This is a genomic window from Cellulosimicrobium sp. RS (assembly GCF_046159675.1).
Lineage (GTDB): Bacteria > Actinomycetota > Actinomycetes > Actinomycetales > Cellulomonadaceae > Cellulosimicrobium > Cellulosimicrobium funkei.
Window position 1 is genome coordinate 1 of record NZ_JBJXVU010000001.1, and the last position, 115343, is coordinate 115343.

The following is a 115343-nucleotide window of genomic DNA, read 5'->3' on the forward strand; positions in this document are numbered from 1 at the left end:
CCGGCCTGAGAGGGCGACCGGCCACACTGGGACTGAGACACGGCCCAGACTCCTACGGGAGGCAGCAGTGGGGAATATTGCACAATGGGCGAAAGCCTGATGCATTGCTGGCTCGTCTTACGACGCCGACGCGCCAGGACCACCTGTTCGGCAGACGGGGATCGCCTGCTCGACGCGCGAGCAGTCCCGCGCGAGGTGTGGTCGACCGTGGCGTGCCGCCGTCGGGCGGTGAGGTGCCCGTCAGACGGAGAGGTGCCGGCGCACGGTCGCGGCGACCCGGCCGAGGTCGCGTGACGTGAAGCGCAGGAGGTCCACGGTGCCCGAGCCGGTGAGGAGGTTCTGGCGACGACGGTCCGTGAAGACCGCGACGGGGGTGTCGTGGTGCTCCCGGCCGTCGAGCTCGGCGACGAGCCAGCGACCGCCGCGACGCCGCCATCCCATGTCACCTCGAGCGACCACGGCGCCCGTCTCGTCCCGCACGGGGAGCTGCAGGGTGTCCGGTGGCACCTCCTCCTCGATGCACTCCAGGCGGGCGAACGACTCCAGCGGGGACTCCGCTCGGCCGTCCGACAGCTCCCAGAGGTCGTGCCGGGTGGCGATGCCTCGCCGTCCGCGAGCGAGGTCGTGCGCGCGGGCGAGCTCGTCGGGCGCCAGGAGCCGGAGGCGCTGGACCGCGTCGAGGACGGCGAGCCCGTGAGGGCGGGGAAGCTCCGGGACGGCCTGGGCGAGCGCCCGGTCGAGCGTCGCGACCCGGAACCCGTCGATCGTCGTCGTGCGCATCCCGTCGTCGAACTGGCGCAGGCGGACACCGTCACGGTGCTGCCGGCGCGACGCCTCGTCGAGGGCGACCTGGGGAGTGAGCCGGTGCGGCAGACCCTCCACGCCGTGCAGCACCAGGGCGCAGGCGCCGACGGCGACGGCGTCCGCGCCGTAGGCGAGCAGTCCGAGGAGCGCTGCGCGACGTCGTCGGTCGTCGAGGCTCGTCACGGCAGACGACCGGACCTCGTAGACGTTCATCGCGGCGCGGCGCCACTCTCGCCGGTCGACGAGCCCGCGGACCGCGCCTCGCGACAGTCCTGCCGCACCGGCCTGCGCGGTCGTGACCAGCTCTGCCTGCCGGGACGCGATCCGGAGGAGCTCGGCGGGGACGGCGGTTCGTGCGTGCATGACGCGATCTCAGCGGGTCGCGTGCCGCCACCGCAGCCTCGTCGTCGCGGCCTGTGGACGACACCCCACGCCGCCCACCCTGTGGTCGGCGTCGACCAGGCGATCCACGACGGACGAGCAGGCGGTCCTGGTTCGTCCCGTCGACGGGACGAACCAAGACCACCTGCTCGCGCGGGGAGGGGGGCGGAAGGGTGGAGGGGGAGGGGGGTCAGGATTGCAGGGCCGGGATGACCTGGCGCTGGAAGAGCTCGAGCTGGTCGCGGTCGGTCGCGGCGAAGGGGAAGTAGCCGATCGCGTAGCCGAGGCCCTGGGCGCGCAGCGCCGTGAGGGTCTCGACGATCTGCTCCGGTGTTCCCACGAGGGGGCCGTTCCGCCACGACGCGATGCTGTCGTCCGCCTTCTCGGGGAAGTACCGGCGCGCGTGCTCCTCGACCCGGGCAAGGCGGTCCGCGACGTCCCGCTCGGTCTCGCCGATGACGACGTTGTAGTTGGCCGACCGCGTGATCTCCCCGAAGTCGCGGCCCAGGTCGCGGCAGTGCTGCTCGAGCACGGCGGACTTGTGGGCGAAGCCCTCCGGCGAGCCGTCGAAGTTCGTGTACTGGGCGTGCTCCGCCGCGATGCGCAGCGTCTTCTTCTCGCCGCCGCCCGCGATCCACAGGGGGATGCTCGGCACGGCACCCTCGCCGTCGACCGCCACGCACTGCAGCGGCTGCGGGTAGCACAGCGCGCCGTCCACCTGGTAGCGCCGGCCCTCGAACGTGCCCGACGACCCCGTGCGCCACATGCGGGCCATGATCTGCACGCCCTCGTCGAGCGCGCGCAGGCGCTCGCCCGCGCTGGGGAAGCCGTACCCGTAGGCGCGCCACTCGTGCTCGTACCAGCCCGCGCCGATGCCCATCTCGAGACGGCCGCCCGAGACGTGGTCGACCGTCGCGGCGACCTTCGCGAGGTAGGTCGGCTCGCGGTACGCCATGCACGTGCACATCTGGCCCAGGCGCACGCGCTGCGACGCCGCGGCGAACGCCGCCATGAGCGTCCACGCCTCGTGGGTCGCCTCGGTGCTCGGGGTCGGGGTCGTGTGGAAGTGGTCGTAGACCCAGACGCCGTCCCACGCGAACTCGCCGCCGGGCAGGGGCTCGCCCGCCGCCGCGTTGTCGGCGTAGTGGAGCAGGGAGAGCATGGTCTTCCAGTGGTCCTCGGGCGCGACGTCGACGAGGTCGTAGCGCCAGCCCTGCGGGATGAAGAGTCCGAATCGCATGCTCGTCACCCTATGCGGGTACGCGCGGCCCGCAGCGCGCCCGCGGGGACCGTCTCAGCCCTCGGCCGTCCCGGCGGTCGTCGCCCCGGCCGGCCCGGCGCGGGCGCCGCGCAGGCGGCCCCGGCGCCCGGTGGGCAGGATGAGGTCATGATCGAAGCCTGGTCCGTCGCCGACGTCCGCGCCGCCGAGGAGCCCCTGCTCGCCGCGGGCGTCCCGCTCATGGAGCGGGCGTCGTTCGCGCTCGCCACCGTCGTCGCGCGCGACCTCGCCCGACGCCGGTCGGTCGCCCTGCCCGACGGCGGCCGCCGCGACGGGCGCGTCACCGGCGCCCGGGCGGTCCTGCTCGTCGGCTCGGGCAACAACGGCGGGGACACGCTGCACGCGGGCGCGTACCTCGCGCGCCGCGGCGTCGAGGTGCTGGCGGTGCTCACGGGCGAGCACGCGCACGCCGGCGGTCTCGCGGCGCTCCGGGACGCGGGCGGACGCGTCGAGGTTCTCGTCGGCAGCCCTGACGTCGCGGCGCACGACGACGGTCACGGCGACCGCCAGCGCGACCACCTCGACCCGCACGTCGCGGACCGGGTCGCCGCCCAGGCGGCGCGCGCCGACGTCGTGCTCGACGGCCTCGTCGGGATCGGCGCGCGCGGGGCGCTGCGTGGGGTCGCGGCCGACCTCGTGGAGCGGCTGACCGCGGTGCTCGACGGCGGCCCCGCGCACGGTCCGGAACGCCCCGGGCGGCCGTGGGTCGTCGCGGTGGACGCGCCGAGCGGCATCGGCGTCGACGACGGCACGGTGCCGGGCCCGGTGCTGCGCGCCGACCGCACGGTGACGTTCGGCGCCGCCAAGCCCGGGCTGCTCCTGCCGCCCGCGACGCACCTCGCGGGGCACGGCGCGGTCGTCGACATCGGGCTGCGCCTGGGCGCACCCGGCCCCCATGCACCCGGCGCTGACGCAGCCGGCCTTGGCGCGCCCGGCCTTGGCGCACCCGGCCTTGGCGCACCCGGCCTTGGCGCACCGGCCCCGGGTGCGCCCGCCCCCGGCGTACCCGGCCCCGACGCGCCCGCCCCGGACCGGGGGACCATGACGCCGGTCGTGCGTCGGCTCGAGCCGGCGGACGTCGCGGCCCTCTGGTCCGTGCCCGGCGCGACCGACCACAAGTACACGCGCGGCGTCGTCGGCGTCGTGGCGGGCACGCCGACCTTCCCGGGCGCGGCGGTGCTCGTCACGACCGCGGCCGTCCGCACGGGTCCGGGCATGGTGCGCTACGGCGGGCCCGACGACGCCACGCGCGCCGTCCTCGCGGCCCGCCCCGAGGTGGTGCCCGCCGCGGGCCGCGTCCAGTCCTGGGTGCTGGGCCCGGGCGTCCCGGCGGTCCCCGGCCCGGGCGACGACCCGGTCGATGACGGCGGGCAGCACGAGCGCGCGCGGGCGGCGCTCGCCGCCGCGACGGCGACCGCCGCGACGGCGACCGACGCGACGACCACCGAGGCGACGCCGGAGCGGGTGCCCGCGGTCGTCGACGCGGGCGCTCTGTCCCTGCTGCCCGACCGCTGCCCGCCGTCGGTCGTGCTCACCCCGCACGCCGGGGAGCTCGCGACCCTCCTGCGGGCGCGTGGCGACGACGTGACGCGTCCCGACGTCGAGGCCGAGCCGCTGCGGTGGGCGCGCCGCGCGCACGAGGCCACCGGCGCGACGGTGCTGCTCAAGGGATCGGCGACGGTCGTCGTCGGGCCGGAGGGCGCGTGGTCGCAGGCGGACGCGCCTGCGTGGCTCGCGACCGCCGGGGCGGGCGACGTCCTCGCCGGCATCCTCGGCACGCTGCTCGCGGCGCACGCGGAGCGCGTCGTGCGGGAGCCGGGCCTCGCTGCGCAGCTGGCCGCGGCGGCCGCCGTCGTGCACGGTCTCGCCGCCGAGCGCGCGAACCCGGGCGGTCCCGTCGCGGCGCGCGACGTCGCGGACGCGGTCCCGGGCGTCGTCGCGGAGCTGCTCGCCGCGCGCTGACCGCGCCCACGGCGCACCCCACCATGGGCCGACTGCGCCCACGGCGCACCCCACCGCGCGCCGACCACGCCGGTTGCGCCCGCGCACCGACCACGCCGGTTGCGCCCGCGCGCCGACCACGCCGGTCGCGCCCGCGCGCGACCGCACCGCCTGCGCACCCCACCGCACCCACGCGCGACCCGCACCGACCGCGGGCACCCCGCCGGTACCGTGGAGGGCGTGGTCCCCCTCCCCGTGCGCGACGGCCTCAACCCCACGCGCCTCGTGCTGCCGCACGACGCCGAGAGCGTCGCGCGGTACCCGCGCACCCTCGACTACGTGCGCCACCGCTTCCCCGACGACGCCGCGCGCCTCGCGGAGAAGGTCGCGGCGGGTGAGGTCGTCGACGGCCGCGGGCGCCCGGTCGACGCGCGCACGCCGTACGAGCCGCGCGGGTTCGTGTTCCTCTACCGCGACCCGCCCGTCGAGCCGGACGTGCCGTTCGAGGTCCGCGTGCTGCACCGCGACCGGGACCTGCTGGTCGTCGACAAGCCGCACTTCCTCGCGACCATCCCGCGCGGGGCGTACGTCGCGCGGTCGGTGCTGGTGCGGCTGCGCCGCGACCTCGACCTGCCCGAGCTCAGCCCGGCGCACCGCCTCGACCGCGTGACCGCGGGCGTCCTGCTGCTCACGCTGCGCCCGCAGGTGCGCGGGGCGTACCAGGAGCTCTTCGCGCGCCGCGAGGTGCGCAAGACCTACGAGGCGGTCGCGCCGTGGGACCCGTCGCTCGACCTCCCCGCGACCGTGCGCAGCCGCATCGTCAAGCGCCGCGGCGTCATGCGGGCCGAGGAGGTGGACGGCGAGCCCAACGCGGAGAGCCGCGTCGACGTCGTCGAGACCGACCCGGCGCGCGGGCTCGCGCGGTACCGGCTCGAGCCGCACAGCGGCAGGACGCACCAGCTCCGCCTGCACATGGCGCGGCTCGGCGTGCCGATCGTGCACGACAACTTCTACCCCGAGCCGTACGACGTCTCGCCCGAGGACTACTCGCGCCCGCTCCAGCTCGTGTCGCGGTCGCTCGCGTTCACGGACCCGTTCACGGGCCGCGAGCGCCGCTTCGCGACGGACCGCGCGCTCTCCGCGTGGTGACGCGCGGGTGAGAGAATCGACGACCGTGAGCGACACCCAGCGCACGACCTCTCCCGGCACACACCCCGGCACACCCGCCGGCGCTCTCGGCACCGTCCCGACCGGCGCCCGGGCGGGCTCCCTCGCGGGCCCCGCCCCGACGTCCCGCGCGAGCGGCTCCGACGGCCCGGACCCCCGCGCCTACCCGGCCCGCGCCGTCGTCGACCTGGCGGCGGTGCGCGACAACGTGCGCGCGCTCGCGGACCTCGCGCCGTCGTCCCAGGTGATGGCCGTGGTCAAGGCGGACGCGTACGGGCACGGGCTCGTCGCGAGCGCGCTCGGGGCGCTCGCGGGCGGTGCGACGTGGCTCGGGACGGCGCAGCCGGGCGAGGCGCTCGCGCTGCGGGCGGCGGGCGTCGGCCCGGACCGGGCGCGCGTGCTCACGTGGCTGTACCCGCCGGGCGCGCCGCTGCGCGACCTCGTGGAGGCGGACGTCGACGTGTCGCTCGCGGCGCGCTGGGCCGTGGACGAGGTCGTCGCCGCGGCGCGGGCCGCGGGCCGGACCGCCCGGGTGCACCTCGCGGTCGACACGGGCCTGGGCCGCAACGGGATCATGCCCGCGGGCCTGCCCGACGTGCTCGACGCCGTGGCGCGCGCCGAGGCGGAGGGTGCCGTGCGCGTCGTCGGCATGTGGTCGCACCTGGCGTTCGCGGACGAGCCCGGCCACCCGACCGTCGTCTCGCAGGCCGACGTCTTCGACGAGGCCGTGCGCGAGGCCGCGCGGGCGGGCGTCGTGCCGGAGCTGCGCCACCTCGCGAACTCCGCCGCGACGCTCACGGCCCCCCGCACCCACTACGACCTCGTGCGCCCGGGCTTGGCCGCGTACGGGATGACGCCCGTGCCGCAGCTCGGGCCGCCGTCGCGGTTCGGACTGCGCCCCGCGATGACGCTCCAGGCGCGCCTCGCGACGGTCAAGCGCGTGCCCGGCGGTCACGGCGTCTCCTACTCGCACCACTACACGACGCCGCAGGACACGACGCTCGGCGTCGTGCCGCTCGGCTACGGCGACGGGATCCCGCGCCACGCGTCGGGCGGCGGGCCCGCGGGCGCGCCGGGCGGGCCGGTGCTCGTCGGCGCCCGCCCGGGAGAGCCCGGCGGGCGCGTCGTGCGCGTCGCGGGCCGGGTCTGCATGGACCAGCTCGTGCTCGACCTCGGCCCGGACGCGACCGAGCGCGCGGGCGACGTCGTCACGCTGTTCGGCGCGGGCGACGGCGTGGCGCGCGGCGGGGTCCCCACGGCCGAGGACTGGGCGCAGGCCGCGGGCACCATCAGCTACGAGATCACGACGCGCCTCGGTGCGCGCGTGCCGCGCGAGCACGTGGGGACGCACGTGCTCGACGACGGCGCGCGGGCGCTCCTGGCGCGCGACCCGAGCCCGCACGACAGCACGGAAAGGACGGTCCGCGCGTGAGCGACGACCCGAACCACTCGACCCCGGCGCCCGCCGCCGGGGGGACCGCGTCCGACGACGCCCCGGGCGGCGTCGTCGTGCTGCCCGACGCCGAGGCGACCCGCGCGTTCGGCCGCGCCCTCGCCGCGGTGCTGCGCGCGGGGGACCTGGTGATCCTCACGGGCGACCTCGGGGCGGGGAAGACGACGCTCACGCAGGGGATCGGGGCGGGGCTCGGCGTGCGCGGCCAGGTCGCGTCCCCGACGTTCATCGTCGCGCGCGAGCACCCGTCCGTCGTCGGGGGCCCGGCCCTCGTGCACGTGGACGCGTACCGCCTGGGGTCGCTCGACGAGGTCGACGCGCTCGACCTCGACTCGAGCCTGGACGAGTCGGTGACGGTCGTCGAGTGGGGCAGCGGCCTCGTCGAGGCGCTCGCGGGCGACCGCCTGGAGATCGTGCTCGAGCGCCCGCGCGGCGGGGTCGGCGCGGAGCAGGGCCCGGACGACGACGCCCCCGAGGCGGGGGAGCGGCGCGTGACCGTGCGCGGCGTGGGGGCACGCTGGGCCGGTCTCGACGTCGCCGCGCTCACCCGGTAGCGCCCGGCGACGAGGACGGCCCCGTTCCCGGCCGTAGGCTGGAGCCGTGGCTGTTCTCGCGCTCGACACCTCCGCCTCCGTCACCGTCGCCGTCGTCTCCGACGACGGCGCTCGTCTCGCCCGCCGCGACGCGCCCGAGCGTCGCCGGCACGCCGAGGCGCTCGCCCCGCTCGTCGAGGCGGCGCTCGCCGAGGCGGGCGTCGACCGCCGCGACCTCACGGCCGTCGCCGTCGGGACGGGCCCGGCGCCGTTCACCGGCCTGCGGGTCGGGCTCGTCACCGCCCGGGCCCTGGGCTTCGCGCTCGGCGTCCCCGTGCTGGGCGTCCCGAGCCTCGACGCCGTCGCCGCGCAGGCCGTGAGCGACCTCGGCCTCGTGCCCGACGACGAGCTCCTCGTCGCGACCGACGCCCGCCGTCGCGAGGTCTACTGGGCGCGGTACCGCGTCGTCGCGCACGAGGGGCCGCACGCGGTCCCCGTGCTCGAGACCGTCGCGGGGCCCGACGTCGGCCCCGCCGCCGACGTCGCGACGCACGCGGCGGGCGCCGTCGTGGTCGGGGAGGGCGCCGAGCTCTACCCCGACGCGCTCGACGTCGCGCAGGACGCGCCGCAGGTCCCCGACGCCGCCGTGCTCGCGCGCCTGGCGATCGCGCGCCGGGCGGCCGGGCTCGAGCAGCCGACCGAGCCGCTGTACCTGCGCCGCCCCGACGTCCAGGAGGCCGCGGCGCGCAAGCGCGTGAGCGACGCGTCGCCGGAGCGGTCGCGATGAGCACGCGGTCGTACGAGATCCGGCTGCGGCCCCTCAAGGCCGCGGACCTCGACCGGGTCGTCGAGCTCGAGCGTGAGCTGTTCGGGCGCGGCGCGTGGACCTACGGGATGCTCGCCGACGAGCTCGCCGGGTTCGGGCGGTGGTACGTCGCCGCCGAGCCCGTGCGGCTCTACGCCGCGGGGCCCCAGCCGCTCGTCGGGTACGCGGGCCTGTGGTTCGACGGCGACGTCACCCAGGTCATGACCATCGGCGTCGACCCGGCGTTCCAGCACCAGGGCGTGGGCTCGGTGCTCCTGGAGGCGCTGGTCGAGCGGTCGCGCGAGCTCGGGGCGAGCGCCGTGCTGCTCGAGGTGCGCGTCGACAACGACGCGGCGCTCGGGCTCTACGCGAAGCACGGGTTCGAGCAGCTGGGGATCCGCAAGCGGTACTACCAGCCCGAGGACGTGGACGCGTACACGATGCGGCTCGAGCTGGGCGCCCCGCCGCCGCGCGACGAGCCGGACTACGGGACGGCGTCCGCCGACGTGGTCGCGTGACGGGCGACCTCGCGCGGCGCGACCGCGTGCTCGTCGACGCGCGCGGCCTCGCCGCGGCGCTCGCGGGCGACCGCCCGCCCGTCGTGCTCGACGTGCGGTGGGCGCTGGGCGTCACCGACGGGCGCGAGCAGCACCGCGCCGCGCACGTGCCGGGCGCGGTGTACGTGGACCTGGAGACCGAGCTCGCGGCGCCGCCGTCGCCCGCCGCGGGCCGCCACCCGCTGCCGGAGGCGGGCGACCTGCAGGCGGCGGCCCGGCGCTGGGGCGTCCGCGCCGACCGGGGCGTCGTCGTGTACGACGCCGTGGGCGGCACGTCGGCCGCGCGCGCGTGGTGGCTGCTGCGCTGGGCGGGCCACGACGACGTCCGCCTCCTCGACGGCGGCCTGCCCGCGTGGCGCGCGGCGGGGTACCCGACCGAGGAGGGCGACGTGCGGCCCGAGCCGGGCGACGTCGTCGTCTCCCCGGGCGGGATGCCGGTGCTCGACGCGGACGGCGCGGCCGGGCTCGCGGCGTCGGGCGTGCTGCTCGACGCGCGCGCGGGCGAGCGGTACCGCGGGGAGGTCGAGCCCGTCGACCCGCGGGCCGGCCACGTCCCGGGCGCGGTGAGCGCCCCGACGACGGGCAACCTCGCCGCCGACGGGACGTTCCTCGACCCGGAGGCGCTCCGCGCGCGCTTCGTCGCGCTCGGGGTGGCCACGCAGCCTGGGAGCACGACCGAGGGCGCCGCCGGGGACAGCGCGGCGTCCCGTTCCGTCGGGGTGTACTGCGGCTCGGGCGTCACCGCCGCGCACGAGGTCGCCGCGCTCGCGACGCTCGGCGTCGACGCGGCGCTCTACGCGGGGTCGTGGTCGCAGTGGTCGAACGACCCCGGCCGCCCCGTCGCGACCTGACGCACGCCGCGCCTCCCGGACGGAGGAGCGCGCGCAGCCCCCGGACGCGACGAGGCGGCACCCCGGTGGGGTGCCGCCTCGGCGCGGACGGTGCGGGACGGGCTCAGAGGACCTCGGCGACCTGGTGGAAGTCGAGGCGCGCCTGGCGCGGGAAGTGCGCGCCCTCGTCGGCCGGGTAGCCCACGTTGATCGCGACCAGCGTGCGCCAGCCGGACTCGCCGAAGAACTCGGCGTCGATCCCGGCGGCGTCGAAGCCCGTCATGGGGCCCACGGACAGGCCGGCGGCGCGCAGCCCGACGATGAGGTAGCCGATCTGGATGAGGGCGTTGGTGCGGGCCATACCCTCACGCAGGTCCGCCTGCGGGTCGAGCTGCTCGGCGATGCCCTCGCGGAACGGCGCGAGCGTGCCGAGGTGCTGGTGGAACGACGGGTCGGCGGCGGCGACGATCGTCACCGGCGCGGCGAGCGTCTTGTCGCGGTTGAAGTCCGCCATGTGCGCGCCGAGGCGCTGCTTCGCCTCGGGCGTGCGGACGACGAGCAGCCGCAGCGGGAGGGTGTTCATCGCGGTGGGCGCCCAGCGGACGAGGTCCCAGGCGGCCTGGATCTGCGCGTCGGTGACGGGCTCGTCCGAGAACGCGTGCGTGGTGTGCGCCGCGCGGAACAGGCGGTCCGCGGCCTGCGCGTCGATCGCGAGCTGGTCGGCCTGCTCGCTCGGCGCGGCAGAGGACTCGATGAGGGTGTCGGTGCTCATGACTGGGACAAACAGTTGAACCCTTGATCATCTTCCGAACAGACGGTGTGACGTGCGCGACACGGACGGTCCGGCCCCCGCGCGCGACTACCCTGGACGCCATGGTCCCCACTGCTCCCGCGAGCTCCGGCGAGCCCCTGGTGCTCGGCATCGAGACGTCCTGCGACGAGACGGGCGTGGCGCTCGTCCGCGGTCGCGAGCTGCTCGTCGACACGGTCGCGAGCTCCATGGACGAGCACGCGCGCTACGGCGGGATCATCCCCGAGGTCGCGTCGCGCGCCCACCTCGAGGCGATGATCCCCACGCTCGAGCGCACGCTCGGCACGGCCGACGTCGACCTCTCCGAGGTCGACGCGATCGCTGTGACCGCCGGGCCGGGCCTCGTCGGCCCGCTGACCATCGGCGCCTCCGCCGCGAAGACCCTCGCGCTCGCGCTCGGCAAGCCGCTCTACGGCGTGAACCACGTCATCGGCCACGCGGCCGTCGACGAGCTCGTGCACGGCGCGTTCCCCGAGCGCGTCATGGCGCTCGTCGTGTCCGGCGGGCACAGCTCGCTCCTGCTCGTGGACGACGTCGCGACGTCCGTCACCGAGCTCGGCTCGACGCTCGACGACGCCGCGGGCGAGGCGTTCGACAAGGTCGGGCGCCTGCTCGGCCTGCCGTACCCCGGCGGCCCGCACATCGACCGCCTCGCGCGCGAGGGCGACCCCACGGCGATCCGGTTCCCGCGGGGCCTCACCGCACGCAAGGACCAGGAGAAGCACGCGTACGACTTCTCCTTTTCCGGCCTCAAGACGGCCGTCGCGCGCTGGGTCGAGGCCCGCCAGGACGCGGGGGAGGAGATCCCCGTGCACGACGTCGCCGCCTCCTTCGCGGAGTCCGTCGCCGACGTGCTCACCGCGAAGACCATCGCCGCGTGCGAGCGGCACGGCGTCTCGACGCTCGTCGTCGGCGGCGGGTTCAGCGCGAACTCCCAGCTGCGCGACATGGCCGCGGAGCGCTGCGCGGAGGCGGGCATCGAGCTGCGCATCCCGCCGATCCGCTACTGCACCGACAACGGGGCGATGATCGCCGCGCTCGGCTCGGCCGTCGTGCGGGCGGGCGTCGCGCCGTCGAGCCTGGACATCGGCGTCGACTCGTCGATGCCGCTCACCGTCACGCACGTGTGACGGCCCGGCCGGGTCACAGGGGCCGGCCGGCCCGCATCTCGGCGACGAGCGAGCGCACGACGGCGTCCAGCTCGCCCCCGTGGCGCCGCGCCACCGCGCGCTGCCGCTGGTAGGACGCGCCGCGCCGCACGATGGTGCGCACGCCGTCGAGCTCGTCGAGGCACCCGAGGCGCGCCGCGACGGGCTCGAGCTCGACGAGCAGCCGCCCGACGGCGTCGGTCACGAGCTCCTCGTTGCCCTCGCGGTCGAGGATGATGATCGCGTCCATGCCGTAGCGCGCCGAGCGCCACTTGTTCTCCTGCGCGTACCACGGCGGGATGCTCGGCAGCTCGCGCCCCTCGTCGAGCATCGTCGAGAAGTGCTCGACGAGGCAGTGCGTGAGCGCGGCCAGCGCCAGGAGCTCGGAGACGTTCGTGACGCCGTCGCAGATGCGCGTCTCGAGCGTGCCGAACTGCGGCGCGGGCCGCAGGTCCCACCGCACCTCGTCGAACGCGTCGATGACGCCGGTGTGCAGCATGTCGGCGACGTACCCCTCGAGCTCCTCCCACGTCCCGAACTGGAACGGCAGGCCCGCGGTCGGCAGCTGCTGGAACATCAGCGCGCGGTTCGACGCGTAGCCGGTGTCCTTGCCGCCCCAGAACGGCGAGCTCGCCGAGAGCGACTGGAGGTGGGCGAACGTCGTGAGCATCGCGCGCTGGATCGGCAGCACCTTGGCGCGGTCCTCGATGCCGACGTGCACGTGCACGCCGTAGATGAGCATCTGCCGCCCCCACCACTGGGTGCGGTCGATGAGCGTGGTGTAGCGCTGCTTGTCGGTGACCTTCTGCTGCGCCCAGCGCGCGAACGGGTGCGTGCCCGCGCTCATGAGCTCGACGCGCAGCGGGTCCGTCACGGCGCGCAGCTCCTCGACCGAGCGCTGCAGGTCGCGGCCGGCCTCGCCCACCGTGCGGCACACGCCGCTCACGACCTCGACCGTGTTGAGCAGGAGCTCCTGCTTGATCGACGGGTGTGGGCCGCCGTCGGCCGGGCGCACGGCGTCGAGCACGGTCTGCGCGACCTGCCGCAGGTCGCCGGAGTCGGCGTCGACGAGCGCGAGCTCCCACTCGAGCCCGACGGTCGAGCGCTCCGAGCGCGCGAAGGGGATCGCCGTGCGGCGCGGCAGGGCGCTCACCGGGGCCCGTCCTGCCCGGCGCCGGCCGGGGGAGCGGAGAGCGGCTCGACGACGAGCACCTGCTGGGAGCCGCCGACGCGCGTGAGGACGATCGTCGCCGTCGCGTCGCCCGTGAGGGCGAGCTGCCGGCGGAGCTGCTCCGGCGTGACGGCCGTGCCCCGCTTCTTGATCGTCAGACGACCCACGCCGCGCTCGCGCAGGTAGGAGCGCAGCCGCTTGAGGCCGAACGGCATGGTGTCGAGCACGCGGTAGCCGCGCGCGAGCCCGTCCGCGAGCCCCGTCGCGTCGAGCGGCGCGGGGGAGTCGGTGGTCACGTACGCGATGGTCCGGTCGAGCAGGCGGCCGCCCAGCCCGCGCGCCGCGTGGGCGACGAGCCCCGCCCGGATCACGGCGCCGTCGGGCTCGTAGAGGTACTGCCCGACGGCGCCCACCTCGGGCACCACGTCCGCGTCGCCCGGGCGGTGGGCGATCCGTCGGGTCGTGGTGCGCGCGGTCCCGTCGGGCCCGGTCCACGACGACAGGACGAGCGCCGACCGGCCCGGTCCCTCGGGCGCGAGCGGGCCGAACCAGAGCCCGGCCTCCACGACGTCCCCGTCGACCGACACCCACTCGGTCTCGGCGTCCTCGGGCAGGCCGGCGTGCGGGATGCCCGGGCCGACCTTGATCCCGACCGCGGGCACACGCTCGCGCAGCGCCCACACCGCGTCGAGCGGTGGGGCGTAGGCCTTCGGGTCGAACACGCGCGTGCCGGCGCGGGTGCGGCGCGCCGGGTCGGCGTACACGCCCTCGATCCGCTCGCCCTCCAGGTCGAGCGCGAGCCCGTCGCCGTGGCGCACCTCGGCCTCGGGGAAGTGGCGCAGGTTGACGGTCGCGATCGCCGCGGTGAGCTCGTCGACGTCGGTCGCGAGCACCTCGAGCTCCGCGGCGGCGAACGCGAGCGCGTCGACGCCGATCCCGCTCGTGAGGTCCGCGACGCGCCGGATCCCCGCCTCCTGGTACCGCCGGGCGTGCAGGCCCGCGACGACGAGCCGGCTCGCCTGCTCCAGCCCCGCCTGCGTGAAGAGCATGCCGTCGGCGAACGCGCCGAGCTTGCCGTGCGCCGCGGCGCGCAGGCGGGACTGGGTGAGGGCCGCGGCGGCCAGGTCCGGGTCGACGCCCTTCGCGCGCAGCCCTGCCGCGAGCACGAGCGCCTGCTGCTCGTCGTACGGCGGGAGCGCGCCGAGCAGGGCCCAGCCCTCGGGGCTGAGCAGCTTGGTGAGCGTGGCGGCGTCCATGGCGTCGATCCTTCCACGGGGGCCGGGGACCACGCGCAGCCGGGGCCCGGTCGTCCGCAGGACGGACGTTGGCACTCGCCTTGACCGAGTGCTAACCGGGACCTAGATTTGAGACGTGCCGCCACCGCTCGCGGAGGCGGCACCACGTGCGACCAGGCTGTCCGGCACCCGCGACGACGGCCAGCCGGTGCGCTCGACCCATCCGTTGCAGTTCTCACCGCGAAAGGGGAGGTCCGACGTGTCGGTCCCCATCAAGCCGCTCGAGGACCGGATCGTCGTGAAGGCCCTCGAGGCCGAGACCACGACCGCATCCGGCCTGGTCATCCCGGACACCGCCAAGGAGAAGCCCCAGGAGGGCGAGGTCCTGGCCGTCGGTCCGGGCCGTGTCGACGACAACGGCAACCGCGTCCCGCTCGACGTGACCGTCGGCGACAAGGTCATCTACAGCAAGTACGGCGGCACCGAGGTCAAGTACGGCGGCGAGGACTACCTCGTCCTGTCCGCGCGCGACATTCTCGCCGTGGTGGTCGGCTGACGCCGACCCGGTTCAGCAGCAGGGCCCCGCGACCGTCGGTCGCGGGGCCCTGCTGCGTTCCGTGGCCGGTCGCCCCACCGGTGGTCCCACGGGTCGTGCGCACGTGCGCCCGGTACGACGTCGGACCGGGGCCGTGCAGGTCTGCTGGTGGCGCGGAGGCACCGAGGTGGTGCCCGGGGAGAGGGTGCGTCAGCCGGTGCGGCGGGCGCCGCCCGCGAGGATGGCGGCGCGCTCGTCCTCGCTCAGGCCGCCCCACACCCCGTACGGCTCGCGCACGCGGAGCGACTGCTCGCGGCACTGCATCATCACGGGGCACGAGTGGCAGATCGCCTTCGCGGCCTCCGCTCGCCGTCGTCGCGTCGAGCCGCGTTCACCCTCGGGGTGGAAGAACAACGTGTCGTCCGCGTCGCGGCACGAACCCTGGTACTGCCATTCCCACAGCTCCATGACGGGCCCGGGGAGCCTCGAGATCTCTGCCATGCCGAACAACCTACAAGCGTTGCAAGACTTGTTCAAGTCCCCTGTGAGGAAAAAGTGAACGGGCAGGTTGAACCGCTCGTGGAGCGGTGCGAGGGGGGTCAACCGCGTCGGCCGCTCCCGGCGCGCTGACGCGATCGGCTGCGCCTGGCGCGTTTGCGCGTGCAGCGAACAAATACGGCGCGGGTGTGGCGCGAAGGGTGCACGACTGTGACCTCTACGAGGTGGCGAGACGGGTGCCCGCTCGGCAGAATCGATCCATGACCTCAGTCCGGTCCGCCCCCGACCCCGAGGGAGCCCGACCGAGCATGACCTCGTCTCCCGGCCTCGCCGTCGCCGCCGTCGCGCGCCGGCTCGGCGTCGCGCCCGCGACCCTGCGCACCTGGGACCGTCGCTACGGCCTCGGCCCCTCGCAGCACCGGGCCGGCTCCCACCGGCGCTACACGGACGACGACGTCGCTCGCCTCGTCGTGATGCGCCGCCTCACGCTCGACGGCGTCGCGCCCGCCGACGCGGCCCGCGCCGCGCTCGCCGCCGACGAGGAGGAGCTCGCCGCGAACCGCGGCGCGATCTCCTTCGACGACCGCGGCGCCGACGGCGCGGGCGACCTCGACGCCGACGAGCCCGAGGCCGACGACGAGGCGCCCGAGCCGCCGCCGTCGCGCCCGTTCCTGCGCGCCGTCCCCGGGGGCGAGCCCGCACGCACCGCGGGGCCCCGTCCGGTCGGCGTCCGCGAGGGGCCGCGGCCCACGCGCGTCTCCGACGTCGTCGACGCCGCGATCGCCTACGACCAGCGTGCGTGCGACCGGCTGCTGCGCATCCCGACGGGCGGCGACCCGGCCGCGTGGTGGTCCGACCTCGTCGAGCCCGCGCTCGAGCGCCTGGCCGAGCGCACCGTGCTCGCCGGCCCCGGCGAGGTGCCCGAGGTCGTGCTCGCGAACGCGACGCTCGTCGCGCTGCGCGAGTACACGCAGGCGAGCGAGGACGCGATCGTGGCCGCCGGAGGGCCGCCCCGGAACCACCCGAGCCGCATGCGGCGGATCGTGCTCGTGTTCGCGGCGCCCGACGAGCCGCTCCCGCTGGCCGCGCACGCGCTCGCCGCGTCGCTCGCCTCGCACGGCGCGATGGCGCGCATCGTCACCGGGCCCGCGAACGTGCACCGCACGCTCGAGATCGTGACGATGGTGCGGCCGTCCGCCGTGGCGATGGTGACCACGCAGGCGCGTCCCGACCTGGGCATCGTGCACGCCGCGCACGACGCGAACCCGAGCCTGCCGTTCTTCGTGGGTCTCCCGAGCGACCAGGCCGCGGAGGAGCTCCCGCTCGCCGCGACCGTCCACCGGGTGCGCAGCTTCACGGGCCTCCTGCACGAGCTCCTCGCCGTCGTGCGCTGAGCCGTCCGCGGGACCGCCCGGCCGGGCGGGGCGCGCGCCCACGCGTCCACGTACCTCCCGCCCGTCCGTGCCTCCCGGGCCCGGGCGGGCAGGGACCGAGCGGGAATACGGCGAGGGCCCCCGGCGTAGAATCGTGGTGTGACCGCCTCGCCCGTCCCCGCCGCCGTCCCCGACCGTGACCCCTTCGGATTCCTGGGTCTCACCTACGACGACGTCCTGCTGCAGCCCGGCTACTCGGACCTGGCGCCGTCGGACATCGACACCACGACGCGCCTGACGCGCGAGATCTCGATCCGCGTGCCGCTCGTCTCGGCGGCCATGGACACCGTCACCGAGTCGCGCATGGCCATCGCGATGGCGCGCCAGGGCGGCATCGGCGTGCTGCACCGCAACCTCTCGATCGAGGACCAGGCGCTCCAGGTGGACCTGGTGAAGCGCACGCAGACGGGCATCATCGACAACCCGGTGACCATCGGCCCGGACGCGACGCTCGAGGAGCTCGACAAGACCGCGGGCGAGTACCGGATCTCCGGCTTCCCGGTCCTCGACGCCGAGCGCCGCCTCATCGGCATGGTGACCAACCGCGACCTGCGCTTCACGCCCGTCGCCGAGTGGGCGACGACGAAGGTCGACGAGGTCATGACGCCCCAGCCGCTCATCACGGGCCCGGCGGGCATCTCCCGCGAGGAGGCGACCGCGCTCCTGCGCAAGCACAAGCTCGAGCGCCTGCCGCTCGTCGACGCGGACGGCCGCCTCACCGGGCTCATCACGGTCAAGGACTTCGTCAAGTCCGAGCAGTTCCCCAACGCGTCGAAGGACGGCCAGGGCCGCCTGCTCGTCGGCGCCGCGATCGGCTACTTCGGCGACGCGTGGCAGCGCGCCACGACGCTCATCGACGCGGGCGTCGACGTGCTGGTCGCGGACACGGCGCACGGCAACGTCCGGATGCTCATCGAGATGGTCGCGCGCCTCAAGTCCGACCCGGCGACGCGCGACGTCCAGGTGATCGGCGGCAACGTCGCGACGCGCGAGGGCGCGCAGGCGTTCGTCGACGCGGGCGCGGACGCGGTCAAGGTCGGCGTCGGACCGGGCTCGATCTGCACCACGCGCATCGTCACGGGCGTCGGCGTCCCGCAGGTGACCGCCGTCTACGAGGCGTCGCTCGCCGCGCGCCCGGCCGGGGTCCCAGTCATCGCCGACGGCGGCATGCGCCACTCGGGCGAGATCGGGAAGGCGATAGTCGCGGGCGCGGAGACGGTGATGCTCGGCTCGATGCTCGCGGGCACCGAGGAGTCCCCGGGCGAGACGATCCTCGTCAAGGGCAAGCAGTACAAGGCGTACCGAGGGATGGGTTCCATGGGCGCCATGTCCTCGCGCGGCAAGAAGTCGTACTCGAAGGACCGCTACTTCCAGGCCGAGGTCACGAGCGACGACATGATCGTCCCCGAGGGCGTCGAGGGCCAGGTGCCCTACAAGGGGTCGCTCGGCACCGTGGCGCACCAGCTCGTCGGCGGCCTGCACCAGACGATGTTCTACGTCGGCGCCCGCACCGTGCCCGAGCTCCAGGAGAAGGGGCGCTTCATCCGCATCACGTCGGCGTCGCTCAAGGAGAGCCACCCGCACGACGTGCAGATGACGGTCGAGGCCCCCAACTACACGGGCTTCTGAGCGTGCAGCACCACGACCGACGGCCCGGCACCGCCCTCGCGGGTGGCGCCGGGCCGTCGTCGTCCCGTCAGCGCTGCGTGCGGTGGGCGGTCACGACGCCATGACTCGCGCGTGCAGCGCCTGGACGGCGTAGCGCGCGGCCCAGAACGCCCCGTGCTGCCAGGCCGAGATCTCGGACATCCAGTCGCCCGCGAAGTACACGTTCCCGGCGCCCTGCTGCAGGAGCTTGAACCGGGACGACTGCGTGTTCGGGTACGCCCACGCGCCCTCGATGTAGGGCACCTTGTGCCACGCGATGGAGAACGAGCTCTCGAGCTCCGTCCGGTACTTCTCGCCGTGGATCTTCACGCCCTGCTCGACGGCGCGCATCTCCCGCTGCCGCGGCGTCATGTCCGCGTAGGCGCGCGCGTTCGCGCCGGTGTTGTAGTAGCCCACGACGAGCCCGCGGCGCTCCCCGTACCCGTAGGACGGGTACCAGACGTGGGCGAGGTCCATGTCGGTCTCGGTGATGCCGCCGTAGATCCGGTGGTCGTCCTCCCAGAACCGCGACCGGTACTGGAGCCCGATCTTGCCCGCGGGCGAGCCGACGGCGAACTCGCCGAGCGCGGCGTCGACGTCGGGCCCCCAGTTCGTGTCCCAGCGGCGCATGAGCCCCGCGGGCGCCGAGACGACGGCGAAGTCGGCGTCGATCTGCCGCGCCTTGCCGTTGTGGGCGGTGTACGTGACCGAGACGCCGCGCGGCGTGTTCTTCACCGCGGTGACGGGCGAGCTGAGCTGGACGTTCTGCTTGCCGATCGCCCTGACGAAGTAGTCGTAGGTCGTGTCCATCCCGCCCTTGGGCTGGAACATGAGCATCGACTGCTCCCAGTTGATCTCGAACGGGAAGTACTGCCCGACCTTCGAGGCGAGCACCTCCGAGACCGAGCCCGGGCCGGGCAGGGGCGTGCCGTGCTCGTTCCACGCGGACGGGTAGACCGCGTACCCGCGGTTGCTGCCGCCCTTGTAGCTCCCGTCGGCCTGGAGCGAGCCCCACGACCGGAGGAACGCGCGCAGGTTCTCCTTGTCCGCGGCGGTGAGCTTCTGGTCCAGCGCGCCCTGGTCGGTCGCGTAGCCGAGCAGCTCGGACGTGTAGCCGAACACGTCGGCCTTCGCGGTGCGGTACCGGACCGGGTTGCCGGGGGTCGCGCCGGAGCGCTCGTTGTAGAGGTAGGCGTCCGCGTTGGCGTTGGTGAACACCTCGTAGGGGACGCCGAGCTCGCGCAGGTAGTCCATGGTGACCATCCACTGGGCGATGCGCCCCGCGCCCGCGTTCATGTAGACGCCGTCGGCGAACCGCGCCTTCTGCGTGACGCCGTTGACGTCCGTCTCCGCGTCGCCGCCGCGTATCGTCAGCGTCCGGCCGCCGACGCGGTGCCGCGCCTCGAGCACCGTGACGCGGTAGCCGGCCTTCTGCAGCTCGTACGCCGTGGCGAGGCCCGCCGGCCCGGCGCCGACGACGACGACCTTCTTCGCGGAGCGGCCCGTGAGGCTGAAGTCGCTGCCCCGCGGCGGTGTCCACGACTCGTTCCGCGGCTGGGCGGCGGCCGTCGGGGCGAGGCCCACCGCGCCCATCGTCGCGAACATCACGCCGGCGCTGGAGCCGACCCCGACGGCCTGGAGGAAGTTGCGGCGCGAGACGCCGGTCGTCTTCTCGTCAGTGACCATGTGGCTGGAGCCCTCTCGTCCACGGCCTGACGGGCGGGGAGCCCGGCCCACGATGCCGGGTGCCGCCGTCAGCACCGGGGCCGACGCTAGGGACGCGTCGTCGCGAGCGCGGGTCCGGCGCGTTTCGCGTCGGTCAACGGATCGCGGCTCTCGTAAACGTCTCGTGTCGCGCCCTTCGGCGGCGCCCGCGGGGCGGCGCGCCGCGACGTCCGGGCGCGCGCTGGTACCGGCGACGACCCGACACGTCGCCGTCACGGCGCGGAAACGGAGGCTGGCTAGCGTCGCGGCCCCGGCGGTCCTCGCGACCGGCCGGAGCCCGGGCGCCAGGGTGGCGCCCGTCGTCCCCCTGGGAGGCCTGCATGAAGAACCGCACCAAGGTCGTCGTCGCCGTCGCCCTCACCGCCGCCGTCGCCGTCCCGGGCACCGCCGTCGCCGCCGGGAGGCTCTTCGAGCCGAGGCCGACCGAGGCCCACTCCTTCGTCACCGGCGACACCCCGTCCATCGCCGACGGCGTCGCGATCGGGAAGAACGTCGCCTGGTACAAGTCGTCCGGGCTCGGGCCTGCCGCGATGAACACGACGCCCGGCGCGACGGCCGAGCAGCGCTACGTCCCGACCGACGTCTTCCCCGGCGGCGTCCTGCCGGCCGGCGTGACGATCACGGAGGCGCAGGGCATCAACGTCCTCCTGCGGATCGGGGAGAACCTCGAGCGGGCCGGGCTCTCCTACGACGACGTCGTCTCCATGCGGGTGTTCCTCCAGAACCCCGCCGGCCAGGAGAAGATGGACTTCGCCGGCTGGAACCGCGCCTACCGCCAGTTCTTCGCGAACACGAACCTCGCGACCGGCGCGACGCTCGAGGTCCAGCTCGGCTCGGCCCGGACGGCGCCCATGGTGGTCAACGCGGCCCGGCCGTCGCGCTTCGCGCTCGAGATCGAGAATCTGCCGGTCGACGGCTGGCTCGTCGAGGTGGAGGTCGACGCCGTCTACCCGAAGTGACGGCGACGGGCCGCCCTCCCGCAGGAGGGCGGCCCGTCGTGGTCGTGCCGCGCGGTCCAGAGGGAGCTGACGGCGCCGAGGGCGGCGAGGGGTCAGTCCCGGAACGTCTCGATGTTCGCGCCGAGCTCGCGCAGGCGCTCGGTGAGGCCCTCGTAGCCGCGCGCGATGATGTCGACGCCGCGCAGGACGGAGGTGCCCTTCGCGGCGAGCATCGCGAGCAGGATGACGACGGCGGGGCGCAGGGCGGGCGGGCAGCTCACCTCGGCGCCCGACCAGCGCGTCGGGCCCGTCACCTGGAGCCGGTGGGCGTCCAGGAGCCGCACGTCGGCGCCGAGCCGCGTGAGGTCGGTGAGGTGGATGGCGCGGCCCTCGTAGACCCAGTCGTGGATGAGCGTCGTGCCCTGCGCGTTCGCGGCGATGACCGCGAAGAACGGCAGGTTGTCGATATTGAGGCCGGGGAACGGCATGGGGTGGATCTTGTCGATCGGCGCGTGCAGCTCGCTGGAGTGCACCGTGACGTCGACCAGGCGCGAACGGCCGTTGCGCGCCACGTACTCGGCGCTCAGCGTGTACCGCAGGCCCATCTCGGCGAGCGTCGCGAGCTCGATCTCCATGAACTCGATCGGGACGCGGGCCACGGTGATCTCCGAGCCCGTGACGATGCCCGCGGTGAGCAGGCTCATCGCCTCGACCGGGTCCTCCGAGACGGCGTACTCCACGTCCACGTCGATGTCGGTGCGGCCGTGCACGCGCAGGGTCGTCGTGCCGATGCCCTCGACCTGCACGCCGAGCAGCTCGAGGTAGAAGCACAGGTCCTGCACCATGTAGTTGGAGCTGGCGTTGCGGATCGTCGTCACGCCGTCGCGGCGGGCCGCGGCCATGAGCGCGTTCTCGGTGACGGTGTCGCCGCGCTCGGTGAGGACGACCGACAGGTCCGTGCCCGACGCCGGGGCGACGGTCGCGTGGTAGTTCCCGCCCGTCGCGGTGACGGCCAGGCCGAAGGGCCGCAGGGCGATCATGTGGGGCTCGACGGTGCGGGTCCCGAGGTCGCAGCCGCCCGCGTACGGGAGCTCGAACGTGTCCCGCAGCCCGAGCAGCGGCCCGAGGAACATGATGATCGAGCGCGTGCGGCGCGCGGCGTCCACGTCGATCGCGGCCAGGTCGAGGCGCTCCGGCACGACGATCTCGAGGTCCCGGCCGCCCGTCGTCCACGTGGCCCGCACGCCGATGGAGCGCAGCACGTCGACGATGCGGTCGACCTCGACGATGCGGGCCACGCCGCGCAGGGTGGTGCGGCCGCGGTTGAGGAGCGAGGCGCACAGCAGCGCGACCGCGCCGTTCTTGGAGGAGTTCACCTCGATGCGGCCGGAGAGGGTGTGGCCGCCCTGGACGCGCAGGTGCGCGTGCTTGGGGCCGCCGAGGCTGATGATCTCGGAGTCGAGCGCGAGCCCGATGCGGTTGAGCATCTCCAGGCTGAGGTTCTGCGAGCCCTGCTCGATGCGGTGCACGGCGCTCTGGCTCGTCCCGAGCCGCTCCGCGAGCTGGGTCTGGGTGAGACCCCGGTTCTGGCGGGCGCCGCGGATGAGCGCGCCGACCTGCGTGAGAGGTGCGTCGTCGATCGCTGTCATGAGAGCGACGATAACTCATGGATGAGATATCGACGCGGCGGCGGGCGCCCTCAGGCCCGCGACCATGCCTTCATCACACGACCTTCACCCGCATCATGAGATATGCCTGCAGGTGGCGCTGCGTGTGTGTGCCCGGGTCAGCCCGGCCAGCGCCCGTCCGCGCCGGCGCCGACGTAGGGCTGGTCGCGGTCCGGGTCCAGGGAGTCGACCCACCGCCGGTGCGCGACGACCTGCAGGTCGTGCAGCGTGACTGGCCCGAGCCCGGCCAGGTCCGGGTACGCGCGCGCGAGCGCGTCGAGCAGGTCGAGCGTCGCGAGCACGTCCCCGTCCGCCGTGTGCAGGGGCCCGACGTCGAGCACCTCGTAGCGCGCGCACAGGTCGACGAGCCGGCGCTTGCCCTCGCGCGCCGGGTCCCACGCCCGGTCGAGCACGAGCGGGTCGAGCACCGGCCGCACGGGCCGCCCCAGGCGCGCGGCGAGCGTCGGCAGCCCGTGCCGCACGAGCTCGGTGTCGAGGATCGCGAGGTCGAACGCGGCGTTGTAGGCGACGAGGGGGACGCCGTCGCGCTGGGCGTCGACGACGAGCGCCGCGATCTCCTCGAGCGCGACGGCGGGGGCCGACCCGTGCGCCGCGGCGTGCGCGGTCGTGATGCCGTGGATCCCCGTGGCCTCCGCCGGGATCTCGACACCCGGGTCGAGGAGCCACGTGCGCACGTGCGTGGCGCCCGGCTCGCGGAGCACGAGCGCGGCGGTGACGACGCGGTCGACGTCGACGTCGAGGCCCGTGGTCTCGGTGTCGAGACCGAGCAGCGGTCCCGCCGTCCAGGGCGTCGTCGTCATGGTCCACCTCTGCCGTCCGGTCGGGGCCCGGGGCGCCCGGCGCTCCCGTCGTCGCCGGACGTCCCGGCGACGAGCGTCACCCTGCCAGCGCCCACCCACACGGTGGTCGGTGCAGGTGACGGGCACGGCCCGCCGGTAGGCTGACCCGGTGAGCAACGAGATCGAGATCGGACGTGGCAAGCGCGGTCGGCGCGCGTTCTCCTTCGACGACGTCGCCGTCGTGCCCTCGCGGCGCACGCGCGACCCGGAGGAGGTGTCGGTCGGCTGGCAGATCGACGCCTACCACTTCGACCTGCCGATCCTCGCGGCGCCCATGGACTCGGTCATGAGCCCGGCGACCGCCGTCGCGCTCGGCAACCACGGCGGCCTCGGCGTCCTCGACCTCGAGGGCCTGTGGACCCGCTACGACGACCCGACCGCGCTCCTCGAGGAGATCGCCGCGCTCGAGCCGCTCGAGGCGACGCGCCGCATGCAGGAGATCTACGCCGAGCCCATCAAGGCCGACCTCATCACGCAGCGCCTCAAGGAGATCCGTGCGGCGGGCGTCACCGTCGCCGCGGCCCTGTCGCCGCAGCGCACCCAGGAGCACTACCAGACGGTGGTCGACGCCGGCGTCGACCTGTTCGTCATCCGCGGCACGACGGTCTCCGCCGAGCACGTGTCCGGCGTCGCGGAGCCGCTCAACCTCAAGCGCTTCATCTACGAGCTCGACGTCCCGGTCGTCGTGGGCGGCGCGTCCACGTACACCGCGGCGCTGCACCTCATGCGCACGGGCGCCGCGGGCGTCCTCGTCGGCTTCGGCGGCGGCGCCGCCCACACCACGCGGGTCTCGCTCGGCATCCACGCGCCCATGGCGACCGCGGTCGCGGACGTCGCGGCGGCCCGCCGCGACTACCTCGACGAGTCGGGCGGCCGCTACGTGCACGTCATCGCGGACGGCGGCGTCGGCCGGTCGGGCGACCTCGTCAAGGCGGTCGCGTGCGGCGCCGACGCGGTCATGCTCGGCGCGGCGCTCGCGCGGGCCGAGGAGGCGCCGGGCAAGGGCTGGCACTGGGGCTCGGAGGCGCACCACGCCCAGCTCCCGCGCGGCGAGCGCGTGCGTGTCGGCACGGCCGGCACGCTCGAGGAGATCCTCTTCGGGCCGGGCCGCCAGGCGGACGGCACGCTCAACCTCGTCGGCGCGCTCCGCCGGGCCATGGCGACGACCGGGTACTCGGACCTCAAGGAGTTCCAGCGCGTCGAGGTCGTCGTCTCCCCGTACCAGCCCCGCTGAGCCCGCCGTGGCCGGACGCATCGCCGACGGTCCGCGCCTGACGCACGCCGGCGACGGCGCGCCGGGCGGCAACGGCTCCGTGCCCGCCGCGGGCGCGGGCCGCCCGGAGACGGACGTCGCGGACGCGGTCTCGACGGAGGCCTCCACCGACCTGGTCTTCACCGAGGTCGAGGACGCCGACGTCGAGGCGGTCGTCGCGCTGTGGCGGGAGTGCGGGCTCACCCGGCCCTGGAACGACCCGTACCGCGACCTCGCCGACGCCCGCCTGGGCGAGACCTCGACGGTGCTCGTGGGCCGTGCGACGCGCGACCTGCCCACGGTGGCCCCGGACGGTGCTCCCGAGACGCCCGGGGTCGCGGCCGGGGAGCTCGTCGCGACGGCGATGGCCGGCGTCGACGGGCACCGTGGCTGGCTCTACTACGTGGCGGTCGACCCACGCGTCCAGGGGCGCGGCGCGGGTCGTGCGACGGTCGTCACGGCGGAGGCGTGGCTCGCCGCGCAGGGCGCGCGGGCCGTGCGCCTCATGGTGCGCGCCACGAACGACGCGGTGCGCGGCTTCTACGAGCGCCTGGGGTACGCGGACCAGGAGTGCGTCGTGCTCGGCCGCCCGCTCGGCGCCCCGGACGCGCGCGACGCCGGACGATGACCCCCGCCGCCTGGCGGCCGGACGACGACGAGCTCGCCGCTCTCGAGGCCGAGCACGGCGCGCGCGTCGCCGCGCTCGACCCGCTCGTGGCGGTCCCCGCTCTCGGTGCCACCGCGGGCGACGAGCGTCTCCTCGCCGTGCGGCTCCCGGACGGCTCCCGGGCCGCGGGGCTCCTCGGCGTCGGGGACGTCGGACCCGGCTCCGCGGCGGCAGGGTTCCGCGCGCTGCGCGAGCACCGGCTGCGGGCGCGCGCGGCGGGACCGGACGTGGGCGGCGCGGTCCGCGCGCTCGTCGCGGCCTGGACGGCGCGCGTCGCGCGCGACCCGGGCAGCGCACCGGCGGGCGACGGGCTGCCCGAGCGGGGCCCCGCACCCCGCGACCACGGCCTGGCGCTCCTGTGGCCGAGCCGCGACGTCGAGGCCGTGGGCGCCCTCGCGGCGAGCGGCCTGCGCCCGACCGTGCACCTCGCTGCCCGTCGCGGCGCCCCGTCGGCCCGGCCCCGCACGGACCTCCCCGGGCTCGTGGTGACCGACGCCGGCCCGGACGACGTGGCCGCCGTCGTCGAGCACCAGCGCGCCGAGCTCGCGTACGACGAGCTCGTGGGCGCGGCCCGCGTCCGGCCGCTCGCGGCCGAGCACCTCGCCGCCCAGGTCGCCGCCGCCGTCGAGAACCCGCGCACCACGGTCCTCGTGGCGCGCCGCCAGGGGCCGGGGGAGCGGACGGGCGAGGTTGTGGGCGTCGTCGCGGTCGAGCCACCGGAGCGCTCCGGGGCCATGGCCGGGACCGTCACGGCGGGGCCGGTCGCCTACCTCGTCCTGCTGCACGTGACGGGCAGCGCGCGCGGTACCGGGGTCGGCGGGGCGCTCGTCGACGCGGCGCTCGCGCGCGTGCACGAGCAGGCCGGGCCGGGCGCCGTCGTCGTGCTGCACCATGGCGTGCTCAACCCGCTGTCCGCGCCCTTCTGGGCGCGGCAGGGGTTCCGGCCCGTGCTCACCACGTGGGAGCAGCCCGTCGACGCGCTGTCAGCGCCACGACGTAGCCTGTCCCCATGACGAGCTCATCCGGCACACCCGGCTCCGGGCGCGGCGACGGCGCCGCGCTGGACGGCCTGATCGACCCCGAGAACCCGGCCGCGACCTACGTCCTCGAGCCGGAGGTCGTGGCCCCCCTCGCGCAGCGCGTCGTCACGAGCAACGAGGCGGGCATGCACCGGTCCGTCCTGCCGTCCACGGGAGCCCCGCTCGCCGCGGTCCCCGTCTCGTCCGTCGAGGACGTCGCCCGTGCCGTGGCACGCGCGCGGGCCGCGCAGCCGGCCTGGGCCGCCCGCTCCGTGCGCGAGCGCGCGGCGGTGCTGCGGCGCTTCGGCGAGCTCGCGCTCGCGCGCCAGTCCGACGGCCTCGACCTCATCCAGATGGAGTCCGGCAAGTCGCGGCGCAGCGCGTTCGAGGAGGTCGCGGACGTCGCGATCCTCACGCGCCACTACGCCCAGCGCGGCCCGCGCTACCTCGCCGACCGGCGGGCGCCGGGGATGCTGCCCGTGCTGACCGGTACGCGCGTGCACCGCCGTCCCGTGGGCGTGGTCGGCGTCATCGCGCCGTGGAACTACCCGCTGACGCTCGCGTTCGCCGAGGCCGTGCCCGCGCTCGTGGCGGGGAACGCCGTCGTGCTCAAGCCGGACCCGCAGACGACGCTCACCGCGCTGTGGGGCGCGGAGCTGCTCGAGGAGGCGGGGCTGCCCGCCGACCTGTTCCTCGTCGTCGCGGGCGGGGGAGACGTCGGCGCTGCGGTGACCGACCACGTGGACCACATCGCGTTCACGGGCTCGACGGCCACCGGCCGCAAGGTCGCGGCGCGGGCGGGGGAGCGCCTCATCGGCGCGACGCTCGAGCTGGGCGGCAAGAACCCGCTCTACGTCGCGGCCGACGCCGACGTGCGCGCCGCCGCGCGTGGCGCCGTGCGCGCGTGCTTCTCCAACTCCGGCCAGCTCTGCGTGTCGATCGAGCGGCTCGTGCTGCACGAGGACGTGGCGGACGCGTTCCTCGACGAGTTCGTGCCCCTCGTGCGTGAGATGCGTCTCGGCGCCGGGCTCGACTACTCGGCGGACATGGGGTCGCTCACGTCGCAGGCGCAGCTCGACCGCGTGGTCGCCCACGTCGAGGACGCCATCGCGCGCGGCGCGCGCGTCCTCGCGGGCGGCGTGCACCGGGCGGACATCGGGCCGTGGTTCTACGCGCCCACCGTCCTCGACGACGTGCCCGACGACGCGGCGTGCGCGCGCGAGGAGACGTTCGGCCCGGTCGTCTCCGTGCGCCGGGTCGCGAGCGACGACGAGGCCGTCGAGGTCATGAACGACACCGAGTACGGGCTCAACGCGAGCGTGTGGACGCGCGACGCCGCCCGGGGCCGCCGGATCGCGGCCCGCGTCGAGGCCGGGACGGTCAACGTCAACGACGGCTACTCCGCGACGTGGGGCTCCGTCGGGGCGCCGATGGGCGGGTTCAAGGCGTCGGGCCTCGGGCGCCGCCACGGGCGCGAGGGGATCGAGGCCCTCACCGAGGCGCAGACGATCTCCGTGCAGCGCGGCGCGAACCAGGGCCTCACGCTCGACACGCTCTACCAGCTCGGCGGGGAGCTGCCGAGCAAGGTCCTCACGTCGGCGCTCGACGTCATGCGCCGCCTGCGGCTGCCCTGACGGAGCCCGCTCAGCGGAGCACGGCGTCGAGCACGGCCTTCGTCGCCGCGGGAACCTCGCGGGCGCGGTAGAGCACGGCCTTCCACGGCTCCACGCTCGCCGCGCTGACGCCGACCCCCACGGCGTCGAGACCTGCGACGCGGCACGAGAACAGCGTGCGCGGCAGGTGGTACCCCTGCGTGACGACCACCGCCGTGCCGACGCCGAACTCCGACGCCGCGCGCGTGCACGTCGCGTGGGTGTCGAAGCCCTCGCGGTCGAGCAGGATCGCGTCGTCGGGCACGCCGCGGCCCAGCAGCCACGCGCGCATCGAGCCGGGCTCGTCGTAGTCGTCGTGCGCGTCGCCGCTCACGAGGACGACGGGCGCGACGCCCCGGTCGTAGAGCTCGGCCGCCGCGTCGAGCCGACGGCGCAGGTACGTGGACGGCGTCCCGTCCGGCCGCAGCCCCGCCCCCGGGACGACGATCGCGTCGCTCGGCGGCACGTGCGCGGGGTCGGCGACGTGCGAGCGCCCCACCGCCTGCACGACGACGAACGGCGCCAGCACGAGCACCACGAGCCCGGCGGCCGTCCCCAGGGTCAGGCGCCGCCGTCGGGACCGGCGCGGACGCCCCGACGAGGACCTGTCGGACGACGGTGCTGTTGGGCCTGCTGCTGACGCCGTGGTGGCGGGCGGCGACGCCGGATCGTCGGTCACGCCCCGACCCTAACCTCGCCGCCGCGTCGACCAGGCGCTCCTGGCTGGCCGAGCAGGTGGTCCTGGTCCGTCCGCCGTCCGGGACGGACCAAGACCGCCTGTTCGGCGGGTTGGGGTGGAGAGGAAGGGAAGAGGGTCAGGTGGGGGAGGTGAGGGTCGTGAGCTCGGCGGTGAGGTTGGCGCGGGCGCGGTCCTCCCAGAGCGCGGCGGCCTGCGGGGTGCGGAACAGCGTGCCGCCTCCGAGCAGCGCGCGCAGGACGGCGGCCCGCCCGGTGCGGAAGGCGTCGTCGGGCACGTGGGCGTACTCGGCGCGCACCTGGCGGGCGTAGCGGGCGTACCGGTCCGGCGCGGACCCGAGGACGGCGAGGTCGGCGTCCGAGACGAGCGCTCCGGGCCCGTCGCCCGGCGCCGGGGCGTGGTCGGTCGTCACGAGCACGAGCCGCACGACCTCCTCGACCTCGTGGGCGCCGAGGTGGCCCGCCAGCCGGGCGTCTGCGAGCTCGGCCGACCGCTCCTCGTCGCGGCCCGCCTCGCCGTCGTGCACGGCGTCGTGGAACCACAGCGCGAGCTGCGTCACCGCCGGCATCACGCCCGTGACCGACGCCGCGCCGCTCGGTGCGCCGCCCAACAGCGCGCCGCTCGGCGCGCCGCCCGACACCGCGCCGCCCGACACCGCGCCGCCGGACGTTCCGCCCGACGCCGTGCTGCCCGACGCGGCGGCGGTACCTGCGCGGGCGGGTGGCTCGGCGGCGTCGGGCACGCCGGGCGGGCGTCCTTCGAGGAGCGCGAGCGAGTCGAGCGCGTGCACGAGGTGCTCGGGCCCGTGGTAGACGCGGTGCGGCTCGTGCCAGCGCTCGACGAGCTCGACGCCGACGTCACGCGCGCCCGGGAGGAGCACGTCCCAGCGCGCGAGGAGCGCGTCGGCCTTCGCCGCGCGCCGCGCCCGGCCGGGGACGCGCAGACCGGAGGCGCCGAGGCGCCGCGCGAGCTCGCGACCCCCGACGGGCACCGCGCCCGCGGCGACCGCGACGTCGTACCGCTCGGCGGCGACGTCGTAGTGGTCGAGGTCGAACGCCCGCGGGCTCACGCCGATCGACGCCGCGAACGCGTGCAGCTCCGCGAGCGACGCGTCGGACACGAGATGGCTGAACAGCGTCCCGTGGGCGGGCCACGCGGGCGGGTCGATGAGAACGGTCACCACCCGAGCATGCCACCGGCCGGCGAGCCGACGCGCGGGCGTCGGCTCACCGGCCGGGGAGCGGCCTGAGCCGCCTGGGTGTCACCCGGAGGAGCCCGGGCGTGCGGGGATCAGCCGGCGCGCGAGGCCGCCTCGACGACCTCGACCGACTGGCGCGCGATGGCGAGCTCCTCCATCGTCGGGACCACCATGACGAGCGTGCTCGTCCAGTCCGGCGAGATGACGCGCGGCTCGCCGGAGTCGACGGCGTTGCGGTCCGGGTCGACGGCGAGGCCGAGCGGCTCGAGCCCCTCGACGACGGCGGCGCGCACCTCGGCGTCGTGCTCGCCGACGCCCGCGGTGAAGGCGACGACGTCCACGCGGCCCAGCACGGCGGCGTACGCGCCGACGTACTTGCGCAGCCGGTGGATGTACACGTCGAACGCGAGGCGGGCACCCTCGTGGCCGGCCTCCATGAGCCGGTGCAGCTCGCGGAAGTCGTTCACGCCGGACAGGCCCTTGACGCCCGAGCGCTTGTTGAACAGGTCGTCGATCTCGTCGATGCTCATGCCCGCGTTGCGCGCGAGGTGGAACACGACCGCGGGGTCGATGTCGCCCGTGCGCGTGCCCATGACGAGGCCCTCGAGCGGGGTCAGGCCCATCGACGTCTCGACCGGCACGCCGCCCTTGACGGCCGACGCGGAGGCGCCGTTGCCGAGGTGCAGGACGATCGTGTTGAGCCCCTCGATCCGGCGCCCGAGGACGCGCGCGACCTTCCCCGAGACGTACTGGTGGCTCGTGCCGTGGGCGCCGTAGCGGCGGATCGCGTACTTCTCGGCGACCTCGGCGTCCAGGGCGTACGTCGCGACGTGCTGCGGCAGCCGCTGGAAGAACGCGGTGTCGAACACCGCGACGTGCGGCACGTCGCCGAGCAGCGACCGCGCGACCTCGATGCCCTTGACGTTCGCCGGGTTGTGCAGCGGCGCGAGCGGGGACAGCGAGCGGATCCGCTCGAGCACGCCGTCGTCGACGAGGACCGGGTCGGCGAACAGCGAGCCGCCCTGCACGACGCGGTGCCCTACCGCGTACACGTCGGCGTCCGAGAGCGTCGGGCCGACCTCGTCGAACATGCTCAGCGCGATGCGCAGCGCGTGCCCGTGGTCCGCGACGGGCTCCTCGCGCGTCGTCGTGTTCCCGGCGAACCGGTGCTTGATGATCCCGGACTCCTCGCCGATGCGCTCGATCGTGCCCGCGGCGATCGCCTCGCCGCCGACGGGGTTGACGAGCTGGTACTTGAGCGAGGACGACCCCGAGTTCATGACGAGCACGGACCCGTGCGCGCCGTACGCGCTGTAGGGGTTGGGGCGCTCGCCCTCGGGCAGGATCGTCATGACGTGGCTCCCTGGGAGTCAGAGGTGGGGTCGGCGGCGTCGGCCGGGGCCTGCGCCTGGATCGCGGTGATCGCGACGGTGTTGACGATGTCCTGCACGAGCGCGCCGCGCGAGAGGTCGTTCACCGGCTTGTTGAGGCCCTGGAGGACCGGGCCCACCGCGACGGCGCCCGCCGAGCGCTGGACCGCCTTGTAGGTGTTGTTGCCCGTGTTGAGGTCCGGGAAGATGAACACGGTCGCGCGCCCCGCGACGTCCGAGCCCGGCATCTTCGACGCCGCGACGGACGCGTCGACGGCCGCGTCGTACTGGATCGGGCCCTCGACGAACAGGTCGGGGCGGCGCTCGCGCACGAGCGCCGTGCCCCGGCGCACCTTGTCGACGTCGGCCCCCGAGCCGGACTCGCCGGTCGAGTACGACAGCATCGCGACCCGCTGGTCGACGCCGAACTGCTGCGCCGTCGCCGCCGAGGAGATCGCGATGTCCGCGAGCTGCTCGGCCGTCGGGTCGGGGATGACCGCGCAGTCGCCGTAGACGAGCACGCGGTCCTGCAGGCACATGAGGAACACGGACGAGACGACGGAGACGCCCGGCTGGGTCTTGATGATCTCGAACGACGGCTTGATGGTGTGCGCCGTCGTGTGCTTCGCGCCCGACACCATGCCGTCCGCGAGCCCGAGGTGGACCATCATCGTGCCGAAGTAGGAGACGTCCTGGACGCGCTCGCGCGCCTCCTCGAGCGTCATGCCCTTGTGCGCGCGCAGCCGCTGGTACTCCGCGGCGAACCGCTCCACGAGCTCGGGGTCGTGCGGGCTGACGACGTGCGCGGCGTCGATGTCGAGGCCGAGCTCCGCCGCGCGGGCGCGGACCTTCTGCTCCTCGCCGAGGATCGTCAGCTCCGCGACCTGGCGGCCGAGCAGCGTGGACGCGGCGCGCAGGATGCGGTCGTCGTCGCCCTCGGGCAGCACGACGTGCTTGCGGTCCGCGCGGGCGCGCGACAGCAGCTCGTACTCGAACATCAGCGGCGTGACGACCTCGGGCCGGGGCACGTCGAGCCCCGCGAGGAGCGCCGCGCCGTCGACGCTCTGCTCGAACAGCGCGAGCGCGGTGTCGACCTTGCGCTGCGACTCCTTGGTCACGCGGCCCCGGGCGCTCGCGGCGGCGCTCGCCGAGCGGAACGTCCCGAGGTCGGTGCGGATGATCGGCAGGCTCGGGTCGAGGTCCGCGACGAGGCGCGCCGTCGACTCGGGCGGGAAGAACCCGCCGTTGAGGATGACGCCCGCGAGCGACGGGAAGCCCGACGCCGAGTGGGCGGCGAGCAGCCCGATGAGGATGTCCACCCGGTCGCCGGGCGTGATGACGACGGCGCCGTCGGTGAGCCGGTCGAGCAGGTGCTCGAACGACATCGCACCGACGAGCAGGTCGGTCGCCTCGCGCGCGAGGAGCTCCTCCTCGCCGAACGCGAGCGTCCCGCCCACGGCCTCCATGAGGATCCGCACGGTCGGCGCGTCGAGGAACGGGTCCTCGGGCACCGCCCAGCCCGGCAGCCGCGTGCCCGGGGCGGGCTGCGCCGTCGGGCCCGACGACGTGCCGCCCGCGAGCGGCTCGCCGTCCGGTCCCAGCGACCCGAGCAGCGCGCGCACCGCGTCGAGGTCGTCCGGCTGCACGCGGTTCGCGACGACGCCGATGGGCTGCGCGTGCTGCGAGCGCAGCTCGGCGACGCTCACCTCGATGAGGTTGCCCACGGCGTCGGGCGTGCGGCCCTTGCCGGAGACGACGAGGAGGACCGGTGCGCCGAGGTTCGCCGCGACGCGCGCGTTGAACGACAGCTCGGTCGGCCCGGCGACGTCGGTGTAGTCCGTGCCCACGACGACCACGAAGTCGCACTGGCTCGCGACCTCGTGGTACCGGGCCACGATCCGCGAGAGCGCGGCCTCCTGGTCGGCGTGGACGTCCTCGTACGTGACGCCGATCGCCTGCTCGGCGGTGACGTCCACGCCGTCGTGCGCGAGCAGGAGCTCGAGCACGTAGTCCTGCACGTCCGGGCCGGCGGCCCGGGTGACCGGCCGGAAGACCCCGACCCGCTGGACCTTGCGGACCAGCAGGTCGAGGACCCCCAGCGCGATCGTGGACTTGCCCGTCTCGCCCTCGGGCGAGGTGATGTAGATGCTGCGAGCGGTGTCGCTCACTCGTTGTCTCCTCCGGTGTCCTGCACGGCGGCGCTCGCGCCGTTGTACTGCGGGCCACCCTCCTCGGTCGCCGTCTCGCCGACGTCCGGCCACACCCAGTCGCGCACCTCGGGGATGTCCTCCCCGTGCTCGCGGGTGTACTGGCGGGCCGCCAGCCGCGCGTCGACCATCTCCTGGCGCAGGCCCGCGTAGGTCGAGCGCAGGGACGGCACACGGTCGATGACGTCGATCACCAGGTGGTAGCGGTCGATGTCGTTGAGCATGGCCATGTCGAACGGGGTGGTGGTGGTGCCCTCCTCCTTGTAGCCGCGCACGTGGATGTTCGCGTGGTTCGTGCGGCGGTACGTGAGGCGGTGGATGAGCCACGGGTAGCCGTGGTAGTTGAAGATGACCGGCCGGTCCGTCGTGAAGAGCGTGTCGAAGTCCTTGTCCGACAGGCCGTGCGGGTGCTCCTTCTCGTCCTGGAGCCGCATGAGGTCCACGACGTTGACGACCCGGACCTTGAGGTCGGGGATGCGCCGGCGCAGGATGTCCGCCGCGGCGAGCACCTCGAGCGTGGGCACGTCGCCCGCGGCGCCGAGCACGACGTCCGGGTCCTCGCCCTCGACCTCGGTGCCGGCCCAGTCCCAGATGCCGAGGCCGCGCGAGCAGTGCGCGATCGCCTGGTCCATCGACAGGAACTGCGGCGCCGGCTGCTTGCCCGCCACGACGACGTTCACGTACTGGCGCGAGCGCAGGCAGTGGTCGTACGTCGAGAGCAGCGTGTTCGCGTCCGGCGGCAGGTAGACGCGGACGATCTCGGCCTTCTTGTTCACGACGTGGTCGATGAAGCCCGGGTCCTGGTGGCTGAAGCCGTTGTGGTCCTGGCGCCACACGTGGCTCGACAGCAGGTAGTTGAGGCTCGCGACCGGGCGCCGCCACGGGATGTGGTTCGTGACCTTGAGCCACTTCGCGTGCTGGTTGAACATCGAGTCGACGATGTGGATGAAGGCCTCGTAGCTCGTGAACAGGCCGTGCCGCCCGGTGAGCAGGTAGCCCTCGAGCCAGCCCTGGCACTGGTGCTCCGACAGCATCTCCATGACGCGCCCGGCGCGCGCGAGGTGCTCGTCGACGTCGGGCCCGAAGAAGTCGGCGTTCCACTGCTTGTCCGTGACCTCGTACACGGCCTGGAGGCGGTTCGACGCCGTCTCGTCGGGGCCGAAGATCCGGAAGTTGTCCGGGTTCTTCCGCACGACGTCGGTGAGCCACTGCCCGAGGACGCGCGTCGACTCGGCGATGCTGCTGCCCGGCCCCGTGACGTCCACAGCGTAGTCGCGGAAGTCCGGCAGGCGGAGGTCCTTGAGCAGGAGGCCGCCGTTCGCGTGCGGGTTGTCGCTCATGCGGAGCGTGCCCTCGGGGGCGAGCGCGGCGACGTCGTCGACCAGGCGGCCGTCCTCGTCGAACAGCTCGTCGGCCCGGTAGGACTCGAGCCAGCCGCGCAGCACCTCGAGGTGCTCCGGGGTGTCCCGGGCGCTCGCGAGCGGCACCTGGTGCGCGCGCCACGAGTCCTCGGTCTTCTTGCCGTCGATGACCGGCGGGCACGTCCAGCCCTTCGGCGTGCGGAACACGATCATCGGCCACGCGGGACGCTCGTCGTTCCCCGCCGCGGCGTCGGCCTTGATCTGCGCGATGTGGTTGAGCACCTCGTCGAGGAGCTGCGCGAAGCGGCGGTGCACCTCGAAGTGGTCCTCGCCGTCGAAGCCGCCCGTGAAGAAGTACGGCGTGTGGCCGTACCCGATCATGAGGTCGCGCAGCTCGTCGTCGCTGATGCGCGCGAGCACCGTCGGGTTGGCGATCTTGTAGCCGTTGAGGTGCAGGATCGGCAGGACGACGCCGTCGTTGCGCGCGTTGACGAACTTGTTCGAGTGCCAGCTCGTCGCGAGCGGGCCCGTCTCCGCCTCGCCGTCGCCGACGACCGCGGCGACGAGCAGGTCGGGGTTGTCGAACGCGGCGCCGTACGCGTGGGAGAGCGCGTAGCCCAGCTCACCGCCCTCGTGGATCGACCCGGGCGTCTCCGGCGCGACGTGGCTCGGGATGCCGCCCGGGAAGGAGAACTGGCGGAACAGCCGGCGCAGGCCCTCGGTGTCCTGGGTGACGTCCGAGTAGGTCTCGGAGTACGTCCCCTCGAGGTACGCGTTCGCGACGAGGCCGGGGCCGCCGTGGCCGGGGCCGGCGACGTAGATCGTCGACTGGCGGCGCTGCGCGATCGCGCGGTTGAGGTGCGCGTAGAGGAAGTTGAGGCCCGGCGTGGTGCCCCAGTGGCCCAGGAGGCGCGGCTTGACGTCCTCGCGGTCCAGCGGCGTCCGCAGCAGCGGGTTGTCGAGGAGGTAGATCTGGCCGACCGAGAGGTAGTTCGCCGCGCGCCACCAGGCGTCGACCCGACGCAGGGTGTCGTCGTCGAGCGGTGCGATCTCGGTGGGCTGCCAGGCGGTGGACTCGGTGACGGTGGTCGTGCTCATCTCACGCTCCTGCGGGGGAAGGGTCCGTGAACGACTACGGCTTCATACAACCCCATCGACCGGGGGCCTGCACTATTCCTCCTGGCGCCGGGCGGTGTGACCTGCGCCCACGACGGCACAAAAGGTCCAAGGTCCCGCGCCCGGGAACCACGGCCGAGGACGTTGTCCCCGACGCCGGGGGCCGCTGGGCGGCGTGTGACGTTCGCCCGGGAGTCGGTCCGGATGCGGGGACCCGCCCGCGCCCCGGATACCGTGGGGTCGTGCCCGAGCCCACCGCGCCCCGCTCGTTCTGGGCGGTCGCCCGCCAGCCCCGGGTCGTCGGGCTGCTCGTGCTCCTCCTCGTCGCCGCGGCGGTGTGCGCGCGGCTCGGCGTCTGGCAGCTCGACCGCGCCCAGCAGCGCGCCGAGCTCGCGGCGCAGCACGAGGCCGCCGAGCTCGAGGCCGCCGGACCCGAGGGCGTCGGCGTGCTGCTCCCGCCGCAGTCCACGTTCCCCGGCGAGCTCGTCGGGCGGCAGGCCTGGGTCGAGGGCGAGTACGACGCGGAGGGGCAGCTCCTCGTCGAGGGTCGCGCGCTCGACGGCCGCGCCGGCTACCTCGTGCTCACCCCGCTCCACGTGACCGACGACGGCACCCAGGGGGCGTCGTGGGCCGACCTCTCGGGCGCCCCGGTCCTGCCTGTCGTGCGGGGCTGGGTCGAGTCGCCCGAGGAGAGCGCCGCGCTCGACCCGCCGGACGACGTCGTGCGCCTCACCGGCTACCTCCAGGCGTCCGAGGCCGCCGGGCAGGGCGGCTCCGCCCCCGGCCGCACCGACGCGATCTCCACGGGCGAGCTGGTCAACGCGTGGGGCGGTCCCATGTACTCGGGCTACCTCGTGCTGCTGTCCTCGGACCCGGCGCAGCCGTCCGCGGCCGACGGCGGCCCGGCCCAGCTCCCGCGCCCGACGATCGAGGGCGGCACGGGGCTCAACCTCCAGAACCTGTTCTACGCGCTCCAGTGGTGGGTGTTCGGCGGGTTCGCCGTGCTGCTGTGGGTCCGGCTCGTGCGTGACGAGGCGGCGGGCGGCAAGCGCCGCGCGCGCGGGGAGGACGCCGGGATCGCCGGCCTCCCCGGGCCGGCCGACGCCGACGCGACGGGCCCGCGAACGACCCCCTGAGAGCGGGCCGGGGGCGCACACACCGCGTCCCGGGCCGGGAGCGATCGGACCGCCGTCTCACCACGTGACACAGCGCTTGCCGGACATATGTACGGACCTCAGTCTTATCCCGCCCGGACAGAGCGTCCGGGCGGTCCGCCGGTCGACGTCGCCCGGCGGTCGGAGAGACACGGGGGTACTCCATGAAGAAGCGTCTTGCACCGTTCGCGGTGGCAGCGGTCACGATCGGTCTGGTCCTCGCCCCGGCGGCGAGCGCGAGCGCGGCGAGCAGGACCACGCCGTACAACTGCGGCACCCGCGACGCGAAGATCACGGCGAGCGCGCCGACGAACGTGTCGCTCCGGGTCAACGGGACGACCAACAGCGCGCGCAACAGCGCGGGCGCGGCGGTGACGATGTACGACTACGACGGCCAGGGCACCGCCTACGCGACGTCGACCGACGCGTCGGTGGCGATCCACGTCTCGTGCTTCTGACGCGCTCGTCCCGTCGGGTCGGCTGACTCCGTCAGGTCGCCCTTCACTGCGTCACCCGGTGCCCGGTCGTCGTCCGCGACGGCCGGGCACCGGCGCGTCCGGCCCCGGCCCCGCGACCGGGCCCGGCCCCGAGTCCGGGCCCCCGACCCGGCTGCGCGTCCCGGCCGCCCGCGGTCAGCCGTCGAGGTCGAGGTCCTTGAACCACGACTCGGTGACGTAGTCCGTCTCCCAGCCGAGCGAGCGGTAGAGCTGGTCGGCCTTGGTGGGGGAGTCGGCGTCGACCTCGAGCGCGACGCGGTCGCGACCGTCCCGGGCGGCGTCCGCGATCACCGTCGCGAGCAGCGACTTCGCCACGCCGCGGCCGCGGGCGGCGCGCGTCACCCCGATGTACTCGACGTAGGTGCCCGGCGCGCCGCTCTCGCCCGCGGCGATCGACGAGCACACGACCGTGCCCGCGGGGACGCGGTGGCCGTCGTCGGTGTCCACGTACGCGAGCCACCAGTGGTCCCAGCTGTGGCCCGGGTCCTCGCGGAGCCGCTGCACGAACTCCGAGAAGCTCTCCCGGTAGGAGTTGAAGTGGTCCTGGAAGGACGTCTCCAGCATCTGGTGCACGACCTGGAGGTCGGCCGCGACGGGCATCCCGTTCTCGTGCCGCTCGACCGGGCGGACCGTGACCCCGGCGCGCGGGGCGAGCGCGGCCTCGTCCGGGACGACGGGGCGCGTCATGTGCAGCCAGCTCCGCCGCCGCGCGTACCCGGCCCGGGTCAGCCACTGCGCCTGGCGCGCGTCGTCGGCGAACGGGCTCTCGTCGAGGCGCGTCGCCGTCACGCCGCGCAGGCGCGCCATCGCGACCGCGGTGCGCTCCGCCCAGCGGTAGAACGCGTCCGCGATCGCGTCGACCTCGGCCACGTCGCGGTCGAAGTAGCCCCAGACGGTGGCCCGCCCGGCGGCGCGGTCGTGCACGGTCACCCAGGCGCGGGGGACGTCGTCGGGCCCGACGGCGACCAGCTGGCGCCGCGTCCAGGAGGCCAGCCCCGCGACCTCGGACTCGATCCCGGCGGGGTCGACGTGCGTCGAGCCCGTGCCCTGGAGCTCGTCCAGGCGTCGCAGCCGGACGAGCGCGTCGATGTCGGCGTAGCCGGGGACCCGGGCCCGCCAGGGGCTCGGGAGGGTCGGGAGGTCGTGCGGGGTGGCGCTCGTGGTTCCAGGCATCGGCACCATCTTGGCACCGACCGGTGCTACTCCTGCTGCCAGGAGTGCCACAGCCGCGCGTAGTCGCCGCCTGCGGCGACGAGCTCGTCGTGCGGGCCGATCTCGCTGATGCGGCCGCCGTCGACCACGGCGACGCGGTCGGCGTCGTGCGCGGTGTGCAGGCGGTGCGCGATCGCGACGACCGTCCGGCCGGCCAGCACGGCGTCGAGCGAGCGCTCGAGGTGGCGAGCCGCCCGGGGGTCGAGGAGCGACGTCGCCTCGTCGAGCACGAGCGTGTGCGGGTCGAGCAGCACGAGGCGCGCGAGCGCGAGCTGCTGCGCCTGCGCCGGGGTGAGCACGTGCCCGCCCGACCCCACGGTCGTCGCGAGGCCCTCGGGCAGCGACTCGGCCCACCCACGCGCGTCGACGGCGTCGAGCGCGTCGAGCAGCTCGGCCTCCTCCGCGTCGACCTTCGCGAGGCGCAGGTTGTCCGCGAGCGTGCCGACGAACACGTGGTGCTCCTGCGTGACGAGCGCGACCTCGCGCCGCAGGTCCTCGAGCGGCAGGTCGACGAGCCGCACGCCGCCGGAGCGGACGGAGCCCGCCGTCGGGGGGTGGATGCCCGCGAGCATGCGTCCGAGGGTCGACTTGCCCGCGCCCGACGGCCCGACGACGGCGAGCCGCTCGCCCGGCTCGAGGTCGAGCGAGACGCCGTGCAGCACGGGGTGGCCCTCGCGGTAGGCGTACTCGACGTCGCGTGCGACGAGGCGGTCGCCGTCGGGCACGTCGCCCGTCGGGGTGCGGTCGCCGGGCACCTGCGCGACGCCGACGATGCGCGCGTACGACGCCGCGGCCACCTGGATCTCGTCGAGCCAGAAGATGAGGTTCCACACCGGCCCGGCGAGCTGGAACGCGTAGGTCGTCACCGTGGCCACGGCGCCGAGCGTCGTCTGGCCCTGCGAGAGCAGCCACGCGCCCCACACGAGCGCCGCGACGGGCGCGATCGCGATGGCCAGGTCGATGCCCGGGAACAGCACGGTGCGCAGCCCGAGGGTGTACCGCTCCGCCTCGAACGCCTCGGTGAGGTCGGCGCGCACGCGCGCCTGGCGGCGCTCGGTGAGCGAGAGCGCGTCGACCGTGCGCGCGCCCTCGACGCTCTCGGTGATGGTGCCGTTGAGCGTCGCGTAGGCGGCGGCCTCGCGCTGGTAGCCGGCCGACGCGCGCTGGAGGTACCAGCGCGACACGACGACGAGCAGCGGCACGCCCACGAACAGCGCGAGCGCGACGAGGGGTGCGACCACGACGGCTGCCACGGCCGTGAGCACGAGCGTGACGACCGCGACGAGGAGCTGCGGCACGCCGAACCGCACGGCGTGCTGGATGCGGTCGACGTCGTTCGTCGTGCGTGCCACGAGGTCGCCCGTGCCCGCGCGCTCGACCGTGGACAGCGGCAGCGACGTCACCGTTTCGACGAGGTCCTCGCGCAGCTCGGCGAACACCGTCTCGCCGAAGACCATGGACAGGCGCTGCGCGTACCGGCGCAGGACGGCCTGCGCGACGACCGCGCCCGCGCCCACGGCGACGACGGTCGTGACGTACGACGACGTGGTGCCCTCGGTGACGGCGTCGACGAGCCGGCCGAGGAGCCACGGCCCCACGAGGCCCGCGACCGCGGCCAGGGTGTGGAGCACGGCGATGAGCACGAACGTGCCGCGGTGCCGGGCGAACAGGCGCCCGGCGGCGGCGCGGACGGCGGGGCCGTCGGCGACGGGGAGCCTCATGCCTGGCCTCCTTCGGGTGCGGTGCGGGCGAGGGCGGGGGTGTCGTCGAGCGAGCGCCCGACGACGCGCAGGTACCGGGCCGCGTCGTCGTCCGGCACGGTCGCGGGGGAGTGGGCGCGGTCGACGAGGTCGCGGTGCGTGCCGCGCCCCGTGACCCGGCCGTCCTCGAGGAGCAGCACCTCGTCGACGTGCTCGAGCACGAGCGGCGACGCCGTGACGACGAGGGTCGTGCGCCCGCGGCGGGCGTGCGCGAGGCTCGCGGCGATCCGCGCCTCGGTGTGCGCGTCGACGGCGCTCGTCGGCTCGACGAGGACGAGGATCTCGGGGTCCGTGAGGAGCGCCCGGGCGAGCGCGACGCGCTGACGCTGGCCGCCCGAGAGCGACCGCCCCTTCTCGGGCAGCTCGCCCGCGAGGCCGTCGGGCACGGAGTCGAGCACGTCGTGCGCGTCGGCCGTGCTCACCGCGGCGAGCACCTCGGCCTCCGTCGCGGTGCCGCGCGCGTCGAGCTCGTCGCGCAGGGCGCCCGAGAAGAGCTGCGGCGTCGCCTCGGCGACGACGACGCGGCGCCGGAGCGCGTGCTTGTCGAGCGCGGCGAGCGGCGTCCCGCCGAGCCGCACGGGCGTGGCCGCCTCCGCGGCGTCGTCGAACCGGCCCAGCCGGGTCGCGACGGCCGCCGACGCGTCCGGGTCCGCCGAGACGAGCGCGACGACGCGTCCCGGCTCGAGCACCAGGCCGCTCGTCTCGTCGACCAGGGGGCTGCCCTCGGGCGGCATGGGCGCGGTGGCCGGGGTCGCGCCCGCGGCCGGCTCGACCGCGAGGACGCGCACGATCTTGCGCGCGGCGACATGGGCGCGCGTCGCGATGTTGAGCATCTGCGTCGCGACCTGCAGCGGCCAGCCGAGGAACGCCGCGTACCCGTAGAACGCGACGAGCTGCCCGGGCGTGATCTCGCCGCGCAGGGCCGCCGTCGCGCCGAGGTAGACGACGAGCACGACGAGCAGGCCGGGCAGGAGCACCTGGAGCGCGTCGAGCGTGGCCTGCGTGTGCGCGACCTTCACGCCGGCCTCGCGGACCCTCTGCGACTGCCGCGCGTAGCGGCCCACGAACACGCCCTCGCCGCCGATCCCGCGCAGGATGCGCAGGCCCGACACCGTGTCCGCGCCGAGCGTCGTCAGGCGGCCCTGCGCCTCGCGCTGCGCGGCCTGGCGCTGCTGGAGCGGCTTGACGAGCAGCGCGAGCACCGCCGCCACGACCGGCAGGCCCAGCACGACGACGAGACCGAGCTGCAGCGACGTCGAGAGCATGATGACCGCCACGACGACGTACGCGCCGAGCGCGCCGAGGAACTGGCCCATCATCGAGAAGAGCTGGCCGACGCGCATCGCGTCGCTCGCGACGGTGGACACGACCTCGCCCGTCGGGAGCTCCTCGGTGATCGCGTCGCCCGAGCGGGCCGTGACGTCGCCCACGAGCTGCGACGTCGTGAGCGCCGAGCGCAGCCAGTTCGCGATGTCGAACCGGTGCTGCGTCACGCCCGTGACGACGATGCCCAGGCCCAGCGCGAGCAGCAGGCCCGCCCAGCGCCACAGCTCGGCGCCGAACCCGGCGGTGAGCCCCTCGTCGAGCGCGCGGCCGAGCATGTACGGCTGGAACGCCTGGCACGCGAAGTTCCCGAGGCCGAGCAGCACGGACACCGTGAGCACCGTCCACTGGCGCCCGGCGATCCAGAGGAGGTAGCGGGACGGGCCGCGCAGGTCGGGGGTCCCCGGGTCGGGGAGAGGGAGGGGTCGCACGGTGTTCTACCCTAGGTTCGGCGTCCGACACGCGGCGACGGTTTAACGCGGCGACCGCGTCACGCCACCGCACGCGGCGGAGACCGCCGCGGCCGTCTCGCCCGGAACGAGGACCTCTCCCATGACCACGCAGGACCCGGCCACCCCCACCGACGCGCCCGTCGTCGCCCCCGCCGACGCGGCGGCCCCCAGCGCGCAGGCCGCGCGCACCGCGATCCGCAAGGCGCGCGGCGCGCTCGCGCGCTACCGGGTCCTCGCGATCATCACCGGCGTGATGCTGCTCATCCTGTGCGTCGAGATGCTCGTCAAGTACGGCGTGGGCCAGTTCGTCGACGTCGACGGGATCATGCGGTACGTGTCCTGGATCCCCTTCGCGCACGGCTGGATCTACGTCGTGTACCTCGTCACCGTGCTCGACCTGTGGACCAAGATGCGCTGGGGCTGGGGCCGCCTCGCGACGATGGTGTTCGCCGGCGTCGTCCCGGTCATGTCGTTCATCCTCGAGAAGAAGGTGCACGCCGAGGCCGACGCGAAGCTCGTCGCGCTGGAGGAGCAGTACGCGGCATGACGACGCCGCTCGCGCCCCTCGTCGCGCCCGGTCCCGAGCTCTCGACGCCGGAGCTCGAGCGCTACGCGCGCCACCTCGCGCTGCCGGGCGTCGGCACCGAGGGCCAGCGGCGGCTCGCGGCCGCGCGCGTGCTCGTCGTCGGCGCGGGCGGCCTCGGCAGCCCCGCGCTGCTCTACCTCGCCGCCGCGGGCGTCGGCACGATCGGCATCGTCGACGACGACGCCGTCGACACGTCCAACCTCCAGCGCCAGGTCATCCACGGCGGGTCGGACGTCGGGCGCCGCAAGGTCGACTCCGCGCGCGAGAGCATCGCGGACGTCAACCCGCACGTCCACGTCGTCGAGCACGCGCTGCGGCTCGACGCGGACAACGCGCTCGACGTGCTGCGCGGCTACGACGTCGTGCTCGACGGCGCCGACAACTTCCCGACCCGCTACCTCGTCTCCGACGCGGCCGAGGTCCTCGGCCTGCCCGTCGTCTGGGGCTCGATCTACCGCTTCCAGGGACAGGTCAGCGTCTTCTGGGCCGCGCCCCGGTTCGCCGTGCCCGACGACGCCGCGCACCCGGGCGCCGCGGGTCCCGACCCCGCGGGGCCGGGAGAGCGAGGTCCGCGCGGGGTCACCTACCGCGACGTGTTCCCCGTCCCGCCGCCCCCGGGCGCGGCACCCGACTGCGCCACCGGCGGTGTGTTCGGCGCGATGTGCGGCACCGTCGGCTCCGTCATGGCGACCGAGGCGATCAAGCTCGTCACCGGCGCCGGCACGACGCTGCTGGGCCGCCTCGCCGTCTACGACGCCCTCGACCTCTCGTGGCGCCAGCTCACCGTGCGCGCCGACCCGACGCGCGAGCCCGTCACCGCGCTCCTGCCGGGCGACGGCGCCTACGCCGCGTTCTGCGGGCTCCGGCCCGCGGCGCAGGCCGTGGCGACGCCCGGTGCCGGGGCGGGGCCGACCGGGGCAGCCGGGCCCGCGCCGCGCGACGTGTCCGCCCCCGACGCGGCCGCCCTGCTGCGGGCCGACGGCCTCGCGCCGTTCCTCCTCGACGTCCGCGAGGACTGGGAGGCGCAGGTGCGCCCGCTCCCCGGGTCGACGCTCGTCCCGAGCGGCGCGTTCCTCGGCGGCGCGCAGGACCCCGGCGTCGCCGCGGCGCTCGCGGACCTGCCCACCGACCGCCCGGTGCTCGTGGTGTGCGCGGTCGGCGGCCGCTCCGCCCGCGTCGCCGACGCCGCCCGCGCCGCGGGCCTCGACGCACGCTCCGTCGTCGGCGGCGTCCCGGCCCTCCTCGACGCCCTGAAGACCCCCACCCTCTAGCCCCCTGCACGTCGACCAGGTGGTCGCGGCGCGTCCTGGTCGACGGACGAGCCGGGATAGCCTGCTCGGCGCGCAGGGACCGCCTGGTCGACGGGGTCAGAGGGCCAGGTCGAGGCGGCCCTGCGGGGACGAGCTCGCGAGGGCGCCCTCGCGGCGGGGGATGCGCCCGGCGCCCGCGGCGAGCCGGCCCGACTCGACGGCGAGGCGCATCGCGCGGGCCATGCGGACCGGGTCGGCGGCGCGCGTGACGGCCGTCGCGAGGAGCACGCCGTCGGAGCCGAGCTCCATGGCGAGCGCGGCGTCGGACGCCGTGCCGATCCCCGCGTCGAGGATCACGGGCACCCGGGCCGCGGCGGCGATCGCCTCGATGTTGCGCGGGTTGAGGATGCCGAGCCCCGTGCCGATGGGCGCCCCGAGGGGCATGACGGCGGCGCAGCCGACGTCCTCCAGCCGGCGCGCGAGGATCGGGTCGTCGTTCGTGTAGGGCAGCACGACGAACCCGTCGCGCACGAGCTGGTCCGCCGCCTCGACGAGGCCGACCGGGTCGGGCAGGAGGGTCACGTCGTCGGCGATCACCTCGAGCTTGACCCACTCGGTGCCGCACGCCTCGCGCGCGAGGTGCGCGGTGAGCACGGCCTCCCGCACCGAGAAGCACCCGGCGGTGTTGGGCAGCGCGCGGATGCCGAGGCGGGCGAGCAGCGCCCAGATCCCCGCGTCGGGGCTCGCGTCCCCGCCGGCGCGGACGGCGACGCGTCGCATCGCGACGGTCGTCAGAGCGGTGCCCGACGCGACGAGCGCGTCCTCGAGCGTGAGCAGGTTCGCGGCCCCGCCGGTGCCCATGACGAGGCGCGACCCGATCGGGGTGCCGGCGACGACGAGCGGGTCGTCGGCGCCGGCCGGGCCGCTCGCGGTGGCGGGGGAGACGTCGGTCGTGGTCATGGGTCCTCCTCAGCCGCCCTGGACGGCGGTGACGATCTCGATGCGGTCCCCGGGCGCGACGACGGTCGTCGCCCAGGCGCCGCGCGGCACGACGGCGTCCCCGACGGCCACCGCGACGCCCTGCGGCGTGCCGTCGGCGACGTAGGCGGGGACGAGCGCGGCGACGAGCCGCTCCAGGTCGACGTCGCCGTCGAGCGGGTACGGCTCGCCGTTGACGAGCGCGGTGGGTGCGGGTGCGGTCACGGGTCTCACCTCGGTGTCGTGGCGGTGCGGGCGAAGCGGTCGGTGCGGGCGGTGGCGAGGGCGGTCGCGACGTCGTCGCCGGGCTCGGTCCCGCCCAGGCCGGAGAGCCCGCCGAGCCCGGCGACGACGGCGTCGGCCGTGAGCGGGGCGAGCAGGATGCCGTTGCGGCCGTGGCCCGTCGCGAGGTGCAGCCCCGGGACGTCCGTCGGCCCGACGAGCGGGAGGTTGTCCGGGGTCGAGGGGCGCCCCCGCGGCGTCACCTCGACCAGCGCGGCCTCGTCGATCCCCGGCAGGAGGGCGCGGGCGTCCCGCAGGAGCGCGAAGACCCCGCCGGCGGTGGCGCGGCGGTCGTCCGGGTTCTCCTCGGTGGTGGCCCCGACGACGACCTCCCGGTGCCCGGCGCGCGGGCCGGCAGGCTCGGGGTCGCGCGGCACGACGTACACCGGCCGGCCCTGCACGAGCCCGCGCACGACGTGCTCCAGCGCGAGGTCCGGGCCCGCGTCGAGCCGCAGCGTCTGACCCTTCACCGGCCGCGTGGGCACGACGACGCCCGGCACGTCCGCGAGCAGGGCGCCCGACTGCCAGCCCGCCGCGACGACGACCGCACCCGCGCGGTGGAGCCGGCCCGCGTCGTCGTGCACGCCGACCACGCGCCCGGCATCGAGCGCGAGCCGGGTCGCGGACGCGCGGACGACGCGCGCCCCGGTGGCCGAGCCCGCACCCGCGGTGTCGCGTCCGCCGAGCGCGGCGAGCAGCGCGGCGTGCGTCGCGCGCGGGTCGACGGCGTGGTCCGCGGGGGCCCACGCCGCCCCGGCGACGCGCGGGCCCAGGTACGGCTCGCGTCGGCGCGCGTCGGCGACGGTGAGCTCGTGCGACACGAGACCGTGCGCGGCGTGCAGCGCGAGGACGCGGCGGAGCAGCGCGAGGTCGTCCGCGTCGTAGGCGAGGGTGAGCGTCCCGGCGATCCGCAGCCCGACGTCCACCCCCGTCGCCGCGCGCAGGTCCGCGGCGAACGCCGGCCACGCCGCGGCGGCCGCGAGGTGGAGCCGCAGGGCGGCCTCCTCCCCGAAGTCGGCCTCGGTCACCGGCGCGAGCATCCCCGCGGCGGCATGGGTCGCGCCCGCGCCCGGCGTCGGGTCGAGCACCGTGACGGTCAGGCCCGCGCGCGCCGCGCGCCACGCGACGGCGAGACCCACGATCCCGCCCCCCACGACGACGACGTCACGCGCGCCGTCGGGCACGACGGAGCGACCCGCGGACGGGTGGACGGACAGGCTCATGTGCGCTCCCTTCGCTGGCATGACCCAGATCAGGTTCGACGGTCGGCGGCGACGCCCTCTCAGCCCCGTGCGGGGCTCCCGTGCTGTCGGCCACAGTACCTCCTGCCGTGGGCCCGCCGAGGCTAGGCTCCCGCGGGTGAGCTCCGAGACCTCCACCACCCCGGCCACTCCCGCCCCGTCGGCAGGGGACGCCGCACGCGCCCGGCTCGCCGACGCGCGGCTCTACCTCTGCACGGACGCGCGCGAGGAGCGCGGCGACCTCGAGGACTTCCTGCGGGCGGCGCTCGCGGGCGGGGTGGACGTCGTGCAGCTCCGCGACAAGACGCTCGACGTCGCGCGGGAGCTCGAGCTCCAGGAGCTCGTCGCGCGCGTCGCGACGGAGCACGGCGCGCTGTGGGCCGTGAACGACCGGGCGGACGTGGCGTCGGTCACGGGCGCGCCGGTCGTGCACATGGGCCAGGGCGACCTGCCGGTCCCGGCCGTGCGGGCGCTGCTCGGCGCGGGGCCCGTGCTCGGCCGGTCCACGCACTCGGCCGCGCAGGCGGCCGCGGCGGAGGCCGACCCGGCGGTGGACTACTTCTGCGTGGGTCCGCTGTGGGCGACCCCGACGAAGCCGGGGCGGGCCGCCGTCGGCCTCGACCTGCTGCGGGACGTCGCGGCGACCCGGCCCGCGACGCCCTGGTTCGCGATCGGCGGGATCGACGCGGACCGGCTCGACGCGGTCCTCGACGCGGGCGCGACCCGGATCGTGGTGGTGCGCGCGATCACGGCGGCGAGCGACCCGGAGGCGGCCGCCCGCGCCCTGCGCGAGCGCGTCGCGGCGCGCGCCGAGGTGCCCGCCGACGCCTGAGACGCGGGACGAGCCCCGCCGCACGGCGACTATCCTGGACGGGTGACGTCACCCGCCACCGCTCCCGACACCCCCACCACCGCCGAGGTGGCCTCGACCCCGCGGCCCGTGCTCGTCGTCGACTTCGGCGCCCAGTACGCGCAGCTCATCGCGCGCCGCGTGCGCGAGGCCAAGGTCTACTCCGAGATCGTGCCGCACACCTTCACGGTCGAGCAGATGCTCGCGAAGGACCCGGCCGCGATCATCCTCTCGGGCGGCCCCTCGTCCGTGTACGCGACGGGTGCCCCGTTCGTCGACCCGGCGCTGTTCGAGGCAGGCGTGCCCGTCATGGGCATCTGCTACGGCTTCCAGGCCATGGCGAAGGCCCTCGGCGGCGAGGTCGCCCAGACGGGCCTGCGCGAGTACGGCGGCACCGAGGTCGAGGTGTGCGCCGCGGGCGTGCTGCTCGACGGCACGCCGCAGAACCAGACCACGTGGATGAGCCACGGCGACGCCGTGCACCGCGCGCCCGAGGGCTTCGAGGTCCTCGCGACGTCGTCGGGCTCGCCGGTCGCCGCGTTCGAGGACCGCGAGCGTCGCCTCTACGGCGTGCAGTGGCACCCGGAGGTCAAGCACTCCGCGCACGGCCAGACGGTGCTGGAGCACTTCCTGTACGACGGCGCGGGCCTCGCACCGGACTGGACGCCCGGCAACGTCATCGCGGACCAGGTCGCTGCGATCCGCGCCCAGGTCGGCGACGCGCGCGTCATCTGCGCCCTCTCGGGCGGCGTGGACTCCGCCGTCGCCGCGGCGCTCGTGCAGCGTGCGGTGGGCGACCAGCTCACGTGCGTGCACGTCGACCACGGGCTGATGCGCGCGGGCGAGGTCGAGCAGATCGAGCGCGACTTCGTCGCGGCGACGGGCGTCAACCTCGTGATCCGCGACGAGAAGGAGCGGTTCCTCACCGCGCTCGCCGGGCACAGCGACCCGGAGACCAAGCGCAAGATCATCGGCCGCGAGTTCATCCGCGTGTTCGAGGACGCGGCGCGCCAGATCGTCGAGGACGCGGGCGAGCACGGCGCCGAGGTGAAGTTCCTCGTGCAGGGCACGCTCTACCCGGACGTCGTCGAGTCCGGCGGCGGCGAGGGCGCGGCGAACATCAAGAGCCACCACAACGTCGGCGGCCTGCCCGACGACCTGCAGTTCTCGCTCGTCGAGCCGCTGCGCACCCTGTTCAAGGACGAGGTCCGCGCGGTCGGTCGCGAGCTCGGCGTGCCTGAGGAGATCGTCGCGCGGCAGCCGTTCCCGGGCCCCGGGCTCGGCATCCGCATCGTCGGCGAGGTCACGGCGGACCGCCTCGAGACGCTGCGCGCCGCCGACGCGATCGCGCGCGAGGAGCTCACGAAGGCCGGCCTCGACCAGGAGATCTGGCAGTGCCCGGTCGTGCTGCTCGCCGACGTCCGCTCGGTCGGCGTCCAGGGCGACGGCCGCACCTACGGCCACCCGATCGTGCTGCGCCCCGTCTCGTCCGAGGACGCGATGACGGCCGACTGGACGCGCCTGCCCTACGACGTGCTGTCCGTCATCTCGACGCGCATCACCAACGAGGTCTCCGAGGTCAACCGCGTCGTGCTCGACGTGACGAGCAAGCCCCCGGGCACCATCGAGTGGGAGTGACCCCCTAGCGGGACGGGCGGGCCCGACGATCCACGGCGATCGTCGCGGCCCGTTCGTATGCCCGCTCCACGTCGGCGAGCACGCGCGGCCAGCCCGCCGACGACGGCACGTCCCGGTTGTGGGCGACGATCCGGTCGAGCAGGCCGTCCTCGGTCGCGAGGCGCACGAGCGCGTCGGCGAGGCCGGCGTCGTCGTCCGCCACGAGCGCGTCGACGCCGTCGGTGAGGCGCTCCGCGACGCCCGACTGCGAGCGCGTGAGCACCGCCAGCCCGGCGGCCTGGCCCTCGAGCGCGGCGATGCCGAACGCCTCCTCGACGGCGGGCGCGGCGAACACGTCGGCGCGCGCGTAGAGCCGCTGGAGGCCCGTCGCGTCCAGGCGGCCGGGGAGCGACACGACCGACCCCAGCCCGCGCTCGGTGACGAAGCGCCGCGCGTCGGCCAGCTCGGGGCCGTCCCCGGCGAGCGTCACGTGCAGCGCCCCCTCGGGGAGGCGCGCGACGGCGTCGCGCACGACCTCGAGGAACGGCAGCACGCGCTTGCGGGGCGCGAACCGCGTCGCGGCCACGACGTGGACGGCCGAGCCCTCCATGCGGTCGGCGCGCTCGGTGCGCGGGACGCGCCACGCGTCGAGGTCGAGGCCGTTGTGCAGCACCACGACCTCGCCGTGGTCGCCGACGATGCGGCGCAGGGGAGCGGCGGTCAGCTCGCTCACGGCCGACCACAGCACGGGCCAGCGGGACCAGCGGACCACGCGGTCGAGCCCGGTGAACGCGCGCTCCGCGCCGCCCCAGACGCTGTGCACGGTGAGCACCGCGGGCAGCCCCGCGCGCACGACCGTCCGCAGCGACGCCTGGGTGGAGGGCGTCAGCACGCCCATGTGCAGGTGCACGACGTCGGGCCGGTCGGCGCGCAGGACCCGCGCCACGTGGTGCGGCGCGCGCGGGTGCACGGGGTAGCCGCCCGGGACGCGCGCGGCGAGCCGGTGCACCGTGACGTCACCGTCCCGCTCGGTCGACACGCCGTGCGCGCCGGGGTGCGCCGGCGTCGTGCAGACGACCGCGACGTCGTGACCGGCGGCCGCCTGCTGCTGCGCGAGCCGCGCGACCTGGGTCTCGATGCCGCCGAGCAGCGGCAGGTAGCAGTCGGTCAGGTGGGTGATGCGCACGGACCGCATCCTCCCATCCCGGCCCCGGCGGGCCGCGCGGTCGCCGCCGCGCCCGCCCTGAGGTGCGCGTTCGCCGCGCGGTGCTCCGCTCCCGTCGCTACCGTGGGCCCCGTATGGGTGGTTCGACCGTCCCGTGACCGGCCCGCACCCGCGGGCGGTCTCGTGCGGGCGGTTGCAGGTGGGTCCTGACGAAGGGGAGAACGCGCCATGTCGAGCACCGTCACCGTCACACCGACGAAGGGGGCACGGGGCATCGGCCTCGTGTCGATCTTCGCGGGCATCATCCTTCTCCTCGCGGGCATCGGCACATGGATCGTCGTGTCGAACCAGCTGTCCGCCGAGGAGATCACCGTCTCGGACGACGCGTCGTTCCTCGCGGGGCGCCACGTCAACGGGCCGCTCACCGCGTACGCGCAGGCCGAGGTCATCAACAAGCACGCGCTCGAGGCGAGCGGCGGCAAGACCTACGCCGAGCTCGGTCAGGACGACCCGACGCGCCAGACCGTCATGACGGCCTCGTTCCTGCGCGCGTCGTTGTTCACCTCCGTCGTCGCGTTCGGGGTGTGCGCGCTCGTCATCGGGCTGGGCATCCTGTTCATCCTCGTCGGGATCGCGCTGCGCCGGCTCGCGGGTGGGCCGAGCGTCGCCGTCGAGACCCCGGGCGGCTACTCGTCGTCGGGCGACCTGTCGGACGCCGGTCGGCACGCCGCGCCCGCGCACGCCGCGCCGGGGCACGTCGAGCCGTCGCCGACGGCGCCTCCCGTACGTCCCGAGCCGACCTCCCCGGGCCGCCCCTCTGCGCTCTCGACCCCCGGCGCCGAGGCCCGCGCGGCCGCTCCCGGTACGACGGCGACGCCCGTCGAGCCGACCGGTGCCGCCGGCACGGGCACGCCGAGCGCACCGGGCTCCTCGCCCGCGGCCTCGCCCGACACCCCCACGACGACGACCGGGCCGACCACGCCCGAGCACCGGGCCGACGGCCCGACGCGGCGGGGCGACGAGCCGACCCCCTGACCGTCCCGGCAGCCCGTCCGGGCGCCGAGGACCCGCTCCCACCGGGTCGCACCGGGGAGAGCGTGCGGGGCGGCGTCGCTCGGGCACACCGAGGGCCGTGGCACGACGTGCCACGGCCCTCGGCGTACCCGGAGGTCCCGGTGCGGCTCAGCCCCGGCGGCGTCGTGCCCCGGAGACGATCGACCCGACGACGAGCGTGACGCCCGCCGCGGCGAGCACGACGATCGTCGCGAGCCCCAGGTCGACGCGGGCGCCGAGCGCGGCCGCGAGCACCACGACGGCGAAGGCGACGATGACGAAGCCCCACACGATCGTCGCGACGCGCGGGCCGCGCCGCGGGAGCGCGCCGGGCGCCCCGCCCGTGGACGACGGGTCGGCGCCCGACGTCGTCGGGGCCGCGCCGTAGCGCGGCGCACCGACGGACGGCGCCCCGACGGGTGGTGTCCCGGCCGGCGGGGCACCCACGGGCGGCGTGTCGACGGACGGTCCGTCGACCGACAGCGGGTCGGTCGACGGCATGGCGGGCAGCGGCGTCGTGGCGCCGACGTCGGTCAGCGGTGCTGCGGCCGGGAGCGGGGTCGTCGCGCGGGCGTCGGCCGCGGGCGTCACGGCGGGGAGCGGGACCGTCGCGTCCGTCCCGGACGCCTCCCGGCGTCCCTGCTGCTGAGCCGGCTCGGGGTCCTGCGCGGGGGCGGGGTCGAACAGCTCGTCCCCGAGCGGCCGCGTGTCGTCGTCGCGGCGGTTCTCGTCGTTCATCAGTCCTCCTCGATCGTGACCTGGCCGGCGCCGACCTCGACCTGCAGCACGAGCAGCGGGTCGTCGCCCGCCTGGACCTCGTCGTTGTCGAACGTCACCGGCTGCGTGCTGACCCCGCCGATCTCCTGGCGGTCGCCGTCCACGTGCCAGCGCGCGTTGCCCGCGAGCACCTGGACCTCGGCGCGGACGGGGACGCCGTCCGGCACGACGACCGTCGCGTCGCCCGCGCCGAGCCGGACGGGGACCTCGACGGGCGAGCCGGTGGTCGCCTCCGACAGGTCCAGGTCGGACAGGTCGATGCGCGGGTCGCCGAACGACACGCCGAACCCCTGCTCGGCGACGTCGGGGTCGGTGATGCGGTGCGTGCCGTCGGTGACGGTCCGCACGGAGTCGTCGACGAACACGGTGAACGGGGTCGTGCGCCACGCCGAGGCGGGGAGCGCGACGACGAGCAGGACCACCGCGAGCCAGCCGAGGCCGCCGCTCGTCCGCCCGCGGAGCCCGCTCACCACGATGGCGAGGCCCGCGAGGATCCCGCTGAGGCCCGCCCAGGTCAGGAACACCGGCCAGGGCAGCTCGCCCTGGCGGTCGACCACGAGGAGCAGCGCCCCCAGCAGGAGGCTCAGCCCGACGACGATGCCGGTCGTCGTCGCGCCCGGGCCGCGCGGGCGCGGGGGCTTCGGCGGGCGCGGGGCCCGCGCGGGCTGCGGCGGGAGCGGCGGCTGCGGTGCGCCCTGCGGGGACGGTGCGTACGGCGCGTGCGGGGGGAGAGGCGCGGTCACGCCGGGCGCGGAGGCAGCGTACGGGCTCGCCTCCGCCGACCAGACCGCGTCGTCCTGCGTCCCCGTCGGCGCGCCGCCCGCGGGCGTCCCGCCGGGGGTGCCGGACGTCGTCGGGCCGCCCGGGTACGCGGGGCCGCTCGGGTACGCCGGGCCGGGGCTGCCCCACGGGGCGTCCGAGGGCGCGCCGCCCGCGGGGGCGCCGGGGGCCGCCGTCGGGCCGGGGCCCGGGGCGTACGAGCCCTGCGCCGGACCGGCGCCGCCCGGGCCGTGACCCGGACCCCCCGGGCCGTGACCCGGACCACCCGGGCCGTGACCCGGACCGCCCGGCCACGGCGGAGCCTGCGGAGGCGTGCCCTGGCCACCGCGGGGGCCGCGCTGGGTGAGCGCCGAGACCGCGACGACCGCGACGGTGACGAAGGCCGCGACCCAGAACAGGCCGGTCAGCCAGCCCAGGTGGAGCGCGTCCCACCACGACCACCAGCCGCCGCCCCACGAGAACCCGACCACGACGAACGCCGCGGCGCCGAGCAGCGCGACGTCGACGTTGCCGCGGAACGCCTCCTGGAGGTGGATGCGTCCGTCGCGACGCTCGGGCAGCAGCGCCCACGCCGCGCCGTACAGGACGAGCCCGGCGCCGGAGAGGAAGAACGTCACGAACAGCAGGCCGCGCACGACCAGCGGGTCGATCCCGAACCGCTCCGCCACGCCGGACGCGACGCCGCCGATCCAGCGGTCGTCCGAGCGGTAGATGCCGACGCGGCGCACCGCGTCGAAGAAGCCGTCGGTGCCGCTCGGACGCCGGGGTGCCTCGCCCGGTGCGCCCGGGGGCGGGCCGGCGGGGCCGGCCCAGCCCGGTCCGCCGCCGTGGTCGGGGCCGCTCCGCCCCGGGGGGACGGTGCCCGGCTGCGCGCCGGGCGTCTCGGTGTCGCCGCCGGAGCTCCCGGGCTGGGCGCCGGGTCCGGGGAGGTCGGGAGTGCTCATGACCACCATGCTGGTGCGCCGGGGGGTGCCGCCGGTATCGGGTGCCACCCTGACCCGACCCTGAACCGTCCGGTGCCCGACCCTGGTTTCCCCGCCCGGGGGCGCTCGGGGCGTCCGCGCCGTGTGACGATCGGGGGGTGACGACAGCTGCCCGGCCCGGCGCCCGACCGCGCGACCTGCCGCTGCGCCGCCCCGAGCGCGGCCGGTGGGTGGGTGGCGTGTGCGCGGGCCTCGCGGCGCACCTCGGCGTCGGCGTCGGGGTCGTGCGCCTCGTCATGGCGCTCCTCGCGCTCGCGGGCGGCGCGGGCGTCGCGCTGTACGTGTTCTGGTGGCTCACCGTGCCGACCGGCGACCCGCTGGCCGCGCGCGACGAGCAGCGCCCCGCCTCCCTGTCCCGGCTCGCGCCGCGTCTCCAGGGGAGCGTGCGGCGCCTGCCCGTGCGCGACGTCGCGATCGGCGTCGTCCTGCTGGGCGGCGCGGCGCTGCTCGTGGCTCTGCGCACGGGTGTCGACGTCGAGGTCTCCTGGGTCATCCCGGTGCTCATCGCGCTCGCGGGCGCGGCGCTCGCGTGGAGCCAGCTCGACGCCGTCGAGCGGGGCCGGCTGCTCACGCGGGCGGGCGGGCGCACGCCCGCCGGGGTCGTGCGCATCGCGGGCGGCGTCGTGCTCGTGCTCGTCGGCATCGTGCTGCTGGTGGGGCAGGACGCGCGGCCCACCCAGGTCGTCCGGGCCGCCGTGGCCGCGGTCGCGGTGCTCGCGGGCGTCGCGATCGTCCTCGCCCCGTGGTGGCTGCGGCTGATGCGCGAGCTCGGCGACGAGCGCGCCGCCCGGGCGCGCGAGGCCGAGCGGGCCGACATCGCTGCGCACCTGCACGACTCCGTGCTCCAGACGCTCGCCCTCATCCGCGCCCGGTCCTCCGACGCCGACACGGTCGCGCGCCTCGCGCGGGCCCAGGAGCGCGAGCTGCGCGAGTGGCTCTACGACGACCGCCCCTCGCCCGGCACGTCGCTCGCCGCCGAGCTGCGCGCGCTCGTCGCGGAGGTCGAGGACGGGCGCGTGGGCCGCCGCGCCGAGCCGATCGGCGCGGCGCCCGGTGCGCCCGAGCCGGGGCCGGTCGTCGTGGACGTCGTCGTGGTGGGGGACTGCACCCCGACGCAGGAGACGGCGGCGCTCCTCCAGGCGACGCGCGAGGCGCTCGTCAACGCCGTCGCGCACGGCGGGCCGCCGTACTCCGTCTACCTCGAGGTGAGCGACGCCGCGGTCGAGGTGTTCGTCCGCGACCGGGGCGAGGGCTTCGACATGGACGACGTCGCCCCCGACCGGTTCGGGGTGCGCGAGTCGATCCTCGGGCGCGTGCAGCGCCGCGGGGGCAAGGCCGAGATCATCAGCCGGCCGGGGTGGGGCACCGAGGTACGGTTGCGCGTGCCGCGGGCCGTGTCGACGGACGTGCCGACGGACCCCGGCCCGGCGCGGACCGCACCGAGCGAGGAGACCCCGTGACGACCATCCCCAGCGCGACGCCCGACGGCGCACCCGCCACCGGGCCGGTGCCCGTGGTGCTCGTCGACGACCACCACATGTTCCGGGCCGGCGTGCGCGCGAGCCTCGACCCGGCGCTCGTCACGGTCGTGGGCGAGGCGGACGACGTGGGGTCGGCGGTCGCGCGCGTGCACGAGCTGCGGCCCCCGGTCGTGCTGCTCGACGTGCACCTGCCCGGCGGGAACGGCGGCGGGGGCGCGGAGGTCATCCAGCGCTGCGCCGACGTGCTGGGCGACGTGCGGTTCCTCGCGCTGTCCGTGTCCGACGCCGCGGAGGACGTCGTCGCGGTCATCCGCGCCGGCGCGCGCGGGTACGTGACGAAGGCGATCTCGGGGCCGGACCTGTCGGCCGCCGTCGGGCAGGTCGCGGGCGGCGACGCGGTGTTCTCGCCGCGGCTCGCGGGCTTCGTGCTCGACGCTTTCGGCACGGGCGCGGGCGACGTCGCCGTGCACGACGACGAGCTCGACCGGCTCTCCGCGCGCGAGCAGGAGGTCATGCGCCTCATCGCGCGCGGGTACACGTACCGCGAGGTCGCGTCGGAGCTGTTCATCTCGATCAAGACCGTCGAGACCCACGTCTCCGCGGTCCTGCGCAAGCTCCAGCTGTCGTCCCGTCACGAGCTCACCCGCTGGGCGGCCCAGCGCCGCCTCCTCTGAGCCCCCGCCCCCCGCGCTCAGCGCGGGGCGGGCGGGGTGCGGGGCGGCCAGGCGGGGGAGAGGGTCACCACGTCGCCGACGACGGTCACGGCCGGGGGCCGGACGCCGGCCTCGCGCGCCCGCTCGGCGATGGTCGCGAGCGTCCCGACCGTCGTCCGCTGGCGCGGGCCGTAGCCGTCCTCGACGACCGCGACCGGCGTCTCGGGCGAGCGGCCCTGCGCGACGAGCGCCGCGGCCGTCTCCGCGAGACGCGAGACACCCATGAGCAGGACGACCGTGTGGTCGCTCGCGGCGGGGACCTTCCCGACGTCCTCGTGCCCCGTGAGCACGGTGAACCCGCGCGACAGGCCCCGGTGCGTCACCGGGATGCCCGCGGCGGCGGGCACGGAGACGGCGCTCGTCACGCCGGGCACGACCTCCACCGGGACGCCGTGGGCGCGGCACGCGTCGAGCTCCTCGCCACCCCGCCCGAACACGTACGGGTCGCCGCCCTTGAGCCGGACGACCCGCTTCCCCACGAGCGCGTGGTGCACGAGGATCCGGTTGATCTCGTCCTGCGGCACGGGGTGGTTGCCCGACGTCTTGCCGACGTCCACCACCACGACGTCGTCGCCGAGCTCGGCGAGCAGCGCGCGCGGCGCGAGCCGGTCGACCACGACGACGTCGGCCTCCGCGAGCACCCGGCGCCCGCGCACGGAGATCAGGCCCGCGTCGCCCGGCCCCCCGCCGACGAGGGCGACGGAGCCCACGGGCCGCACGAGCGGGGCCGTGACGGCCCCCGCGGCAGCGGCCTCGTGGCCGTCGTCGCCGGACCCCGCGACGACGGCGCGGGCCGGCCGCACCGCCCGCAGCGGCAGCTCGCCCGTCTCGAGGAGCACCGCGACGGCGTCGCGCACGCGCTGGGCGCGCCGCGGGTCCCGACCGGCGTTGACGGCCACCGTGACCTCGGCCTCCCCGGCCCCGGGCGCGGCGCCCGGCACGAGCGTGCGCGCGACGGCCGGGACCCACGCGGTCGCGCGCTCGGCGTCGCCCGCGGTGACGCAGAAGACGCGGTCCGCCTCGGCGTCGGCCGCGACCTCGGCGTCGACGCGGGCGTCGCCCGTCGCGGTGTGGACGAGCCACGCGCCGTCGAGGTCGCCCGTGAGGTAGTCGCGCCGCACCCAGGAGAGCCGGGCGTCCCGCGCCGGGACGGCCGCCGGGGCGTGCGCCGCGTGACCGGCGGTCCCCGGGCCGTGGGCCGCGAGCAGCTCGGCGAGGTCCTCGCACACGTACGGCGCGACGACGGTCACGACCGCGCCCGCGTCGAGGAGGCCCCGCGTGCGGCGTGCGGCGACGGGGCCGCCGCCGACGACGACGACGCGGCGGCCGTCGAGGCGCAGGCCGAGGGGGTACGTCTCGTGGATGGGTGCGGTCACGGTGCCAGCCTAGGTGTCGTCTAGATCGCGTAGGAGCCGGGGCGTTCCGCCGGGCGGCGGGCGGCGGCGAGCGCGTCGCCGACCATGCCGGCGGCGAGCGTGCCGCCGTCCTGCGCGTCGACGAGCAGGAACGCGCCCGTGCGGCGCGCCACGACGTACTCCTCCGCCGCGACGGGCGACGCGAGCCGCAGCGTCACGCGGCCGATGTCGTTGAGCTCCAGGCGCTCGGCGGGCTCGAGCTCGGCCGTGTCCAGGTCGAGGCGCCCGACGACGTCGCGCACCACGGCCTGCACGGTGCGGGTCGTGTGCTTGAGCAGCACGCGCGCGCCGGGCAGGAGCGGACGGTCGCCCAGCCACGCCACCGTGCCCTCGACGTCCTGCGTGACGTCGGGGGCCTCGGCCGCGGACGCGAGGAGGTCGCCGCGCGCGACGTCCACGTCGTCGGCGAGGCGGATCGTCACCGACTGCGGGGCGAACGCCTCGGTGAGCTTCGCGCCGCTCGCGAGGGAGTCGGCGGTGTCGATCCCGACGACCGTCGTGCGGCGCCCGGAGGGCAGCACCACGACCTCGTCGCCGACCGTCACGACGCCCGACGCGACCTGCCCGGCGTACCCGCGGTAGTCGCGGTAGCGCTCGTCGGCCGCGGCCTGCGGGCGGATGACGACCTGGACGGGGAAGCGGAACGCCTCGGCCTCCGGGTCGTCGCCCGTCGGGAGCTCCTCGAGCAGCTCGAGCAGGCTCGGGCCGTCGTACCAGGGCGTGCGCGCGCTCGCCCGGTCCACGACGTTGTCGCCGACGAGCGCCGAGACGGGGATCGTGTGCACGTCGCCGACGCCGAGCGACGTCGCGGCCGCGCGGATGTCCGCCGCGAGCTCCTCGTAGCGCGCCTCGCTGTAGTCGACGAGGTCGATCTTGTTCACCGCGACGACGACGTGCGGCACGCGCAGCAGGCTCGCGACCGCGAGGTGGCGGCGCGTCTGCTCCAGCAGGCCCTTGCGCGCGTCGATGAGCAGCACGACGACGTCCGCCGTCGACGCCCCGGTCACCGTGTTGCGCGTGTACTGCACGTGGCCGGGGCAGTCGGCGAGGATGAACGACCGGCGCGCGGTCGCGAAGTACCGGTACGCGACGTCGATCGTGATGCCCTGCTCGCGCTCGGCCCGCAGGCCGTCGGTGAGCAGCGCGAGGTCGGCGGTCTCCAGCCCGCGGTCGCGCGAGACGCGCTCGACCGCGTCGAGCTGGTCGGCGAGCACGGACTTCGAGTCGAACAGCAGTCGGCCCACGAGCGTGGACTTGCCGTCGTCGACGGAGCCCGCGGTCGCGAGGCGCAGGAGCGTGCCGCGGCGCGCGTCGTCGAGCGGGGGCGCCGTGACGGTGCCGGTGGTGGTCTGGGTGCCCATCAGAAGTACCCCTCCTTCTTGCGGTCCTCCATGGCGGCCTCGGAGAGGCGGTCGTCGGCGCGGGTCGCGCCGCGCTCGGTGATGCGCGTCGCGGCGACCTCGGCGATGACGTCGTCGACGCCCGCCGCGTCCGAGCGCACGGCGCCGGTGCACGACATGTCGCCGACCGTCCGGTAGCGCACGGTCTCCGTCCGCAGCGACGCGGTCTCGGCGTCCGTGCGGGGCGCGGAGTACGGCCCGACGGCGAGCAGCATCCCGTCGCGGTCGAACACCTCGCGCTCGTGCGCGTAGTAGAGCTCGGGGAGCTCGATGCGCTCGCGCGCGATGTAGCGCCACACGTCGAGCTCGGTCCAGTTCGAGAGCGGGAACACGCGCACGTGCTCGCCCGGGCGGTGCCGCCCGTTGTAGAGGTTCCACAGCTCCGGGCGCTGGTTGCGCGGGTCCCACTGGCCGAACTCGTCGCGCAGGGAGAACACGCGCTCCTTGGCGCGCGCCTTCTCCTCGTCGCGACGCCCCCCGCCGAACACGGCGTCGAACCGGTGCCCCGAGATCGCGTCGAGCAGCGGCTGCGTCTGGAGCGGGTTGCGCGTGCCGTCGGCGCGCTCGCGCAGCCGGCCGTCGTCGATGTAGTCCTGCACGCGCGCCACCTCGAGGCGCAGGCCGAGGCGCTCGGCCGTCGCGTCGCGGTAGGCCAGGACCTCGGGGAAGTTGTGGCCCGTGTCGACGTGCAGCACGGGGAACGGCACCGGGCCGGGCGCGAACGCCTTGACCGCGAGGTGCAGCATCACCACGGAGTCCTTGCCGCCGCTGAACAGCAGGACCGGTCGCTCGAACTCGGCGACGACCTCCCGCACGATGTGGATGCCCTCGCTCTCGAGCGCGTCGAGCTGGGCGAGGCGGCGCCCGCCGGGGAGCGCCGCGGCGGGGGTCGTGCCCGCGGCGGCGGAGGCGCCGGGGGAGCCCGGCGCGTCGGTCGTCAGGTCGATGGTCGTCATGCCCGTCCTCATACGTGGAGTCCGCACTCTGTCTTGTCGAGCCCCGCCCAGCGGCCGGCCCTCGGGTCCTCGCCCGGCGCGACGCGCCGGGTGCACGGCTGGCAGCCGATCGACGGGTAGCCGTCGTGGAGCAGGGGGTTGAGCACCACCTGGTGCCGCGCCGCGTACGCGAGCAGGTCGTCGAACGACCACGCCGCGAGCGGGTTGATCTTCACGAGCCCGTTCTTCTCGTCGAACGCGACGAGCGGCGTGCCGGTCCGCGTCGGCGCCTCGTCGCGGCGCACGCCCGTGACCCACACCTCGTAGCCCGCGAGCGTGCGGTGCAGCGGCTCGACCTTGCGCAGCTGGCAGCACAGCGCCGGGTCGCGACCGAACAGGTCCTTGCCGTGCGCCGCGTCCTGCTGGGCGACCGTGAGCTCGGGCCGGACGTCGACGATCGTCACGTCCAGCTGCTGCTCGACGGCGTCGCGCGTCCCGACGGTCTCGGCGAAGTGGTAGCCCGTGTCGAGGAACAGCACGTCGACCCAGGGGATCTGCGCCGCGACGACGTGGGGGAGCACCGCGTCGGCCATGGAGCACGCGACCGCGACGGACGTCCCGAACTCGCGTGCGGCCCAGGCGACGACCTCGTCGGCGGTCGCCTCCGGGCGCGTGGCGCCCTCGACGCCGGGCGTGCCCACGCCGTGCAGCAGCTCGGCGCCGCGCCGCGCGATCTCGCGCAGCTCGTCGGTCGAGCGTTTCTCCCGGCCCTGCGCGGCCTGCCGCGCACGCTCCGCGTGGTGCGCGGCCTTCGCGCTCTCGCGCTGCTCCGTCCGGGCCCGCGCCGCGGCGCGCAGCGCCGCGAGCGGGTCGGTGCCCGCGGGTGCGGCGGGCCCGCCGGTCGGGTCCGCGGTCATCGGAGCGCCTCCTCGTCCGCGCGGTGCGCCCACTCGGCGAACGTCTCGGAGCCGTCCTTGTCGCTCTCGTAGCGCCGGACGACGCGCTCGACGTAGTCGGTGAGGTCGTCCGCGGTCACCTTCAGCCCGCGGACGGTCCGGCCCATGCCCGCGACCTCGCGGTCGTCGGAGGCCAGCCCGCCGCCCAGGTGGACCTGGAAGCCGGGGACCTGCTGGCCGTCGTCGTCCATGACCAGCTGGCCCTTGAGGCCGATGTCCGCCGTCTGGATGCGCGCGCACGAGTTGGGGCAGCCGTTGACGTGCAGGGAGAGCGGCTTCATCTGGGACAGGTCCCCGAGCCGCTGCTCGAGCTCGTCGATCGTCGCGGTCGCGGTGTCCTTCGTGTCGACGATCGCGAGCTTGCAGTACTCGATGCCGGTGCACGCGATCGTGCTGCGGCGGAACGGGCTCGGCCGGGCGTCGAGGCCGTTCTCCTTGAGCGTCGACACGACGTGCTCGACGTGCTCGTCCGGCACGTCGAGGACGAGGAGCTTCTGGTGCGGGGTGAGGCGCACTCGGTGCGACCCGACCGACTCCGCGAGGTCGGCGACGTTCGCGAGGATCGTGCCGGACACGCGTCCGACGTACGGCGCGGCCCCGACGTAGTTGAGCCCGTCCTTCTGCTTGTGCACGCCCACGTGGTCGCCGGGGACGGACGGCTTGGGCGCCGGGGGGCCGTCGGGCAGCGCGTACCCGAGGTACTCGGTCTCGAGGACCTCGCGGAACTTCTCCGGACCCCAGTCGGCGAGCAGGAACTTCAGGCGTGCCTTGTTGCGCAGCCGGCGGTAGCCGTAGTCGCGGAAGATCTGCACGACGCCGTGCCACACGTCGGGCACCTGCTCCTCGGTGAGAAACGCCCCCAGGCGCTCCCCGAGACGCGGGTTCGCGGACAGCCCGCCGCCGACCCACAGGTCGAACCCGACGCCCAGCTCGGGGTGGCGGTGCGCCACGAACGCGACGTCGTTGATCTCGTGGACGACGTCCTGGCTCGGGTGGCCGGTGAGCGCCGTCTTGAACTTGCGGGGCAGGTTCGCGAGCTCGGGGACGCCGATGTACTTCTCGGTGATCCCCGCGACGGCCGGGCCGATGTCGATGAGCTCGTCGGCGGCGATGCCCGCGACCGGGCTGCCGAGCACGACGCGCGGGACGTCGCCGCACGCCTCGGTCGTCTGCAGCCCGACGGACTCCAGGCGGCGCCAGATCTCGGGGACGTCCTCGACCTCGACCCAGTGGAGCTGGATGTTCTGGCGGTCGGTGATGTCCGCGCTGTCGCGGGCGAACTCCGTCGAGATGCCCGCGACGACGCGGAGCTGCTCGGTCGTGAGCGCCCCGCCGTCGATGCGGACCCGGAGCATGAAGTACCGGTCCTCGAGCTCGTGCGGCTCGAGCGTCGCGGTCCGGCCGCCGTCGATCCCGGGCTTGCGCTGCGTGTACAGGCCCCACCAGCGGAAGCGTCCGTGGAGGTCGTCGCCGGGGATGGAGTCGAAGCCGTCGCGCGCGTAGATCGTCTCGATGCGCTCGCGGACGGACAGGCCGCCGTCCTCCTGCTTCCACTTCTCGTTCGCGTTGAGCGGCTCGGTGCCGTCGACCTTCCACTGCCCGTTCGGTCGTGCGGCGCGCGCGGGGCGGTCTCCCGGCGTCCGGGCCGGGCGCTCGGCGGTCCGCGGCGGACGGGCGGGAGGAGTGCTGCCGTCCGTGGCCTCGGGCGCAGTCGGTGCCTGCGTCATCGGGGTTCCTCGTGTCCTCGTGGGGGGCGGGGACGCGCGACGGCGAGCGCTCAGCGAGGGTGCTGCGAGTGGCTGAGGACCGACGGCGCGCGCCGGTTCTCAGGGGTTCTCGGGAAGAGAGGCGAGCGATGGCTCGCGCTGAGTCGGGCGCGGTTCAGCGACAACAGCTCAGACACGTGTGCGCGCACGCCGGCGTCCCGTGACCGGAGGTCACGAGGAGGGTGCGGGCAGCCGTGGTCATGTCGAGAACAGTAGCCGCGGTCCGGACGCGTGGACAGCCCCGGTCCGCATGGTGGGAAACCGGAAATAGTAGACCGATTCAGTCTGCTTTGTCGAGCGTCGTGGATCGCCGGACGCATCTCACCTTGTGCAAAGTTTCACGACAGGGTCGTCAGCAAATACCATGGGCCCATGGAGTTCCTCTACAACGTCTTCGTCGCGCTGCACTTCATCGGGTGGGCCATCGTGCTCGGTGGCTACCTCGCGTCCCTGCGCTCGCCGGGCCTGTACAAGGGCGTCTTCCACGGGGCGCTCACCGCGCTCGTCGCGGGGATCGCCATGGTCGGGATCGGTGAGGCCTCGGTCTGGGGGGACGGTGGCCCGGACATGGCCAAGATCGGCGTCAAGCTGGTCATTGCCCTCGTCATCGCCGTCCTCGCGTTCGTCGCCAAGCGGCAGGGGGCCAAGTCCTCCGACGGCGCCGTGGCGCCGGGCCTCAAGCACGCCATCGGCGGCCTGACCCTCGTCAACATCCTCGTCGCCGTGTTCTGGAACTGACCGCACCACCGGCACCCGGCCCGTCGACGCTCCGCGTCGGCGGGCCGTCGTCGTCTCGGGAAGCGTTGACCGGGATCTAGGTGCATGGTCCACTAGTCGCATGGTCCTTCGATACCTCGTGCTTGGGCTCCTCACGGTCCGGCCCATGACCGGCTACGACCTCAAGCGCGCGTTCGACACCTCCGTGCACCATTTCTGGGCTGCGGACCGCTCGCAGCTCTACCGCACGCTCGCGGCCCTCGTCGACGCGGGCCTCGCCGAGGTGGAGGTCGTGCCGCAGGAGAGCTACCCCGACCGCAAGGTCCACACGATCACCGCCGCGGGCCGCGCGGCGCTCCGCGACTGGCTCGCCGCGCCGCTCGAGCCGGAGGACGCGCGCGAGCCCTTCCTCGGGCGGTTGTTCTTCGCCGACCAGCTCGACGACGCAGGCGTCCGGGAGCTCCTCGCGTCCCGCCGCGCGCAGGCGGAGGAGGCGGTCGCGGCGCTCACCGCCGAGCAGGAGCGCGTCGCCGCCGTCCTCGCCGACGGCGGTCCCGACGCCGACCGCGTCCGCGGCACCCGCGGGCTCGCCCTGCGCCTCGCCACGCTCCGCCACGGCCTCGCGCACGCCCGGACCGAGCTCGCCTGGCTCGACGAGACCGAGCGCGAGGTGCTCGCGTGAGCGCGCCGGACGCCGTCACCGTCGTCCTGCTGCACGGCGGCAACGTCGCGTCGTGGATGTGGGAGCCGCAGGTCGAGCACCTCGCCGACCTCGACGTCCGGACGCCGGACCTGCCCGGCTTCGGGTCCCGCGCGGCCGAGGACGTCGTGTCGCTCGACGCCACCGCCGACGACGTGGCTGCCCTCGTCGCTGCGCTGCCCGCGGACCGGGCCGTGCACCTCGTCGGGCTGTCGTACGGCGGGATCGTCGCCCTCCGGGTCGCGGCACGGCACCCCGGGCTCGTGCGCTCCGTCCTCGCGTCCGGCGCGGCGGTCGACGGCGTGCCCGGGCTCGCCGGCGCCGTCGGGCGCGCGCAGCTCAGGGTGTGGGACCGGCGCTGGTACTGGGAGGCGCAGGCGCGAGCCTTCCGCCTCCCTGCCGACGCGCGCGACCTCTTCGTCCGGTCCGGCCTCGCGATCCGCCGCGACAACATGGCCCGCACGCTGCGCGACGTCTACGGCGGCTGCTGGCCGACGGGCCTCGAGGCGTCGGGCGCGCGCGTCCTCGCCGTCGCGGGCTCGCGCGACGTGCGCGCCGCGCGCTCCGCGCTCGCGACGATCGCCCGCCGGGTGCCGGACGCCGTCGTCCGCCTGGCGCCCGGCATGCACCACCAGTGGAGCGCGGAGGACCCCGACCTGTTCAGCGCGATGATCCGCTCGTGGGTGGTCGACGGCGTCGCGCACCCCCGGCTGGTCCCGCCCGCGGGGCGTGCGTAGCGCGCCGGACGTGCGAGGGTTTCCCCCGTGAGCGTCGGTGGAGAGGTCCTCGTCGGGCTGGCGATCCTGGTCGGGCTGATCGGGATCGTCGTGCAGATCCTGCCCGGGAACGTGCTCGTGCTCGGGGCGATCCTCGTGTGGGCGATCGTCACGGGCGGCACGGCCGCCTGGGTCGTCTTCGCGGTCGCGGCCGTGCTCGTCGTCGCCGCCGAGGTCTCCCAGTACGTGCTCGCGGGTCGGCACATGCGCCGGGCGGACGTCCCGTGGTCGACGCTCGTGTGGGGCGGCATCGCGGGCGTCGTCGGGTTCTTCGTCATCCCGGTGGTCGGGCTCTTCATCGGGTTCGTGCTCGCCGTGTTCCTCGCCGAGCTCGTGCGCCGTCGCGACCGGCGCGCCGCCTGGCGCGCGACGGTCGCCGCGATGCAGGCGACCGGCATCACGATCCTCGTCCAGCTCCTCGGCGGGCTGCTCGCCGCCGCGACGTGGGGCATCGGGCTCACGTTCACCTGACGCCTGCCGGTGGACGCGGCGGCCGGGCGGTGCCGGGTGTGGGCGCGGGCGCCTAGGCTGGAGGGGCTATGGCTTCGCTCTTCGAGAACCTCCCGCTGCCCGGCCTCGACACGCTGTTCGACGGCCCGCGCGTCGACCACGGCGGCGAGTCCCGCCTCCCGCGGACCGCCCCGCGCTGGACCGACGACCCGGCCGTGCCCGACGGCGCGGGGTCGCCCGCCGCGGACGGCGCGCCGGGGACGACCGGCGGTGCGCCGTCGGGCGAGCGCCGCGGCCGGTACGCCCACCTCGACCCCGACGCGCTGCTCGACGGGCTCAACCCGCAGCAGCGCGAGGCCGTCGTGCACGCGGGCGGGCCGCTGCTCATCGTCGCGGGCGCCGGGTCGGGCAAGACGCGCGTGCTGACGCACCGCATCGCGCACCTGCTCGCCACGGGCCGGGCGCGCGCGGGCCAGATCCTCGCGATCACGTTCACCAACAAGGCCGCGGCCGAGATGCGCGAGCGCGTCGAGGCGCTCGTCGGGCCGTCGGCGCGGAACATGTGGGTCTCCACGTTCCACTCGGCGTGCGTGCGCATCCTGCGGCGCGAGGCGAAGACGCTCGGCCTGCGGTCGAGCTTCTCGATCTACGACGCCGCGGACTCCCAGCGGCTCATCACCCTCGTCACGCGCGAGCTCGACCTGGACCCCAAGAAGTACCCGGCCCGGTCGCTCGCCAACAAGATCTCGGACCTCAAGAACGAGCTCATCGACCCCGAGACCTACGCGCGAGACTCCGGCGCCCACGCGACGGACGACGGCCTCGCGGCGCGGGCCGGCCAGCACGGCGCGAACGTGCCCGAGTTCGACCAGGTGCTCGCCGACGTCTACACGCGCTACCAGGCCCGTCTCGTCGCGGCCAGCGCGCTCGACTTCGACGACATCATCATGACCACGGTGAACCTGCTCCAGGCGTTCCCCGCGGTCGCCGAGCACTACCGCCGCCGGTTCCGCCACGTGCTCGTCGACGAGTACCAGGACACCAACCACGCGCAGTACGTGCTCGTGCGCGAGCTCGCGGGCGTGGGGGAGGACTCCGCGGCGACCGACCCGGCGACGAGCGGCACGGGCGAGGCGCAGGTCCCGGCGCTCGACCCGGCCGAGCTCACGGTCGTCGGCGACGCCGACCAGTCGATCTACGCGTTCCGCGGCGCGACGATCCGCAACATCCTCGAGTTCGAGGCCGACTACCCGGACGCCCGGACCATCCTGCTCGAGCAGAACTACCGCTCGACCCAGAACATCCTCTCGGCCGCCAACGCCGTCATCTCGCGCAACCCCGACCGCAAGCCCAAGCGCCTGTGGACGGACTCCGGCGCGGGCGCGAAGGTCATCGGCTACGTCGCGGACAACGAGCACGAGGAGGCGCGGTTCGTCGCGGAGGAGATCGACCGCCTCGGCGACACCGAGGGCGTGCGACCCGGCGACGTCGCGGTCTTCTACCGCACGAACGCGCAGTCCCGGGCGCTGGAGGAGGTGCTCATCCGCGTCGGCCTGCCGTACAAGGTCGTCGGCGGCACGCGCTTCTACGAGCGCCGTGAGGTCAAGGACGCCGTGGCGTACCTGCGCGCGATCGACAACCTCGACGACGACGTCAACCTGCGCCGCGTCCTCAACGTGCCCAAGCGCGGTCTCGGCGACCGCGCCGAGGGTGCCGTCGCGGCGCTCGCGGACCGCGAGCGCATCTCGTTCGGCGCGGCGCTCGCCCGCATCGACGAGATCCCCGGCCTGACGAACCGCACGCTCAACCCGCTGCGCGCCTTCGCGGAGCTCATGACGGGGCTGCGCGAGCTCGCGGACTCCGGCGCGAGCCCGTCCGAGATCCTCGGCGCCGTCCTCGACCGCACGGGCTACCTCGCCGAGCTGCGCGCGAGCGACGACCCGCAGGACGCGACGCGCGTCGAGAACCTCGCCGAGCTGCACGCCGTCGCGACGGAGTTCAGCGAGCTCGACCCCGAGGGCACGCTGTCCGACTTCCTCGAGCGCGTCTCGCTCGTCGCCGACGCGGACCAGATCCCCGCGGACGACGGCGCCGACGAGCAGGACGAGGGCGAGGAGAAGGAGGACCCGGGCGTCGTCACGCTCATGACCCTGCACACCGCGAAGGGTCTCGAGTTCCCCGTCGTCTTCCTCACCGGCATGGAGGACGGCACGTTCCCGCACATGCGGTCCTTGCACGACGACGCCGAGCTCGCCGAGGAGCGCCGCCTCGCCTACGTGGGCATCACCCGCGCGCGCGAGCGGCTCTACGTGTCGCGGTCCGCGGTGCGCTCCGCGTGGGGCATGGCGAACGAGTTCCCGCCGAGCCGGTTCCTCGAGGAGATCCCCGAGGAGCTGTGGGACTGGCGGCGGCGCGAGTCGTCGATGGCGACGCTGCGCGCGGGCGGGTCCGTCTGGGGTCGCGGGTCGGGCTCGTGGTCCGGTTCGCGTTCCGGATTCGGGTCGGGGGCGCGGACAGGCGCCGACGACGACGGGTCTACCATCCGCGGCCCTCGTTCCTCGGGCCGCTCCCGCCAGACCCGCCACGACCCGTCGTCGTCGGCCCCTGCCCGCGCCGCGTTCGGCTCGCCTTCCGGCGGGGCGAAGTTCGGTTCGGCGACGCCGCGGGCCGACGGGGACGTGCCGAACCTCGCCGTCGGCGACAAGGTCACGCACGACGCGTACGGGCTCGGGACGGTCGTCTCGCTCGAGGGCGCGGGGCCGAACGCCGTCGCGAAGATCGACTTCGGCGCGGACGGCACCAAGCGGCTGCTGCTGCGGTACTCGCCCGTCACCAAGCTCTGACGCACCACGCTCCGACGCACCACGCACCACGCACAGGGCGCTCGACCAGCCGGTCGAGCGCCCTGTGCGCGTAGGACGTCTGCCGCGTCAGCCGATCGCGCCGAGCGCGCGGTAGGCGAGGACGAACGCCGTGGCGACGACGGCGGTGCCCCCTGCGGCGACGGCCACCGGGACGGGGCCGCGCAGGCGACGGGTCAGCATCGCGGCGAGCAGGACGAGCGACGCGAGCCCGATCACCACCCAGTACGTGGCACCCGTCGTCTCGACGACCGTGGTGAGCCCGTACACCGACTCGCCGAGGCCGATGCCCGCGAGCACCGCCGTGCCGAGAGCCGCGCGCACGCCCGCGCGCCACAGCCACGCCGCCGCGACCCCGACGAACGGGCCGACGACGAGGCCGACCACCCCGAACAGCGTCGGGTCGTAGAAGAACCCGCGCAGGTCGGCGGCGACCGTGTACCCGAGGGTGAGCAGCACGAAGCTCGCCGCGCCCAGCACGGCGGCGTGCCAGGTCCGCGTCCGCGCGTCGCGCGCGGCCCAGGCGACGAGGAGCGCGGTGAGCAGGGTCCAGCCGCTCGCCGAGTTCGCGAAGGGGGCCGCGGCGTCGGGCAGGAAGCCCTGGGCGAAGGACGTGAGGCCGCCGAGCAGGAAGCTCGCGGCGAGCACGACGGCGCCCCGCGCCCAGGGCTGTCCACCGGGCACCGGGGCGCCGGCGTGGCGGCCCGGCGCGGAGCGCGTGCGGAGGGCGGAGGCGTCGGAGCGGGAGTCCGAGCGGCGGGGGAGCGCAGTCTGGTCGGGCACGCCCCGACGGTAGGTGCGCCGGGCACCGCGGGGCGTCAGCCCGTCGTCGGGCACGGGCGCGCGCCCGGTCCTCCCGTGGCACGACGACCGAGCCCGAGGAGCCTGCCGTGACGCTGCCGTCGGCCGCTCGCCCGCCCCTGGCCCGACCGCGACGTGCGGCGCGGCGTGCCGGTCAGGACGCCGCGCGGTGCCGGGTCGAGAGCGCGGCGCGCAGGCCGGCGTCGTCCGACCCGGCGGCCGTGAGCGCGCCGGTGAGCGCCCGGTGCGCCGTCGAGCCCGTGCTGCGCGCGACGGCCGCGAGGACGTGGCCCGAGTCGATCACGCGCGAAGCGTCGTGCACGGCCTCGCGGAGCGAGAGCTCGAGCACCTTCTTCGCCTCGGGGGTGAACGGGATGTGCGCGCGGCCTCGGCGGCGCCCGCGGCCCCGCGCGTCGTCCGCTGCCCGGTCGAGCGCGCCGGGGCCGAACGCGGCGTCCGTGCGGGCCCGGACCTGGTCCAGGTCGATCCCGAGCGCCGCGAGCGCGGGGCCGTCGAGCGGGTCGAGCCCGCCGGCGGCGTCGACCTCGCGCTCGAGGTCGGCCGGACTCACGCCGACCGCACCGAGCGCGGCCGCCCCGGCGCCGCCCTCCTGCCGGGCGAGCGACAGGAGCAGGTGCACCCCGTCGATGGTGTCGTCGCCGCGCTCCCGCGCGACCTCCTGGGCGCCGACCACGGTCTCCCGGGCGTCGGCGGCGAAGCGTTCGAACATGTCACGACCTCCTCGTGGTGCGGGACGCGCCGTACTTCTTGTGCACGGCCTGACGCGTGACGCCGAGCCGGTCGGCGATCTCCTGCCAGGACCAGCCGAGCGCCCGGGCGTGCTCGACCTGGAGCGCCTCGAGGCGCTCGGCCAGCACGCGCAGCGACCGCACGGCCCGCAGCCCGACGTCCGGGTCGGTGCTGCTCGCGGCGTCCATGTCGACGGGTTCCATGTGTGTCAATCTAGGTTGACGCTCGCCGTGATGTCAACAGTGGTTGACGCCCGCCGTACGGGGTGACGAAGGGAACACCGGTCCGCGAGCCGCCGCAGCGGCCCCGGATAGGCGCGCCCCGGAGCGGGGGCTACCCTGTACGGGGATGTCTTGATGTCGAGACATCGGTCATGCCGCACACGGCGCATCAGACGGAAGGACGCAGCAGGGTGGACCTGTTCGAATACCAGGCGCGTGACATCTTCGAGAAGCACGGCGTGCCCGTGCTGGGCGGGGTCGTCGCGACGACGCCCGAGGAGGCCCGCGCGGGAGCCGAGAAGCTCGGCGGGGGCACCGTGGTCGTCAAGGCCCAGGTGAAGACCGGCGGCCGCGGCAAGGCCGGCGGCGTGAAGCTCGCCCACTCGCCCGAGGAGGCCGCCGAGAAGGCGTCCGAGATCCTCGGCATGGACATCAAGGGCCACACCGTCCACCGCGTGATGGTGGCGCAGGGTGCCAAGATCGCCGAGGAGTTCTACTTCTCGGTGCTGCTGGACCGCTCGAACCGCAACTACCTCGCCATGTGCTCCGTCGAGGGCGGCATGGAGATCGAGCAGCTCGCCGTCGAGCGCCCCGAGGCGCTCGCCAAGGTCGCCGTCGACCCGATCGTGGGCATCGACGAGGCGAAGGCGCGCGAGATCGTCGACGCCGCAGGCTTCGCCGAGGAGCTCAAGGCGCCGGTCGCCGACGTCATCCGCTCGCTGTGGACCGTGTTCACGGCCGAGGACGCGACGCTCGTCGAGGTGAACCCGCTCGTCCGCACGGAGGACGGCTCGATCATCGCGCTCGACGGCAAGGTCACGCTGGACGACAACGCGTCGGAGGTCCGTCACCCGGACCACGAGGCGCTGGAGGACAAGGAGTCGACCGATCCGCTCGAGGCCAAGGCCAAGGAGAACGGCCTCAACTACGTCAAGCTCGACGGCGAGGTCGGCATCATCGGCAACGGTGCCGGGCTCGTCATGAGCACGCTCGACGTCGTCGCGTACGCGGGCGAGGAGCACGGCGGCGTCAAGCCGGCCAACTTCCTCGACATCGGCGGCGGCGCGAACGCGCAGGTCATGGCGAACGGTCTCGACGTGATCCTCAACGACCCGCAGGTCAAGTCGGTCTTCGTCAACGTCTTCGGTGGCATCACCGCGTGCGACGAGGTCGCGAAGGGCATCGTGGGCGCGCTCGAGATCCTCGGCGACGAGGCGACCAAGCCGCTCGTCGTGCGCCTCGACGGCAACAACGTGGAGCTCGGCCGCGCGATCCTGCGCGAGGCGAACCACCCGCTCGTGACCCTCGCCGAGACCATGGACGGCGGTGCCGCCAAGGCGGCCGAGCTGGCCAACGCCTGATCGCCCGTAGACGCGGAAAGCTGAGACAGAGAACACCATGTCGATCTACCTGAACTCCGACTCCAAGATCATCGTCCAGGGCATCACCGGCGGGATGGGTGCCAAGCACACCGCCCTCATGCTCGACTCGGGCGCGCAGATCGTCGGCGGCGTCAACGCCCGCAAGGCCGGCACGACCGTCACGCACAAGGACCACGAGGGCAACGACGTCACGCTGCCGGTGTTCGGCACCGTCGCCGAGGCGATGGCCGAGACGGGCGCGAACGTGTCCGTCCTGTTCGTCCCGCCGGCGTTCACCAAGGACGCCGCGATCGAGGCGATCGACGCCGAGATGCCGCTCATCGTCGTCATCACCGAGGGCGTGCCCGTCCAGGACACGGCCGAGGTCTGGGCCTACCTGCAGGGCAAGGGCACGCGCATGATCGGCCCGAACTGCCCCGGCATCATCACGCCGGGCGAGTCGCTCGCCGGCATCACCCCGCACACCATCACGGGCAAGGGCCCGGTCGGTCTCGTGTCGAAGTCGGGCACGCTGACCTACCAGATGATGTACGAGCTCAAGGACCTCGGCTTCTCGACCGCCATCGGCATCGGCGGCGACCCGATCGTCGGCACCACGCACATCGACGCGCTCGAGGCGTTCGAGAACGACCCCGAGACCAAGGCGATCGTCATGATCGGCGAGATCGGCGGCGACGCCGAGGAGCGCGCCGCGGCGTACATCAAGGAGCACGTCACGAAGCCGGTCGTCGGCTACGTCGCGGGCTTCACGGCTCCCGAGGGGAAGACGATGGGCCACGCCGGCGCCATCGTCTCGGGCTCCGCGGGCACCGCCCAGGCGAAGAAGGAGGCCCTGGAGGCCGTCGGCGTCAAGGTCGGCAAGACGCCGTCCGAGACCGCTGCGCTCCTGCGCGAGGTCCTCGCCTGACCCCTGGCTCCGTCGGGCCGCACGGCCCGCTGCCACGCCGTACGACGCCCCGAGACCGGTCCGCCGGTCGCGGGGCGTCGTCGTCCCCGGAGCCGGGGGCGCCGGTAGTCTGGCGCGCCGGGGCGAATGCCCCGAACCGACCTCTCGATCGACGACGATGGGCACCATGAGCACCACCAGCACGACTCGCGGTGCGCGCACGCGCACCGTGGAAGGTAGCCCGGCACCCGCACCCGTCGGGGTGCGTCGTGCACCGTCCGGAGTGCTCGCCGCGCTCCAGGCGCTCACCCTGTCGCTCGCCGTCGTCGTGCTCCCTGGCGTCGTCGCCTTCCTGGCGTCCTCGACCGGGGCGTCCGAGGGGACGGGCTGGGGGCAGTCGGTCACCGTCGCGGCGGGCTTCTGGCTCCTCGGCCACGGCGTCCCGCTCGTCGCGAGCGGCACGACGGTCACGCTCGTCCCGCTCGGTCTCACCGCCCTCGCGCTCTTCTGCTGCTTCGCGTCGGCACGCCGCTCGGCGCACACCGCGGTCTCCGCCTGGGTGGCCGGCACCGTCACGTACGCGCTCGCGACGCTCGGCGTCGCCCTGCTCGCCGGCTCGACGCCGCCCTGGGGGCTCGGGGTCGCCGTCGTCGGGGGAGCCGTCGTCGGGGGTCTCGGGCTCGGCGGCGGGATCCTCGCGCGCCCGGACGCGCCGTTCGTCGCCGACCTCGCCCGGCGCCTCGACCGGGTCGTGCCGCCGACGGTGCGGCTCGGACTGCGGGGTGGTCTGCTCGGCACGAGCCTGCTCGCCGGGGCCTCCGCGGTGGTGGTCGGTGCGTGGCTCGTCGCGGGCCGCGCGACGTCGGGCGACATCGTCGCCGGGCTCGTGCCCGGGACCGTTGGGGGGATCGTCCTCGCACTCGGTCAGCTCGCCGTGCTGCCCAACCTCGTGGCGTGGGCCGGGGCGTGGCTCGTCGGCCCCGGGTTCGCCGTGGGCGAGGGGAGCACGTTCGCGCCCGGCGGGTCGGAGCCGGGCGCGCTGCCCGCGATCCCGCTCCTCGGCGCGCTGCCCGGCGACGACTGGACCAACGCCCTCACGCCGTGGGTGCCGGCCGCCGTCGTCGCGCTCGGCGTCGTCGCGGGCGTGTTCGTCTGGCGGCGCCTGCGCGACGTGACGGGCAGCCACCCGGACGACGCCGTCCCCTGGTCCGCCGTCGTCCTCGCGCTCGCCGGCGTCGCGCTCGCGTCCGGCCTGCTCGTCGGGCTCGTGAGCTGGCTCGCCGGGGGAGCGGTGGGCCCCGGCCGGCTCGAGGTCGTGGGCGCGGACGCGCTCCTCGTCGGTGCGCTCGCCGCGGCCGAGATCGGCGGCGGCGCCGCGCTCGCCCTCCTGTGGTCCCGGCTCGAGGTCCTGGGCCGGCGTCACCGCGACGCCGGCTGACCCGCGGAGGCGACACGGCGGGTCGGCCGGGGCCGGGTCCTGCCGGGTGTCGTCGTCCGCGGCGGTCAGCCCGCGGGCGGGGTGCGCGGCGGGGTCGCGTCGAGGCCGACGACGGACGCCGGGACCGCGCACCCGGGAGACGCGGCGAGGTCCATCCTCGTCACCGCCGACCAGCCGTCCTCGGTGAGCGGGAGCTCGAACGGGGCGTCCTCGCCGGCCGCGGTGCTCGCCGCCCAGGCCTCGAGCCCGTCTGCGAGGGCGGACCAGTCCTCGGCCCAGGACCGTGCCGGCCGGTCGGCGTCGAGGACGTCCGCGGGCAGCGCGCCGACGGCGGCGGCGAGCGCACGGGCACCCTGGGCGACGTCGAGCGCGGCGGCGGCGCGTCCCTCGGGAGACGTCGCTGCGGCGAGCATCACGCCGGCCTCCTGGACGCGCGCACAGGGATCCGCCGCCACGGTCAGGACCCGGTCGTCCTCGACGAGCTCGGGCGCGTCGTGCGCCGCGAGCGGCACGACCACCGCGACGACGCCCGCCACCAGGGCGGCCGCGACGGGGACGGCGAGCCACCACCAGCGCGACCCCGCGCGACGCAGCCCTTCCCGCGGCACGGGCGGGAGCGGCGGGGGAGCCTCGGGCGGCGTCGTCGGCGCGGTCACGCGCTCACCCTAGGGGCGCGACGTCACGAACCCGTGACGGAGCCTCGACGCGTCAGGAGGACGCGGGGGCGGGGGTCGGGAACCAGCGGGCGAACTTCTCCTCGAGCGCGTGGGTGCGCTCGACGTCGCAGCGCTTCTCGGCCGAGACGGTGATCGCGCCGTCGAGGCACTGCTGGTGCGCGAGCGCGACGTCCCACGTGACGAGCGTCGAGACCATCTGGAGCGCGAGCATGGCCGAGAGCCCGACGCCGATCCCGAGGGCCGGGACGAGCGCGCCGCGCACGCGGGCCCGCCAGACGGCCAGCAGCGCCCGGATGCCCACGACGATCGCGCCGAGCGCGAGCGCGAGGCTCACGGCCTGCCACGGGAACGGCATGGTGCTCACGACGATGACGGCGAGCAGGAGCAGGCCGAAGTGCAGGGTGCGTCGCGTCGCCTGCCGGGCGAGCTCCGGGTCGGGCTCCGCGGGCTCGGGCGGCGCGGGGCGCCGGTGACCCGGCCCGGCCTGCTGGTCCGGGCGCGCGGGGGCCGGGGGGATCGGCGCGGGGGCGGGGCCCGGTGCGGGCGCCGGCGCGTCCGGACGCGCTCCGTCCTCCGGCTGCGCGGGCTCGGGTCGAGGCTGCTGCGGCGCGTCGGGACGGGGCGGTGCGTACGGGTTGCCCACGGGCAGCTCCTCGGTCGGTCGGGCGGCTCGCGGTACATTCTCCCATCGGAGGCTGCGTGCCCCGACGGGTGTCCCACCGGCCCGCCGCCGCGGTCGCGCTCCGTGACCCGCGACCCCTCGAAACCCCGCAGGAGCACCGTGCAGACGCCGTCCGGCCACCCCGTCGAGTCCACCTCCGCCGCCCGCGTCGTCGTGCTGGTGTCGGGGGCGGGCAGCAACCTCGCGGCGCTCCTCGCCGCGCACGACGACGTCGCGTACGGTGCGCGCGTCGTGGGCGTCGTCTCCGACAAGGCGGACGCCGGCGGGCTGGACCTCGCCCGCGAGGCGGGCGTCGCCGCCGTCGTCGTGGCCCCCGGCGACTTCGCGGACCGGGCCGCGTGGAACGAGGCCGTCGCTCAGGCGGTCGACGTGTTCCGGCCCGACCTCGTGGTCCTCGCCGGGTTCATGCGCATCCTCGGTCCCGCGTTCGTGGGCCGCTTCGCGGGCCGCACGCTCAACACCCACCCCGCGCTCCTGCCGTCCTTCCCCGGCGCGCACGGCGTGCGCGACGCGCTCGCCTACGGCGTCCGCGTCACGGGCTGCACGGTCCACGTGGTCGACGACGGCGTCGACACCGGCCCGATCGTCGCCCAGGTCGCGGTGCCGGTCGAGGACGGCGACGACGAGTCGTCGCTGCACGAGCGCATCAAGGTGGCCGAGCGGGCGCTGCTCGTCGAGACCGTGGGGCGCGTCGCGCGCGAGGGCTTGCGCGTCGACGGCCGCCGGGTCGTGCTGGGCTAGTCGGCGGGCGCTTCGGTTCGTCGGCCGGAGGCGTCCTCTCCCGGCGGGGGCGCGGGGTCGTCGTCGTCCGCCGGGGGCAGGTCGCGCGGGGCGAGCACCGCGAGGACCTGGTAGGTCTCGCGGCGCGCCTCGGGGTCCGCGCGTCCCTCGTCGAGCGCGCGCGTGTTCCAGCGCTCGACGAGCTCCTGGAGCTCGCGCGACATCGTCGCCGCCTGCTCGGGGCTGAGCACGAGCGTGCTCAGCGCGAGGATCCGGTCCGCGCGCGCGCCCATCGCGCTCCCGCGGCGGAACGTCTCCTCGGCCCAGGCGAGCGCCGGGCGGACGACGTGGCGCACCGCGTCCGGCGTCCCGGGCTCCACCGCGTAGCTCTCCGCGACGTTCTTCCAGACGCGGTCTCGGCGGTCCCGGGCGTGCTCGGGCGCCTCGACGATCATGCCCGCCCGGGCGAGGACGCGGAGGTGGAAGCTCACGGAGTTGGCCGGCTCTCCGGTGGCCCGGGCGAGGTCCGCCGCGCGCGCGTGCCCGAGGACGGCGAGCTCCATGAGGATCCGCTGGCGCAGCGGGTGCGCGATCGCGCGCAGCGCCGCGGGGTCCTGGACGTGGAAGGTCTCGAGCACAGGCCGAGGCTAGCAACGCCCGAGTGGTCCGCACGGGGGAGTGCTCACCACAAAGTGCGCAATGACTATTGCGCAACTGTCGTTGCGCACGTAAGTTCTCAGCCATGTCGAAACCACCGCCCGCGCCCCCGGGGCCCCGCACCGCTCCGTCGTCCGCCCCCGGTGCCGCGGTCGGCCTCGCGCCGGACGCGCCGCCGTCGCTCCTGCGCAACCGCTCGTACCTGCTGCTCATGACCGGGTTGACCGCGGAGTCGCTCGGCGCCGGGGTGGCGCTCTTCGCGGTGCCGCTCGTGGCGTACGGGCTCACCGGCTCCGTCGTGCAGGCGGGGGTGGTGGCCGCCGTCGGGCAGGTCGGGGCGCTCCTGGCGACGCTGCCCGCGGGCGTCGTCGCCGACCGCATGGACCGCCGGCGCCTCGTCGTGGCCGCGGCGACCGTCGGGGCGCTGCTCTGGACGACCGTCGCGGTGGCCGCCGGCACCGGCTCGCTCTCCGCGTGGCACCTCGCCGCCGTCCTGTTCGGGGCCTCCGTCGTCGGCGCGCTCGTGGACCCGGCGACGAGCGGCGCGTTCCGCTCGGTGGTCCCGGTGCCGCAGCTCCCGACGGCGCTCGCGGCCGCCCAGGGCCGGGACGCCGTGGCGAGCCTGCTCGCCGGCCCGCTCGGCGGGGCGCTCTACGCCGTCGCGCACGCCGTGCCGCTCGCCGGGGCCGCGATCGGGCACGCGGCGACCGCGGTGTGCACGTGGCTCGTGCGCGAGCCGCTCAACGGCGACGTCGCGGCCGCGCGCGCCACCCGACCCGTCGCGGCGCTGCGCGAGGGGCTGCGCTTCGTGTGGTCCGTGCCGCTGTTCTGCGCGCTGCTCGGCCTGTTCGTCGTCATCAACGTCGCGTTCGGCAGCCTCATGGTCGGCATCAACCTCGAGCTGGTGCGCACGGGCACCGCGCCGCTCCTCATCGGCCTGGTCGACCTCGCGGTCGGCGTGGGCGTGCTCGTCGGCGCGGTGCTCGCGCCCCGGCTCGTCGCCCGGGTCCGCGCGGGGGCGCTCGTCGTCGCGGCGCTCGGCGTGCTCGCCGCGGGGTCCGTCGTCATGGCCGTGCTGGAGTCGTACGCGGCCTACCTGGCGGTGCTGCCGTTCGCCCTCCTGCTCGTCCCGGCCGTGAACGCGGGCCTGTCGGGGTACGCCGCGGCCGTCACCCCGCCGCAGCTCCAGGGCCGGCTCGCGTCCGTGCTCGGGCTCACCGGCCTCGCGGCGGGCCCGCTCGTCCCGCTCGTCGGGAGCGGGCTCCTCGACCGGTTCGGGCTCGGGACCGCGCTCGCGGTGCTCGCGGGGCTCCTCGTCGTCACGGTCGCGGTCCTCAGCTCGGTCCGCCCGCTCTGGCGGGTCGGCACGCCCGACACCTGGGCCGACGACGCGGCCGCCCTCGCGGCGTCGGGGGTCGTGCCGGGCGCGGTACCGGGTGCCGGCCCGACCGAGCCGGGGGCGCCGCCGTCGGGCCGCTAGACTGGACGACGGCCGCGACTGGCGAGGGTGGGAACGACCACCGGGGAGCGGCCGGATCTACCTGCTGGAGCGTCGACCGCCTGGGCGCCTGGGTTCTGCCACTCGCGTCGGCTCCGTCGGCGCGGCGACCGCGACCCAGAGGAGCCCCTCGTCATGTCCCACCCGGCCCCGCACGTGCCCTCCGCCCCCGACGTCCAGCTCACCGACGACTCGCGGCGCCCCGTGCGCCGCGCGCTCCTGAGCGTCTACGACAAGTCGGGCCTCGTCGAGCTCGCCACGGCGCTGCACGCCGCAGGCGTCGAGCTCGTCTCCACCGGCTCGACGGCGTCGACCGTCGCGGCCGCGGGCGTCCCGGTGACGAAGGTCGAGGACCTCACCGGGTTCCCCGAGTGCCTCGAGGGCCGCGTCAAGACGCTCCACCCGCGCGTGCACGCCGGCATCCTCGCGGACTCGCGCAAGGCCGACCACCTCGCGCAGCTCGACGAGCTCGGCATCGCGCCGTTCGAGCTCGTCGTCGTCAACCTCTACCCGTTCGCCGCGACCGTGGCGTCGGGCGCGGGGCCGGACGAGGTCGTCGAGCAGATCGACATCGGCGGCCCGTCGATGGTCCGCGCGGCGGCGAAGAACCACCCGAGCGTCGCGGTCGTCGTGGACCCGGCCCGGTACGACGACGTCGTCGCGGCCGTGCAGGCGGGCGGCTTCACCTACGCGCAGCGCAAGGCGCTCGCCGCCGCGGCGTTCGTGCACACCGCGACGTACGACGTCGCCGTCGCGTCCTGGATGGGCAACGTCGTCGCGCCGACGGACGCGGTCCCGGTCGAGGGCGGCGCCGAGGGCGAGACGGTGAGCACGGGCTTCCCGGCGTGGATCGGCGCCACGTGGGACCGCGCCGACGTGCTGCGGTACGGGGAGAACCCGCACCAGCGCGCCGCCCTCTACACGGTCGGCCACGGCGCGACGGGGCTCGCCCAGGCGACGCAGCTCCACGGCAAGGCGATGAGCTACAACAACTACGTCGACGCCGACGCCGCGTGGCGTGCCGCGCACGACCACGCCGAGCCGGCCGTCGCGATCATCAAGCACGCGAACCCGTGCGGCATCGCGGTCGGGACGGACGTCGCCGAGGCGCACGCGCGCGCCCACGCGACCGACCCCGTGTCGGCCTACGGCGGCGTCATCGCCGCGAACCGCGTCGTGACGAAGGCGGCCGCCGAGCAGATCGCGCCCGTCTTCACCGAGGTGGTCGTCGCGCCCGGGTTCGAGCCGGACGCGCTCGAGGTGCTCCGGGCGAAGAAGAACCTGCGTCTCCTCGTCGTCGACGCCCCGCCGACGACGACCGTCGAGACCCGCCCGGTCAGCGGCGGGCTGCTCGTGCAGAGCACGGACCGGGTCGACGCCGTCGTGACCGACGCCGAGGGGAACGTCACCGGCGGTGACGCGCCCGAGCACTGGACGCTCGTCACGGGCGAGGCCGCCGACGACGCGACGCTCGCCGACCTCGCGTTCGCGTGGCGCGCGATCCGCGCGGCGAAGTCGAACGCGATCCTCCTCGCGCGCGACGGGGCCGCCGTCGGGGTCGGGATGGGGCAGGTCAACCGCGTCGACTCGTGCCGCCTCGCGGTCGAGCGTGCCAACACGCTCGCGGACGGCGAGGAGCGGGCCCGCGGCGCCGTCGCGGCGTCCGACGCGTTCTTCCCGTTCGCGGACGGCCTGCAGATCCTGCTCGACGCGGGCGTGCGCGCCGTCGTCGCGCCGGGCGGGTCGATCCGCGACGCCGAGGTGATCGAGGCCGCCCGCGCCGCGGGCGTGACGATGTACTTCACGGGGACGCGTCACTTCGCGCACTGACCCGGCTGCTCGACGGCCCGCCGGTCCGCGGACCGGCGGGCCGTCGAGCTCGGGGTCGCGGGGGTCGGGCGCGGGCGTCAGGCGAGGGCGTCGCGCAGGCGCCCGGCCGGGTCGAGCGCGACGTCGAGGTCGACGCGCAGGCGGCCCGTCCGGTTCATCGCCTTGCGCACGGGGCCGACGTCGCGCGGCGAGTCGACCAGGAGCACGGCCCGGACGTCGGTGACCCGGGCGGCCGGGTCGGCGGCGGGACTGCCGGGTCCGGAGCGCGCCGCGGGCGCGAGGTAGAACGCGGCCCAGCCCTCGTGGCCGGTGGCGCCGCCCGCGGGGTCGCCGCGCAGCACGACCTCGTCGCCCTCGGCGGGCACCCCGAACAGCGCGAGGTCGTGCCCGAGCTGCTGGGAGAACACGTACGGCGCGTGCGCGGCCCGCTCGCCGTCGTCGCCGAGCAGCGCCGCGACGGTCGCGTCCGGGTCGTGGAGCGCCGCCGACCAGTGCCCGCCCGGGACGGGACCGAGCACGGGGTGGTCGCGGTTCGCGCAGTCGCCGACCGCCCAGAGGCCGGGCAGCCCCGGCACGGCGCCGTCCACGTCCACGGGGACGCCGCCGCGCGCGTCGCGGGGCACGACGCCGTCGAGCCAGTCGGTGGCGGGCCGGGCGCCCACGGCGGCGAGCACGACGTCTGCCGGCAGCTCGCGGCCGTCGGCGAGCCGGACGCCGTCGGGCCGGACCTCCGCGACGGTGGCGCCGGTGACGAGCTCGGCACCCGCGGCCGCGTACCAGGGCGCGAGGTGCGCCCCGACGTCCGGGCCGAGCTGGCGGTGCAGCGGCGCGCCCGCGGCCTCGACGACGGTGACGTGCGCACCGGCGCCCGCCGCGACCCCGGCGAGCTCCGCGCCGATCCACCCGGCCCCGACGAGGACGAGACGCAGGCCCGGCCGGAGCGCCGCGCGCAGGGCGTCGGCGTCGGCCGCGGTGTGGAGCACGCGCGCGTGCTCCCAGCCGCGCGGCCGCACGGGCACGGAGCCGACCGCGAGCACGACGGCGTCGGCGACGAGGCGGTCGCCCGACCTCGTCTCGACGGACCAGCCCGGAGGGTCGGCGGCCCCGGTCCGCTCGAGGCGCACGGCCGGGTCGGCGAGGCGGACGTCGTCGGCGAGCGCGGCGACGTCCACCCCGAGGTCGTCGGCGAGCCACGCGGGGGAGGGCCGGCTGAGGAGCTCCTTCGACAGGGGCGGGCGGTCGTACGGCGGCAGGCCCTCCGCGCCGAGCAGCGTGACGCGCCCGGTGTAGCCGCGGCGGCGGAGCGCGGCGAGGGTCTGGGCGCCCGCGAGCCCGGCGCCGACGACGACCACGGACGACGGCGGCCCGCCGTCGTGGCGCGTGGGCGCCGGGCCGGTCGCGGGGTCGGCCGCAGGGCCGGTCGCGGGGTCGGTCGAGGTGGCGGGGGGAGCGGACGGGACCGGCGGCACGACGGACGGCATGCACGTCACGCTAGGGCACGACGGTAGGCTTCCGGGCGTGGAAGGTGCAGCAGCGTGAGCGACGTCACCGCGGACGGGGGGACGCGGCACCGGCCACGCGCGACGCTCGTGCCGGTGTGGCACCACGTGGACGACGAGACCGGCGACGGGACGGCTCCCGAGGGTGCTCCGGTGCCCGACGACGCGACCCCGCCCCCGGTGCCCGAGCCGCCCGCGAGCCTCGCGCCGTCCCGCCAGCCCGCGATGTGGCTGGTCCTCGCGGGTGTCGCCGTCGCCACGGTCGTGGCCGTCCTCGCCGGTGCGCGGGCGGGCTGCTTCGCGCTCTCCGGGCTGCTCGCCGTCGCGGGCGTGTGCCGCGCGGCGATCCCGGGCCCCGGTCCGGTCGGCATCACCGTCCGGTCGCGCGGGCTCGACGTCTTCTTCTTCCTCGCCCCCGCCGCGGTCATGGCGTTCCTCGCGCTGAGCCTGGACCAGGGCGAGCTCTGACGTCCCCGCGCGGAGCGCGGCCGACGTGCGACCCGCGCGACGAGCGCCCCGCACGCCGGGAGACCCGCACGACGAGACCCGCACGACGACGGGCCCGGACCGCGTGCGCGGTCCGGGCCCGTCGGGCGTGCGAGCAGGGTCAGACCCGCGGGGCCGTGCCCTCACCGGGGGCCTGGGCGTCGGGGTCGTCCGTCTCGACGACCTCCTCGACCGCGACCACGTCACCGTTCTCGTCCGTGACGACGACGGCCTCCTCGACGACGGTGCCCGTACCGGCGCCGACGACGGCCGCGCCCGCACCAGCGGCGGCGCCACCGGCGACCTCGGCCTCGGTCAGCGTGACGACGTGGTCCTCACCGAGCAGGTCGTCCTGCTTCGGGGCGAACGCGAACGCCCGGTAGAAGAGGCCCGCGATCGCGGCGCCGAGGAGCGGCGCGACCCAGAAGACCCACTGCTGCTTCCACAGGTCCCCGTCGCCCGCGAAGACGGCCGACGCCATGGAGCGGGCCGGGTTGAGCGACGCGTTCGTGACGGGCACCGCGACGAGGATCAGGGCGGTGAGGGTGAGGCCGATGACGACCGGCGCGTACTGCACGGTCGCGCGCTTGTCGGTCACGCCGAGGATCACGCCGACGAACACCGCGGTCGCGATGGTCTCGATGAGCAGCGCGGCGAGCAGCCCGAACTCGGTGCCGCCCTGCGACGCCGTGGAGAGGGACGAGAAGTCGCCGTAGCCGTTCGCGGTCGAGACGAACAGGCCGCCGCGGTCCTCCTGCCCGACGAGCGCGGGCAGCGAGTTCGGGACGGTGGCGAGCAGGACGAGGCCCGCGAGGAGCGCGCCGACGAGCTGCGCGACCCAGTAGGGCAGCACGTCGCGCCACGCGGTGCGACCGCCGATGGCGGCGCCGAGCGTGACCGCCGGGTTGAAGTGGCCGCCGGAGACGTTGCCGACGGCGGCGGCGCCGGCGAGCAGCGCGAGGCCGCCCGCGAGAGCGACCGCGAGGGCGTTCTGCTGGCTGACGAAGGTGTACAGCGCCACACCGATGATCGCGAGGACGAGGAAGAACGTGCCGAAGACCTCGGCGCCGAGGCGCGCGAGGAGGCTGGGCTGGACGACAGCGACGGCCTCGGTCTGCGCGGGGCGCGCGTCGTCGACGTAGCCCTCCGGTGCGCCGGGAGCGGTGGTGTCCTGGGACATGATGATCCTGTCTGGTTCGGTGGGAACTTCGGGCAGTCCCGGCCCGGTGTGCCACGGTGCGGCACCGGCGGGCCGTCGGGACGACGGCACGATGCCTGACCGAGTGCCCGGCCATTCCGGCATCTGGGGGCATCTTGCCACCACCACCCGGGAGATGCGTGGAAATCTGCGGTGCCGCACCTGAGAACGGACACCGGGTCTCACGATCCGAACGGTCCCCCGGGCGTCGCCAAAGTATCTTGACGTCGAGAAGTCGAGTACCCTGGACCGCGGTCAGCAACGCCCTCGTGTGCGACGGACCGGGCCCACGGGCCGCACGGTCGCCGTCCGACACCCGGGGGCTCCAGTCCCCGACAGTTGGAGCGATCTGCGCATGGGCAAGATCAAGGTCGTCAACCCGGTCGTCGAGCTCGACGGCGACGAGATGACGCGCATCATCTGGCAGTTCATCAAGGACCGCCTCATCCACCCGTACCTCGACGTGGACCTCAAGTACTACGACCTGTCGATCCAGAACCGCGACGCGACCGACGACCAGGTCACGATCGACGCCGCGCACGCGATCAAGCAGTACAACGTCGGCGTCAAGTGCGCGACGATCACGCCCGACGAGGCGCGCGTCGAGGAGTTCGGCCTGAAGAAGATGTGGGTCTCGCCGAACGGCACGATCCGCAACATCCTCGGTGGCGTCGTCTTCCGCGAGCCGATCATCATCTCCAACATCCCGCGCCTCGTGCCGGGCTGGAACAAGCCGATCATCATCGGCCGTCACGCCCACGGCGACCAGTACAAGTCGACGAACTTCAAGGTCCCCGGCCCGGGCAAGATCACGATGACGTTCGAGCCGGCCGACGGCTCCGAGGCGCAGAAGTTCGAGGTCGTGACCATGCCCGAGGAGGGCGGCGTCGCGATGGGCATGTACAACTTCAACGAGTCGATCCGCGACTTCGCGCGCGCCTCGTTCGCGTACGGCCTCCAGCGCGAGTACCCCGTGTACCTCTCGACGAAGAACACGATCCTCAAGGCCTACGACGGCGCCTTCAAGGACATCTTCCAGGAGGTGTTCGACGCCGAGTTCGCCGAGGCGTTCGCCGCCAAGGGCCTCACCTACGAGCACCGCCTCATCGACGACATGGTCGCCTCGGCCATGAAGTGGGAGGGCGGCTACGTCTGGGCCTGCAAGAACTACGACGGCGACGTCCAGTCCGACACCGTCGCGCAGGGCTTCGGCTCGCTCGGCCTCATGACGTCGGTCCTCATGACCCCGGACGGCCAGACCGTCGAGGCCGAGGCCGCGCACGGCACGGTGACGCGCCACTACCGCCAGCACCAGCAGGGCAAGCCGACGTCGACGAACCCGATCGCGTCGATCTTCGCCTGGACGCGCGGCCTCATGCACCGCGGCAAGCTCGACGGCACGCCCGAGGTCACCGAGTTCGCGCAGACGCTCGAGGACGTCGTCATCAAGACGGTCGAGTCCGGCAAGATGACGAAGGACCTCGCGCTCCTCATCGGCCCGGACCAGGAGTGGCTGACCACGGAGGAGTTCCTCGCCGCGCTGGACGAGAACCTCAAGGCGCGCCTGGGCTGACCCGGCCCGCACCGCACGCCCGACGGCGGCGTCCCCTGCGCAGGGGGCGCCGCCGTCGTCGTGCCGGGGCCTGTGGGAGCGAGAGGGGCACCGGCGGGCGCGCCGCCCCGCGCGTCCGGGCGGGTCGCGTTGTGGGAGAGTGAGCGCATGACTTCCCCCGTGAACGTGACGGTGACCGGCGCGGCCGGTCAGATCGGTTACGCGCTGCTGTTCCGCATCGCGTCGGGCCAGATGCTCGGCCCCGACACCCCCGTGCGCCTGCGCCTCCTCGAGATCCCGCAGGGCGTGAAGGCCGCCGAGGGCACGGCCATGGAGCTGGACGACTGCGCGTTCCCGCTGCTCGCCGGCATCGACATCTTCGACGACCCGACGCCCGCGTTCGAGGGCACGAACGTCGCGCTCCTCGTGGGCGCCCGCCCGCGCGGCCCGGGCATGGAGCGCGGCGACCTGCTCGAGGCGAACGGCGGCATCTTCAAGCCGCAGGGCCAGGCGATCAACGCGGGCGCGGCGGACGACGTCCGCGTCCTCGTCGTCGGCAACCCCGCGAACACGAACGCGCTCATCGCGGCGTCGAACGCGCCCGACGTCCCGAAGGACCGGTTCACCGCGATGACGCGCCTGGACCACAACCGCGCGCTCACGCAGGTCGCGAAGCGTGCGGGCGTCCCGGTGTCCGAGGTGCGCAAGATGACCATCTGGGGCAACCACTCGGCCACGCAGTACCCCGACCTCTTCCACGCGGACGTCGCGGGCACGCCGGGCGCGCGGCTCGCCGAGGACCGCGAGTGGCTGGAGAGCACGTTCATCCCGACGGTCGCGAAGCGCGGCGCGGCGATCATCGACGCGCGCGGCGCGTCGTCGGCGGCGTCGGCGGCGAACGCGGCGATCGACCACGTGCACGACTGGGTCCTCGGCACGCCCGAGGGCGACTGGACGAGCGCGGGCGTCGTGTCGGACGGGTCCTACGGCGTCCCGACCGGCCTCATCTCGTCGTTCCCGGTGGTCTCGCGCGGCGGGTCGTGGGAGATCGTCCAGGGCCTGGAGCTGTCGGACTTCTCGCGCGGGCGCGTCGACGCGTCGGTCGCGGAGCTCCAGGAGGAGCGCCAGGCCGTCGAGGAGCTCGGCCTGGTCTGAGCCGTACCTGCGCGGCCCGGGTCCTTCGGGACCCGGGCCGCGCTGCGTCCGGGGCCGGGCAGGGCCGACGCGAGCCGGCCCGGCTCGGCCCCGCGCCGACCGGGCCGGGCAGGGCTGCGGGCAGCGAAAATCCCTGCGTCGGCGGGGGTGGGTCGCCGTAGGGTCGTGGGGCCATGATCGACGCCTCCCTGCCGACCGAGCAGCCCACGAACCCCCCGTCCGACCCGCACGCCGCGCCGTCGGCCGCCGCCCCGCGCTCGCCCGACCCGGCCCGGCGCCTGGACTGGCGCCGCCTGCGGGGGCCGCAGGCCGTCGTCGCGCTGCTCGCGCTCGCCGTGGGCGCGGTCGGCGCCGCGCTGGGCACCGTCATCGCCGGGTGGCTCGCCGAGGACCCGACGACGGCGACGCTCCAGCTCCTCGCCGCGTGCGTCGTCGGCGCGGCGCTGCTCGACACCGTCGGCCAGGTCGTGTGGGCGGGCGTGGTCGACCGCGCCGAGGGCCGCCTGCGCGGCGACCTCCTCACCGCGGCGCTGCACCAGCCGCTCGCCACGCTCACGGAGCAGGCGGTCGGCGAGGTGCTCGACCGCGTCGACGACGACACGCACGCCGTCGGCACGCTCGTGCGCCGTCAGCTCTGGGGCGCGGGCCGCACCGTCGTCGGCGTGCTGCCCATGTGGGTCGTCGCCGGCCTCACCTGGTGGCCGGCGTGGGTCCTCTTCCCGGTGCTGGGGGCGGTCGCGTGGTTCATCGTGCGCCCGATGCTGGGCGAGATCGCGCGCCGCAAGGTCATCGAGGAGATGGCGTGGACGGACCACGCCGCGGCGTTCGAGGAGTCCGTCGCCGCGCGGGACGACCTGCGCACGAGCCTCGGGCAGTCGTTCGCGATCCGGCGCCTCGCCGAGCGGTCCGCCCAGGTGCACCGCAAGTTCGAGGCCGTGCTCGTCGTCGAGGCGCGCATGCTCCGCCGCGCCGGTCTCGTGCTCGCCTCGCTGCTCGCGGGCGTGGCCGTGGCGGGCGCCGCGCTCGCCGCGGACGGCGACCTGGGCGTCGACCGGCTCGTCACCCTGTTCCTCGTGACCGCGCTCTTCGTCGGGCAGGTCGACAACCTGGTCCACCACCTCCCGGACATCCAGGAAGGGCTGGGCGCGCTCACGCGCATCCGGCAGATGCTCGCCGTCGAGCCCGAGCCGACGGGCGGGCGCACGCTGCCCGCCGGGCCGGTCGGGATCGAGGTGCGCGACCTGCACTTCTCCTACGCCGAGGGCACGTTCGCGCTCGACGGGGTGGACCTGCACGTGCCCGCGGGGGAGACGGTCGCGCTCGTCGGGCGCACCGGCTCGGGCAAGTCGACCCTCGCGTCGCTGCTCTCGCGCGCGGTCGAGCCGCCGCGCGGCGCCGTGCTCGTCGGCGGCGTGGACGTGCGCGACCTCGACCTCCAGGCGCTGCGCGCGGCGGTGGGCGTCGTCACGCAGCGCACCGAGATCCTCGCGGGCACGCTCGCGGAGAACGTCGCGCTGTTCGCGGACGTCCCGCGGTCCGACGTCGAGGCGGCCGTGCGCGAGCTGCGGCTCGACGACTGGGTCGCGGGCCTGCCCGACGGCCTGGACACCCTGCTCGGTCCCGGCGGGACGTCGCTCTCGGCGGGGGAGGAGCAGCTCGTCGCGTTCGCGCGCCTGCTGGTCCGCGACGTGCAGGTCGTCGTGCTCGACGAGGCGACGGCGCGCATGGACCCGCTCACGGAGGCGCGCGTCGTCGCCGCGTCGGAGCGGCTGCTCGCGGGGCGCACGGGCGTGCTCGTGGCGCACCGGCTCACGACGATCGAGCGGGCCGGGCTGCTGGCCGTCCTCGACCACGGCCGGGTCGTGCAGCAGGGCGAGCGCGCCGCGCTCGCCCACGCCCCCGGTCCCTACCGCGACCTGCTCGTCGCGAGCGTCGCGCAGGACGGCGGACCGCGCGGCGACGACGTCGACGACCTCGCGCCCGGCGACCCGGCGCCCGCCGCCGCGCCCGCTGCGGCCGCGGCCGCGCAGGACCACGCGGTCGCGCAGGACGACGCGGGCGCCGAGGGCGAGACGCCCGCGGCCCGCGCCTCCGACGCGGTCGGCGGACGCCGACGTCGCGGCGAGCCGCCGGTCCTCGACGACCCGGGCGACGGGCCGAGCCTCGCGCGCGGCGTCGCGCACGCCCTGTTCGTCCGCCCGGCGTGGGGCGTCGTGGGCGCGGTCCTGTTCCTCGTCACGAGCCTCGTCTCGGCCCAGGGCGCCGTCACCGGCTTCCTCTGGGGACAGGCGGTCCAGGACCTCGGCTCCGGCTTCCCGGCGCGTCAGCTCGTGCCGCTCGCCGTGCTGCTCGTGGTCGCGCCCCTGTGCCTCGCGTGGGCGCTGTACGTCTACCCGCGCTGGTGGGTCGAGGTGCTGCTGCGCGTGCGCATGGCGGTCATGGCGGGCCAGACCCGCCAGCACCGGCTCACGGCCACGCCGCCCGGCGAGGTCGTCGCCCGCGCCATGGACGCCGACCGGTTCGTCCGGTACGCCGACCGCTGGGTCGACTTCGTCAACGGCCTCGTCATCGCGGGCGTCACCGCGCTGCTCAGCCGGTCGTGGCTCGCCGGCGCGGTGCTCCTCGCCGTCATGGTGGTGTCCGCGGCGGCGTCGGCGCTCGGGCGGCCGATCGCCGGGCGGTCGGCGACCCGCTCGTCGGCCGCGCGCGCCCGGTTCGGCCGCGCGCTCGTCTCGGCGCTCGACTCCGCGCGGACGGTGAAGCTCGCCGCCCGCACGCCGCAGGTGCACGCGCACCTGCGCGAGGTGGACGCCGGGCGCGTGCGCGCCGCCGTCTTCGAGCACCGCGTGCAGGCCGCGCTCGACGGCGTCCCGCTCGTCATGATCCAGCTCGGCGTCGTCGCGGCGTGGGCCGGGCTGCTCACCGGGACGTGGGACCTCGCGACGGCGCTCCTCGTCGCCAACGCCGTGACCGGCTTCGGCTGGTTCGGGGTCGTCGCGGGCGCCGTCGTGACCGAGGCGCCCGGCACCCGCTCGTGGCAGCGCGCGACGAGCCGGTTCGCCGCCGGGACGGACCTCATGGACCTGCCGCCCGGCGTCGACCTGCTCACGGGCGCCGCCCCCACGCCCGACCCGGGCCCCCGGCGGCCGCTCGAGCGGATCGACCTGGACGGCGTGACCGCGCTGCACGACGACGGCACGATCGGTGTCCAGGACGTCGACCTGTCCGTCGGCCGCGGCGAGCTCGTCCTGCTGCTCGGGCAGGTCGGCGCGGGTAAGTCGAGCCTGCTCTCGGCGCTCGCGGGCCTCATGGAGCACACGGGCCGCATCCGCTGGAACGGCACGGACGTCGTCGACGCCCAGACGTTCCTGCGGCCGGGCCAGGTCGCGCACGTCGCGCAGGTGCCGCGCGTGCTGTCCGGGACGTTCGCGGACAACGTGCGGCTCGGCCACGAGCGCGACGTCCACGGGCCCGTCGCGGCCGCGCGGCTCGAGCGGGACGTCGTCGAGGCGGGCGGGCACGAGGCCCTCGTCGGGCACCGCGGCGTCCGGCTCTCGGGCGGCCAGGTCCAGCGGCTCGCCCTGGCGCGGGCGCTCGCGACCGACGCCGAGCTGCTGCTGGCCGACGACGTCTCCAGCGCGCTCGACGCGGCGACGGAGATCGAGCTGTGGGAGTCGCTGCGCGAGCGGGGGACCACGGTCGTCGGCGCGACGTCCAAGCGCGCCGCGCTCGCCCGGGCCGACCGCGTGGTCGTGCTCGACGAGGGCCGGGTCGCCGCCGTCGGGCCGTGGTCCGAGCTCGCCCCGCGCTGGGGCCATCTCGCGGGCTGACCACCGCGACCTCCCGGACCCGGGGCCGCCCCCGTCAGGACTTCCTGAGCGGGGCGACCCCGGGTTCGTCGTGTCCGGGCAGCGGCGCGGCACGACGCGCGCCCGCCCTTTGCCGAACCTTGCTGCAACTTTCTGCAACCAGTACAGTTCGGCTCAGCCGTACGCTGAGAAAGCCGCGGTCGACGTCGCCCGCTGCTGGTCCCGTCGTCCGCGTCCTTGCCGGCACCTGCCTGCTCACGCCTGCGGTCCCGCACCAGCCACCGGACGAGGGAGTCCTCATGACCTCCACGCCGCGACGTCGCCGCGTCCCGCGCACACCGTCGCCCCACCCATCCGACACCACGCCCCGCCGCACGCGCGGGGCCCGCACGACGGCGTCGGTCACCGCCGTCGCGCTCGCCACCTCCGGCCTGGCGGGCGTCACGCTCGCCGCGTTCGCCGCCCCCGCCGCGGGGGCCGACGAGCGCACGCTCGCCCTCGTGGGCGACCTCCAGTCCGAGCTCGGCTGCCCCGCCGACTGGGACCCCGCGTGCGCGGCGACCGAGCTCGCGCCCACCGACGCCGCCGGCGTCTGGTCCGCCGACTTCGAGGTGCCCGCGGGCACCTACGAGTACAAGGTCGCCTACGACGACGCGTGGGACGAGGCGTACGGGCGCGAGGGCGGCCAGGACAACGCGCCCCTCGTGCTCGGCGGCGACGCGACCGTGCGCGTCACGTTCGACGAGTCGACCCACCGCATCGCGCTCACGCCGCTCGGGCTCGCGGGCGGCTACGACGAGGCGCAGGACGCCGACCTCGTGGTGCCCCCCGTGCGCCAGCCCGGGTCGGACGAGCGCTTCTACTTCGTCATGACCGACCGGTTCGCGAACGGCGACCCGTCGAACGACACGGCGGGGCTCGGCGACGACCCGCTCGTCTCCGGGTTCGACCCGACGAACAAGGGCTTCTACCAGGGCGGCGACATCGCGGGCCTGCGGCAGAACCTCGACTACGTCGAGGGCCTCGGCACGACGGCGATCTGGCTCACGCCGTCGTTCAAGAACCAGCCGGTCCAGGGCACGGGCGCCGACGCGTCGGCGGGCTACCACGGCTACTGGATCACCGACTTCACGCAGATCGACCCGCACCTCGGCACGAACGCCGAGCTCGAGGCGCTCATCGACGAGGCGCACGACCGCGGGATCAAGGTCTACTTCGACATCATCACGAACCACACGGCCGACGTGATCGACTACGAGCAGAAGCAGTACTCGTACGTCGACCAGGCCACGTCGCCGTACCGCGACGCCGAGGGCACCGTGTTCGACCCGGCGGACCACGCGGGCACCGGCGACTTCCCGGCGCTGGACGCCGCGACGTCGTTCCCGTACACGCCGGTCGTCCCCGCGGGCAAGGAGGACCTCAAGGTCCCGGCCTGGCTCAACGACCCGACGCTCTACCACAACCGCGGCAACTCGACGTGGACCGGGGAGTCCGTGACGTACGGGGACTTCGACGGCCTCGACGACCTCATGACCGAGCACCCGACGGTCGTCGACGGGTTCGTCGACGTCTACCAGGACTGGATCGACCTCGGCATCGACGGCTTCCGCATCGACACCGTCAAGCACGTGAACTTCGAGTTCTGGGAGACGTGGACCACCGAGGTCCTCGACTACGCGCACGCGCAGGGCAAGGACGACTTCTTCATGTTCGGCGAGGTGTACGACGCCGACGCGGCGAAGCTCTCGCCCTACGTGCGCAAGACGGACATGAGCTCGACGCTGGACTTCACGTTCCAGTCCGCCGCGACGAGCTTCGCGAGCGGCAACAGCGCCAAGGGCCTGGCGTCGCTCTTCGCGAGCGACGACATGTACACGACGCCCACGACCAACGCGCAGGCGCTGCCGACGTTCCTCGGCAACCACGACATGGGCCGCGTCGGGTACATGCTCGCGAGCACCGACGACCCGCTCGCGCGCGACGAGCTCGCGCACGACCTCATGTACCTGACCCGCGGGCAGCCGGTCGTGTACTACGGCGACGAGCAGGGCTTCGCGGGGAAGGGCGGCGACAAGGACGCGCGCCAGACGCTGTTCGCGACCCAGGTCGACGAGTACGCCGACCAGCCGCTCGTCACCGGCGAGCAGGCGGGCAGCGTGGACCGCTTCGGCACCGACGCGCCGCTCTACGCGCACATCGCCGGGCTCGCCGCGCTGCGCGAGGCGCACCCGGCGCTGGCCGACGGCGCCCAGGTGGAGCGCTACGTCGAGAACGGCGCGGGCGTGTACGCGTTCAGCCGCGTCGACCGCGAGGAGAAGGTCGAGCACCTGGTCGCACTGAACAACGCGGCGCAGGAGCGGACGGCGACGTTCACGACCCTCACGCCCGGCGCCTCGTACGAGGTGCTCTACGGCGAGCAGGCCGCCCCCGTCACCGCCGATGCGGACGGCGTCGTCACGCTGACCGTCCCGGCGACGGGCACGGTCGTGCTGCGGGCCGACCGCGAGGTCGGCGCGGACTCGTCGGGCGACATCGCCCTCACCGTGCCGCAGGCCGGGGGAGCGGTCACGGGCGTCGCGCCGGTGACCGCCACCGTCGACCCGGACGCGTGGGCCGAGACGTCGTTCGCGTGGCGCGAGGTCGGGAGCGCCGAGTGGCACCCGCTCGGCACCGCGGAGGACACGGCACCGCGCGTCTTCCACGACGTCGCGGGCCTCGCCGACGGCACGCTCGTCGAGTACCGCGCGGTGACGACCGACGCCGACGGCGACCGTGCCGCCGCGTCCACGTTCGCGAGCGTCGGGGTCGACGTCAGCGGGGTCGTGGGCGAGGAGCCCGAGCCCGAGATCGACCTCGTGACCGTGCCCGGCAGCCACAACGCGGCCATGGGCTGCGCGGGCGACTGGGCCCCGGGCTGCGAGGCCGCGAAGCTCACGAAGCGCGCGGACGGCGTCTACGCGGGCACGTTCGACGTCCCCGCCGGGACGTACGAGTACAAGGTCGCGATCAACGGGTCGTGGACCGTGAACTACGGCGTCGGCGGTGTGCAGGACGGCACCAACGCGACGTACACGACGGCCGGCGGCCCGGTGACGTTCTACTGGGACCCGGTGAGCAAGGACTTCTCGAGCACCGCGCAGGGGCCGATCGTCACGCTCGCGGGCTCGTTCCAGGACCAGGTCGGCTGCCCCGGCTCGTGGGCGCCCGACTGCCTGGCGTCCTGGCTCAAGGACCCGGACGGCGACGGCGTCTACACCTGGTCGACCGACCGCCTCGCGGCCGGCGCGTACGAGGGCAAGGTCGCGCACGGCCTGAGCTGGGCCGAGAACTACGGCGTCGGCGGCGCGCGCGACGGGGCGAACTACCAGTTCTCCGTCGGCGACGGCGAGCTGGTCACGTTCTCCTACGACCTCGCGTCCCACGTCCTGACGATCGACGTCGCGAACCCGCCGCTCCCCGGCACCGGCCAGCAGGCCGCGCACTGGGTGCGCGAGGGCGTCGTCGCCTGGCCGGGCGACCTCGGCACGGGCGACGAGTGGACCCTGTGGTCCGCCCCCGAGGGCGGGCTCTCGGTCACCCCGGGCGGCGCCGACGGCGAGGTGCAGGCCCCGGAGGGCACGGCGTCGTACAGGCTCCAGGTCGACCCGTCGGGCCTGCCCGACGACGTCGCGGCCGAGTTCCCCGCGCTCGCCGGGCACACCGCGCTGCGCGTGCTCGACGACGGCGAGCCGCTCGACCGCGCGGAGGTCGAGGCGGCGCTCACGGGCCAGCTCCTCGTCACCCGGGCCGACGACGGCGCGCTCACGGCCGCGACCGGCGTCCAGGTGCCGGGCGTCGTCGACGACCTGTTCGCCGAGGACGCCGCCGAGCGCGAGCTCGGCGTCTCGTGGCACGCCAACGGCAAGTGGGCGTCGTTCGCGCTGTGGGCGCCGACGGCGAAGGCCGTCTCGGTGCTCGCGTGGCCCGCGGGGGCGTCGCTCGACGACGACCCGCGCCGGTTCGAGGCCGCGCGCCAGGCCGACGGCACGTGGACCCTCGACGGCAAGGCGGCCGACAAGAAGCTCGGCGGCGCGGCCGTCGGCTGGAAGGGCGCGCGCTACCTCTACGAGGTGCAGGTCTACGTCCCGAGCACGGGGAAGGTCGAGACGAACGTCGTCACCGACCCGTACTCGGTGGGCCTGACGCTCGACTCGACCCACTCGGTGGCCGTCGACCTCGACGACCCCGCGTTCCGCCCGAGCGCGTGGGAGGGCACGCCCGCCCCGGTCGTCGAGCGGTCGGTCGACCAGACGATCTACGAGCTCCACGTCCGGGACTTCTCGATCTCCGACGAGACGGTCCCGGCGGAGCGGCGCGGCACGTACCTCGCGTTCGCGGAGAAGGACTCGGCCGGCATGACGCACCTGCGCGAGCTCGCGGACGCGGGCGTCACCACGGTGCACCTGCTCCCGACGTTCGACATCGCGTCGATCCCCGAGGACCGCGAGGCCCAGGCCGCGACCGGCGACCTCACCGGGTTCGCGCCCGACTCGCCCGAGCAGCAGGCCGCCGTCGCGGCGGTGCAGGCGCAGGACGGCTTCAACTGGGGCTACGACCCGTGGCACTTCAGCACGCCCGAGGGGTCGTACGCGGTCGACGCGGACGGCGGCGCGCGCGTGGCCGAGTTCCGCACCATGGTCGGCTCGCTCCACGGTGCCGGGCTGCAGGTCGTGCTCGACCAGGTGTTCAACCACACCGCCGCGAGCGGGCAGGACGCGAAGTCCGTCCTCGACAAGGTCGTGCCGGGCTACTACCACCGGCAGAACCCGACCACCGGCTCCGTCGAGACGAGCACGTGCTGCCAGAACGTCGCGACCGAGCACGCGATGGCGGGCAAGCTCATGGTCGACTCGGTCGTCACGTGGGCGAAGGACTACCGCGTCGACGGGTTCCGCTTCGACCTCATGGGCCACCACTCGAAGCAGAACATGCTCGACGTCCGGGCCGCGCTCGACGAGCTCACGCTCGCCGAGGACGGCGTCGACGGGAAGTCCGTCTACCTGTACGGCGAGGGCTGGGACTTCGGCGAGGTCGCGGGCAACGCGCTGTTCGAGCAGGCCACGCAGGGCCAGCTCGGCGGCACGGGCATCGGGACCTTCTCCGACCGGCTGCGCGACGCCGTGCACGGCGGCTCGCCCGTCGACGGCGCCACGACGTTCACGCAGGGATTCGGCACGGGCCTCGCGACCGACCCGAACGGGCAGCCCGCCCGGGCGGGGGAGCCGGGGACCGTGAACGACGGGTCCGCGGACGAGCTCGCCGACCTCGGTCACCAGACCGACCTCGTGCGCCTCGGCCTCGCGGGCAACCTGCGCGACTACACGCTCGTCACGTCGACGGGCGAGGAGAAGCGCGGCGACGAGATCGACTACCGCGGGGCGCCGGCCGGCTACGCCGACTCGCCCGAGGAGGTCGTGACCTACGTCGACGCGCACGACAACGAGACGCTGTTCGACCTGCTCGCGCTCAAGCTCCCGGCCGACACGCCGATGGACGAGCGCGTGCGCATGAACACGGTCTCGCTCGCGACCGCGGCGCTCTCCCAGACGCCGTCGTTCTGGCACGCGGGCACGGACCTGCTGCGGTCGAAGTCGCTCGACCGCAACAGCTACGACTCGGGCGACTGGTTCAACGCGATCGACTGGACCGGTCAGGACAACGGGTTCGGCAAGGGCCTGCCGATGGCGGCCGACAACGAGGACAAGTGGCCGCTCATGGCCCCGCTCCTCGCGAACCCGGCGCTCAAGCCGTCGCCCGACGACATCGCCACCGCGTCGGCGCAGGCGCAGGACCTCCTGCGCCTGCGGCACTCGACCGGGCTGTTCCGGCTCGGCGACCCGGAGCTCATCCGGGAGAAGGTCACCTTCCCGGGTGCCGGGCCGGACCAGGTCCCGGGCGTCGTCGCGATGGCGGTGGACGACACCGTCGGCACCGACGTCGACCCCGCGCTCGACGGGCTCCTCGCCGTCTTCAACGCCTCCCCGGACGAGGTCACCGTCCCGCTGTCCGCGCTCGCGGGCCGCGAGTACGTGCTCTCGCCCGTGCAGCAGGAGGGGAGCGACGACGTCGTGCGCGGCACCACGTGGGACGCGGCCACCGGCACGGTGACCGTCCCCGGGCGGTCCGTCGCCGTCCTGGTGCAGCCGCAGGCCGGGGCGGAGCTGCCCGTGTCCGTCGACGTGCAGACGCGCTGCCTCGCGGGCAAGGCGTACGTCGCGGTCCGGGCGACGAACGACGGCGCCGTGCCGGTGGACGTCCGGCTCGCCACGCCGTTCGGAGAGAAGGCGGTCGCGGACGTCGCGCCCGGCAAGAACGCCTACCAGTCGTTCGCGACGCGCCAGAAGGCGGTCGCGGCCGGCGAGGCCACGGTGACCGCCACCGCGGTGGTCGACGGCGAGGAGGTCACCTCGACCTTCACCGTCGAGCACGAGGGAGCCACCTGCTCCTGAGCCGACCGCCGAGGTAGGACGACCCGCCGAGGGAGAGCCCTGGTCATCACCAGGGCTCTCCCTCGGCCTACCCGGGGTCTACCTCGGCGCACCCCGGTCGGCGTCGTTGTCTCCCGGGGGGCTGGTGCTAGCGTCGCGAGCCGTGACCACCTCGCCCTCGCCCGCCGTCCGCCCGACGGCGGGTCTCGTCTTCCGTCCGGCCGTCGCCGCCGACCTGCCCCGGGTGGTCGAGCTCATCGCCGACGACGCGATCGCGCGCGCCCGCACCGGCGAGGTCGGCCCGGAGCACGAGGCGGCGTTCGCCGCGATCGACGCGGACCCGAACAACGCCCTGGTGGTCGTGGAGCGCGACGGCGAGGTCGTGGGCACCATGCAGCTCACCGTGGTCCCCGGGATCTCCCGCGGCGGCGCGACGCGGCTGCTGGTCGAGGCCGTCCGTGTCGACCGGCGGCTGCGGGGCCAGGGCGTCGGTCGCGCGATGATGGCGTGGGCGCACGCGTGGGGCGTCGCGCGAGGCTGCGCGCTCGCCCAGCTCACGTCCGACAAGCGACGCACGGACGCCCACCGGTTGTACCGGTCGCTCGGCTACGAGCAGTCGCACGAGGGCTTCAAGCGCCCGCTCCCACCTCGCTAGGCCCGGACCGCCGGCACCGCCGCGGCCACCTCGGTGCACCCGCATGTCGGCAGCCCAGCGTGCGCCTCGCCTGAAAGCGCTCTCAAGCATTCATGTCCTGATCGCTTAGGTGAGATCGAGCGTGTTCGCGCTCACATCCGGGGCATATGTCTGCGCTGTCATAGGACCAAGGTCGCTATTCGATCACAGTTCGCCCTGGCCTTGCGTTCAGGAGTTGACGCCAAGAACACGACGGGCATAGCGTCGGGCCCGCTCGGACGGCGCTGAGGGTGTCCGGGTCCGCGGGGCACAGGTGCCCCGCGCGCTGTCCTCGGCAGGAGGAGGTCCGATGACGGACGAGCGCGTGATCCTCGAGATGCGGGGCATCACCAAGGAGTTCCCGGGCGTGCGCGCCCTCGACGACGTCAACCTGCGCGTCCGCGCAGGGGAGATCCACGCGATCTGCGGGGAGAACGGCGCCGGCAAGTCGACGCTCATGAAGGTGCTCTCGGGCGTGTACCCGCACGGCACGTACACGGGCGACATCTACTACGAGGCCGCCGAGGTCCGGTTCAAGGACATCCGCTCGAGCGAGCAGGCAGGCATCGTCATCATCCACCAGGAGCTTGCGCTCATCCCGGAGCTCTCGATCACCGAGAACATCTTCCTCGGCAACGAGGTCAAGGGGTCGTTCGGGATCGACTGGGGCGTGGCGCGGCGCCGGGCGGAGGAGCTCATGGCGCGCGTCGGGCTCCAGGAGTCGCCGGACGCGCAGATCAAGAACATCGGCGTCGGCAAGCAGCAGCTCGTGGAGATCGCCCGCGCGCTGGCGAAGGACGTGCGGCTGCTCATCCTCGACGAGCCGACGTCCGCGCTCAACGAGGAGGACTCGGAGCACCTGCTGGACCTGCTGCGCGGCCTGCGCGCCAAGGGCATGACGAGCATCATCATCTCGCACAAGCTCAACGAGATCGAGGCGATCGCCGACTCGATCACGATCATCCGCGACGGCCGCTCGATCGAGACGCTCGACGTGAAGGACGACGCCGTCGACGAGGACCGCATCATCCGCGGCATGGTCGGCCGTTCGCTCGAGTCGCGCTTCCCCGACCACACCCCGTCGGTCGGCGAAACCTTCTTCGAGGTCGAGGGGTGGACCGTCGAGCACCCCGAGGTGCCCGGCCGCCTCGTGTGCAAGGGCTCGACCTTCCACGTGCGGAGGGGAGAGATCGTCGGTTTCGCCGGGATCATGGGCGCGGGGCGCACCGAGCTCGCGCGCTCGATCTTCGGGCGCACCTACGGCCGCTACCTCTCCGGCATCGTCCGCATCGACGGGCGAGAGGTCTCCATGCCCACGGTGCTCTCGGCGATCGAGAACCGGATCGCGTACGTCCCCGAGGACCGCAAGTCGCTCGGCCTCAACCTGCTCGACACGATCCTGGGCACGATCCAGTCGGCGAACCTGCCGCGCATCGCGAAGGCCGGCGTCATCGACCGCGACGCGGCGTTCGTCGCGGCGGAGGGCTACCGCAAGGCGTTCTCCATCAAGGCGCCGAGCGTGCACGAGGGTGTCGCGAAGCTCTCCGGCGGCAACCAGCAGAAGGTGCTGCTCGCCAAGTGGATGTACACCGAGCCGGAGCTCCTCATCCTCGACGAGCCGACGCGCGGGATCGACGTCGGCGCCAAGTACGAGATCTACGGGCTCGTCCAGAAGCTCGCGGACGCGGGCCGCGGCGTCGTCGTCATCTCGTCGGAGCTGCCCGAGCTCCTCGGGCTGTGCGACCGCATCTACACCGTGTTCGAGGGGCGCATCACCGGTGAGGTGTCCCGGGCCGACGCGACCCAGGAGGGTCTCATGCGGCTCATGACCGGGACGCAGAGCGACGCGTCCGCCGACGCGGCCTGACCCGGCCGCCCCTCCACCCCCAGCCACCCCGTCTCGACCGAGAAGGAACCACCGACGATGTCGTCCATCAAGCAGCTGCTGAGCGGCGGAGCGCGCCAGTTCGGCATGCTCTTCGCGCTCCTCGCCCTGATCATCTTCTTCCAGATCGCGACCGGGGGGCGCGTCCTCACCCCGAGCAACGCGCAGAACCTGCTCAACGGCAACTCCTACATCCTCATCCTCGCGATCGGCATGGTGCTCGTGATCATCGCGGGCCACATCGACCTGTCCGTCGGGTCGGTCGCGGCGGTGACCGGCATCATCGTCGCCCTCGCGATCCGGGACTGGGGGATCCCGTGGTGGCTCGGCATCCTCCTGGGGCTGTGCGTCGGCGCGGTCATCGGCGCGTGGCAGGGCTTCTGGGTCGCGTACGTCGGCATCCCGGGCTTCATCACGACCCTCGCCGGGATGATGATCTTCCGCGGCCTCAACCAGTACATCGGCAAGTCCAACACCGTCCCCGTCCCGACCGAGATCCAGTGGATCGGCGGCGGCTACCTGCCCGAGTGGGGACCGGGCACCGGCCTCAACAACTCGACGCTCCTGCTCGGCGTCCTCGCGATCGCGGCGGTCGTGTGGTCGGAGCTCCGCCGCCGGGCCAGCGCCCGCAAGCTCGGCGCCGACCCGGTCCCGACGTCGGTCGCCGTGACGCGCGTCGTCCTCTTCAGCGCCGTCATCGCCTACCTCACGTACCTCTACGGCTCGGGCCGCGTCGGGACCTCGATCCCCGTGCCCGCGGTCATCCTGATCCTGCTCGTCATCGTCTACCAGTTCGTCGCGCAGCGGACCGTCGGCGGCCGCCACGTGTACGCCGTCGGCGGCAACCGGGCCGCCGCGGCGCTGTCCGGCGTCGACATCAAGCGCACGAACTTCTTCGTCATGATGAACATGTCGGTCCTCGCGGCGCTCGCGGGCATGATCTTCATCGGCCGCTCGACCGCGTCCGGCCCCTTCGACGGCAACATGTGGGAGCTCGACGCGATCGCGGCCGTCTTCATCGGCGGCGCCGCCGTCTCGGGCGGTGTCGGCACGGTCGTCGGCTCCGTCATCGGCGGGCTCGTCATGGCCGTGCTCAACAACGGCCTGCAGCTCATGGGCATCGGCTCGGACCGCACCCAGATCATCAAGGGCCTCGTGCTCCTCATCGCCGTCGCGTTCGACGTCTACAACAAGGTGCAGGGCCGCCCGTCGATCATCGGGCTGATCTTCCCGTCGCGACGCGACAAGGGCACCGGTGCCGTCACCGGCGCCGACGACCCGCAGCCCGAGGTCCCGGTCGAGGCAGGCGCCACGGCCGCCAAGGGCTGAGCCCTCCCGAACCTTCCCGCACGACCCCCGGACCGCATCCGACGACGGATGCCCGACAGAAAGTGGTACCCATGAAGAAGCTCACCACGACGCTCCTGGCGCTCACCGCCGCGAGCGCGCTCGTGCTCAGCGGCTGCTCCTCCGAGCGCGGGGGCGACAGCGGTGGCGGCGAGACGTCCGGCGGCGGCGAGTCCGCGGCGGCCGGCTTCGAGGAGGGCGCGACGATCGGCGTCGCGCTCCCGCAGAAGACGTCGGAGAACTGGGTCCTCGCCGAGAGCCTGTTCAACGACGGTCTCGAGGAGGCCGGCTTCAAGCCGATCGTCCAGTTCGCCAACGGCGGCGTCTCCGAGCAGCAGAGCCAGATCGACGCGATGGTCGAGCAGGGCGCGAAGGTGATCATCGTCGGCGCGATCGACGGGTCGCAGCTCGGCACCCAGCTCAAGAACGCCAAGGACAACGGCGCGACCGTCATCGCCTACGACCGTCTCGTGAAGAACACGGACGCCGTGGACGAGTACATCGCGTTCGACAACTTCAAGGTCGGCGAGCTCCAGGGCCAGGCTCTGCTCCAGGGCCTCGAGGAGCGCAAGGGCGAGGCGCCGTACAACGTCGAGCTCATCGCCGGCTCGCCCGACGACGCGAACTCGACGCCGTTCTTCGAGGGCGCCATGAGCGTCCTCCAGCCGAAGATCGACGACGGCACGCTCGTCATCCCGTCCGGCCAGACGTCGTTCGAGCAGGTCGCGACGCAGGGCTGGAAGGCCGAGAACGCCCAGAAGCGCATGGACACCGTGCTCTCGGGCAGCTACTCCGACAAGGAGATCGACGGCGTCCTGTCGCCGAACGACACCCTGGCGCGCGCCGCCCTGACGTCGGCGAAGCAGGCCGGCAAGGAGACCCCGGTCATCACCGGCCAGGACTCCGAGGTCGAGTCCGTGAAGTCGATCGTCGCGGGCGAGCAGTACTCGACGATCTACAAGGACACGCGCAAGCTCGTCGAGGAGTCGATCAACGCGGTCACGGCGCTCCAGGCGGGCGACGAGCCGGAGATCAACGACACCGAGTCGTACGACAACGGCGTGAAGGTCGTCCCGGCCTTCCTGCTCGAGCCCGTCATCGTCACGCAGGAGAACGCCGCCGAGGTCTACGCGGGCGACCCCACCCTGGAGGAGCTCACCAAGTGACCCGTTCGCGCTGAGCGACCGGGAGGCGGCGGCGAACCGGCACGCCGCCGCACGACGGCCCCCGTCACGTCCGAGACGTGGCGGGGGCCGTCGTCGTGCCGGGGAGAGCGGCGGGTGCGCGCCCGGGCTGCCGGGAGCGCGCCCGGCGGCTGCTCAGCGGAAGACGACGGTGCGGTGCCCGTCCAGGAGCACGCGGTGCTCCGCGTGCCAGCGGACGGCGCGCGCGAGCGTCTGGCGCTCGACGTCCTCGCCGATCGCCACGAGGTCCTCGACGCGGCGCGAGTGGTCGACGCGCTCGACGTCCTGCTCGATGATCGGGCCCTCGTCGAGGTCGCCCGTCACGTAGTGGGACGTCGCGCCGATGAGCTTGACGCCGCGGTCGTGCGCCTGGGCGTACGGGCGCGCGCCCTTGAAGCTCGGCAGGAACGAGTGGTGGATGTTGATGATGCGCCCCGGCATCTCGCGGCACAGCTCGTCCGAGAGGATCTGCATGTAGCGGGCGAGCACGACGAGCTCGACGTCGAGCTCCTCGACGAGCTCGCGCAGGCGCGCCTCGGCGGCGGCCTTCGTGTCCCGCGTGACGGGCACGTGGTGGAAGGGCTTGCCGTAGAACGACGCGATGTCCTCGAGGTCGCGGTGGTTGCCGACGACGCCGACGACCTCGATCGGCATGCCCTGCGAGCGCTCGCGGTACAGGAGGTCGACGAGGCAGTGCGGGGCCTTCGAGACCATGAGCAGGGTGCGCACGCGCCGCCCGACCACGTCGAGCCGCCACGTCATGGCGAACCGTGCCGCGACCTGCTCGACGGCCCGCTCGAGCTCGGCGCGCTCCGCCGCGGCCTCGACCTGGACGCGCATGAAGAAGAGCCCCGAGAGCGGGTCGCCGAACTGCTGCGACTCGGTGATGTTGCCGCCCAGCCGCGCGAGGGCCCCGGCCACGGCGTGCACGATCCCCGGCCCGTCCGGGCACGAGAGCGTGAGGACCCAGTGCGTGGGTTCGCCGGTGGGGGACTGCGCGGTGCGGGTCGCCGTGACGTCGGTGACGTCGGCGCCGCGGGGATCTGTCGTGGACACCCCTCAGAGGGTAGCCGCGCGCCGGGCGGGAGGACGCACGGGTCCCGCCCGCGGACACCGACCCGGACGTGCACGGTCGCGGCGCGCGATGTCTGACACGATGTCCTCATGAACGACGCGCAGATCACGACCCGCCTCGTCACCGACGCCGAGGCCGGTGAGCTCCTGACCCTGCGCCGGGCGGCGTTCGTCACCGAGGCGCAGCTCTACCAGGACCCGAACATCCCGCCGCTGACCCAGACGCTGCACGAGCTGCGCGAGGACCTCGCGCGCGAGGACGTCGTGACGATCGGCGCGTGGCTCGGCCCGCGCCTGGTCGGCTCCGTGCGGGTGGAGATCGAGGACAGCAAGGCGACGCTCGGCCGCCTCGCCGTCGCGCCGGACATGCAGGGCCGCGGCATCGGGACCCAGATGCTCTTCGAGGTGCTGCCGTACCTGCCCGAGCAGACGACGGAGATCTGGGTGTTCACGGGCAAGGACTCGAAGCAGAACCTCGCCATGTACACCAAGCACGGCTACGAGGAGCAGTACGACAAGGCGGCGGGCGACCTCACCTACACCTACCTCCGCCGCATCCTCGGCGAGGCCGAGGCGCGCAACGAGTCGGGCGCCGTCGGGCAGGAGTAGCCCGGGACCGCCCACGGGCCGTGCGCTAGGATCGACGCGTCGCGACTGGCGCCGCCCGGTGGAACTCCGCCCGGGCAGGGTGGATCACCACCGGGGAGCGGCACGCTGTGCAGACGACGGGTCGTTCGCCTGGGCCCCGGGTCACCCCCTGGTGGGGCGTACCCGGCGAGCCGGGAACGTGACCATCGACGACGAACTGCCAGACACCCGCGGAGGAGACGCCATGAGCGCCCAGCCAGCCGACAACGTCCTCGACACCCCGCTCGCCGAGCTCGACCCCGAGATCGCGGCCGTCCTCGACGGGGAGCTCGCGCGCCAGCGCGACACCCTCGAGATGATCGCGTCCGAGAACTTCGTCCCGCGCGCCGTCCTGCAGGCGCAGGGCTCCGTGCTCACCAACAAGTACGCCGAGGGCTACCCGGGCCGCCGCTACTACGGCGGCTGCGAGCAGGTCGACATCGCGGAGAACCTCGCGATCGCCCGCGCCAAGTCGCTATTCGGCGCGGAGCACGTCAACGTCCAGCCGCACTCGGGCGCCCAGGCGAACGCCGCCGTCCTGCACGCGCTCATCAACAAGGGCGACCGGATCCTCGGCCTCGAGCTGGCGCACGGCGGCCACCTCACGCACGGCATGAAGATCAACTTCTCCGGCAAGCTCTACGACGTCTCCGCCTACGGCGTGGACCCGCAGTCGTACCGCGTCGAGATGGACGAGGTCCGCAAGCAGGCCCTCGAGACCCGCCCCGACGTCATCATCGCCGGCTGGTCCGCGTACCCGCGCCACCTCGACTTCGCGGCGTTTCGCGAGATCGCGGACGAGGCCGGCGCGAAGCTGTGGGTGGACATGGCGCACTTCGCGGGCCTCGTGGCCGCGGGCCTGCACCCGTCCCCGGTGCCGTACGCGGACGTCGTGTCCTCCACGGTCCACAAGACGATCGGCGGCCCCCGTTCCGGCTTCATCCTCAGCAAGGAGGAGTACGCCAAGAAGATCGACTCGGCCGTGTTCCCGGGCCAGCAGGGCGGCCCGCTCATGCACGTCGTCGCGGCCAAGGCCGTGTCGTTCAAGGTCGCGGCCACGGACGGCTTCCGCGACCGCCAGGAGCGCACCCTGCGCGGTGCGAGCATCATCGCGGACCGCCTGACCCAGGCCGACGTCGCCGAGGCCGGCGTCTCGGTCCTCACGGGCGGCACCGACGTCCACCTCGTCCTCGTCGACCTGCGCCACTCGGCGCTCGACGGCCAGCAGGCCGAGGACCTCCTGCACGAGGTCGGCATCACCGTGAACCGCAACGCCGTGCCGTTCGACCCGCGCCCGCCGCGCGTCACGTCCGGCCTGCGCATCGGCACGCCGGCGCTCGCGACCCGCGGCTTCGGCGACGCCGAGTTCACCGAGGTCGCCGAGATCATCGCGACCGCGCTGCGCGAGGGTGCCGCGACCGACGCCGAGGCGCTGCGCGCCCGCGTGCAGAAGCTCACGGCCGACTTCCCGCTGTACCCGGGCCTCCAGCAGTGACCGCGCGGATCCTCGACGGCAAGGCCACCGCCGCCGCGATCAAGGCGGAGCTCAAGGACCGCCTCGCGGTCCTCGCGGAGAAGGGCGTCGTGCCCGGCCTGGGGACGCTCCTCGTCGGAGACGACCCGGGGTCGCAGTGGTACGTCGCGGGCAAGCACCGCGACTGTGCGGAGGTCGGGCTCGCGTCGATCCGGGAGGACCTGCCGGGCGACGCGACGCAGGAGGACATCGAGGCCGCCGTCCGACGCCTCAACGAGGACCCGGCCTGCACGGGGTACATCGTGCAGCTCCCGCTCCCGCGGGGCATCGACACGAACCGCGTGCTCGAGCTCATCGACCCGGCCAAGGACGCGGACGGGCTGCACCCGACCAACCTCGGCCGGCTCGTGCTGCGCGTCAACGAGGAGGTCACGTCGCCGCTCCCGTGCACGCCGCGCGGGATCATCGAGCTCGTCGAGCGGCACGGCATCTCCCTCGCGGGCAAGGAGGTCGTGGTCGTGGGGCGCGGCGTCACCGTCGGCCGCTCGATCGGCCTGCTGCTCACGCGGCGCGCGGTCAACGCGACCGTGACGCTCACGCACACCGGCACGACGGACCTCCCCGCGCTCGTGCGCCGCGCCGACGTCGTCGTCGCGGCCGCGGGGGTCCGCGGGATCGTCACGCGCGACATGGTGAAGCCGGGCGCCGTCGTGATCGACGTCGGCGTCTCGCGCGAGGTCGACCCGGAGACCGGCAAGAGCCGCGTCGTCGGGGATGCCGCGCCCGACGTCGCCGAGGTCGCGGGCTGGATCTCGCCGAACCCCGGCGGGGTCGGCCCGATGACGCGCGCGATGCTCCTCGCGAACGTCGTCGACGCGGCGGAGCGCGCCTCCGCCTGAGCTCGACGCAGGGCGCGGTCGCGGGTCACCCGCGGCCGCGCCCTGCGGCGTTCCCGGGACGGCGCGCGAGCGCTAGTCTGCGCGGGTGACGGAGCGCATCGCGACGACGGCGGCGTACGCCGTGCAGGGCTTCGGGTTCGCGGTGGTGCTCACGAGCATCCCCGGCTACAAGGACCGGCTCGGCATGGGCGACGACGTCGTGACGCTCGTCGTGCTGGGCGTGTGCGTCCTCGCCGGCCTGGGCAGCGCGCTGTCCGGCGTCGTGGCGGCGCTGCGCGGCGCACGGACCGTGGTGGTCGGTGGCCTGCTGCTCGCCGCAGCGGCGGTGGCGGGGATCGGCCTCGCGCCGTCGTGGCCGGTCTTCTTCGGGGCGATCGGCCTCTACGGGCTCGCGCTCGGCGCCGTCGACGCCGCGATGAACATGCTCGGGATCGACGTCGAGCGCGCGCACGGCCGCAGCCTGCTCGCGTCGTTCTACGCCGCGAACGCGGCCGGGGGAGTGCTCGGCGCGCTCGCGGTCTCGGGCGGCGCGCTGGCCGGTCTCGGCCAGCCGCTCGCGCTCCCGCTCGTGGCGCTGCTCGTCGCCGTGGGCGCGGCCTGGCTCGCCCTGCGCCTGCCCGACGGCGGTCGCCCGGCCCCGGGTGCCGTCGCCCCGGACGCCGTGGTCAGGGATGCCCAGGTCAGGGATGCCGTGGTCGGGGATGCCGGCGTGCGGGACGCCCCGGCCGGTCCGGGCGCCGTGGCGGCGCCCGGACCGGTGACGTGGGTCGCGGCGGGCACGATCGCGCTGCTCGGTGCAGGGATGCTCGCGTTCCCCGTCGCCGACTCCGCGGTGTCGAGCTGGAGCGCGACGTTCCTGCGCGACGTCCTCGCGGCGAGCGCGGCCGCCGCCCCGCTCGGGTACGCGGCGTACCAGGCGGCGCTCATCGTGTCGCGGCTCGTCGGGGACGGTCTCGTCGAGCGCCTCGGCCGGGTCCGGGTCGTGCGGCTGGGCGGCACGCTCGGCGCCCTGGGGTTCGTCGCGGTGGCGGCCGCCCCGGCGTGGCCCGTCGCCGTGCTGGGCCTCGCCGTGACCGGCCTCGGGCTCGGCGTCGTCGCCCCGCTCGCGTTCTCGGCGGTCGGGGACCGGGCCCGGGAGGCGGTCGCGTCGGGCCGGGCGGGAGCGGCGGGGGAGCCCGCCGCCGGGGTCGTGGCGACGGTCACCGACCGTGCGGTCGCGCGGCTCAACGTCTTCACCTACGCGGGCGCCGTGCTCGGCGGCGTCCTCACCGGCGTCTTCGCGACCGCCCACCACCTCCGGGTCGGCTTCGTGGTGCTGGCCGTGCTCGCCGCCGTCTCGGCGGTCCTCGCGAGCGCGTTCCGGCCGGCCCGCGTCGTCGCGGCGCCCGTGAGCGAGGCCACGCCGCCCGCCTGACGCCGGGGCCCGTCGTTGTCGGTGGCGTGTGATGGGATGGCCCGCGTGCTGACCCTCGCCACCGCCAACGTCAACGGAATCCGCGCCGCCTACCGCCGGGGGATGGACGCCTGGATCGCGTCCCGGACGCCCGACGTCCTGCTGCTCCAGGAGGTGCGCGCCCCCGACTCGGTCGTCAACGACCTGCTGGAGGGCTGGCACGTCGCCCACCAGGCGTGCGACATCAAGGGCCGCGCCGGGGTCGCGGTCGCGTCACGCCTGCCCGTGTCCGCGGTCCGCGTCGGCCTCGGGGCCGGCGAGCCCGAGCCGCCGGTCGACACCGGTCGCTGGGTCGAGGCCGACCTGGAGCTGCCCGACGGCGGCCGTCTCACCGTGGTCTCGGCGTACATCCACTCGGGCACCGTGAGCCAGCCGGAGACGATGGTCGCGAAGTACGCCTACCTGGAGAAGGTGACGGCGCGGCTGCGCGAGCTCGCGGCCACGGGCGAGAAGGTCGTCCTGGCGGGCGACCTCAACATCGCGCACCGCAACGTCGACATCAAGAACTGGAAGGGCAACCTCAAGAGCGCGGGGTTCCTCCCCGAGGAGCGCGCCTACGTCGACGTGTGGCTGGACCAGGTCGGGCTCGTGGACCTGGGCCGCGTCCACGGCGGCGAGGGCCCGGGCCCGTTCACCTGGTGGTCCTGGCGCGGGCGCGCGTTCGACAACGACTCGGGCTGGCGCATCGACTACCAGCTCGCGACGCCGTCGCTCGCGGAGCGCGCGGTCAAGGTCGAGGTCGACCGCGCGCCGTCGCACGAGGAGCGCTGGAGCGACCACGCGCCCCTCGTCGTCACCTACGACGTCTGAGCGGGAACGGTCAGGCGACGCGCTCGGCGGGCGCGGACGGCGTCGCGAGCAGGAAGCCCGGGGCGCCGAGCCCTTCGCGCTCGAACGCGGCGCGCACGGCGTCGGCGACGGTCTCGACCTGGTCCGCGCGCACGAGCGCGATGGCGGAGCCGCCGAACCCGCCGCCGGTCATCCGCGCACCGAGGGCGCCCGCGACGCGCGCCGCGTCGACCGCGACGTCGAGCTCGACGCTCGACACCTCGTAGTCGTCGCGCAGCGACGCGTGCGACGCGTTCATCAGCGGCCCGACGGCGTCCGGCCGGCCCTCGCGCAGGAGCGCCACGAGCGCGCGGACGCGGCCGATCTCGGTGACGACGTGGCGCACGCGGCGGCGCGCGACGTCGTCGGGCAGAGCGTCGAGCGCGCGGGCGAGCGCGGCCGCCGGGTCGTCGCTCGCGTCCACCGCGTCGGCGAGCTCGCGCAGCGAGCCGATCCCGAGCGTGCGGGCGGCGTCCTCGCACGTGGCGCGGCGCTGCGCGTACTGGCCGTCGACGAGCTGGTGCTCCGCACGGGTGTCCACGACGAGCAGGGCGAGGCCCGCGGCGTCGAGGTCGAACGGCACCTGCGTGGCGGACTCGACCGGGTCGAGCCCGGGGCGGCAGTCGAGGAGGAGCGCGTGACCGGCCTGCGCGCGCAGCGCCGCCGACTGGTCCATGCCGCCCGTGGGTGCGCCCGCGATCTCGTTCTCGGCGCGGACGCTCGCGGTGGCGAGGACGGCGCGGCCCGCGTCGGTCGCCGCGAGGCCGAGCCCGGCGACGTCGTCGAGCGCGACGGCGACCGCGCACTCGAGGGCCGCGGACGACGAGAGCCCGGCGCCGAACGGGACGCTCGAGTCGACGGCCGCGTCGAACCCGGGGACGGCGGCGGGGTCCGCGCCCTGGGCGACGAGGTGCTCGCGCAGCGCCCACGCGACGCCCGCGACGTACGAGCCCCAGCCCGCGACCTCGCCCGGGCCGACGTCCTCGAGGCGGGCCGTCCACGTCTCGCCGGGCGCCTGCGCGGACGCGAGGCGGACGAGCGAGTCGGTGCGCGGCCGCAGCGCCACGTAGGTGCGGTGGGGCAGCGCGACCGGCAGGCACAGGCCCGCGTTGTAGTCGGTGTGCTCCCCGATGAGGTTGACGCGCCCGGGCGCGGCCCACACGCGGACCTCCTCGCCGGGCTCGTCCGCGCCGAACGCCTCGGCGAGCACGGCACGGGCGCGCGCGGCGCCGTCGTCGTCCGCCAGCGCGGGCACCCAGCCCCGGGCGGCGCTCGTCGGGGCGAGCTCCTGGAGGCGTGCGGCGATGCGCTCGGGCGTCGTGTCGCTGATCCACGCCCCCATGCCGGACTCCGAGCCCGCGAGGTACTTGAGCTTGCCCGGCGCGCGGAGGACGGAGAACACCTGCAGGTGCAGCCGAGCGAGGGTGACGTCGTCGGTGCCGCCGTCGGCGACCGAGCGGCCCTCGCGGGCCGGGGCCTGGTGCCACGCGGCGATGTACGGCAGGGGGATGGGCTCGCCGTCGGCGGTCTCGAAGAACCGGTCGAGGCGGCGCAGCAGCTCGAGGTAGGCGGTGGCCAGGTCGTCGCGCTCGGCGTCCGTGAGCGCGGGCAGGTCGGGCACGTCGCGCCGCGGCGCGAGGTGGACCTCGACGGGCCAGCGCGCCGCGTAGGGCACGTAGGCGACCCAGTGCTCCGTCTCGAGGACCACGCGGCGGCCGTCCGCGAGCTCGGACTCGAGCACGTCGCGCAGCAGGCTGCGGCCGGTGCGGCGGTGGTGCTCGCGCGCCTGGTCGAGCAGCGTGCGCGTGCGCGGCGTCACGTACGGGTAGCCGTAGATCTGGCCGTGCGGGTGGTGCAGGGTGACGCCGATCTCCTGGCCGCGGTTCTCGAAGCAGAAGACCTGCTCGACCCCGGGCTCGGCGCCGAGCGCGGCGGTGCGGTCCGCCCACGCGTCGATGATCGTGCGCACCCGCTGCGGCGGGAGCGCGCCGAAGGACGTGCGGTGGTCGCTCGAGAAGCACACGACCTCGCACCGGCCCGCCGCCGGGGCGTGGTGCTGGAGCGGCGCGTCCTCGACCACGGCGTCCGGGACGCCCGGCACGCGCTGGAGCGACGGGAAGCGGTTCTCGAAGACGACCACGTCGTAGTCCGTGTCGGGCACCTCTCCGTCCGAGTACGCGCTGCCGGGCCGTGCGGGGCACAGCGGGCACGAGTCCGCGGCGGGCAGGAACGTGCGGTTCATCCGGTGCGCGGCGAGCGGGACCCAGTCGCCGGTGAGCGGGTCCCGGCGCATCTCCGGGCCCACGTACGGGTGCGGGGTCCCGTCGGGGCCCGGCACCGGGGCGAAGCGGTCGGGCAGCGGGCGCGGGTCGTCGAGCCGTCGCGTGCGCTCGCCCGAGACGTACGCGGGGGAGTCGTCGAAGTAGACGAGCTCGCGGCCGTCGGCGAGCCGGGTCGAGGTGCGGCGCAGGTGCGGGTTCATGCGTGCGGTGTTCCGATCGCGGTGCGGTGGGGGAGGCGGGGAGCCGGCGCGGCGGTCGCCGGTCAGGCGACGACGAGCTGCTCGACGAGGTCCTGGACGCGCGCGCGCTCGTCCTCGGCGAGCCCGGCGTCGGTGACGAGGACGTCCACGTCGGCGAACGTCGCGAAGACGCGCAGGCCCGTCGTGTGCCACTTCGTGTGGTCCGCGAGGACGACGGTGCGCCCGGCGGACTCGATGAGCGCGCGGTTCGTCGCGGCCTCGTCGAGGTTCGGCGTCGTGAGCCCGATCTCCGGGTCGACGCCGTGCGCCCCGACGAACGCGAGGTCGACGCGCAGCCCCGACAGCGCGGCCTCGGCGAGCGGGCCGACGAGCGCGTCCGACGGCGTGCGGCTGCCACCGGTGAGGATCGTCTCCAGGCGCGGGTCGTTGGCCCGGTGCAGGATCTCGGCGACCGGGAGGGAGTTCGTCACGACCGTCAGGGGGCGCAGCGCGGGGTCCGCGGCGATGCGGGCGGCGAGCAGGTGGGTCGTCGTGCCGGCGCTCAGCGCGACCGACGCGTTCGCGGTGATGAGGCGGGCGGCGGCCGTCGCGATGGCCTCCTTCTCCGCGGCCTCGCGCGAGCTCTTCGCGGCGAACCCCGGCTCGTGCGCGGTCGTGTGCGGCGCGACGGCGCCGCCGTGCACCTTGCGGACCAGGCCCTGGTCGGCGAGCTCCACCAGGTCGCGGCGGATCGTCATGTCCGACACCCCGAGCTCCCGGGTCAGGTCACCGATGCGGACCGCGCCGTGGTCCCGGATCTCGGCGAGGATGCGCTCCTGGCGCTGTGAGGCGAGCATGCGGACAGTATTGTCCACATCGTCGAGAAATCCAACATGATCAAACACGACCGAACATCGCTCGGCCCGGCGACGAGGCCGGGCCGAGCGGGTCAGTAGCGGATCGCGTCGATCACCTTGACGCGCACCGCGACGAGCGCGGGAAGGAGCCCCGCCAGCGCCCCGATCCCGATGGCCGCGAGCATCCCGGTCACCGCGGCGGAGAACGGGAAGCCGGGCGCGTCCTGGACGGCCGAACCCATGAGCACGTCGAGCGGGACGTTGTGCAGCACGACGATCGCGACCGTCACGCCCAGCACGCCCGCGACGGTAGTCGCGACGACGCTCTCCATCATCACGGAGAAGAAGACGCGCCCGGAGCTCGCGCCGAAGCTGCGGCGGATCCCGATCTCGCGGATCCGGTACCGCACCGTGACGAGCGCGATGTTCACGAGGCCGAGCCCGCCGAGCAGCAGCGCGATCGCGCTCACGCCGAGCACGACCCACCGGATCGCGCCGTCGACGACCGACGCCGACGGCGAGTCGGACCGGTAGACGTCGGCCTGGACGCCCTGGAGCGCGCCCGCCACGTCGCGGCGCACCGTCTCGACGAGCGCGTCCGACAGGTCGTCGGGCACCCACAGCTCGAGCCGGGGCGGCCCCATCATCTCCATCGACTCGGGCGTGACCCACGTCGACTGGGCGTCGACCAGCGCGTACGCGACCGGGTCCATGTCGGGCCAGTCGTCGGGGAAGGCCCCGACGACGGTCGCGACGACCGGGTTGTCCCCGCCGATCGTCACCGTCGGGTGCTCGGCCACGGTCGTCCCGCCGAGCGCGTCGAGGAACGCCTGGTTGACGACGAGCGCCGGCGCGAGGCGGTCCGCGTCCGCCTCGGTGAACCAGCGACCCGACGTCACCTGGAAGCGGTGCATCGTGGCCCAGTCGGGCTCCACCCCGGTCGTGGTGATCTCGCGCGTGCCGTCGGGGAACCGCACCGGTGCGGGCGCGTCGCGCAGCATCGAGGAGTAGCCGATGCCATAGCGGTCGACGATCTCGTCGAACACCTGCTCGTACTCCTCCGACGTGGGCATGACGCTCCCGCCCTCGCCCGTGGGCCATGCCGAGACCTGGAGCGTCGCGGCGCGACCGCCCCAGCGTTCGTTCTGCTCGGCGGAGACCTGGCGCAGCATCTCCCCGGCCGCCGAGATCGCGGTGATCGCGCAGACCGCGACGGCGACGCCGACGAGCGCGAGCAGCACCCGGACCTTGTGGACGCGCAGCTCGTCCCAGGCCTCGAGGAGGGCGCCGACGACGCCGGTCATGCCGTGGCCCCCGCGTCGCGTGCGGTGTCCGGGGTCCCGGCCGCGGTGGCGGCGGACGCGCGAGCGGAGAGTGCGTGAGCGACCCCGACGAGCGGCCGGGCCACGTGCTCGGCCTGGTGGTCGTGGCTCGTCCCGGGGTCGGTCCCGGGATCGTGGTCGGTGCCTGGGGCGCCGAGCGCCCCGAGGGAACCGGCGCTGCGCGCGCTGATGGAGATCGGGGTGAGCACGCCGTCGGCGAGGCGGAACTGGCGGGCGGCGCGCGACGCGACGGCGAGGTCGTGCGTGATCGCGATGAGCGCGGACCCGTTCTCGCCGGCGATGGTGTCGAGCAGGTCCATGACCTCGCTGCCCGTGTCGACGTCGAGCGCCCCCGTGGGCTCGTCCGCGAGGATGACGCGCGGGACGCGCACCAGGGCGCGGGCGATCGCGACGCGCTGCTGCTCGCCGCCCGAGAGCTTCTCCGGGGTCGTGTCGAGCCGGTCGCCGAGGCCGACCCGCTCGAGCATCTGGGCGGCCAGCGTGCGCCGCTGCCAGAACTGCCGTCCGCGCGCGTACAGCAGCGGGGCGACGACGTTCTCGAGCGCGGTACGGCCCTGCAGCAGGTTGAACTGCTGGAAGACGAACCCGAAGTCCGTGCCGCGGCGTCGCGCCCGGGCGCGGCCGGAGAGCCGGCCGATCGGGACGCCGTCGAGCAGGTAGTCCCCGCTCGTCGGGCTGTCGAGCAGGCCGAGGATGTTGAGCAGGGTCGACTTGCCCGTCCCCGAGCGGCCCACGATCGAGACGTGCTCGCCCGCGCCGACCGTGAGGTCGATGCCGCGCAGGATCTCGAGCTCGCGGTCGTCGGGGAGCAGCACCGAGCGGGTGACCCCGCTGAGCTCCAGGAGGCTCATCAGTACGAGGCCTCGCTGTCGTCCATGACCATCATGTCGTCCATGACCGGCATGACGTCCTGGCCCGGCACGAACTCGAGGACCTCGTCGCCCTCGGCGAGGCCCTCGGTCACCTGGACGACCGAGCCGTCGGTGAGACCGAGCGTCACGGCGCGCTCCTCGGGCTCGCCTTCCGCGTCGACGACCCACACCTTGCCCTGCTCGACGCGTCCGAGGACCGCCGTCACGGGCACCACGAGGGCGCCCTCGACGGAGCCGGCGGTGATCTCGAGCTCGGCGGCGAGCCCGGCGAAGACGGTGACGTCGCCCGGGACGGCGCACGTCACGCTCGCGGACGACGCACCGCCCGCCGGGTCGGGTGCGCCCTCCTCGGGCGCGTTCTCGGGGGCGGCGGCGGCGCCCATGCGGAGGTTCGTGCACACGAACGGCGCGGGGCCGCCGGTGACCGTGACGGTCGCCTCGCCGGGGATCTGGAGGAGCCGGAACTGCTGCTCGGCGACCATGCTGGCCGTGACCGAGAGCGTGCCGGGCGAGACGGTCGCGAAGTCCTCGCCGACCGCCACATCCTGGTCCTTGAGCGCGGTGAACGTGGCGACCGTCCCGCCGATGGTGGCCTCGACGGTCTCCCGCGTGACCTTCGGTCGGCGCTCGGTGACCGTGACCTCGCCCGTCTCCGGGTCGGTCTCGGTGAGGGGCTCGCGGGGCTCCTCGAGGGTCACCTCGAGGAGGGGCGCGCCTGCCTCGACCACGTCGCCGGGCTTGGCGAGCACCGCCGTGACCACCCCGCGCTGCGTCACCTTCTGCGGAGCGGCCGGGTCGGCGACGACCTGCCCGGTCAGCTTCACGGTGTTGGTGACGTCTCCCGTGGAGACGGCCACGCGGGGTTCCACGAGCTCGGCCGTGGGGAACGCGGGGTCGGTCGCGGGCTCGGGTGCCGAGCGGAACGCGATCACGGCGAGAAGGGCGGCGATCGCCGCCCAGATGACGATGCGGAGGGCGGGGAAGACGATCCGGCGGGTGATACCCACGTGCGGGCTCCTGGGACGACGGTGGCGGGACGGCGAGCGGGCGCTGCTGGCGGGGCCGACGACGGCCCGGCCCGAGGCTAGGGCGGCGACACGGACGGCGTCGTCATCCCTGGGGAGGAGTTCTGTCGCGGCTTCGTCACCGGCGGGTCACCGACCGGTCAGGTCGACGTGACCACGTGGGACGGGCGTGCGCGCCCGGCGGACAGCAGCGCTCTGCCCGGGCGGCCGGAGCGGCGTCGCAGGTCAGAGGGATCGCGAGCGAGACGAGGGCAGGGCGGAGCGGCGGCGTTGCCACGACACGATCCCCCTCACCGGCCCGACGGCCGTCCCCCCGGACGAGATGCGGGCGAGACTATACCGTGGCGCGCGGAAAAGACAGGAAAAGGACGGTGAAAGACCGGCCGACGTCCGGAGGCCGTCGCGTCAGACGACCGTGACCCCGAGCGACCGCCCCGCGAGCCCGCGGGGCCGGCGCGCGAGACCCGCGGCGACGTCGCGCAGCGCGGCGGCGGCGGGGGAGCCCGGGTCGGAGAGCACGACCGGGGTGCCGCCGTCGCCCGCCTCGCGCAGCGACACGTCGAGCGGCACCTGGCCGAGGAGGGGGACGGAGGTCCCCGTGGCGCGCGACAGGTTCGCCGCGACGCGCTCGCCGCCGCCCGCGCCGAACACCTCGAGGCGCGACCCGTCGGGCTGCTCGAGCCACGACATGTTCTCGACCACGCCGACGACGCCCTGCTGGGTCTGCGTCGCGACCGACCCGGCCCGCTCGGCGACCTCCGCGGCGGCGACCTGCGGCGTCGTGACGACGACGATCTCGCTGCCGGGCAGGAGCTGCGCGACCGAGATCGCGATGTCGCCCGTGCCGGGCGGGAGGTCGAGGAGCAGCACGTCGAGGTCGCCCCAGAACACGTCCGCGAGGAACTGCTGGAGCGCGCGGTGCAGCATCGGTCCGCGCCACACGACGGGCTGGCCCGGGGGCACGAACATGCCGATCGAGACGACCTTCACGCCGTGCGCGATCGGCGGCAGGAGCATGTTGTCGACGCGCGTGGGCTGCCGGTCGACGCCCAGCATGCGCGGGATCGAGAACCCGTAGATGTCCGCGTCGACGACGCCGACCTCGAGGCCCTGCGCGGCGAGCGCGACCGCGAGGTTCGCCGTGACCGACGACTTGCCCACCCCGCCCTTGCCCGACGCGATCGCGTACACCTTCGTCAGCGACCCGGGCTTGGCGAAGGGGATCTCGGGCTCGCCCACGCCGCCGCGCAGCATCGTGCGCAGCTCGGCGCGCTGCTCCGCGGTCATGACGCCGAGGTCGACCCGGACGTCCGCCACGCCCTCGACCGCGCGCACCGCGGCGTCGACGTCGCGCGCGAGCGTGTCGCGCATCGGGCACGTGGCGACCGTGAGGTCGACCCCCACCGTCACGACGGCGCCCGGCGCGCCGGGCTCGACGGCGACCGAGCGGATCATGCCGAGGTCCGTGACGGGGCGGCGGATCTCGGGGTCCAGGACCGTGGTGAGGGCCTGCCGGACGGCGTGCTCGAGCGGGTCTGCGGCG

At 75.0% G+C, this 115343-nt stretch carries 93 protein-coding genes, 1 rRNA gene, 1 pseudogene and 3 riboswitches (1 of these 98 running past the window's edge); of the genes and pseudogenes, 51 read left to right on the forward strand and 44 right to left on the reverse strand.

The features are described 5' to 3' along the window. A 16S ribosomal RNA gene (locus ACI769_RS00005) occupies positions 1–163 on the forward strand; the annotation flags it as partial. A 77-nt stretch (positions 164–240) separates the two neighbouring features. Here the strand turns inward: ACI769_RS00005 and ACI769_RS00010 are convergent. Both ACI769_RS00010 and ACI769_RS00015 read right to left on the reverse strand, forming a co-directional pair. After that, the gene (locus tag ACI769_RS00010) at positions 241–1167 is read right to left on the reverse strand and encodes a hypothetical protein (protein WP_409141019.1); all 927 of its coding nucleotides are present in this window, start codon (positions 1165–1167) and stop codon (positions 241–243) included. Positions 1168–1375: 208 nt separating this feature from the next. After that, positions 1376–2425: a TIGR03560 family F420-dependent LLM class oxidoreductase gene (locus tag ACI769_RS00015; RefSeq protein WP_409141020.1), complete on the reverse strand. Its 1050-nt coding sequence runs from the start codon at positions 2423–2425 to the stop codon at positions 1376–1378. Between the two features lie 147 nt (positions 2426–2572). Between ACI769_RS00015 and ACI769_RS00020 the strand changes: the two genes are divergently transcribed. From ACI769_RS00020 to ACI769_RS00050, 7 genes are all read left to right on the forward strand, one after another. Then, positions 2573–4426: a bifunctional ADP-dependent NAD(P)H-hydrate dehydratase/NAD(P)H-hydrate epimerase gene (locus tag ACI769_RS00020; protein ID WP_409141021.1), complete on the forward strand. Its 1854-nt coding sequence runs from the start codon at positions 2573–2575 to the stop codon at positions 4424–4426. Between the two features lie 219 nt (positions 4427–4645). After that, positions 4646–5554, forward strand: coding sequence for a pseudouridine synthase (locus ACI769_RS00025; protein WP_043660468.1), 909 nt, complete (start codon positions 4646–4648; stop codon positions 5552–5554). A gap of 205 nt (positions 5555–5759) precedes the next feature. Then, positions 5760–7004, forward strand: a complete 1245-nt coding sequence (alr, locus tag ACI769_RS00030; RefSeq protein WP_409141125.1) for an alanine racemase — start codon at positions 5760–5762, stop codon at positions 7002–7004. A gap of 77 nt (positions 7005–7081) precedes the next feature. After that, positions 7082–7579 carry a tRNA (adenosine(37)-N6)-threonylcarbamoyltransferase complex ATPase subunit type 1 TsaE gene (tsaE, locus tag ACI769_RS00035; protein ID WP_061268667.1) on the forward strand — a complete coding sequence of 166 codons (498 nt, stop codon included), beginning with the start codon at positions 7082–7084 and terminating at the stop codon, positions 7577–7579. Between the two features lie 46 nt (positions 7580–7625). Further along, a complete protein-coding gene (tsaB, locus tag ACI769_RS00040) occupies positions 7626–8345 on the forward strand; it encodes a tRNA (adenosine(37)-N6)-threonylcarbamoyltransferase complex dimerization subunit type 1 TsaB (protein WP_085388388.1) in 720 nt (239 codons plus the stop codon). After that, on the forward strand, positions 8342–8881 hold the full coding sequence (gene rimI / locus ACI769_RS00045) for a ribosomal protein S18-alanine N-acetyltransferase (protein ID WP_051028740.1): 540 nt from the start codon (positions 8342–8344) through the stop codon (positions 8879–8881). The genes tsaB and rimI overlap by 4 nt, the downstream gene beginning before the upstream one ends. Further along, a complete protein-coding gene (locus ACI769_RS00050; protein WP_061268653.1) occupies positions 8878–9771 on the forward strand; it encodes a sulfurtransferase in 894 nt (297 codons plus the stop codon). Before rimI ends, ACI769_RS00050 begins: the two co-directional genes overlap by 4 nt. 103 nt (positions 9772–9874) lie before the next feature. Here the strand turns inward: ACI769_RS00050 and ACI769_RS00055 are convergent, their stop codons facing one another. Next, positions 9875–10522, reverse strand: a complete 648-nt coding sequence (locus ACI769_RS00055; RefSeq protein ID WP_021482305.1) for a malonic semialdehyde reductase — start codon at positions 10520–10522, stop codon at positions 9875–9877. A gap of 101 nt (positions 10523–10623) precedes the next feature. On the opposite strand from ACI769_RS00055, the gene tsaD reads away from it, so the two are divergent. Then, positions 10624–11691 carry a tRNA (adenosine(37)-N6)-threonylcarbamoyltransferase complex transferase subunit TsaD gene (gene tsaD / locus ACI769_RS00060; protein WP_409141022.1) on the forward strand — a complete coding sequence of 356 codons (1068 nt, stop codon included), beginning with the start codon at positions 10624–10626 and terminating at the stop codon, positions 11689–11691. 13 nt (positions 11692–11704) lie between these two features. Here tsaD and ACI769_RS00065 read toward each other — a convergent pair whose 3' ends face one another. Next, complete coding sequence (locus ACI769_RS00065; protein ID WP_114553463.1) at positions 11705–12862, reverse strand: glutamate--cysteine ligase; 1158 nt, start codon at positions 12860–12862, stop codon at positions 11705–11707. Then, positions 12859–14136 (reverse strand): THUMP-like domain-containing protein, encoded by a 1278-nt coding sequence (locus tag ACI769_RS00070; protein WP_076405093.1) that lies wholly within the window; start codon positions 14134–14136, stop codon positions 12859–12861. The genes ACI769_RS00065 and ACI769_RS00070 overlap by 4 nt, the downstream gene beginning before the upstream one ends. Before the next feature lie 238 nt (positions 14137–14374). Here ACI769_RS00070 and groES point away from each other — a divergent pair, with 238 nt between their 5' ends. Next, positions 14375–14671, forward strand: coding sequence for a co-chaperone GroES (gene groES, locus ACI769_RS00075; protein ID WP_021482870.1), 297 nt, complete (start codon positions 14375–14377; stop codon positions 14669–14671). 189 nt (positions 14672–14860) lie between these two features. Here the strand turns inward: groES and ACI769_RS00080 are convergent, their stop codons facing one another. After that, on the reverse strand, positions 14861–15151 hold the full coding sequence (locus tag ACI769_RS00080) for a WhiB family transcriptional regulator (protein ID WP_031316449.1): 291 nt from the start codon (positions 15149–15151) through the stop codon (positions 14861–14863). A 305-nt stretch (positions 15152–15456) separates the two neighbouring features. On the opposite strand from ACI769_RS00080, the gene ACI769_RS00085 reads away from it, so the two are divergent. After that, complete coding sequence (locus tag ACI769_RS00085; protein WP_253705797.1) at positions 15457–16542, forward strand: MerR family transcriptional regulator; 1086 nt, start codon at positions 15457–15459, stop codon at positions 16540–16542. 138 nt (positions 16543–16680) lie between these two features. After that, a complete protein-coding gene (gene guaB / locus ACI769_RS00090; RefSeq protein WP_021479849.1) occupies positions 16681–18210 on the forward strand; it encodes an IMP dehydrogenase in 1530 nt (509 codons plus the stop codon). Positions 18211–18300: 90 nt separating this feature from the next. On the opposite strand, the gene ACI769_RS00095 is transcribed toward guaB, so the two are convergent. Beyond that, the gene (locus ACI769_RS00095) at positions 18301–19914 is read right to left on the reverse strand and encodes an FAD-dependent oxidoreductase (RefSeq protein WP_085388386.1); all 1614 of its coding nucleotides are present in this window, start codon (positions 19912–19914) and stop codon (positions 18301–18303) included. A 359-nt stretch (positions 19915–20273) separates the two neighbouring features. On the opposite strand from ACI769_RS00095, the gene ACI769_RS00100 reads away from it, so the two are divergent. Beyond that, entirely contained in the window at positions 20274–20912 is a 639-nt protein-coding gene (locus ACI769_RS00100; RefSeq protein WP_085388385.1) for a Rid family hydrolase, read from the forward strand. Positions 20913–21004: 92 nt separating this feature from the next. Here the strand turns inward: ACI769_RS00100 and ACI769_RS00105 are convergent, their stop codons facing one another. Further along, positions 21005–22540, reverse strand: a complete 1536-nt coding sequence (locus ACI769_RS00105) for a UDP-N-acetylglucosamine 1-carboxyvinyltransferase (RefSeq protein ID WP_171467582.1) — start codon at positions 22538–22540, stop codon at positions 21005–21007. Positions 22541–22677: 137 nt separating this feature from the next. Further along, complete coding sequence (locus ACI769_RS00110) at positions 22678–23379, reverse strand: exonuclease domain-containing protein (RefSeq protein WP_114553188.1); 702 nt, start codon at positions 23377–23379, stop codon at positions 22678–22680. Positions 23380–23527: 148 nt separating this feature from the next. Between ACI769_RS00110 and ACI769_RS00115 the strand changes: the two genes are divergently transcribed. From ACI769_RS00115 to ACI769_RS00130, 4 genes are read left to right on the forward strand one after another with little or no spacing between them, the layout of a single operon-like run. Continuing rightward, entirely contained in the window at positions 23528–24652 is a 1125-nt protein-coding gene (locus ACI769_RS00115) for a GuaB3 family IMP dehydrogenase-related protein (RefSeq protein ID WP_043655795.1), read from the forward strand. Between the two features lie 7 nt (positions 24653–24659). Then, the gene (locus tag ACI769_RS00120) at positions 24660–25298 is read left to right on the forward strand and encodes a GNAT family N-acetyltransferase (protein ID WP_370512489.1); all 639 of its coding nucleotides are present in this window, start codon (positions 24660–24662) and stop codon (positions 25296–25298) included. Beyond that, on the forward strand, positions 25295–26350 hold the full coding sequence (locus ACI769_RS00125; protein ID WP_409141023.1) for a GNAT family N-acetyltransferase: 1056 nt from the start codon (positions 25295–25297) through the stop codon (positions 26348–26350). The genes ACI769_RS00120 and ACI769_RS00125 overlap by 4 nt, the downstream gene beginning before the upstream one ends. Next, the gene (locus ACI769_RS00130) at positions 26347–27990 is read left to right on the forward strand and encodes a succinic semialdehyde dehydrogenase (protein WP_409141024.1); all 1644 of its coding nucleotides are present in this window, start codon (positions 26347–26349) and stop codon (positions 27988–27990) included. The genes ACI769_RS00125 and ACI769_RS00130 overlap by 4 nt, the downstream gene beginning before the upstream one ends. A gap of 10 nt (positions 27991–28000) precedes the next feature. Here ACI769_RS00130 and ACI769_RS00135 read toward each other — a convergent pair whose 3' ends face one another. From ACI769_RS00135 to ACI769_RS00155, 5 genes are all read right to left on the reverse strand, one after another. Then, the gene (locus tag ACI769_RS00135; RefSeq protein WP_391514422.1) at positions 28001–28687 is read right to left on the reverse strand and encodes a vancomycin high temperature exclusion protein; all 687 of its coding nucleotides are present in this window, start codon (positions 28685–28687) and stop codon (positions 28001–28003) included. A 136-nt stretch (positions 28688–28823) separates the two neighbouring features. Continuing rightward, the gene (locus ACI769_RS00140; protein WP_409141025.1) at positions 28824–29885 is read right to left on the reverse strand and encodes a DUF4031 domain-containing protein; all 1062 of its coding nucleotides are present in this window, start codon (positions 29883–29885) and stop codon (positions 28824–28826) included. 110 nt (positions 29886–29995) lie between these two features. Next, complete coding sequence (locus tag ACI769_RS00145) at positions 29996–31255, reverse strand: acetate/propionate family kinase (protein WP_043656335.1); 1260 nt, start codon at positions 31253–31255, stop codon at positions 29996–29998. Further along, positions 31252–33441: a phosphate acetyltransferase gene (gene pta, locus ACI769_RS00150; RefSeq protein ID WP_034654151.1), complete on the reverse strand. Its 2190-nt coding sequence runs from the start codon at positions 33439–33441 to the stop codon at positions 31252–31254. The genes ACI769_RS00145 and pta overlap by 4 nt, the downstream gene beginning before the upstream one ends. After that, positions 33438–35939 carry a phosphoketolase gene (locus ACI769_RS00155; RefSeq protein ID WP_085388382.1) on the reverse strand — a complete coding sequence of 834 codons (2502 nt, stop codon included), beginning with the start codon at positions 35937–35939 and terminating at the stop codon, positions 33438–33440. Before ACI769_RS00155 ends, pta begins: the two co-directional genes overlap by 4 nt. 260 nt (positions 35940–36199) lie before the next feature. Here ACI769_RS00155 and ACI769_RS00160 point away from each other — a divergent pair, with 260 nt between their 5' ends. Together ACI769_RS00160 and ACI769_RS00165 are read left to right on the forward strand one after the other, a co-directional pair. After that, the gene (locus tag ACI769_RS00160) at positions 36200–37093 is read left to right on the forward strand and encodes an SURF1 family protein (RefSeq protein ID WP_157446669.1); all 894 of its coding nucleotides are present in this window, start codon (positions 36200–36202) and stop codon (positions 37091–37093) included. Positions 37094–37275: 182 nt separating this feature from the next. Next, positions 37276–37569, forward strand: a complete 294-nt coding sequence (locus ACI769_RS00165; RefSeq protein ID WP_034654148.1) for a hypothetical protein — start codon at positions 37276–37278, stop codon at positions 37567–37569. Between the two features lie 174 nt (positions 37570–37743). Here the strand turns inward: ACI769_RS00165 and ACI769_RS00170 are convergent, their stop codons facing one another. Genes ACI769_RS00170 through ACI769_RS00180 form a run of 3 tightly spaced genes read right to left on the reverse strand, consistent with a single transcriptional unit; the run spans position 37744 to position 42334 of the window. Further along, complete coding sequence (locus tag ACI769_RS00170; RefSeq protein ID WP_206158297.1) at positions 37744–38781, reverse strand: GNAT family N-acetyltransferase; 1038 nt, start codon at positions 38779–38781, stop codon at positions 37744–37746. Between the two features lie 26 nt (positions 38782–38807). Beyond that, positions 38808–40541, reverse strand: a complete 1734-nt coding sequence (locus tag ACI769_RS00175) for an ABC transporter ATP-binding protein (RefSeq protein WP_085388380.1) — start codon at positions 40539–40541, stop codon at positions 38808–38810. Continuing rightward, the gene (locus tag ACI769_RS00180) at positions 40538–42334 is read right to left on the reverse strand and encodes an ABC transporter ATP-binding protein (RefSeq protein ID WP_085388379.1); all 1797 of its coding nucleotides are present in this window, start codon (positions 42332–42334) and stop codon (positions 40538–40540) included. The genes ACI769_RS00175 and ACI769_RS00180 overlap by 4 nt, the downstream gene beginning before the upstream one ends. A gap of 121 nt (positions 42335–42455) precedes the next feature. On the opposite strand from ACI769_RS00180, the gene ACI769_RS00185 reads away from it, so the two are divergent. Both ACI769_RS00185 and ACI769_RS00190 read left to right on the forward strand, forming a co-directional pair. Further along, entirely contained in the window at positions 42456–42902 is a 447-nt protein-coding gene (locus tag ACI769_RS00185) for a DUF3817 domain-containing protein (RefSeq protein WP_085388378.1), read from the forward strand. Further along, positions 42899–44212, forward strand: a complete 1314-nt coding sequence (locus tag ACI769_RS00190) for a ThiF family adenylyltransferase (RefSeq protein ID WP_409141026.1) — start codon at positions 42899–42901, stop codon at positions 44210–44212. The genes ACI769_RS00185 and ACI769_RS00190 overlap by 4 nt, the downstream gene beginning before the upstream one ends. 96 nt (positions 44213–44308) lie before the next feature. On the opposite strand, the gene ACI769_RS00195 is transcribed toward ACI769_RS00190, so the two are convergent. From ACI769_RS00195 to thiO, 3 genes are all read right to left on the reverse strand, one after another. Next, a complete protein-coding gene (locus ACI769_RS00195; RefSeq protein ID WP_409141027.1) occupies positions 44309–45151 on the reverse strand; it encodes a thiazole synthase in 843 nt (280 codons plus the stop codon). Between the two features lie 9 nt (positions 45152–45160). Beyond that, on the reverse strand, positions 45161–45394 hold the full coding sequence (gene thiS, locus ACI769_RS00200) for a sulfur carrier protein ThiS (RefSeq protein ID WP_076405108.1): 234 nt from the start codon (positions 45392–45394) through the stop codon (positions 45161–45163). 5 nt (positions 45395–45399) lie between these two features. Then, complete coding sequence (gene thiO, locus ACI769_RS00205) at positions 45400–46674, reverse strand: glycine oxidase ThiO (protein ID WP_409141028.1); 1275 nt, start codon at positions 46672–46674, stop codon at positions 45400–45402. Further along, positions 46664–46766, reverse strand: a riboswitch (TPP riboswitch). Its footprint overlaps the gene before it by 11 nt. Before the next feature lie 44 nt (positions 46767–46810). Between thiO and thiE the strand changes: the two genes are divergently transcribed. Together thiE and guaA are read left to right on the forward strand one after the other, a co-directional pair. Continuing rightward, positions 46811–47524, forward strand: a complete 714-nt coding sequence (gene thiE, locus ACI769_RS00210; protein ID WP_085388374.1) for a thiamine phosphate synthase — start codon at positions 46811–46813, stop codon at positions 47522–47524. 42 nt (positions 47525–47566) lie between these two features. Continuing rightward, a complete protein-coding gene (gene guaA / locus ACI769_RS00215; RefSeq protein ID WP_061268633.1) occupies positions 47567–49180 on the forward strand; it encodes a glutamine-hydrolyzing GMP synthase in 1614 nt (537 codons plus the stop codon). Between the two features lie 4 nt (positions 49181–49184). Here guaA and ACI769_RS00220 read toward each other — a convergent pair whose 3' ends face one another. Continuing rightward, entirely contained in the window at positions 49185–50345 is a 1161-nt protein-coding gene (locus ACI769_RS00220) for a glycosyltransferase family 4 protein (protein ID WP_409141029.1), read from the reverse strand. A gap of 207 nt (positions 50346–50552) precedes the next feature. Between ACI769_RS00220 and ACI769_RS00225 the strand changes: the two genes are divergently transcribed. After that, positions 50553–51359, forward strand: a complete 807-nt coding sequence (locus tag ACI769_RS00225; RefSeq protein WP_370512490.1) for a hypothetical protein — start codon at positions 50553–50555, stop codon at positions 51357–51359. Between the two features lie 147 nt (positions 51360–51506). On the opposite strand, the gene ACI769_RS00230 is transcribed toward ACI769_RS00225, so the two are convergent. Together ACI769_RS00230 and ACI769_RS00235 are read right to left on the reverse strand one after the other, a co-directional pair. Next, entirely contained in the window at positions 51507–52115 is a 609-nt protein-coding gene (locus ACI769_RS00230; RefSeq protein ID WP_409141030.1) for a hypothetical protein, read from the reverse strand. Next, positions 52115–53878: a PspC domain-containing protein gene (locus ACI769_RS00235; RefSeq protein ID WP_409141031.1), complete on the reverse strand. Its 1764-nt coding sequence runs from the start codon at positions 53876–53878 to the stop codon at positions 52115–52117. Before ACI769_RS00235 ends, ACI769_RS00230 begins: the two co-directional genes overlap by 1 nt. A 137-nt stretch (positions 53879–54015) precedes the next feature. On the opposite strand from ACI769_RS00235, the gene ACI769_RS00240 reads away from it, so the two are divergent. After that, on the forward strand, positions 54016–55377 hold the full coding sequence (locus ACI769_RS00240) for an ATP-binding protein (protein ID WP_085388371.1): 1362 nt from the start codon (positions 54016–54018) through the stop codon (positions 55375–55377). Continuing rightward, complete coding sequence (locus ACI769_RS00245; RefSeq protein ID WP_021483838.1) at positions 55374–56072, forward strand: response regulator transcription factor; 699 nt, start codon at positions 55374–55376, stop codon at positions 56070–56072. Before ACI769_RS00240 ends, ACI769_RS00245 begins: the two co-directional genes overlap by 4 nt. Positions 56073–56089: 17 nt before the next feature. Here ACI769_RS00245 and cobA read toward each other — a convergent pair whose 3' ends face one another. From cobA to ACI769_RS00270, 5 genes are read right to left on the reverse strand one after another with little or no spacing between them, the layout of a single operon-like run. After that, on the reverse strand, positions 56090–57487 hold the full coding sequence (cobA, locus tag ACI769_RS00250) for a uroporphyrinogen-III C-methyltransferase (protein WP_409141032.1): 1398 nt from the start codon (positions 57485–57487) through the stop codon (positions 56090–56092). A gap of 20 nt (positions 57488–57507) precedes the next feature. Further along, positions 57508–58887 (reverse strand): sulfate adenylyltransferase subunit 1, encoded by a 1380-nt coding sequence (locus tag ACI769_RS00255; RefSeq protein ID WP_409141033.1) that lies wholly within the window; start codon positions 58885–58887, stop codon positions 57508–57510. Continuing rightward, a complete protein-coding gene (gene cysD / locus ACI769_RS00260) occupies positions 58887–59882 on the reverse strand; it encodes a sulfate adenylyltransferase subunit CysD (protein WP_086148921.1) in 996 nt (331 codons plus the stop codon). Before cysD ends, ACI769_RS00255 begins: the two co-directional genes overlap by 1 nt. An 8-nt stretch (positions 59883–59890) precedes the next feature. Further along, entirely contained in the window at positions 59891–60778 is an 888-nt protein-coding gene (locus tag ACI769_RS00265) for a phosphoadenylyl-sulfate reductase (RefSeq protein WP_409141034.1), read from the reverse strand. Next, entirely contained in the window at positions 60775–62544 is a 1770-nt protein-coding gene (locus ACI769_RS00270; RefSeq protein WP_409141035.1) for a nitrite/sulfite reductase, read from the reverse strand. The genes ACI769_RS00265 and ACI769_RS00270 overlap by 4 nt, the downstream gene beginning before the upstream one ends. Positions 62545–62955: 411 nt before the next feature. Between ACI769_RS00270 and ACI769_RS00275 the strand changes: the two genes are divergently transcribed. The 5 genes from ACI769_RS00275 (at position 62956) to pcrA (ending at position 68069) form a co-directional block, all read left to right on the forward strand. Next, positions 62956–63321: a hypothetical protein gene (locus ACI769_RS00275; protein ID WP_034653351.1), complete on the forward strand. Its 366-nt coding sequence runs from the start codon at positions 62956–62958 to the stop codon at positions 63319–63321. Between the two features lie 100 nt (positions 63322–63421). Further along, positions 63422–63982, forward strand: coding sequence for a PadR family transcriptional regulator (locus ACI769_RS00280; protein ID WP_034653349.1), 561 nt, complete (start codon positions 63422–63424; stop codon positions 63980–63982). Next, the gene (locus tag ACI769_RS00285) at positions 63979–64737 is read left to right on the forward strand and encodes an alpha/beta fold hydrolase (protein ID WP_085388365.1); all 759 of its coding nucleotides are present in this window, start codon (positions 63979–63981) and stop codon (positions 64735–64737) included. The genes ACI769_RS00280 and ACI769_RS00285 overlap by 4 nt, the downstream gene beginning before the upstream one ends. A gap of 27 nt (positions 64738–64764) precedes the next feature. Further along, positions 64765–65247 (forward strand): DUF456 domain-containing protein, encoded by a 483-nt coding sequence (locus ACI769_RS00290; protein ID WP_034653344.1) that lies wholly within the window; start codon positions 64765–64767, stop codon positions 65245–65247. Positions 65248–65315: 68 nt separating this feature from the next. Continuing rightward, a complete protein-coding gene (pcrA, locus tag ACI769_RS00295) occupies positions 65316–68069 on the forward strand; it encodes a DNA helicase PcrA (protein ID WP_409141036.1) in 2754 nt (917 codons plus the stop codon). Positions 68070–68156: 87 nt separating this feature from the next. Here the strand turns inward: pcrA and ACI769_RS00300 are convergent, their stop codons facing one another. From ACI769_RS00300 to ACI769_RS00310, 3 genes are all read right to left on the reverse strand, one after another. Next, entirely contained in the window at positions 68157–68870 is a 714-nt protein-coding gene (locus ACI769_RS00300) for a DUF6518 family protein (RefSeq protein ID WP_409141037.1), read from the reverse strand. A gap of 172 nt (positions 68871–69042) precedes the next feature. Beyond that, entirely contained in the window at positions 69043–69618 is a 576-nt protein-coding gene (locus ACI769_RS00305; protein WP_034653342.1) for a Clp protease N-terminal domain-containing protein, read from the reverse strand. Between the two features lies 1 nt (position 69619). Next, on the reverse strand, positions 69620–69841 hold the full coding sequence (locus ACI769_RS00310; protein WP_034653339.1) for a helix-turn-helix domain-containing protein: 222 nt from the start codon (positions 69839–69841) through the stop codon (positions 69620–69622). Between the two features lie 209 nt (positions 69842–70050). Between ACI769_RS00310 and sucC the strand changes: the two genes are divergently transcribed. The 3 genes from sucC to ACI769_RS00325 all read left to right on the forward strand — a co-directional run bounded on the left by sucC (position 70051) and on the right by ACI769_RS00325 (position 73565). Then, entirely contained in the window at positions 70051–71220 is a 1170-nt protein-coding gene (gene sucC / locus ACI769_RS00315; protein WP_021482339.1) for an ADP-forming succinate--CoA ligase subunit beta, read from the forward strand. A 37-nt stretch (positions 71221–71257) separates the two neighbouring features. Further along, positions 71258–72148 (forward strand): succinate--CoA ligase subunit alpha, encoded by an 891-nt coding sequence (sucD, locus tag ACI769_RS00320; RefSeq protein ID WP_021482340.1) that lies wholly within the window; start codon positions 71258–71260, stop codon positions 72146–72148. A 166-nt stretch (positions 72149–72314) separates the two neighbouring features. After that, positions 72315–73565 carry a DUF6350 family protein gene (locus ACI769_RS00325; RefSeq protein WP_409141038.1) on the forward strand — a complete coding sequence of 417 codons (1251 nt, stop codon included), beginning with the start codon at positions 72315–72317 and terminating at the stop codon, positions 73563–73565. A gap of 65 nt (positions 73566–73630) precedes the next feature. On the opposite strand, the gene ACI769_RS00330 is transcribed toward ACI769_RS00325, so the two are convergent. Together ACI769_RS00330 and ACI769_RS00335 are read right to left on the reverse strand one after the other, a co-directional pair. After that, a complete protein-coding gene (locus tag ACI769_RS00330; RefSeq protein ID WP_409141039.1) occupies positions 73631–74221 on the reverse strand; it encodes a hypothetical protein in 591 nt (196 codons plus the stop codon). A 52-nt stretch (positions 74222–74273) separates the two neighbouring features. Next, positions 74274–74885, reverse strand: a complete 612-nt coding sequence (locus ACI769_RS00335) for a hypothetical protein (protein ID WP_061266880.1) — start codon at positions 74883–74885, stop codon at positions 74274–74276. A gap of 138 nt (positions 74886–75023) precedes the next feature. On the opposite strand from ACI769_RS00335, the gene purN reads away from it, so the two are divergent. Further along, complete coding sequence (gene purN, locus ACI769_RS00340; RefSeq protein WP_043659503.1) at positions 75024–75665, forward strand: phosphoribosylglycinamide formyltransferase; 642 nt, start codon at positions 75024–75026, stop codon at positions 75663–75665. Here purN and ACI769_RS00345 read toward each other — a convergent pair. Continuing rightward, positions 75662–76282 (reverse strand): helix-turn-helix transcriptional regulator, encoded by a 621-nt coding sequence (locus tag ACI769_RS00345; protein ID WP_051028587.1) that lies wholly within the window; start codon positions 76280–76282, stop codon positions 75662–75664. The genes purN and ACI769_RS00345 overlap by 4 nt on opposite strands. A 104-nt stretch (positions 76283–76386) precedes the next feature. Here ACI769_RS00345 and ACI769_RS00350 point away from each other — a divergent pair, with 104 nt between their 5' ends. Next, positions 76387–77781 (forward strand): MFS transporter, encoded by a 1395-nt coding sequence (locus ACI769_RS00350; protein ID WP_409141040.1) that lies wholly within the window; start codon positions 76387–76389, stop codon positions 77779–77781. 4 nt (positions 77782–77785) lie between these two features. Beyond that, a riboswitch (ZMP/ZTP riboswitch) is annotated at positions 77786–77874 on the forward strand. Between the two features lie 60 nt (positions 77875–77934). Beyond that, a complete protein-coding gene (gene purH, locus ACI769_RS00355) occupies positions 77935–79629 on the forward strand; it encodes a bifunctional phosphoribosylaminoimidazolecarboxamide formyltransferase/IMP cyclohydrolase (protein WP_085388362.1) in 1695 nt (564 codons plus the stop codon). 77 nt (positions 79630–79706) lie between these two features. Here the strand turns inward: purH and ACI769_RS00360 are convergent, their stop codons facing one another. Continuing rightward, positions 79707–81110 (reverse strand): FAD-dependent oxidoreductase, encoded by a 1404-nt coding sequence (locus tag ACI769_RS00360; protein ID WP_144722385.1) that lies wholly within the window; start codon positions 81108–81110, stop codon positions 79707–79709. A 54-nt stretch (positions 81111–81164) separates the two neighbouring features. On the opposite strand from ACI769_RS00360, the gene ACI769_RS00365 reads away from it, so the two are divergent. Further along, positions 81165–81596 carry a DUF3017 domain-containing protein gene (locus tag ACI769_RS00365; RefSeq protein ID WP_061266885.1) on the forward strand — a complete coding sequence of 144 codons (432 nt, stop codon included), beginning with the start codon at positions 81165–81167 and terminating at the stop codon, positions 81594–81596. A 139-nt stretch (positions 81597–81735) separates the two neighbouring features. Here ACI769_RS00365 and ACI769_RS00370 read toward each other — a convergent pair whose 3' ends face one another. Next, positions 81736–82794 carry an MIP/aquaporin family protein gene (locus tag ACI769_RS00370; RefSeq protein ID WP_396050784.1) on the reverse strand — a complete coding sequence of 353 codons (1059 nt, stop codon included), beginning with the start codon at positions 82792–82794 and terminating at the stop codon, positions 81736–81738. A 373-nt stretch (positions 82795–83167) separates the two neighbouring features. On the opposite strand from ACI769_RS00370, the gene ACI769_RS00375 reads away from it, so the two are divergent. From ACI769_RS00375 to ACI769_RS00410, 8 genes are all read left to right on the forward strand, one after another. Beyond that, on the forward strand, positions 83168–84385 hold the full coding sequence (locus ACI769_RS00375) for an NADP-dependent isocitrate dehydrogenase (RefSeq protein WP_021482263.1): 1218 nt from the start codon (positions 83168–83170) through the stop codon (positions 84383–84385). Positions 84386–84532: 147 nt separating this feature from the next. Next, the gene (locus tag ACI769_RS00380; RefSeq protein ID WP_085388358.1) at positions 84533–85519 is read left to right on the forward strand and encodes a malate dehydrogenase; all 987 of its coding nucleotides are present in this window, start codon (positions 84533–84535) and stop codon (positions 85517–85519) included. A gap of 173 nt (positions 85520–85692) precedes the next feature. Further along, positions 85693–89349 carry an ATP-binding cassette domain-containing protein gene (locus ACI769_RS00385; RefSeq protein ID WP_409141041.1) on the forward strand — a complete coding sequence of 1219 codons (3657 nt, stop codon included), beginning with the start codon at positions 85693–85695 and terminating at the stop codon, positions 89347–89349. 278 nt (positions 89350–89627) lie between these two features. After that, on the forward strand, positions 89628–95819 hold the full coding sequence (pulA, locus tag ACI769_RS00390) for a pullulanase-type alpha-1,6-glucosidase (protein ID WP_085388356.1): 6192 nt from the start codon (positions 89628–89630) through the stop codon (positions 95817–95819). 142 nt (positions 95820–95961) lie between these two features. After that, complete coding sequence (locus ACI769_RS00395; RefSeq protein ID WP_085388355.1) at positions 95962–96453, forward strand: GNAT family N-acetyltransferase; 492 nt, start codon at positions 95962–95964, stop codon at positions 96451–96453. A 328-nt stretch (positions 96454–96781) separates the two neighbouring features. Then, positions 96782–98338 (forward strand): multiple monosaccharide ABC transporter ATP-binding protein, encoded by a 1557-nt coding sequence (mmsA, locus tag ACI769_RS00400; protein WP_085388354.1) that lies wholly within the window; start codon positions 96782–96784, stop codon positions 98336–98338. A 57-nt stretch (positions 98339–98395) separates the two neighbouring features. Next, positions 98396–99685: a multiple monosaccharide ABC transporter permease gene (gene mmsB, locus ACI769_RS00405; protein ID WP_051027756.1), complete on the forward strand. Its 1290-nt coding sequence runs from the start codon at positions 98396–98398 to the stop codon at positions 99683–99685. A 71-nt stretch (positions 99686–99756) separates the two neighbouring features. Further along, positions 99757–100869 (forward strand): sugar-binding protein, encoded by a 1113-nt coding sequence (locus ACI769_RS00410; protein ID WP_043652781.1) that lies wholly within the window; start codon positions 99757–99759, stop codon positions 100867–100869. A gap of 153 nt (positions 100870–101022) precedes the next feature. On the opposite strand, the gene purU is transcribed toward ACI769_RS00410, so the two are convergent. Continuing rightward, positions 101023–101820, reverse strand: coding sequence for a formyltetrahydrofolate deformylase (gene purU, locus ACI769_RS00415; protein ID WP_241770101.1), 798 nt, complete (start codon positions 101818–101820; stop codon positions 101023–101025). A gap of 231 nt (positions 101821–102051) precedes the next feature. Here purU and ACI769_RS00420 point away from each other — a divergent pair, with 231 nt between their 5' ends. From ACI769_RS00420 to ACI769_RS00440, 5 genes are all read left to right on the forward strand, one after another. Beyond that, a complete protein-coding gene (locus ACI769_RS00420) occupies positions 102052–102570 on the forward strand; it encodes a GNAT family N-acetyltransferase (RefSeq protein ID WP_043652776.1) in 519 nt (172 codons plus the stop codon). A gap of 31 nt (positions 102571–102601) precedes the next feature. Continuing rightward, positions 102602–102712: riboswitch (ZMP/ZTP riboswitch) on the forward strand. A gap of 81 nt (positions 102713–102793) precedes the next feature. Further along, the gene (glyA, locus tag ACI769_RS00425; RefSeq protein ID WP_085388352.1) at positions 102794–104083 is read left to right on the forward strand and encodes a serine hydroxymethyltransferase; all 1290 of its coding nucleotides are present in this window, start codon (positions 102794–102796) and stop codon (positions 104081–104083) included. Next, positions 104080–104961 carry a bifunctional methylenetetrahydrofolate dehydrogenase/methenyltetrahydrofolate cyclohydrolase gene (locus ACI769_RS00430; RefSeq protein WP_076405135.1) on the forward strand — a complete coding sequence of 294 codons (882 nt, stop codon included), beginning with the start codon at positions 104080–104082 and terminating at the stop codon, positions 104959–104961. Before glyA ends, ACI769_RS00430 begins: the two co-directional genes overlap by 4 nt. An 85-nt stretch (positions 104962–105046) precedes the next feature. Beyond that, positions 105047–106375, forward strand: coding sequence for an MFS transporter (locus tag ACI769_RS00435; RefSeq protein WP_085388351.1), 1329 nt, complete (start codon positions 105047–105049; stop codon positions 106373–106375). 45 nt (positions 106376–106420) lie between these two features. Continuing rightward, positions 106421–107224 carry an exodeoxyribonuclease III gene (locus ACI769_RS00440; RefSeq protein WP_083385320.1) on the forward strand — a complete coding sequence of 268 codons (804 nt, stop codon included), beginning with the start codon at positions 106421–106423 and terminating at the stop codon, positions 107222–107224. A gap of 10 nt (positions 107225–107234) precedes the next feature. Here ACI769_RS00440 and galK read toward each other — a convergent pair whose 3' ends face one another. From galK to ACI769_RS00475, 7 genes and pseudogenes are all read right to left on the reverse strand, one after another. Further along, complete coding sequence (galK, locus tag ACI769_RS00445) at positions 107235–108497, reverse strand: galactokinase (RefSeq protein WP_371810618.1); 1263 nt, start codon at positions 108495–108497, stop codon at positions 107235–107237. A gap of 24 nt (positions 108498–108521) precedes the next feature. Further along, positions 108522–109724 (reverse strand): annotated as a pseudogene (gene galT / locus ACI769_RS00450) (galactose-1-phosphate uridylyltransferase); the annotation flags it as partial. A gap of 62 nt (positions 109725–109786) precedes the next feature. Beyond that, entirely contained in the window at positions 109787–110560 is a 774-nt protein-coding gene (locus ACI769_RS00455) for a DeoR/GlpR family DNA-binding transcription regulator (protein WP_031315539.1), read from the reverse strand. A 92-nt stretch (positions 110561–110652) separates the two neighbouring features. Further along, positions 110653–111864 (reverse strand): ABC transporter permease, encoded by a 1212-nt coding sequence (locus ACI769_RS00460; protein WP_043652762.1) that lies wholly within the window; start codon positions 111862–111864, stop codon positions 110653–110655. Continuing rightward, on the reverse strand, positions 111861–112754 hold the full coding sequence (locus ACI769_RS00465; protein WP_081599852.1) for an ABC transporter ATP-binding protein: 894 nt from the start codon (positions 112752–112754) through the stop codon (positions 111861–111863). The genes ACI769_RS00460 and ACI769_RS00465 overlap by 4 nt, the downstream gene beginning before the upstream one ends. Next, positions 112754–113782: an efflux RND transporter periplasmic adaptor subunit gene (locus ACI769_RS00470; RefSeq protein WP_085388349.1), complete on the reverse strand. Its 1029-nt coding sequence runs from the start codon at positions 113780–113782 to the stop codon at positions 112754–112756. The genes ACI769_RS00465 and ACI769_RS00470 overlap by 1 nt, the downstream gene beginning before the upstream one ends. 423 nt (positions 113783–114205) lie before the next feature. Continuing rightward, a protein-coding gene (locus ACI769_RS00475) for an Mrp/NBP35 family ATP-binding protein (protein WP_085388348.1) crosses the window boundary here: on the reverse strand, positions 114206–115343 show its 3' portion. The gene runs 11 nt beyond the window's last position; only the last 1138 of its 1149 coding nucleotides appear in the window; its start codon lies beyond the right edge, outside the window; its stop codon occupies positions 114206–114208.

Excerpts from the sequence above, each read along its gene's own strand:
- ACI769_RS00010 (WP_409141019.1), bottom strand. The coding sequence starts at position 1,167 with ATGCACGCACGAACCGCCGTCCCCGCCGAGCTCCTCCGGATCGCGTCC.
- ACI769_RS00015 (WP_409141020.1), bottom strand. The coding sequence starts at position 2,425 with ATGCGATTCGGACTCTTCATCCCGCAGGGCTGGCGCTACGACCTCGTC.
- ACI769_RS00020 (WP_409141021.1), top strand. The coding sequence starts at position 2,573 with ATGATCGAAGCCTGGTCCGTCGCCGACGTCCGCGCCGCCGAGGAGCCC.
- rimI (WP_051028740.1), top strand. The coding sequence starts at position 8,342 with ATGAGCACGCGGTCGTACGAGATCCGGCTGCGGCCCCTCAAGGCCGCG.
- ACI769_RS00055 (WP_021482305.1), bottom strand. The coding sequence starts at position 10,522 with ATGAGCACCGACACCCTCATCGAGTCCTCTGCCGCGCCGAGCGAGCAG.
- tsaD (WP_409141022.1), top strand. The coding sequence starts at position 10,624 with ATGGTCCCCACTGCTCCCGCGAGCTCCGGCGAGCCCCTGGTGCTCGGC.
- ACI769_RS00070 (WP_076405093.1), bottom strand. The coding sequence starts at position 14,136 with ATGGACGCCGCCACGCTCACCAAGCTGCTCAGCCCCGAGGGCTGGGCC.
- ACI769_RS00080 (WP_031316449.1), bottom strand. The coding sequence starts at position 15,151 with ATGGCAGAGATCTCGAGGCTCCCCGGGCCCGTCATGGAGCTGTGGGAA.
- ACI769_RS00085 (WP_253705797.1), top strand. The coding sequence starts at position 15,457 with ATGACCTCGTCTCCCGGCCTCGCCGTCGCCGCCGTCGCGCGCCGGCTC.
- ACI769_RS00095 (WP_085388386.1), bottom strand. The coding sequence starts at position 19,914 with ATGGTCACTGACGAGAAGACGACCGGCGTCTCGCGCCGCAACTTCCTC.
- ACI769_RS00100 (WP_085388385.1), top strand. The coding sequence starts at position 20,274 with ATGAAGAACCGCACCAAGGTCGTCGTCGCCGTCGCCCTCACCGCCGCC.
- ACI769_RS00105 (WP_171467582.1), bottom strand. The coding sequence starts at position 22,540 with ATGACAGCGATCGACGACGCACCTCTCACGCAGGTCGGCGCGCTCATC.
- ACI769_RS00110 (WP_114553188.1), bottom strand. The coding sequence starts at position 23,379 with ATGACGACGACGCCCTGGACGGCGGGACCGCTGCTCGGTCTCGACACC.
- ACI769_RS00125 (WP_409141023.1), top strand. The coding sequence starts at position 25,295 with ATGACCCCCGCCGCCTGGCGGCCGGACGACGACGAGCTCGCCGCTCTC.
- ACI769_RS00130 (WP_409141024.1), top strand. The coding sequence starts at position 26,347 with ATGACGAGCTCATCCGGCACACCCGGCTCCGGGCGCGGCGACGGCGCC.
- ACI769_RS00145 (WP_043656335.1), bottom strand. The coding sequence starts at position 31,255 with ATGACGATCCTGCCCGAGGGCGAGCGCCCCAACCCCTACAGCGCGTAC.
- ACI769_RS00155 (WP_085388382.1), bottom strand. The coding sequence starts at position 35,939 with ATGAGCACGACCACCGTCACCGAGTCCACCGCCTGGCAGCCCACCGAG.
- ACI769_RS00165 (WP_034654148.1), top strand. The coding sequence starts at position 37,276 with ATGAAGAAGCGTCTTGCACCGTTCGCGGTGGCAGCGGTCACGATCGGT.
- ACI769_RS00170 (WP_206158297.1), bottom strand. The coding sequence starts at position 38,781 with ATGCCTGGAACCACGAGCGCCACCCCGCACGACCTCCCGACCCTCCCG.
- ACI769_RS00175 (WP_085388380.1), bottom strand. The coding sequence starts at position 40,541 with ATGAGGCTCCCCGTCGCCGACGGCCCCGCCGTCCGCGCCGCCGCCGGG.
- ACI769_RS00185 (WP_085388378.1), top strand. The coding sequence starts at position 42,456 with ATGACCACGCAGGACCCGGCCACCCCCACCGACGCGCCCGTCGTCGCC.
- ACI769_RS00190 (WP_409141026.1), top strand. The coding sequence starts at position 42,899 with ATGACGACGCCGCTCGCGCCCCTCGTCGCGCCCGGTCCCGAGCTCTCG.
- ACI769_RS00195 (WP_409141027.1), bottom strand. The coding sequence starts at position 45,151 with ATGACCACGACCGACGTCTCCCCCGCCACCGCGAGCGGCCCGGCCGGC.
- thiO (WP_409141028.1), bottom strand. The coding sequence starts at position 46,674 with ATGAGCCTGTCCGTCCACCCGTCCGCGGGTCGCTCCGTCGTGCCCGAC.
- ACI769_RS00225 (WP_370512490.1), top strand. The coding sequence starts at position 50,553 with ATGTCGAGCACCGTCACCGTCACACCGACGAAGGGGGCACGGGGCATC.
- ACI769_RS00230 (WP_409141030.1), bottom strand. The coding sequence starts at position 52,115 with ATGAACGACGAGAACCGCCGCGACGACGACACGCGGCCGCTCGGGGAC.
- ACI769_RS00235 (WP_409141031.1), bottom strand. The coding sequence starts at position 53,878 with ATGAGCACTCCCGACCTCCCCGGACCCGGCGCCCAGCCCGGGAGCTCC.
- ACI769_RS00255 (WP_409141033.1), bottom strand. The coding sequence starts at position 58,887 with ATGGGCACCCAGACCACCACCGGCACCGTCACGGCGCCCCCGCTCGAC.
- cysD (WP_086148921.1), bottom strand. The coding sequence starts at position 59,882 with ATGACGACCATCGACCTGACGACCGACGCGCCGGGCTCCCCCGGCGCC.
- ACI769_RS00265 (WP_409141034.1), bottom strand. The coding sequence starts at position 60,778 with ATGACCGCGGACCCGACCGGCGGGCCCGCCGCACCCGCGGGCACCGAC.
- ACI769_RS00270 (WP_409141035.1), bottom strand. The coding sequence starts at position 62,544 with ATGACGCAGGCACCGACTGCGCCCGAGGCCACGGACGGCAGCACTCCT.
- ACI769_RS00275 (WP_034653351.1), top strand. The coding sequence starts at position 62,956 with ATGGAGTTCCTCTACAACGTCTTCGTCGCGCTGCACTTCATCGGGTGG.
- ACI769_RS00280 (WP_034653349.1), top strand. The coding sequence starts at position 63,422 with ATGGTCCTTCGATACCTCGTGCTTGGGCTCCTCACGGTCCGGCCCATG.
- pcrA (WP_409141036.1), top strand. The coding sequence starts at position 65,316 with ATGGCTTCGCTCTTCGAGAACCTCCCGCTGCCCGGCCTCGACACGCTG.
- ACI769_RS00305 (WP_034653342.1), bottom strand. The coding sequence starts at position 69,618 with ATGTTCGAACGCTTCGCCGCCGACGCCCGGGAGACCGTGGTCGGCGCC.
- ACI769_RS00310 (WP_034653339.1), bottom strand. The coding sequence starts at position 69,841 with ATGGAACCCGTCGACATGGACGCCGCGAGCAGCACCGACCCGGACGTC.
- sucD (WP_021482340.1), top strand. The coding sequence starts at position 71,258 with ATGTCGATCTACCTGAACTCCGACTCCAAGATCATCGTCCAGGGCATC.
- ACI769_RS00325 (WP_409141038.1), top strand. The coding sequence starts at position 72,315 with ATGAGCACCACCAGCACGACTCGCGGTGCGCGCACGCGCACCGTGGAA.
- ACI769_RS00350 (WP_409141040.1), top strand. The coding sequence starts at position 76,387 with ATGTCGAAACCACCGCCCGCGCCCCCGGGGCCCCGCACCGCTCCGTCG.
- purH (WP_085388362.1), top strand. The coding sequence starts at position 77,935 with ATGTCCCACCCGGCCCCGCACGTGCCCTCCGCCCCCGACGTCCAGCTC.
- ACI769_RS00360 (WP_144722385.1), bottom strand. The coding sequence starts at position 81,110 with ATGCCGTCCGTCGTGCCGCCGGTCCCGTCCGCTCCCCCCGCCACCTCG.
- ACI769_RS00370 (WP_396050784.1), bottom strand. The coding sequence starts at position 82,794 with ATGTCCCAGGACACCACCGCTCCCGGCGCACCGGAGGGCTACGTCGAC.
- ACI769_RS00375 (WP_021482263.1), top strand. The coding sequence starts at position 83,168 with ATGGGCAAGATCAAGGTCGTCAACCCGGTCGTCGAGCTCGACGGCGAC.
- ACI769_RS00380 (WP_085388358.1), top strand. The coding sequence starts at position 84,533 with ATGACTTCCCCCGTGAACGTGACGGTGACCGGCGCGGCCGGTCAGATC.
- ACI769_RS00385 (WP_409141041.1), top strand. The coding sequence starts at position 85,693 with ATGATCGACGCCTCCCTGCCGACCGAGCAGCCCACGAACCCCCCGTCC.
- pulA (WP_085388356.1), top strand. The coding sequence starts at position 89,628 with ATGACCTCCACGCCGCGACGTCGCCGCGTCCCGCGCACACCGTCGCCC.
- mmsA (WP_085388354.1), top strand. The coding sequence starts at position 96,782 with ATGACGGACGAGCGCGTGATCCTCGAGATGCGGGGCATCACCAAGGAG.
- mmsB (WP_051027756.1), top strand. The coding sequence starts at position 98,396 with ATGTCGTCCATCAAGCAGCTGCTGAGCGGCGGAGCGCGCCAGTTCGGC.
- ACI769_RS00410 (WP_043652781.1), top strand. The coding sequence starts at position 99,757 with ATGAAGAAGCTCACCACGACGCTCCTGGCGCTCACCGCCGCGAGCGCG.
- ACI769_RS00420 (WP_043652776.1), top strand. The coding sequence starts at position 102,052 with ATGAACGACGCGCAGATCACGACCCGCCTCGTCACCGACGCCGAGGCC.
- glyA (WP_085388352.1), top strand. The coding sequence starts at position 102,794 with ATGAGCGCCCAGCCAGCCGACAACGTCCTCGACACCCCGCTCGCCGAG.
- ACI769_RS00455 (WP_031315539.1), bottom strand. The coding sequence starts at position 110,560 with ATGCTCGCCTCACAGCGCCAGGAGCGCATCCTCGCCGAGATCCGGGAC.
- ACI769_RS00460 (WP_043652762.1), bottom strand. The coding sequence starts at position 111,864 with ATGACCGGCGTCGTCGGCGCCCTCCTCGAGGCCTGGGACGAGCTGCGC.
- ACI769_RS00465 (WP_081599852.1), bottom strand. The coding sequence starts at position 112,754 with ATGAGCCTCCTGGAGCTCAGCGGGGTCACCCGCTCGGTGCTGCTCCCC.